Origin of the sequence: Roseovarius sp. (genome assembly GCF_030373445.1) — a bacterium.
Taxonomy (GTDB): Bacteria; Pseudomonadota; Alphaproteobacteria; order Rhodobacterales; family Rhodobacteraceae; genus Roseovarius.
Window position 1 is genome coordinate 55,997 of sequence record NZ_JAUCYU010000010.1, and the last position, 110,839, is coordinate 166,835.

The following is a 110,839-nucleotide window of genomic DNA, read 5'->3' on the forward strand; positions in this document are numbered from 1 at the left end:
CTGCAGCACGTGCTTGCCGAAGCTTTCCTGCGTATAGGCCATGTCGTGGTGCAGGTGCACGATGCCCTTGGGCCGCCCGGTCGAACCCGAGGAGTACATCCAGAAGGCCATGTCGAAGGGGCCGGTATCGGCACAGTCGAGCGTATCGGGCTGGCCGTCGAGGAACGCGCCGCTGGTCCGGAAGATATCCCCTTCGGCGGTGCCGTTGGCGAGGATCACGTTGCGGATCGCCGTGCCCTTGAGCGTTACCGCCGAGAACTGGGATGCAAACTCCGCCTCGCAGAGCGCAAGGGTGGCCTCGGTGTCTTTCAGGAAATAGTTGAGCGTGTCGGCATTGGTCTGGATGTTGAGCAGCACCGGCACGAACCCGGCCCGGACCGCGCCGAAGAAGGCGGCGGAATAGATGGGGGTGTCGTCGAGGAAGAAGGGGATGCGCGCGCCGCGCTTCAGGCCGGCGGCGATGAAGGCGTTGCCCCAGCGCGCGGCGTCCTGCGCAAGCTCACCATAGGTGCGGTGACCCGCGGGGCCGGTCACGGCGAGGCGGTCGGCGTTCCGAGGCAGGTTGGCCCAGAGGATTTCCGAGCAGTTGGCGTGTGCCGCGGGGTCGAAGCCGATTTCTTGCGCGCCGGGCGTGTCGGCGGCGACCGGGTCCGCGATGGCCGAGAGTGCGCCGCCCTTGTCGGCCTCGTACCGCGCCATGAATTGGGGGGCCATGCGGCGCAGCCTGTCCATGTCGACCCGGCCCGAGCGGGTGATGTAGTCGAAGGCGAAGTCGAGCGGAGGAAGCTCCATCTTCTGGCCGAAGCGCTCGTACCACTCGGCCGAGACATTGGCGGCATCGACGATCTTGCGTGCGATCGGGATGCGGCTTTCCTCGTAGGCGGCCAGCGCGGTATCGACATCGTCGTGACCGGCCAGCGACCGGACCAGCGCGATGGCGTCCTCCATCGCCAGCCGGGTGCCGGAGCCGACCGAGAAATGCGCCGTATGCGCCGCGTCGCCCAGCAGCACGCGCCGCCCGGCCACCCAGTTCTTGCACCAGAGTTTCGGAAACTGCCGCCAGGCCGACTTGTTGGTGATCAGGGTTGCCCCGCCCAGCACCTCGGCGAAATGGGCCTCGCAGGCGCGGCGGCCCTGGTCTTCGGTCATGGTGTCGAAACCGGCGGCGCGGAAGGTGTCATCGGAACATTCCACGATGAACGTGCTGCGGTCGGGCGCATAGCGATAGTGGTGGGCGTTCATCGGCCCGGCTTCGGTGCGAATGAACGTCTGGGTCAGCGTGTCGAAGGGGCGGTCGGCGCCGAACCAGACGAAATGGTTGCCGAAATGATCGATGGTCTCGCCGAAGGCAGCAGGGTCGGCGGCACGGACGATCGAGTTCAACCCGTCCGCCCCGATGACGAGGTCGACCCCGTCCTCCAGCGCGGAGAGGTTGTCGATCCGGGTGTCGAAGCGCGTTTCGACCCCGAGGTCCTGCGCGCGTTTGCGAAGGATCTCGATCAGTTCGAGGCGCCCGATGGCCGAGAAACCGACGCCGTCAAGAACGACCCGGTCCTCGGGATGGTTGAGCGTCATGTTGGTCCACCGCTCCATGTGCGGCGTCACGAGGTCGTGGGTTTCCGGATCGTCGGCACGCAGGAAATCCAGCGCCTGGTCCGAGAACACCACGCCGAAGCCGAAGGTGGCGCCCTGCGGGTTCTGCTCGGTCACGCGGACATGGGTGTCGGGCAGCAGGCGCCGCATCAGGATGGCCGTGTACAGCCCGGCCGGGCCGGCGCCGATGATCTCTACCTTGCGAAGCATTCCACGCCTCCTCCCGTTCCGCGGTGGAAAATATGATGCTGGACTATAGGGATATAATTACGCATTGTGCAAACAGTTTTATAATAGGGAAAGAAATGGCTTATCACAAAACCGATCACCGCGTGAGTTTCGGGGATTGCGACCCGGCGGGAATCGTTTTCTATCCGCGGTTCTTCGCTTGGTTCGACCGGACGTTTCACGACTGGCTGCGCCGGTACGGTGGCCACCAGGCGCTGTGCGAGCGTCTCGGGGCCGTGGGCATCGGGCTGATGTCGGCGGACGCGGCCTTCCGCAGCCCGGCGCGGGACGGCGATGCGCTTGAGGTGCGGATGACGGCGCTGGACTGGACCGGCCGCAGCCTGAAGGTCGAGTACGAGATCGTCTGTGGCGACAGGCTCGTGGCCACCGGAACCGAACAGCGCGGGGTTTTCCTTGTCGACAACGGCCGTATGATCGCGGGCGACATGCTGCGATTGAAGGACATCGTCGATGGCGGAGGATAGAGCGAAGACAGGCGCGACCTCGGGCGGTATCCAGTCGGTCGACGTGGCCCTCGGCATCCTGGGGGCGCTGGCGCGCAGTGGCGGGCCGATCTCGCTCAGCGACCTGGCGCGGCGTTGCGACATGCCACCCAGCAAGGCGCACCGGTACCTGGCCTCGTTCATGGCGGCCGGGCTGGTGGTGCAGGCGGGGCGGTCGGGGAAGTATGACCTGGGCCCCTCGGCGATGGAACTGGGGCTGGCCGCGCTGTCGCGGCACGATTTCGTCAACCGCGCCTCGGACGCGTTGCCGGAACTGCGCAACGCCACCGGAATGACGGTTCTGTTGTCTGTCTGGGGCTCCGAAGGTGCCACCGTTGTGCGGTGGGAGCGGGCGCCGTCGCCGGTCATCACGTCGATGGGGCTGGGCACGACGCTGCCGCTTCTGACATCCGCGTCGGGGCGGGTCTTCCTTGCCTGGTCGCCGCCCGAGGCGACGCGCGAGCGGCTTGCGGCGGAACTGGCCATCGCGAGGTCGAACCCGGCCTTCGACGCCACGCTGAACCGGGACGACGCCGCCTTGACCGGACTGCGCCAGACCATACGGGAGGCCGGGTTCGCCAGTGTCGATGGCCGCTTCATTCCCGGCCTTGTCGCCGTGGCGGCGCCGGTGCTCGACTGGCAGGGCGAGGCGCAATGCGTCATCACCCTGATCGGGACCGACCCGACACTGATCCGCCCGGACGCCCCGTCAGTCGACCGGCTGAAGGCGTTTTGCCGGGCGCAGAGCGTATCGGACGTGGAAAACGCCTGAGACGGCGCCTCGTGCCGGGTTCGGGTGGAGCCTGTCATTGCTCGGTCACGCGTGACGTCGGCGCGCGGGTGGCGCGCCGACATTTCCCTCGAACGCTCAGATCACCGCGCGCAGCTTCTCGCGCGCGGCTTTCGAGAAGGGCGGGGTGTGGACCGTGGCGCGCACCTGGTACTGCTCGTGCCGTTCCACATGCGCCTTGCGCGAGCCGCCATTGACCTCGCCCCAGGTCAGCGTGACCTCGGTGCCGGGTTCGGCGAACGCCTCGTCGATGCCGCAGAGCGAGAGCATGGCACGCTCGTTGATGTTGTAGCCGCAATATTGCGACATGCCGATGCGCTGGCCGGACTTCGACAGCACCTCGTCGGCCTGCGGCCAGCCAAAATAGGCGGTGGGGAACTCGATGGCCTTGTAGAGCGGGCCGTCCTCAAAATGCGACGCCATGATGCGGGTCACGTCCTCGGCATTCCATTCCAGCACGCGCTTGACCCGTTTCGGCCCCTCCAGCCCCTTGGCGATGGCGTCGCGGCCGATGAAATCGTGGTCGAACTTCACAAGCTTCTCGTACCCGAGCGCCGAGGGGGTCCAGTAGTAATCCTCGATATTGTCGGTGTAGAGACTGCCGCCGAGCTGCATGTTGGCTTCCCAGCTGTCGGCGCTCAGCCACTCGCGGTAGGCCTGGTTCTCGTCTCCGGTATAAATGCCGGGCAGGGGGTAGGGAATCCACGCGTTCTCGAGCGGGGTGCTGTAATAGGTGCGGGTGCCGGCGCGCAGGAGGCCGTGTTTCTCGCCCACCTTCAGGATCGCATCGCGCACGGTGTCCATCTCGTCGAAGGGCCCCGAGATTTCGGCGCCGGCATGGCCGGCCATGCCGTGGCGCAGCACCTGGACCCGGCAGCCGGCGATCTTCACGTAATCGGTGTGGAAGAACTTGATCTCGGGGAAGCCGCCCTCGCAAACCTCGTCGAGGATGGCGCGGGCATTGGGGCCCTCGATCTCGAAGCGGTACTTGGTGCGCTTGCCGTTCTCGCTGTAGGGCGTGGTCGGGTCGAAGCGGAACTCGACATCGTAATCGCCGCTCTCGCCGTGGTAGCGCACCCAGTTGAGCACGGGCATGCCGCTGATCAGCTCGAAGCCTTCTTCCTCGCCATAGTAGTGAAGCACGCAGTCGCCGACGTGGTGGCCGCGCTCGGTATAGGCGATGTACTGTTTGCCCCGGTTGGTCGAGAGGTTCTCGAACGTGCAGGGGGTGAGATAGTTGAGCAGGCGCTTGGCGTCCTTGCCCTTCACGTAGAGCACGGGCATGTGGTGCGACTGATCGAACAGCACGGCGGTTTCACGCCAGCTGCGCTGTTCGTCGCGCCAGTTGGTGTATTCCGGCGCGATCAGCGACGCGAAGTAGCTGGTGCGCGACTTGTGGTACTGGGAAATCGTGTCGTTGTAGAAATAGTCCACGATGTTGGACTTTTCGGTGACAAGATCCTGCAGTGTTTTCATTGGATGATCCTCCTGTGTTTTTGTGATGGACCTCACCCGGCTCAGTTGAACCGGCTGGGAAGGAAAGTGACGATTTCGGGGACAAGCACGATAATCAGCATGCCGAGGGCGGTCAGGCCGACGAACAGCCACGACGACTGGAACACGTCGCGCATCGATATCTCGGGGGCGGCGGCCTTGAGCGCGAACATCACGTAGCCGAAGGGCGGGGTGATGGCGCCGAGCGTGATGTTGATCAGGAACAGCACCCAGAACCAGACCGGGTCGAACTCGAACAGGTTCAGGATGGGCACGTAGATCGGGATCAGGATGAGCATCAGGCCAAGCTGGTCGATGAACATGCACAGCAGGAAGGGCAGCAGCATCATCAGGAAGAGCATCAGCCAGCCGTTGATCTCGAGCGAGGTGATCAGCCGGGTCAGCCCACCGATCGCGCCGGTGAAGGCGAGAAGCTGGGTGAACATCACGGCGCTCACGAGGATGAGCAGGATCACCGAGGCGAGCTTGGCGGCTTCCGAGAAAGCCTCGAACAGCATCCGGAAGCTGAGCCGGCCATAGTAGGCGGCGGTGATCAGCCCGCCGAGGACGCCCGTCGCCGCCGATTCAGACGGGGTGGCGATGCCCAGCATGATCAGGCCGATGACCATGAAGATGATCAGGCTGAAGGGCAGCAGGCCCAGCACCGCGCGGAGCTTTTCCCGCGCCGGGATGGTACCGTGCCCGTCATCGGCCGGGGCCAGCGACGGGTTCATCCGGATGCGGACCATGCAGGCCACCACGTAGATCAGGGCCAGGAACAGCCCCGGCCCGACGCCCCCCACCAGCAGGGAAGAGATCGACACGTCGGCCAGCGTGCCGATGATGATTGCCAGAAGGCTGGGCGGGATGATCGGCGCCAGGCAGGCCCCGCCGAGGATAGTGCCGATCGACAGGCGGAGGTCGTAGCCTTTTGCCTGCATGATCGGCAGAAGCGAGCGGCCCATCATCGCGCCCACGGCCATGGCCGACCCCGACAGGGCGCCCAGCACGGTCGAGAGGACGATGGACAGCACGTATTGCCGCCCGCGCATCTGGCCGACCAGCTTGTCGATCGAGTCCATCAGCACCTGCACGCAGCCCGAGCGGAACAGGATCTCGCCCAGCAGGATGAAGAGCGGGATCGTCCCCAGCGAGGCGGTGGTCGCGGTGTCGTACATGCTGCTGACGACCATGCCGAACCCGGCCGGTCCGAGCAGGTAGACGACGCCCGAGATGATGACGATGAGGAAGCCGAGGAAGATCGGCATCCCGGTCATGAACAGCACGACCAGCGCGCCGAGACCGATGGAAAGGGGGATGTACCAGTCGACCATCGTTCACGCCGCCCCGCTGTTCGAGGGGCCGGCGACCGGGGTGACGAAGCTGTGCGGCGCGGTGGCCGGGACAGGCAGCAGGGCGCGCAGGAAATAGAGGGCGGAGCTTGCGAAGCCGTAGGTAATGAAGCTTGCCATCCACCAGACCGGCACAGGGTGATTCTGTTCGGTCAGGATGCCCATGGCGATCTGGCGCAGGTTCTCGGAATAGCTCATCCACGCGACGAAGGCGCAGACGACGACACCGGACAGCCGTGCCGTCACCGCCAGCACACCGCGGGAGGCAGGCACCATTTCGGGGAGGAGGTTGATCTCGATATGCGCGGCGACGCGGGTGGCGTGGGGCACGATCGCGAAGATCGTGACGCAGAGCAGGTTCGAGAACGTGTCATTGGCCCAGTCCAGCGGATAGTTGAGAAAATACCGCGTGATGACCTCGGCGCAGTAGATCAGGACCATCAGCGCCAGTCCCAGCGTGCTGAGCAGGAAGCCGGCATCGGTCAGCCCGTCATGCAGACGGCAGAGCAGGGTCACAGGTTTCATGGGACAGGTCCGGGGCAGGGGAGAGAAGCGGGGGCGACATTGCGCCCCCGCGTGCGTGGGCAGGGATTACTCGGCGTCGCCGTTCTCGCGCGCCATCTCCTGAAGTTCCCGGACCCGGTCGGCGGTCTGGGCGTTGCCGTCGATGGCGGTCTGCCACGAGCCGTCGATCAGCCCCTGCATGACCTTCTCGACCGCGTCGGCAGGCAATTCGGTTTCCTGCATGCCCAGCTCCTTGAGCTCGGTGATGGTCTCGTCGGACAGGCGCGCCAGCTCCTCGGCGCTGCTTTCCTCGACGCTCTTGCCGCAGTCGAGCACGACCTGCTTGTCTTCCTCCGACAGGCCGTTGAACCGGTCGAGGTTCATGGCGATCAGGAAGGGCGAGTTGCCGAAGCGCGGGCGCAGCATGTAGCCCGTCACCTCGTGCATCTTCAGGCGCTGCATCCCGGCGATGGGGTAGGCGGCCCCGTCGACCACGCCCTTTTCCAGCGCCGAGTAGATTTCGCCGGCGGGCAGGTTCACCAGCGAGCCGCCCGTCGGGACGACCAGCGGTTCGTAATACTTGTTGCCGCGGATCTTGCGGCCCTCGAGCGGCATGTCGCCCTCGGCCACCGGTTCGCGCAGGACGATCTGATAGAAATCGCTGGCGCCGGTGCCTGACGTGAAGGCCACGAGCTTCTGGTTGAAGCGCTGCATCTCCTCGTCGGCGAAGTCCCAGTATCCCTTGTCACGCCAGAGCTGGGAATCGGGCGGCAGGGCGAAGAAGGCCGAGGGCACGCCGGTGGTTCCGAGGAAGTAAATGGGGGTGATGTAGCTCAGGTCGAAGATCCCGCGCGAAATCGGGTCGAACTGCTGGTTCGGCGGAATGACCTCGGGGCCGCTGGCGGTGACGGCGATGCGGCCGTCCGATGTTTCGGCCAGGCATTCCTGGTAACGTTGGGCGATGGCGATGGTGCCGTCGAACCGGTCGTCCCATGCCGTCAACATGCGAAGTTGCACGTCCTGTGCGAGTGACGCCGTGCCAAGCACGGCGGTGATAGCCGCAGCGATTGCGGTAGCCTTGACGAGTTTCATTTTCCCTCCCTTTCATGATCGTGCCCCCTTTCTGGCGGGCACAGCTCTCCGATGCCCCCAAGGGGGTTCGGGTCAATCTTCAGCCGGACTATCCCGGCATCGGACCCCGGCAATTACCAAGGCGGTTTCTGGCAGTGCATCCCTGACCGCGGGAGCGGACAGCCGTCGCGGATTTCGGGACGCGGGTTTCCTCCTGCGAATCAAGGTAACTCAAATTCAGGCCTGAATCAACTTACAAGGAGTCCTGCTGGTAAATTGACGGATACAGGCGATCTACTGGTTATAAGGCTTTGAATTTTAGTGATTTAGCTGATTTCCATGCTCAGCGCGCGGTCGCCTTTCGTGCCGGCGAAGGCGATGTTTGGTCCTCTCCCTCGGCGTGGGGGCGATGGGCAAGGACCGTCGGCGCAAGGTCGCGCCAGTCCTGCAGGACGGCATCCTTGTCGAGATCGTAGGGGAGCCACGTGTTCACGAAGAACATGCCGCGCAGGAGGTAGTGCGAGACTTCCACGAAGCGTTCGGCCTTTTCGCGGTCATGGCCCCAGCCGGCAATCGTTTCGGCCCAGATGCCGTCGAGCGTGCGCCGGGCATCCTTGATGATCGGGAAGATCACCTCGCCAAGCTGGGGGTCGGCGCGGGCGGCGATCAGAAGTTCGACCTGGGCGATATAGCCTTGCGCGAAGAAGAACCGTTCGGATGCCGCGATGAAGTTGCCGATCAGGTCCTGCGTGACCTCGGCATTCTTCACGTAGCTGCGGGTTTCCTCGATCGCGGCTTCCATCGAATATTGGCAGGCAGCCGCTATAAGATTGATTCTCTTGGGATAATAGTGCTCGAGCGCACCGCGGGAGATACCGGCGCGGGCGGCGACGCCGGAGGAGCTGAAGTTGGCGTAGCCTTCGAGGGAAAGGATTTCGACCGCGGCTTCGAGAATGGCCGATTGCGTCTGTTCGCGGCGTTCGGCCTGAGAGCGGCGCCTTTTCTTCTGGCTATTGGACATGAGTTTCCCCGGGATTGCGGCGTCGAATACGCATTCTTGACCTGCCGGAGGGCCATAGCACAACCCGAAAGGTCGTGCGACCGTGTCGGCCGGGCGGCGGGTGGCGCTCAGCCACGGCGTTGCCCGGTGGCGATCAGGGCAAGGGCCCCGGCCGCCAGCGCGAGGCCGGGCGCGAGGGCCGCCGGGCCGTTGAGGACGTAAAGGGTCAGCGCGCTTTGGGCCAGCCAGAGGCCGGGCACCGCGCAGGCCGCCAGCCGGTGCCGGGGCCCGGTGGTCAGCAAGGCGGCGCCAAGGCTGACAACGGCCGTGGGGTCGGGCGCGATGCCGGCGAGTTCCGCGTCGGCAAGCGTGCGGCCCTGCAGCAGGGCGAGGAGCGGGTAGGCGAGGGTTCCGGCAAGGACCAGGGCGTATCCGGCCTTGTCGGACAGGCGTGGGCTTGCCCGTCGTGGCGGGCCGGTGAAGGCCATGACGGCGAACGCGATGGCCTGCAGGAAGAAGACGGGGCCGGCATGGCTCATGGCCCAGTTGACGGGGGCGTAGCGCTGCATGATGAAGTTCGCCCCGACCGAGAACCAGGACAGGGCCAGCAGGGCGAAGAGCAGGCGGAGCCCGCCCGCGGGCCGGCGGGTGTGCAGGGCCAGGGCGGCCAGGAGCGCCAGCGGGGCGAGCAGCGGCATCGGCCAGAGGTTCGCGTTCTCGAGGGTGAAGAGTCGCCAGTAGACCCGCTCGGAAAACAGCAGGAAATCAGACAGTTCGTAGCTCAGCCAGTCCCGCATCAGAGGTTTTCGAATTGGGTGACGATCCGGCGGCGCATCGCCGCGTCGGGCATGGGCCCGCGGGCGGCGGCCTTGTTCTCGCGCAGGTGGGCGACGCGGGTGGTGGCGGGGATGGCGACGGTGAGTGCCGGGTGGGAGAGGATGAACTTCAGCAGCAGTTGCGGCCAGCTTTCGGTTTCGAGGTCAGCAGCGACGTCGGGGAGGGGTTTTCCCTTTAGATTCAAAGGCAAGGCGCCGCGGCGGAAGGGGCGGTTGGCGATGACGGCGATGCCTTTCTCGCGGGCGAGGGGGAGGAGGCGGTGCTCGGCCTCGCGGTCGGCGAGGTTGTAGGTGAGTTGCACCGTGTCGACGGGGTAGTCGCGCATCAGCCATTCGAGCAGGTCATGGCGGCGGCCGTGGGAGGTGGTGAGACCCACATGGCCAAGCTGGCCGTCCTCCTTCAGGCCGAAGAGCGTGTCGAGATGCGCCTCCCATTCGACGAGGTTGTGCACCTGGAGCAGGTCGAAATGGTCGACCCCCCAGGCCGCGCGGCTTTGGGCGACCTGGTCGGGGCCCATGTCGGCGTCGTCGGTCCAGACTTTGTCTGTTGCGAATATGCTTTTGGGATCATTGAGTTTTTCAAGCCCGTAGCCGATCGTTTCCTGCGACGAGCCGTACATGGGCGAGGAGTCGATCATGCCGCCGCCTTCCTCGGCGAAGGCGGCGATGACATCGGCGCAGGCGTCGAGGAGAACGGGGTCGTTGCCGACGTTGAAGGTGATCCAGCTGCCGAGGCCCACGGCGGGAATCCGGGTGCCGGTGGAGGGGATCTCGCGTAGGAGGGCGTCATCGGCGCGGGCCGGAAAGGGCAGGGTGAGGGCGGCCGTGGCGCCGGTGATCATCGTCCGTCTGGTGAGTTTCATGGGGCCTCGCTGGGGTCTGGCCGGTGTGGGATATCGGGTAGAATCAAACGTCGGTATCACGTCGGTATTTTGTCGGTATCGCGTCGGTGTGTTTTCGGTGCGTCACCTGTTCCGCAGCAGGACCAGCCCGGCCAGACCGCCGGCGAGCCAGCCGCCGAGATGGGCCTCCCACGCGAGGCCGCCGGAGAGCATGACGAAGAAGGCCACGTTGGCGGCGACCAGCCCGAGGATGGCCGTGAAGACCGGTTTCAGGGTCAGGCCGTGGCGGCGGCGCAGGTGATATTCGTCGGCCTGCCAGAGCCCGACGAGACCGAAGACCGCCCCCGAGGCGCCGATCATCGGCGCGTCGGTGAAGGCCAGCAGGCCGAAGAGCAGCGCGCCGCCCACGGCCGAGAGGAACAGCACCGCCAGGGTCCGGACAGGGCCGACGCGGGCGGCGACGAACTTGCCCAGCGACAGCAGGATGACCGCGTTGAGCGCGAGGTGCATCAGCCCGCCATGCAGGAAGGCATGGGTGATGAACATCGCCACCGCCTGGCCCGGCCAGGCGGGCGGGATGGTGCCCGCGAAGACCGGCTGCCAGAAGGCGCCGAGGGCATAGGCCTGCCAGCGCAGCCCGGTGGCGCCGATATAGCCGGCATCGGACAGGCTGAGCACCAGCTCGATGGCGGCCATGATGCCGACGAGGGTCCAGAGGAAGCCGGGCGCGCCGATCTGGCTGGCCTGTGGTGGGGGCGGGCGGTTTTCGCGCGAAACGTGGTCCATGTGGGGGACATAGGCACTGAAACCGGCGGGACAATGCCGGCCGGCCATTCGCCGCAGCCAGGGTTTACGGCACGTAGGAGGTCGGCGGGGGCGACTGGATGCTTTCGAGGTAGGTCACCACGGCGACGAGGCGGGCGGGCACCTGTTTGGTGATCCCGTTGCCGGTGTCGAAATCGACGAGCGGCCCCTCGGTCAGGGTGGAGATGACGGGCATGTCGTCGCGCGGGTTGGTGCGCTTGGTGTAGCCGTCGACGATCGACATGACCTCGAGCCGGGGCCAGACGCCGTTGCGCCGCGCGGCGATGCGGGTGAGATCGGCCGGCGGTGTCTTGAGGCCGTGGGCCGCCGGGCCGCTGCCCTTGGCGGCGGGGCCGTGGCAGGAGGCGCAGTTCTCGGCGAAGATGGCGCGGCCGGTGTCGCGCGAGACGGAGGGCGACTCCTGCGGGGTGCATGCGGCGGCGGCGAGGAAAGCGATGATCAGGGCGTGTTTCATGGGGGCCTGCTGAGATCAGGTGATTTGCCGGAGGTATTAGAGCATGCTTGGCGCGCGGTCCATCCCGTCAGGCCGCGAGGCCCGCGGCGCAGTAGCGGACCAGGTGGTCGACCTGGTCCGCCTCGGGTGCCGGGGCGTGGCCGAGGGCGGTGATCCGGCCCTGCGAGGTGAGCAGCGCCAGCATGGCGGAGACGGAGAAGACGAAGCCCGCGGCGAGCTGCTGGCGCGAGGCATCCGGCCGGAGGGCGAGGAACTCGTCGAGGAAGATCTCGGCGGTGGGGTCGAAGCATTCTGCGGCGATGGCGCGCCAGCGGTCGTCGGTTGAGACGAAGGCCACGATGCGGGCGTAGTGTCGCCAGCGCGGGTTGTCCCGCGACAGATCGAAGAAGGGACGCATGAAGGCCGAGAGGAGGCTTTCCAGCGTGAGGGGCCCGCTGGCGCGGCACCGGGCCAGCGCGTCGAGCCGGGCTTGCGAGAGGGCGGCGGCGCGGCGGGCGACGGTGAGGTGAAAGAGCGCCTCCTTGCCGCCGCCGTGGTGGTGGATGGTGCCCACCGGCTCGCCCGCTTCCGAGGCGATGTCGCGGATGGTGGCGCCGTCGAATCCCCGGTCGGCGAAGACGGCTTCGGCGGCGTCGAGCACCCGCTCGCGCGTGGCGAGCGCCCGCTTGGAGGGCGCCCTTTGTCGTGGCTTGCCAAAGGTTTGTTCCGGAGTCATGAAAACATCTTGCCTTAAGTTGAACAGATGTTCAAGTTAAGGGTGACAAGGGAGGACAGTATGAGTGACGCGCGCGAGAGGCTGGCCCTGATCGGGGCGGGGCCGATGGGGCTGGCGGCGGCCAAGCTGCTGGCCGAGCACGGGATCGGGTTCCAGGGGTTCGAGCTGAACGATGATGTCGGCGGGCTTTGGGATATCGAGGGCCCGCGCTCGACCATGTACGAGACGGCGCACCTGATTTCGTCGAAGCGGATGACGGAGTTCACGGATTTCCCGATGCGGGACGAGGTGGCGGAGTACCCGTCGCACCGGGAGATGAAGCGGTATTTCCGGGACTTCGCCGAGCGGTTCGACCTGTACCGGCATTACCGGTTCGGGGCGGAAGTGCTGTCCTGCGAGCCACTGGGGGCGTCCGGCGAGGGCTGGCGCGTGACGTGGCGGGATGGCGAGGGGGAGCATACGGAAGAGTTTGGCGGTGTCCTGATCGCCAACGGCACGCTCAGCACGCCGAACATGCCGACCTTCGAGGGGGACTTCACCGGCGAGCTGATCCATTCGTCGGCGTATCGTTACCCGGGGCAGTTCGCGGGGAAACGGGTTCTGGTGATCGGGGCGGGGAATTCGGGCTGTGATATCGCGGTGGATGCCATTCATCATGGCGTGTCGTGCGACGTGTCGATGCGGCGGGGGTATTACTTCGTGCCGAAATACGTGTTCGGCAAGCCTGCCGATACGCTGGGCGGGGCGATCAAACTGCCGATGGCGCTGAAGCGGATCGTGGACGGGACGATTCTGAAATGGTTCGTGGGAGACCCGCAGAAATACGGGTTTCCGAAGCCCGACTACAAGCTGTACGAAAGCCACCCGGTGGTGAATTCGCTGATCCTGTATCACGCCGGGCATGGGGATGTGCGGATCAGGGGGGACGTGGCGCGGTTCGAGGGGAAGACCGTGCATTTCAAGGACGGGACGGAAGCCGAGTATGACATGGTTCTGGCGGCGACGGGGTACAAGCTGGATTATCCGTTCATCGATGACGGGCTGCTGAATTGGACGGGGGATGCGCCGCATCTCTATCTCAACTGCATGCATCCGGAGCGGGATGACCTGTTCGTGCTGGGCATGGTCGAGGCGTCGGGGCTTGGCTGGCAGGGGCGGCACGAGCAGGCCGAGATGGTGGTGCGGTACATCGAGGGGCTGAGGGCCGGGTCGCCGGAGGCGAAGGCGTTGCAGGCGGCCAAGGCCGGCGGGTTCGAGCGGGCGACGGGGGGGATGAGTTACATCGACCTGCCGAGGATGGCCTATTACGTGGACAAGGCGACCTATCGCAAGGCGGTGGGGCGGTGGATCAGGCGGCTGGGCGGGGCGGGCGCATGATCGACGAGGCGGTTCTGGAGTTTTCGGCGGGGTCGCTGACCTTGCTGAACGCGATATTGGCGGTGGTGATGTTTTCCATCGCCATCGACCTGTTGCCGAAGGATTTCAAGGCGCTGGCGCGGGCGCCGAAGCCGCTGGTGGTGGGGTTGGTCTCGCAATTCGTGGTGCTGCCGGTGCTGACCTTTCTGCTGGTGCTTTTGGTGAGGCCGCAGGCGTCGGTGGCGCTGGGGTTGATTTTGGTGGCGGCGTGCCCGGGGGGGAACATCTCGAACTTCATCACCCATCGGGCCGGGGGGAACGCGGCGTTGTCGGTGTCGATGACGGCGTTCGCGACGGTGGGGGCGATTTTGCTCACGCCTTTGAACATCGCGTTCTGGGGGAGCCTATACGGGCCGTCGGCGGAGATCTTGCGGGCCACGGAGATCGACCCGGTCAGGATTGCCGTGACGGTGGGGCTGATGCTGGTGCTGCCCCTGGTGCTGGGGGTGACGCTGAACGCGCGGCGGCCGGGGGTGGCGGCGCGGTTGCGGCGGCCGTTGCAATGGCTGTCGATGGCGATTTTCGTGGGGTTCGTGGCGGTGGCGCTGGCGGCGAACTGGGCGCAGTTCCTGGCCTATGCGGGCGGGATTGCCGGGCTGGTGGTGCTGCATAACGCGCTGGCATTGTCGGGCGGGTACGGGACGGCGTGGCTGGCGGGGCTTACGCCCTTCGACCGGCGGGCGGTGACGATCGAGACGGGGATCCAGAATTCGGGCCTGGGGCTGGTGCTGATCTTCGGGTTCTTCGGGGGCCTGGGCGGCATGGCCGTGGTGGCGGCGTTCTGGGGGATCTGGCACGCGATTTCGGGGATCGCGCTGGCGGCGGTGATGGCGCGGACGGAGGCGGCCCGATGAGCCGGGTGCTGATCACCGGGGCGGCCGGGATGGTGGGCCGGGCGCTTGTCGAGGCGCTGCCCGCGCGGGGCGTGGTGGCGACGGACCTGGCGCGGGGCCAGCTGCCCGAGGCGGTGGCGTTCCGGCGGATGAACGTCACGGGGGGCGATCCGGATGACGTGATCGGCAGGGTCAGGCCGGAGGTGGTGGTGCACCTCGCCTCGGTCGTGACGCCGCCGCCGGGGATGAGCCGCGAGCATGCGCACGCCGTCGACGTGACAGGCACGCGCCACGTGCTGGAGGCCTGCGTGCGGCATGGGGTGAGACGGCTGGTGGTAACAAGCTCGGGGGCGGCCTATGGCTATCACCCCGACAACCCGGTGCCGTTGACGGAAGATGCGCCGTGCCGGGGCAACGTCGCGTTCGCCTATGCCGACCACAAGCGGCAGGTGGAGGAGATGCTGGCGGAGGCGCGGGAGGCACATCCGGGGCTGGAGCAGGTGGTGCTGCGGGTGGGTACGGTGCTGGGGGCGGGAGTCGAGAACCAGATCACGGCGCTGTTTCATCGCAAGCGGCTGCTGGCCATTCGGGGCTGTGACAGCCCGTTCGTGTTCATCTGGACGCGAGACCTGGCGCGTATCCTGCAGCGCGCGGCGACGGATGGCCCGGCGGGGATCTACAACGTGGCGGGCGACGGGTGGCTGACGGTCGATGACCTGGCCCGGCGGCTGGGCAAGCCGGTGTTGCGGCTGCCGGCCTGGGCGCTGAAGGCGGCGCTGACGGTGGCGAAGCCGCTGGAGCTGACGCAGTACGGGCCGGAGCAGGTGCGGTTCCTGCAATACCGCCCCGTTCTGGCCAATGACCGGTTGAAGGAGGTGTTCGGCTACGTGCCCGAGCTGAGCTCGGCCGAGGTGTTCGAGCTTTGGCGGCGGGAGGCGGGGTTGTGAGGACGGCGGTAATTTCGGGCGGTAACGGGGGCTTGGGCCGGGCGCTGGCGGCGCGGCTGGAGGTGGAGGGCTGGCATTGCGTGCTGATGGACCGGGAAATCTCGGGGCTGGCGGCGACGGAGACACGGACGCCGGTCGAGGTGGACCTGACCGATGCGGCAGCACTGGCGCGGGTGGCGGCGGAGGTGATCGCAGCGCGGCCCTCGATCGACATGGTGATCTATAACGCGGGCGTGTCGCAGATCGGGCCGTTTTCCGAGAGTGACGAGGCCAGTCATCGCCGGGTGTTCGAGATCAACTATTTCGCCGCTGTGGCGATGGCGCGGGCGTTCCTGGGGCCGGTGCGAAAGAGCGGGGGGGTGCATCTGGCGATCTCCTCGGTCGCGGGGTTCGCGCCGTTGAAGAACCGAACGGCCTATGCGGCATCGAAACACGCGTTGGAGGGGTTTTTCGGCTCGCTCAGGTCGGAGGAGATGGCGCATGGGGTGCGCTGCCTGATCGCCGCGCCGAGCTTCGTGGCGACGAATATCGGCAATGCGGCGCGCGGGGCGGACGGGATCGTGCGGCCGGGCTCGGCGGCGGACGGGGTGGATTACATGACGCCGGAGGACGCGGCGGAGGTGATATTGCGCGGCGTGGCGCGGGGGCGGGCGTTCATCCCGGTGGGCCGGGTGGCGCGAATGTCGTGGTGGGTCAGGCGGCTGGCGCCGGGGGTCTACGAGCGGATGATGCGGCGGAGGATCAGCGGTGAGGGGTAGGGTGTGGTGGTTGGGTCGAGCCGTTCCGGTTCCCGTGTTGGAGCGCCGTGTTGTGCGAGGCCCCGGGTCAGGCCCGGGGCGGGGAGGGTACGTGTGGATAGGGTGAGCTTGTAAAGGCGAATTCTGAGGGAGGGGCAGCGTGTTCTCGCAGGTGACCTGCCTGTCGAACTGCCCGTCCCGGCCTTGAGCCGGGACCTTGTGGAGTAAGAGGCCCCGGGTCGGGCCCGGGGCGGGGATTACGCTTTGTTATGCTTTGGCACCGCCGGGTGAGCGGCGGCCCGTGGGGAGGCGCTGCCAGGGTTGTAGATGGTACCTTATGGTGCCGGGTACATCTTCGCTATGGAGGTAGCGCTACATGTCAAAAGCGCCTGCCCGTGGGGACGGCGTCGTCCATTGGGCTTGAACCAATGGCGCCTCAATGAACGACCGCTCGCCCGGCGCCGCGCTTAGACGCGGCTTGACTCCGGGCGTGTGACACATTCACCAATAGGTCGTATTACTCGTTGCTCTCTTCCGCATCCGCCGCTGGTTCCTCGGCTTGCGGCTCCGGCACCTCGATCGGGTCGAAGGCACCGGCGGAGATGTCGAGCATCCGCCACCTTCCGCGTTCCTGCAGGAATACGAGGTCGAAGCTGAAATGCTGCGGCAGGGTGGGGAAATACCCGGTCAGGCGCATCTGGTCGTTGCCGGCCGCGATCTGGGCCTGCAGGATCTTCGGTTCCACAACGAGCACGGGCAGCATGTCGAGCCCGGAATTGCGCAGCTCGGTGAAGCGGGCGGCCAGTTGGGTGGCGTTGTTGGCGGCGCCGAAGTCGCGGGCGGCGTAGTCGCGCAGCACGGTGTAGTTGCCGGTGCGGTTGCCGTGATGCACCGCCGTCATGATATCGCGCACGAGGGCCGTGGCGAAGCTGCGCTCGACCTGTTCCTGCGCGAGGCCGGGCGTGGCCAGCAGCAGGATCGCGAGAAGCGCCGCGGATAATCTCCGCGGCGCTTCGGTGGTTCTGTTCCTGCGAAGGGTTACCAAGAGTACGTTACACCTATGCGGCCGCCGGTCTGGCTTCTATCGAACCCGTGCGTGATGCCCGCGTCAAGCTGAACGTTGGGGCTGACCCGGAAGCCCATGTTGACGGCCATCGCGGTCGAGCCTTCGAACATGCCGAGGCTGGTCGAGAGCGCGAAGCTGCGGTCGGTGGGTACGTAGGGGGTGCTGAGCGCCATCGCCATGGCGATGCCTTCCTCGTTGTTCGAGATGCGGCGGCTGTTGTTGGCGATGCCGGCGCTGTTCGACTGTACCTGCCGGCTGAGCGCGGCCGACGGCATGACCGAGCGGTCGACGGCGAGGTTGCCGTCGGCGTCGGCGGTGACGTAGCCCACCGGCATGCCCTGGGCCGCGGTGCTTTCGTCGGAGGCGATGCCGGGCATGGTGTAGGTGTTCTGGGCGTTGCCCATGGTGAACTGGTTCGCCCGGGTGGCCATGGCGCCGTTGCCGATGGCGACCGAGTTGGTCGCGCTGGCCATGGCGAGGTTGCCGAAGGAGAGCGAGACGTCGCCCGAGGCCGTGGCACCTTCGCCGACCGCGGTGGAGCGGACGCCGGAGGCGGTGGCCAGGTGGCCGAAGGCCTGTGCCCGCTCGGCCGAGGCGGTGGATTGCCAGCCGACGGCGGTGGCGCCGGGGCCCATCGCCGTGGTCTCGCCGCCGATCGCGGTGGTGGAGGGGCCGTTCGCCATGGCGGTGTCGCCAAGCGCGATGGCATCGGTGCCGTTGGCGACGGCCTCGTTGCCGATGGCGGTCGAGTTGTCCGACTGGGCATCGGCGTTCTCGCCGATGGCCAGCGAGCGGACGCCCTGGGCCGTGGCGAGGTGACCGAAGGCCTGGGCACGCTCGGCGGTGGCCTGCGACTGCCAGCCGATGGCGGTGGCGCCAGGGCCGGTTGCGACGGTCTCGCCGCCGACCGCGGTGGTCGACGCGCCCATGGCCATCGAGGTGTCGCCTATGGCGACCGCATCGATGCCGTTGGCGATGGATTCGTTGCCGATGGCGGTGGCGTTGTCGGTCTGGGCGTCGGCGTTCTCGCCGACGGCGAGGGAGCGGACGCCCTGCGCGGTGGCGAGGTGGCCGAAGGCTTGCGCGCGTTCGGCGGTGGCCATGGATTGCCAGCCGACGGCGGTGGCGCCGGGGCCTGTTGCGACGGTTTCGCCGCCGAGGGCGGTGGTCGACGGGCCCATGGCCATGGAGGTGTCACCGAGGGCGACCGCATCGATACCGTTGGCGATGGATTCGTTGCCGATGGCGGTGGCGTTGTCGGTCTGGGCGTCGGCGTTCTCGCCGACGGCGAGGGAGCGGACGCCCTGCGCGGTGGCGAGGTGGCCGAAGGCTTGCGCGCGCTCGGCGGTCGCCATGGATTGCCAGCCGACGGCGGTTGCGCCGGGGCCGGTGGCGACGGTTTCCCCGCCCACGGCCGTGGTCGACGGGCCCATGGCCATGGAGGTGTCGCCGAGGGCGATGGAGTCGATGCCGTTGGCGATGGATTCGTTGCCGATGGCGGTGGCGTTGTCGGTCTGGGCGTCGGCGTTCTCGCCGACGGCGAGGGAGCGGACGCCCTGCGCGGTGGCGAGGTGGCCGAAGGCTTGCGCGCGTTCGGCGGTGGCCATGGATTGCCAGCCGACGGCGGTGGCGCCGGGGCCTGTTGCGACGGTTTCGCCGCCGAGGGCGGTCGTGGAGGGGCCATTGGCGCTGGCGGTGTCGCCGAGGGCGATTGCGTCGATGCCGTTGGCGATGGATTCGTTGCCGATGGCGGTCGAGTTGTCCGACTGGGCGTCGGCGTTTTCGCCCACTGCGAGGGAGCGTTCGCCTTGCGCGGTGGCGAGGTGGCCGAAGGCCTGGGCGCGTTCGGCGGTGGCCATGGATTGCCAGCCGACGGCCGTGGTGCCCGGGCCGGTGGCGACGGTTTCGCCGCCGACCGCGGTGGTCGAGGGGCCGGTGGCCGTGGCTTCGGAGCCGATGGCGACACCATCGGTGGAGGTGGCGTCGGTGCTCGATTGGTCGCCGACCGCGACCGAGAAGTCGCCGTCTGCCGTGCTGTTCACGCCGCATTCCACGCTGTTCGTGCCTGCGCCCGTGTTGCAGGGGGCGGTGCCGTCGGCGTAAGCCGCACCTGCCGCAAGCATGACGAATGCGCTGGCCGAGCCGTTCAGAAGCCGGAGCAGCGATTTTCTACCCTGTTGTGCCATTATTACCTTTTCCCGGGATAAACCTATTTCAACGAAACGCAGTCACGCAGACGCGACGTAAATAGTTTCAAACTTATTTACGTTTTTGTGAGAGCGGGTGACTGTCAGGCTTGGCCGGGGCCCGGCCCGGGGCCGGTGGTGTCGGTTTCGCGGACCAGGAATTCCAACAGTGCCGAGGCGGGGCTGTTGGGGGGCTGGTTGACGCGGGTGACGATGTAATAGGCGTCGTAATCGAGCTCTCGCGGCCCGAAGGCCTGGACCAGCCGGCCGGCGCGGAGGGCCTCGCCGCCGAGGAACCAGTCGGTCATGGCGAAGCCCGCGCCGTTGCGGGCGAAGGCCACGGCATCGTGATGGGAGCCGGCGTGAATTTCCCGTTCCGGGCGGAACTGTTCGAGGCCGCGGCTGGCGAACCACTGGGACCAGACATCGCCGTCATCCTCGTGGATGAGGGTGGCGCGCTTGAGGATGTCGGGCGACATCGGCAGGGCCCCCCGGACGAGTTCGGGCGCGCAGACCGGGAAGATGGCGGTGCGCATGAATGGGGTGACCGTGCAGCCGGGGAAGCTGTGGGCGGAGTAGACCACCGCCATGTCGACATCGGCCGGCAGCGAGGTCATCGTGCGTTCGGCGTAGGTGAGTTTCAGCGACAGGCCGGGGAAGCGGCCGAGGAATTCCGCCAGCTTCGGGTTCAGCCATTCGACCATGAGCGAGACCGGCACCGCGAGGGAGAGCTGGCCCGAGAAGGCGTCGGTCGAGAGGGACAGGGCGGTCGAGGCGATGCCGGCGAAGCCCTGCTCGATGGCCCGGAGAAGGCGTTCGCCCGCCGGGTTGAGCTCGATCCGGCGGCCGCGCCGGTCGAAGAGCGTGACGCCGAGGGAGGTTTCGAGCGCCCGGACCTGATGGCTGACGGCGCTTTGGGTGACGTTCAGTTCGGTCGCCGCGCGGCCCATGTGCTGATGCCGGGCGGCGACCTGGAATGTCTGCAGGGCGTTGAGGGACACCCAGTTTTCCCCGATCTTCATGGCCCTGTCCGATTAACAAGTTTAGATCATCAGCTTAAGCAAAATTACTCGCTTTTGCCAAGATGGGCTCATTTCTATCCTTGCGGGGACAACCAATGGAGACTCGCCATGCCCAAGGACAAGACAGATGTTTCGCTGCCGCTTCAGGCACGCCAGCCCGGTGGCGGCACGCAGCCGCTGGACAACTGGGGGATCGACTCGGAATACGGGGTGTTGCAGGACGTGCTTCTGGGCCCGGTCGAGACTTTCGGGCACATGGACAACACCGCCTTCAGCTCGATCTACCGCGAGACCGCGCGGACGGGGCGCGCGTGGGATCACCAGGCCGCCGTGCGGCAGTATCGCGAGATGTGCGAGGCCTACGAGGATGCGGGCGTGACCATCCACACGATGCCGCAGGACGAGCACCTGAAATACGGTGTCTATGCGCGGGATTCCAGTTTCATGACGCCCTGGGGCGCGGTGATCACCCAGATGGCCAACCCGCGCCGCCGGGGCGAGTATTCCGCCGCGCTGCGCTTCTACCTCGAGGCGGGCATTCCGATTTACGACATGGTGAGTGCCGGGAATTTCGAAGGCGGCGATTTCCATATCGTCGAGCCGGGGGCGGTGCTGATCGGCTATACCGGCATGCGCTGTGAAGAGGTGTCGGCGAAGCAGATCGGCGGCTGGGTCGAGAAGGAGGGGTGGGAGGTGCATTACGCCTATATCGACCCCTATTACGTGCATATCGACCTGATGGTCTGTGTCATCGCGCCGAAATGCGCGGCTGTCTGCCTCGAGACGACGCCGGAGCACGTGGTGGACTGGCTGAAGGGGAAAGGGTTCGAGCTGATCCCGGTGGGGTTCAAGGACACGATGGCGCTTGGCTGCAACGTCATGTCGCTGGGCGATGACCGGGTGCTGTCGCCGGCGGCGAGCACGGACCTGAACGCCAAGCTGCGGGCCAACGGGTTCAAGGTCTACGACCCGGAGATGGACATGTTCACCATGATGGGCGGCGGCATTCACTGCATGGCGCAATCGCTTCGGCGGGCGCCGAGCTGAACCTTATAAGTCAAGAAAAACAAAGATAATCCAACAGGGAGCAAGGAATGAAAGAAAAGCACATCAACCGACTGAGAACCCAATTCATGGCCGGCGACATGGACCGGCGGCAGTTCATGCGCGCGCTTCTGGCGACCGGCATGACGGCGGCGACCGCGACGGGCATGGCCGACATGGCGCAGGCGGCGGCCCCGCAGAAGGGCGGCACGTTCAAGCTGGGCAAGGGGCATGGCCAGACCACCGACACGATGAACCCGGGCACGGCCGAGAACGGCTACATGGTCAACCTGCTGCAGACCTTCCACGGCTACCTGACCGAGGTGGCCCGCGACGGCAGCCTGACGCCGGGCGTGGCGGAAAGCTGGGAGCCGGCGGATGGCGGCAAGACCTGGGTGTTCGACCTGCGCAAGGGGATGACGTTCCACAATGGCAAGGACGTGACGCCCGAGGACGTCATCGCCTCGGTCAACCATCACCGGGGCGAGGATTCGACTTCGGCCGGCAAGCCGCTGCTGGCGGCGCTGACCGATGTGCGCGCCGATGGCGACAGCCGGGTGGTGTTCGAGCTTGAGGCTGGGAATGCCGACTTCCCCTTCGTGATGAGCGATTACCACATCCCGATCGGCATGTCGGAGGATGGCGCCGTCGACTGGAAGACCGGGATCGGGTGCGGGGCCTACCGGCTCGACAATTTCGAGCCCGGCGTGCGGTCGGACCTGTCACGCTACGAAGATCACTGGGACCTGAACAACCGGGCGTTCTTCGATTCCGCCGAGATCATCGCGGTGACGGACACCAACGCGCGGACCTCGGGCTTCATCACCGGGGATTTCGACGCGATCGACCGGATGGACCTGAAGACCGTGGACCGGATCAAGCAGAATGCCGGCGTGAACGTGCATTCGGTGCCGGGGACGCAGCATTTCACCTTCGAGATGATGTGCGATGTCGACCCCTACACGGACGTGAACCTGCGGCTGGCGCTGAAATGGGCGATCAACCGGCAGGAGTTGGTGGACAAGATCCTGTTCGGCTACGGCGCGGTGGGCAACGACCACCCGATCGGGCAGGGGCAGCGGTTCTACAATTCCGAGATGGAGCAGCGGGAATACGACCCCGACAAGGCGCGGCATTACCTGAAGAAGGCTGGCATGGAGAATGTCAGCGTGGAGCTTCTGGCGGCCGATGCGGCCTTTGCCGGGGCGGTGGACGCGGCGACGCTCTACCAGAATTCGGCCAGGGAGGCGGGGATCGACATCACGCCGGTGCGGGTGCCCAATGACGGGTACTGGACGGATGTGTGGAACGTGAAGCCCTTCGTCGCCGTCTACTGGAGCGGGCGGCCGGTGGAGGACCTGATGTTCTCGACCGCCTACCAGAGCGGGGTGCCGTGGAACGGGACGAAGTGGTCGAACGAGCGGTTCGACGAGCTGCTGATCGCGGCAAGGGCGGAGCTCGATACCGAGAAACGCAAGGCGATGTATTACGAGATGCAGGAAATCCTGAGCAACGATGGCGGGCTGATCGCGCCGATGTTCGCCTCCTATGTCTTCGGGACGCGCGACAAGGTCGGCCTGCCCGAGACCTTCGCGTCGAACTGGGACATGGATGGCGAGCGCTGCGTGGAGCGGTGGTGGTTCTCGTGACCGGGTGAGCGACTGGTTCCGGAAGAGTGGAGGCCGTTCCCCTGGGGGGAGCGGCCTTTTCGGTTGGTGATGTGGCGGGGCAATAGCCCTACGGAACAGGCAAGCTGGCTTTGGCGGAATGTCGGTTCAGCGCTCTTGCAAGGCGAGACGAATGCCGAGTGCGCAATAGATGCTGCCGACGACCTTGCCCTGCCACTTGAGAACCGTCGGGTTGCGGCGGAGGAAGTTGCCCAGGCCACCCGCTGCGACGGAGTAGACGATCGTGCTGAGAAAGCCGATGAGCGCGAAGATGATCCCGAGAACGGTAAGCTGTGCGACCACGTAGCCTTTTTCGGGGGCGACGAACTGGGGCAGGAAGGCGAGGAAGAACAGGGCGGTCTTGGGGTTCAGCACCTCGGCGAGTATTGCCTGCCTGAAGGCTTGAGGTGCGGTGATCGGAACGCGGCCCTGGCCAAGGTCGACCGATGCCTTCTCGAAGATCGCCTTCAAACCAAGGAAAACCAGGTACGCGGCGCCCAGGTATTTCACGATGGTGAAGAGAGTGGCCGACGCGGCGATGATGGCCGAGATACCGACCACCGCCATGATGGTGTGTAGGACGTCTCCCGCCGTGATGCCGGCGCCCGTCGCAATACCAACCCTCGTTCCGGACGTCGTGGCCCGGGCAACCGTCAGAAGGGTCGCGGGCCCGGGGATGAAAACAAAGCCGAGAACGATCAACGAATAGGTGAGCAGCAAGGCTGGGTCGATCATACTGCTTTCTCCACAATCTCTGCAGATTGCAGCAATGCACAGGCGGAGATCGATAACAAGCCCCGCAACCAGGCTTTCCTGCGTCCTGACGAATGAGCAGGATGGGCTTGAGGCGGTCCTTGCGGTTTCGGCGCGACCCCGGCTTGGGAGTCCCACGGACTTAGCCCGTTCCCCGAAGGGAGCGGCCTTTTCGATGGCTTACTGCGTAACCCGCAAGGGCGTCACGGGGCTGACGGATCAAAGCACATGAATATCGTTCAGAACCAGAACCAAACGACCGTCATTCTGAAGGATTTCAAAGGTCGCGGTTAGGTCCGACCACTCCCCATCAAGCGGTAGGCGAAATGAGATTGACCCTACACGGCTATTCGGCTCGGCATCCCGCCAGCGGTCGATTTCCCAACAAGGCGTACGTCCTTCGTTTGCCTCGGTTACTCTTGAAATCCTGTACTCGTGCTCTCCGGCCACGTGCGGAAGTCCATATCCCGCGATAACCGACCGGATTAGTTCAGGCGTCCAAGAATGGTAGCTGTCGTGTGCGGTGAGATTGAATGCGTCTGCAAATCTGCCCTCGGCGAGCAAATCGACCCATTTTTTAACGCCATTCAGGAGATATTCGTCGCTTGCGGTTAATGGGAAGCGAAGCGCGCCGTCTGGTATCGATACTTCCGACAATAGGTCACTCCAACGCCCTACGGGTCTCCTTCGATAGCCGATATCCATGCGGTTTGCATCATTGTGGATTTGCGGCCGATGCGCGGCGGGCTGAAGCCCTTTGTTCCGCGCAGGCGCTTCGTCGACAGGTCAGCGTTGGGTACGAAGCGGGCATTGCGATTCCAGCCCGTTCCCGGCTTGCAAGTCGCCGATACCGCATCGGGCCGTTCCGATCGTAGAGCGGCCTTCCTAGCGCGCGTTTTCCAGCGTCGTGCGCAGGTGCTTGGCGCTGACCGGTTTCTGGCAGGTCTCGGCGCCGGGGTAGCGGTTGCGGACGTCTTCCTCGAAGATGTGGCCGGAGTGGAAGACGATGGGCACGCCCAAGTCGACGAGCTTGTCGGCCAGGGGGAACACTTCGCCGTCCTTCAGGCGCACGTCGAGAAGGGCCACGTCGGGGAGGCCCTTGTCGAGGATTTCGAGGGCGTCGGACCGCTTCGCGAAGGGGCCCATCACCTCGAAGCCGAATTCCTCGATCAGGAGTTTGAGGTCCAACGCGACCACGAATTCATCTTCACACACAAGCACCGTTGCTCGATCAGTTTTTTCATTCATTGTTTTCGGGCTCATAAACCAAAGTCATCTTACGTTCGTTATCGTCGAAGGAAACCGTTACGCTTCCGCCAAGCTGTGCGGCTGCCAGCTCGACCAATGTTGAGCCAAAACCGGTACCGTTTTCGTCAGGAATAACTCTCCGATCGTGGATCTCGTTCCATATTAATTCCACCGATCCGTTTTTATGCGTCTTCCATGCCACATCGAGCGTGCCGGTGGCGGGGCCGAGCACGCCGTATTTCGCGGCATTCGTGGCCCATTCGTGCAGGAGCAGGGAGAGCGAGGTAAGCTCCTGGCTGGTGAGCAGGACCTTGGGGCCCGAGACGCTGGTTTCGGCCTGGCCGTCATAGGGTTCCAGCGCCGCGCGGATGGCGTCCTCGAGGCGGAGGCGCTTGCCCGTGCGGGAGCGCTGGGTCATGTCGTGCGAGCGGGCCAGCGCGTTGATGCGGGCCTGCACGCCTTCGACCAGGTCGTCGATGCTGTCGGTCGTGCGGCCGGCCATGCGGACCATGCTGGAGATCACCGAGAACATGTTCTTCACCCGGTGGTTCATCTCGCGTAGCATCATCTCGCGGACGGTCTTGGCCTCTTCCTCGGCGGTGACGTCGAAGAACACGCCGAGAATCCGGTCGGCGCGGTGGCCGTTGATGCGGCGGCCGACGACGCGGACATAGCGCTTGGTGCCGTCCTTCAGCGGGGCCGAATAGGTCAGGTCGATGCTGTCGTCGTCCTCGTCGGCGTTGCGGAAGGCGGCTTCGATGGCGGCGCGGTCCTTGCTGTTGAGCTCGTCGAGGAAATCGCCGAGGCGGAGCACATTCTCGTCGGTGCCGATCATGGCGCGGCCGGTATCGTCGAGCTTCAGCTCGTCCGAGCCGGGATCGAATTCCCACACGCTGAGCGAGGTGACGTCGAGCGCGAGGCGCAGGCGCTCGCCCTCGTGCTTGAGGGCCTCCTCGAGGCGCAGGGCGTCGGTGACCTCGGTGAAGACCAGGGTGGCGCCGTCGACGTCGCCCACGCGGTTCTGGTAGGGGGTGATGACCAGCGACCAGGTGCGTTCCTCGGCCCGGTCGGCCACCCGCAGGTAGCGGACCTCGCCATCGTCCATGACGTCGCGCGCGGCGGTCAGCACTTCCTCGTTGTTGCGCAGGCTGCTGGTCACCTCGCTGAGCGGGCGGCCACGGTCCGTGCCGCGGAAGGGGTAGATCGACTGGATCGCATCGGTGAAGTTGCGGATCGACATGTCGGAATCGACGACGACCAGCGGCAGGGCCGTGGAGGCGAAGAAGTTGCTGAGGTCGGCATTGGCGACGGACAGCTCGTCGACCTTGCTTTTCAGCTCGTCATTGACGGTCGAAAGCTCCTCGTTGGTCGACTGGAGCTCTTCGTTCATCGACATCATTTCTTCGTTGGAGCTTTTCAGCTCCTCGTTCGCCGTCTCGAGCTCCTCGACGGTGGTGTGCAGGCGGACGCGGGTGCTGCGCAGCTCGTCCTCGAGGCTTTGGACGTGGCTGTCCATCGGGTCGAGATCGTCGAAATCCTCGTCCTGGAAGGTTTCGAAGCGGTCGCGGTCCCGCAGGATCAGCAAGATCGAGCCGTCATCGAGCGGCTCGGCGATGAGGTCGAAGGCCTGCTGGCCGAATTCGGACTTCGCGACGAGATCGCGGGAGATGGTGCGCTTCTTGTTCTTGCCGACCTGGCGGATGATGGCCGACACGGCCTCGCGCACGCCGGGGCGGGCGATGGACGGGGCGAAGCGGTTGGTTTCCTGGTCGGTGCCGTAGTCGAGATACTTGCCGAGCCGGCCCGTGGTTTTCAGGATCTCGCCCGAGGTGGTCACCTGGAGCGTGGCGGGGGCGTAGGTGGACAGGATGCGCTGGACCGCGTTGTCCTCGCGCCAGTCGGGCTGGAGCCGGGCGGTATCGTCCTCGTGGATGCCGGGGCGGCGCGGGGTTTCGGGCCGGGACTGGCCGCGCAGGTGGAGGGGGTATTCGGGGCGGCCATCGTTGCGCTGGAAGATCCGCGCGGCCTGGTCGACCTGCCGGAAGGCGTGGTCGTGGCGGCCGACGGTTTCGGACGGCCCGAGGAACAGGATGCCGTCGGGCTTGATCGAGTAGTGGAAGATCGGCAGGGCGAGGTTCTGGAGCTGGTCGCCGAAATAGATCAGCAGGTTGCGGCAGGAGACCAGGTCGATATTCGAGAACGGCGGGTCGCGCACGATGCTGTGCACGGAAAAGCGGATCATGTCGCGGATGCGGCCGGAGATCTGGAAACGGCCGTCGCGGGCGATGGTGTAGGCGTCGCGCATTTCCTCGGGGATGTCGGCGAGGGCGGATTGCGGGTAGGAGGCCTCGCGCGCGATGCGCAGCATCTGCTCGTCGATATCGGTGGCGAAGATCTGGACCTTGGGGGCGCGTTTCTGGGCGCGCGCCTCCTCGGCGAACATCATGGCGATGGAGAACGCTTCCTCGCCGCTGGAACAGCCGGGGATCCAGACGCGGAGCTCGTCCTCGTTGCCGGCATGTTCGATCATCGGCCTGATAGCCTTGGCCCGGAGGGCCGCGAAATGCTCGGGGTCGCGGAAGAAACGGGTGACGTTGATCAGCAGGTCGCGGAACAGCACCTCGCATTCAAGCGGGTCGGACTTGATGTGCTGGAGGTAGGCATGGGCGTCGGCGAGGTCGAGCACCTGGATGCGGCGCTGGACCCGGCGGACGAGGGTGGATTTCTTGTAGCCGGAGAAATCGTGCCCGACGAAGTTGCGCACGACGCCGCAGATGTCCTTGAGGTTTTCCTCGACCGTGCTGGCGAGCTTGCGGTCGACCGTGTCGACGAAGGAATGGGCGTAGAACTGCTGGATCGCCTCGACGATCTCGCCGGGGCGGCGGACGAAATCGACCAGCCCGGTGCCCTGGGCCGAGGTGGGCATGCCTTCGTACTTGGCGGTGCGGGGATCCTGGACGACGCAGAGGCCGCCATGCTCCTTGATCGCGCGGAGGCCGGCGCTGCCGTCGGCGCCGGTGCCGGAGAGGATCACGCAGGCGGCGAAGCGGCCCTGGTCCAGCGCGAGGCTTTCGAAGAAGTCGTCGATCGGGCGGCGCAGGCCACGGGGCTGGGCGAAATCGGTGAGGTTGAGGACCGAGTCCTTGATCGAGAGGCCGTGGCCCGGCGGGATGATGTAGACGTTGCCGGCCTCGACCTTCTCGCCGCCGGAGACCTGCCGCACGGTCAGCTCGGTATGCCGGGAGAGCAGTTCGGCCAGCAGGCTTTCGTGGTTGGGATCGAGGTGCTGGATGACGACGAAGGCGAGGTTGTTCTCGGGCCGCGCCTCGGTCAGCATCTCGCGGATGGCCTCGAGCCCGCCGGCGGAGGCGCCGATGCCGACGACGCAGAGCCGCTTGCGGTCTGCTTCCCGTTTCTGGGCCGGGGTCTGATCTTCTTCTTCGGAATCTTTCATGTGACGATGAGCCGGCCGCGGGGTTAACGGGAGTCCGAGAAGGACATGCGCGCGAGGGTCGCGACCGAGTCGGCGATGAGCTGGGCCGATCCCATCATCGCGAAGCCATATTCGCGGCCGATCTGTTCCACGTCGGTCAGTGCCTGCGAGAGCTTGGCGTCGTTCTTGGCGATTTCCGAGCGCTGCATGGCCGAGGTCATGTCGAATTGCGAGGCGAGGATCAGCTGGGCCTTGCCGTGGGCGTCGTAGAGGCGGGACATGAAGACGAAGTTGCGGAACTCGCTGCCATCCTTGCGGTAATTGGTGATCGGGAAGCGGTCGCTGTCGCCGCCCTGGCCGTGGACGAAGTCATGCAGCGGCTGGCGCTCTTCCTCGGTGGTGTTGGGGCCTTGCAGGAAGCGGCAGTTCTTGCCGGTCACCTCGTCCTCGGAATAGCCGGTGAGCTTGCAGAACGCCTCGTTCACGGCGATGAGGGGGGCATCGCCCCCGGTTGTGGAGACGGCCAGCGCGACGCCGGACTTCCGGATATAGTCGCCCAGGGCGGGCGGCAGGTCAGTCTGAGACGGCATCGGGTTCAACTCGCTTTCAAACAACAATGACACGCATATATTGGTGCGTCTGCGTATGCAGACAATGGTTTACTTATCTTTTGATCCGAAGCGATACAATCCGGTCAATAGGCTGGCGGGTTGACGCCAAGTCAGGCGACGCGGGAATAACGCCGAACATGCGGCCGGGGTTTCATGGCTGCGCAATAGGCAGGCATTTACAGGGCCTCAGCCGGCCGCGGAGAGGGTCATCTGGGTCTGGATGACGATGGCGGCGGGTTTGCCGTCTTCGCGCAGCACGGTGGTTTGCCAGATCGTGGTGCGGCGGCCGCGGTGCAGGGCCTCGCAGCGGGCCGTGGCGGTCTCGCCGATGGCGATGGGGCGGATGAAATTGGTCTTGCTTTCCAGCGTGGTGGTGGTTTGGCCGTCTTCGAGATTGACGGCGGCGGCCGAGCCGCCGAGCGCGTCGGCGAAGGCCATGATGGCGCCGCCATGCATGACGCCGTTGCGGTTGGCGTGGTGGGGCTGGACGGTCAGGGTGCCGACGATGCATTCGGGGCTGCCATGGGTCAGGGTCACGCCCATGGATTTCGGGAAGTCGGGCAGGATGGCGTCAAGTTCTTCGGGGGTCATGGTGCTGTCTCGCTCAAGGGCCGGTTTGCCATGGACATAGCGGGCGGAGCGCGGCTGTGCCACCGGAACCTCGGGGTCAGGTGCCGAGGGTGGCGAGGATGGTGTCGAGCACGGTGTCGTGGCCGTGGTCATGCATCGGCAGGTGGGAATGGCCGGATGGCAGGGTGGTGCCGGAGGCGAGGCGGTGGAGGGGCGTGCCGGCGTGGCGGAGCCGCGCCTCGAACCGGTCCCAGGCGGCGGCGCGGCCCTGCCAGAGCTCGTTGATGTCGAGGTAGTCGCCGGTGAAGAGCGTCACCGGCAGGCCGGCGAGCGGCGTTGGGTCGTCGGGCTCGGCCGAGGGTTCGAGAAGCACGAGTTGGGAGAGGCGTGCGCCCTGGGCGATGGCCTCGAAGGCGGGCTCGGCGCCCTGGCTGTGGGCGACGAGGATGGGTGAGGGAAGGCCATCGAGCACGGCCTTGACCGCCGCGGCCTGTTGCGGGGCGGTGGAGAGCCAGCGGGGGGCGAAGGTGGCCGCCAGCGCCGGCAGGCTGTCGGCGGGGAAACGCTGGCCGGGGAAGGCGCGGCGGGCGGCAAACCCGTCGGGCGGGCCGATGCGGAAGAGGTGCCAGGCGTCCTCGAGCGAGCGCAGCACCGGCTCGCCCGGCCAGAGACCCGGCATGAACCCGGCACGGCCGCGTTCGGCATTGTCGATGACATGTACCTCGTAGCCCTCGGCCAGCAGCAGCTGGAGCCAGCCCTGGCGGCCATCCGGCGTGCCCTCCCACACGGTGCCGGACATGCCGCCGCCATGCAGCAGCACGACGGGCGGCGCGTCGCGGAGGGGGTCGGGTATGAAATACTGCACGTAGGCCTGTTCGACCGCGAAGGTGCCCCGTGGGTCGAAGGTAAGGGTGACGTCGCGGGTGACGGGCAGGTCGCGCGGCTGCCCCTCGGTGACCCGGTGCAGGCGGCCGCCGGCGGTGTAGCTGCCGAAATCGCGCAACGTCACGGGGCGGCGCATGCGAGGTCTCCCGACGGTGTTGGCCCGCCCGCGCCGGTGTGGCACGGGCGGGGAAAGCGGATCAGTCCAGCGCCGAGAGGGCCTGGTACTCGCGGTAGTCCTCGCCATAGGCGCGGTAGCTGTCGATGACCCGCTTGAACATCTCGTCCTCGGCCGAGCGTTCGGCGTAGACCTCGTCGGCGGCGGTGCGCAGGGCCTCCATCACGCTGTCGGGGAAACGCGCGACGTTGACGCCGTTGTCGCGGAATTCCTGCAGCACCGGGCCTTGGGCGCCCGCCGCGTGGCCGAGGGCCCAGAGGCTGACCTCGTTGCAGGAGACCTCGATCGCCTTGCGCTGCGCGTCGGTGAGGGCGTCCCACTTGTCCTTGTTCATGTAGAACTCGATGAAGCCCGCGGGCTGGTGCCAGCCGGGGAAGTAGTAGTTCTTGGCGACCTGGTCGAAGCCCAGGAGCTTGTCGACCAGCGGGAAGCTGAGCTCGGTCGCGTCGAGCCGGCCAGTTTCGAGCGAGGTGGATATTTCGCCCGCGGGCAGCGACATGGCGTTGGCGCCGAGTTTCGAGAGGATCTCGCCGCCCAGGCCGCCGATGCGGATGTTGAGGCCCTTGAGGTCTTCGGGGGTGTTGATTTCCTTCGTGTACCAGCCGCCCGACTCGGACAGGATGACGCCGCAGGCCATGGGCACGAGGTTGTAGGGCTCGTACATTTCGCGCCAGAGCTCCAGCCCGCCGCCGTGGTTGAGCCAGGAGATGTACTGCGTGGGCTCGCCGCCGAAGGGGATCGAGCCGAAGAGCGCGGCGGCCGGTTCCTTGCCGGCGGCGTAGCCCGCGAAGCTGAAGCCCGCGTCGATGGCGCCGGCGCTGACATTGTCGAAGATCTCGAAGGCGGGGGAAAGTTCGCCGTCGAGGAGGTAGTCGAACTCGACCTCGCCGCCGGTGAGGACGGAGACGTTCTCGACGAAGCGCTTGGCGGCCGGGTCGAGCACCGGCAGGGGCCCGAAGGCGCTTTGCATCGTGTAGGTGTCGGCCTGGGCGGCGGTGGCCGCCAGCACGGCCAGCGCGGCCGCTTTCATTGTGTGTTTCATGGTTTCCTCCCTAGTGGTTCAGATAAGCCCCGTGACGATGACGGGGAAGGCGATGATCAGCCCCAGCACCAGTAGCTGAAGCAGGATGAAGGGCAGGACGCCCTTGTAGATATCGGTCGTGCTGAGCTGGCCGCCTGCCGCGCCGCGCAGGTAGAAGAGCGAGAAGCCGAAGGGCGGCGTGAGGAAGCTGGTTTGCAGGTTGACGGCCACGAGGATGCCGAACCACACCAGCAGCGCGTCGCCCGAAAGGCCGTTGCCGAAGTCGAGGCCTGCCACGATGGGGGCGAAGATCGGCATGAGGATGAGGGTGATTTCCAGCCAGTCGAGGACGAAGCCCAGCAGGAAGATCGCCCCCATGACCACGGCCAGCACGGTCAAAGGGTCGGTGCCGAAGGCGGTGATGGCTGTTTCCACCATGTCGTCGCCGCCGATGGCCTTGAAGACGGCGGAAAAGCAGGTGGCGCCGATCATGACCAGGAGCACCATCGAGGTGGTCGTCACGGTCTGGCGGGCGGCGGCCATAATGGTGGCGAGGTCGAAGCGGCGGTAGAGGAGGGTCACGACGATCGCCCCGAAGGCACCGAGGCCGCTGGCCTCGGTGGGGGTGGCGTAGCCGGCGATGATGGAGCCCAGGACCACGACGATGAGCGTCAGGAGGGGGCCGAGGTCGAGGAGCAGGCGGAACGGGTTGGTGCGGCCTTCCAGGCGGGGGGCGCGGGGCAGGCCGCGGGAGCGGATGGCGACGAGGATGGCATAGATGCCCACCAGCAGGAGGCCCGGGCCGATGGCGCCGGCGAACATGTCCGGCACCGGGGTCTGGAGCTGGTCGCCCAGCACGATCAGCATGACCGAGGGCGGGATCAGGATGGCGAGCGTGCCGGAGGCCGCGATGAGGCCGGCGGAGGTGGGCTTGTCGTAGCCGGTTTCCTGCAGGCGGGGCAGGGCGAGCAGCGCCAGCAGCACCACGGAGGCGCCGACGATGCCGGAGGAGGCCGCGAGCAGGACGCCGATGACAAGGACGGAGATGCCCATGCCCGCCGCGCTGCCCCCGAGCGCCTGTTGCGACGCGCGGAGCGAGCGTTCGGCGACGCCGGATTTTTCCAGCACCAGCCCCATGAAGATGAACATCGGGATGGCGACCAGAAGCCAGTTCGACAGGACGTTGGCGTAGATCCGGCTGGTGAGCAGGTTGAAATAGGCGGTGGGCAGGTCGGAGACGAGGATGAAGAGGGCGGCGGAGCCGGCGAGCACCATGGCCACGCGGTAGCCTGCAAGGATGCCGGCGAGCGTGAGCACGGCCATGGCGAGGGGCAGGGCGGTTTCGCTCATTTCGCGCGCCGGAGAAGGCGGAGGGTCTCGACGGCGAGCGCCAGGGCGAGGAGGGCCATGCCGAGGGGCAGGAATTCCTTGATCAGCCAGAGGTCATTCAGCCCGCCCGAGGCGGAGCCTTCGTCGGAGCGCCAGGCGCGGTGGGTAAAATCCCACGCGGCGGGCAGGATCATGACGAGGAAGGGCAGGGCGAAGAGGAGGTTTCCGGCCAGGTCGATGCGGGCCTTTGTGCGGTCGCTGCGGGGCTGGTAGAAGAAATCGACCCGCACATGGGCATTGCTCAGCCAGACCAGCCCGGCGGGCAGGAGGCCGGTGATCACCAGCAGGTGCCATTGCAGGTCGAGCAGCGTGTTGAGGGTGATGGCCTTGCCGAGAAGCGGCAGGGCGGTGTCGAACCGGGCGAGCGGGTTGATGTCGAGCGCGTTGCAGGCGACCTGCAGCACGATGCCAAGCATCAGCAGTATGACGAGCCACGAAAGCCCGCGCAGCAGGGCCTGCGCCCAGGGGCTGCCATTCTCCTCCTCCATTTCCGGCCGTGCCTCCCTTGCCAGATATTCCTCCATATGGAACTATATATTTCCATCTGGAGCAATCCCCTTTTTTGTCCTAGCCTAGCAGGTCAGGAGGCCGCGGTCATGCTCAAGCTGATGGATATCCTTGATGGCACGTCCATTCCGGTGGGATACCGGATGGCGTTCATCATCAATTTCTACCGCGAACCGCTGATGCGGCGGATGGAGCGGGAGACCGGGCTGATCCGGCCGGAGCTGACGGTGCTGATGTGCCTGAACTTCCGCGCGGGGCTGAATGCGCGGGATATCTGCGAGATCACCGAGCAGCCGTCGAACACGGTGAGCCGGGCGGTCTCTTCCCTCGTCGAGAAGGGATACGTCACGCGGACGCGGGATGCGGTGGATACGCGGCGGAACGTGCTGGCCATCACCGACGCGGGGCAGGCGGTGCATGACCGGGTGATGGCAAGCTTTGCCGAGGCGGAGCGGGTCATGCTGGAGACGCTGGAGCCGGAGGAGGTGGAGACCCTGACGCGGCTTCTGGACAAGCTTGCGCGGGACGTGGAGCGGTGGGCGCCCGGCCAGCCGGCGAAGGCGCAGGGTGGCTGAGGTCGGGACGCCTCCGGCGGGAGTATTTGGGGAAAGATGAAAGGGGGCGCCCGTTTGCCTTTCATCTTTCTGAAAATACTCAAATCACCCGTTCGCGGCCTGCGTTGCGGGTTTTGACAGCTCGCGGTTGATGAGCCGCTCGAAGGCGCCGCGGGGCTTGGTGAAGCGGGCGAGCAGGTCGTAGAGGACCGGGGTGACCACCAGCATCAGCACGCTGGCGAGCATCAGGCCCGCGATGATCACCGTGCCGATGGCCGCCCGGCTTTCGGCGCCGGCGCCGGTGGCCACCACCAGCGGCAGGGCGCCCAGCACGGTCGAGAGCACGGTCATCACGATCGGCCGCAGGCGCAGGGCCGAGGCGCGCAGGACGGCCTCGCGGCGTTTCATTCCCTCGTCGCGGAGCTGGTTGGCGAACTCGACGATGAGGATGCCGTTCTTGGCCACCAGACCCACCAGCAGGATGATCCCGATCTGCGAATAGACATTGAGCGAGAGCCCCCCGAGCGCCATGGCGTAGATTGCGCCGGCCACCCCAGCCGGCACGGTCAGCATGATGGTGAGGGGGTGGATGAAGCTTTCGAATTGCGCCGCCAGCACGAGGAAGACGATCAGCAGCGCCAGGGCCAGCACGATGCCGACGCCTTCGGAGGTGTCCTTGAAGGTGCGCGACTGGCCCTCGTAGCCGAGCTTGGCGGAGGCGGGCAGGATGTCGGCGGCGACGGCCTCGACGCCTTCCAGCACGGTGCCGAGGTTGTGGCCGGGCGCCACGGTGCCCGAAAGCTGGATCGAGGGCAGCCGGTCGAAGCGGCGGAGCGAGGGTGCGGCGGCGTTCTCGTTCATCGAGACCAGCGCGCCGAGCGGCACCAGCGTTTCGCCGTCGCCCGCCCGGATGAAGAGGTTGTCGATATCCGAGGGGCTTTCGCGGTCGATCTCGGCCGCTTGCAGGATGACCGGGTATTCGCGGCCGCGGCTGACGAAGGTGGTCACCTCGCGCGAGGCGAGCATGGTTTGCAGGGTGTTGGCGATGGTGTCGATGGAAATGCCGAGATCGTCGGCGCGGTTGCGGTCGATGCTGACGTCGAGCTGGGGGAGGTTTTCCTCGAAGTTGATTTCCGGGTTCACGAGGCCGGGGACGGTTTCCGAGCGTGCAAGCAGGGTGGTGGACCATTCCTTGACGCTTTCGAAATCCGGGCCGCCGATGACCACGCGCACGGGGGTGGAGTTGCCGCGCAGGCCGAGCCCCGCCGGGGTGACGGGGAAGCCGCGGGCGATGGTGACCTGGCTCATCTGCGGGACGATCCGGCCCACCACGTCGGAGATGGCGACGGTGCGTTCCTCCCACGGGACCAGCCGGAAGACCACGAAGGAGCGCCAGGCCCGGTTGCCCCAGCCGGTGAAGGTGAAGACGGTGTCGATCAACCCCTCCTCGCGCATGGGTTCGAGGATCGCCTCGACCTGCCGGGCGGCGAGGTCGGTGTGTTCGACCGTGCTGCCCTGGGGCGAGGTGAGGGGGATGAAGCCGACGCCGCGGTCTTCCGAGGGGGCCAGTTCGCGGGGCAGCCCCTCGTAGAAGAGCGCGGCGCCGCCGGTTATGGCGATGGCCAGCGCCAGCACGACGAGCGGCATCTGGACCGCGCGCTGCAGCAGGCGGTAATACCCGGCCTGGATGCCGGTGAGCCGGCCGTCTTCGCGCTTGAGCCCGCTGCCGGATCTCAGCACGCGGGAGGCCAGCGCCGGGCAGGCCGAGAGCGCCACGAAGGTGGAGATGGCGACGGTGCCGGCCATGACCCAGCCGAATTCGACGAAGAGGCGGCCGACCTGCCCGGGCATGAACGACAGCGGCACGAAGACCGCGATGAGGGTGAAGGAGGTGGCGATCACCGCGAAGGTGACCTGCTTGGCGCCGCGCAGGCTGGCCACCAGCGGGCTTTCGCCGTTCTCGATCCGGCGCTGGATGTTTTCCAGCACGACGATGGCGTCATCGACCACGAGGCCGATGGCGAGCAGCATGGCCAGCAGCGTGAGCGTGTTGAGGGAAAACCCCCATGCGCCGATCAGGATGAAGGAGCCGATGAGCGAGACCGGGATCGCCACGAAGGGCACCAGCGTGGCGCGGAAGGAGCGCAGGAAGAGCAGGATCACCAGCACGACGAGGCCGAGCGAGATGAAGAGCGCGATCATCACCTCGCGGATCGAGGCGCCGACGAAGAGCGCGTCGTCGGAGCCGATAATGATGTCCATGCCTTCGGGGAGGGTAGGCTTGAGGCGCTCGATTTCTTCGCGGACGCCCTGGGAGATGGCGAGGGTGTTCGACTGGCTTTGCCGGAGGATGGCGATGCCGACCGCGTCGCTGCCGTTGGTGCGGACGATGGTGGTGTCGTCGGCGACCCCCGGTTCGACGCGGGCCACGTCGCCCAGCCGGACGGGGTAGCCCGCCACCCGGTCGAGCACCACGTCGCGGAAATCGGCGACGCTGCGCAGGCGGCTGTTGAGACGGACGGAGAGCTGGCGCTCTTCCGAGACGACCTCGCCCGCGGGAAGCTCGATGTTGTTGCGCCGGAGCGCGGTTTCGACATCCGCCACGGTGAGCTGCCGGGCCGCCAGCGCGCGCCGGTCGAGCCAGATGCGCACGGCGAAGGGGCGCTCGCCGTAGATCTGCAGGTTGGCGACCCCGTCGATGGTGGCCAGACGGTCGGAGATGAAACGGTCGATGTAGTCGGTGATCTCGGCCGTGGTCATGCGCGAGGAGGTGACGGCGAGGCGCATGACCGGGTCGGCGTCGGCATCGCTCTTGATGACGCGGGGATCCTGCGCCTCTTCCGGCAGGCGGGAGGAGACGCGGCCGACGGCATCGCGCACGTCGTTGGCGGCCTGCTCGATATCGCGGCCGGTTTCGAATTCCAGCGTGATGCGGCTTCGGCCCTGCCGGCTTTCGGAGCTGATCGAGCGCAGGCCGTTGATGGCGGCGACCGCGCCCTCGATGGGTTCGGTGATGTCGGTGTCGATCACCTCGGGCGCGGCGCCCAGGTAGATCGTGTCGATGGAGACGACGGCGTTGTCGACATCCGGCAGTTCGCGCACGGGGATGGTGCGCAGGGCGGCGAGGCCGAAGACCAGCAGCAGGAGGCTTGCCACCGCTGCAAGTACGGGGCGGCGGACGGCGATGTCGGGGAGCGTCACGAGTCGCCCTCGGTTGCCGAGGCCGAGGAGGGTTCGCCGGCGTCGAGCACGCTGACCGCCGCGCCGTCGCGCACCCGCTGGAGGCCGCGGACGACGACGCCGGTGCCTTCCTCGAGCCCGCCCTCGATGGCGACGAGCCCGGCGCGGCGCTGGCCGGTTCGGACCGGGACGCGGTGGGCGGTGCCGTCGGTCACGGTGAAGACGTAGGTTTCCGCCGCCTGGAAGATGATCGCGGCCTCGGGCACGACCAGTTCGTCGGATTCCGAGAGGGTGAGGGTGAGGGACATGAACATCCCCGCCGGCAGGACGCTGTTGCGGTTGGGGATGACCGCGCGGGTCAGGAAGGCGCGGCTGACCGGGTCGATGCGGCTGTCGACGGCGGCGATGCGGCCCTCGAAAGTGCGGTCGGGGAAGGCGGCGCTGGTGGCGGTGACGGAGAGGCCGGTGCGGACCTGCGCGAAGAGGGTTTCGGGCAGGGCGAACTCGACGATGACCTCGGAGAGGTCGTCGAGCCGGGTGATCAGGTCGCCCTCGCTGACGCGGGCGCCGGGGTCGACCTCGGTCAGGCCCACGACACCGGCGAAGGGGGCGGTGATGGTGCGGTCTTCCAGCCGGCGGCGGGCGCGGTCGAGCTGGGCGCCGGCCTCGGCCAGGCGGGCCACGGATTCCTCGAGCGTGGCCTGCGATATGGCGTTGGTTTCGCGAAGCTGCCGGGCGCGGGCGAGGACCTGTTCCTGTTCGGTCGAACGGGCTTCGGCCTCGGCCAGGTCGGCGCGCTGGATGGCGTCATCGAGCCGGACGAGGACCTCGCCCTTTTCGACGCGATCGCCGGGGGTGAAGGTGATCTCGACGATGCGGCCCGCGGCCTCGGGCACGATCTCGACCGACTGGCGGGCGCGGGTGGTGCCGACCGCCTCGACGGTGGTTTCGAGCACCTGGCGTTCGGCGGGCACGATCTCGACCGGGGCGGGGGCGTTGGGGCGCTCGGCGGCGGCTTCCTCGGGCGGGGCGTAGTGTTCCCGGTAGACCCACCAGCCGCCATAGCCGAGCCCGCCCAGAAGGCAGAGCAACAGGAGCTGTTTCCATACGGCCATGTACGTTTCCCCGGCACGCCCGCGTCACGGCGGCGGCGCAGCGGCAAGCGTAGCGGAAACCGGCCAAATGGCAACGGGGAAGGGGGTGTGATCGCGGGGTCGTGTCCGGGCGGCCACTGGCCGGCGCCCGGGGCGGCCCGGGGCGGACGGTCAGTCGCCGTTGCGGTTGTCGACCGACTTGTCGGCGATGGCGGTGGCAATGTCGGAGGCCAGCGAGTTCACGCCATCTCCGACCGTGCTGACAGCCGCGACCCCGAGGCCGACAACGGCCGCGCTCAGCACGACCCAGTCGACGGTGACGGCGCCGCTTTCGTCTTCGAGGAAGGTTCCGAAACGTTTGATCATGTCAGCCATCCTTCGTGGCCCATCTTGTCGTGAAGGTGTCATTTTGCCAGCAGAGTCTGGCAATTTTGTGGCCGCAACGCCCGGGCGGGCGTGGCGGGATGCCGCATGGGGATCAGTCGCCGTTGGACACGCTGACCTGGGTGACCATGCCCTCGCCGACCTCGATCGAGCCGGTCTTGACGGCCGTGACCGCGATGAGGCCGAGCATCACGACGCTTGCCGTGAGCGTGATCCAGTCGGTGCTGGCGGCGCCGGACTCGTCGCGGCGGAAGGTTTGCAGGTACTTGGTCATCCGGGGCCGCCTTTCAGGGCAATTGCGCGATGCGCGCGCGGCCCGTTCGGGGGCCGGCCGATCGCATTGGCCCTGTCATTGAAAGTGGAATGTGGCGGGAATGTGGCCTTTTCGATGGCCCGCCACATTCCTGACACAATCCTGTCGGCCGCCGTTGTCAATGGGCGGCCGGGGCCTGATTGGTGCCGGGATGGAAACCCGGCGCATTTTAACGACCGGGTTCCGGGCCTATCTTTCGGGAATCAGGCCCCGTGGACTGAACCGCAGCACGAGGATGAGAATCACCCCCATGGTCAAGAGCCGCATATGCGCGGCGCTGCCGATCAGGTGGTCCTTCAGGGCGCTGCCCTCGGGCAGGGGGGCCGTGATCGTCTGCATCAGCCAGAGGCCGATCGGTTCGACCTGCACCCAGAGGAACCAGATCAGGAAGCCGCCCAGCACCGCCCCGAAATTGTTGCCCGAGCCGCCGACGATGACCATCACCCAGATCAGGAATGTGAAGCGCAGGGGCTGGTAGGAGGTGGGGATGAGCTGGCCGTCGAGGGTGGTCATCATCGCCCCGGCGATGCCGCAGCAGGCGGAGCCCAGGATGAAGATCTGCAGGTGGCGGGCGGTGACGTCCTTGCCCATCGCCTCGGCCGCGACCTCGTTGTCGCGGATGGCGCGCATCATCCGGCCCCAGGGGCTGTTGAGCGCCAGCTGCGCGAGGATGAGCAGCACGGCGAGGACCACGGCGAAGAGGGCGCCGTAGGCGAGCTTGATGTAGAGCGAGGAGGCGGTGACCGGGTCGAGGCCGAGCCCGGCGGCTTTCTCGATGAAGGCCGGGTCGGACTGGAGGTCGACCTCGTAGGGGACGGGGCGGGGCAGGCCGACCACGTTCTTGACCCCGCGCGCCAGCCAGTCCTCGTTCTTGAGGATGGCGAGGATGATCTCGGCGATGCCGAGCGTGGCGATGGCGAGGTAGTCGGAGCGCAGGCCGAGGGCCGACTTGCCGATGATCCAGGCCGCGCCCGCCGCCAGCAGCCCGCCCACGGGCCAGGCCAGCAGCACGGGCAGGCCCAACCCCCCGAGATAGCCGGTGCCGGCGGGGTTCACCGCCTCGACCGCGTTGACGCCCGGATCGAAGACCGCGCGGTAGAGGAAGAAGCCGCCGACGAGGATGACCAGCACGATCAGGCCGCGCAGCTTCGATTTCTTCATGTACTTGAAGGTCAGCGCCGCCGCGACGATCACCGCCGCGCCGACCAGGAGGCCGGAGATCAGGCGCACGCCGCCCGCCGCCCAGGCCTCGGTCGTGGGGGGCATGGAGACGAGCACGGCCGCCAGGCCGCCCAGGGCCACGAAGCCCATGACGCCCACGTTGAAGAGCCCGGCAAAGCCCCATTGCAGGTTGAGCCCCAGCGCCATGATGGCCGAAATCAGCCCCATGTTGAGGATGAGAAGCGCGGTGGACCAGCTTTGCGCAAAGCCCGTCATCAGGATCAGGGCCGCCACGAAGACGAACATGGCGGCGTTTTTCATCGGTTCACTCATACCGCTTTCCCCCTGAAGAGGCCGGTGGGCCGGAAAAGAAGCACGATCAGGAGGATGACGAAGCTGACCGCGAACTTGTAATCGGTGGAGAGGAGCTGGACGAGGCCCGAGGGTTCGAGGCTTTCGGGCATGAGGTATTCCAGCACCTTCTTCCAGGCGTAGGTGATGAACACCTCCGAGAAGGCAATGATGAAGCCGCCGGCGATGGCGCCGACCGGGCTGCCCAGGCCGCCGACGATTGCGCTGGCGAAGATCGGCAGGAGGAGCTGGAAATAGGTGAAGGGCTTGAAGCTCTTGTCCAGCCCGTAGAGCGTGCCGGCGACGGTGGCCAGCGCCGCCACGATCAGCCATGTCACCATGACCACGCGGTCGGGGCTGATGCCGGACAGCAGGGCCAGGTCCTCGTTGTCGGAATAGGCGCGCATGCTCTTGCCCGTGCGGGTGCGGTTGAGGAACCAGAAGAGGAGCGCCACGACGATCACGGCGGTGACGACGGTGATGCCTTGCGTGGTCTTGAAGGCGAGCCCTTCCTCGAGGCCGGTCATCTCCTTGAAGTCGCGGGCGTTGATGATGAAGCGCTCGCCGTCGGCGAAGCGCTGGTCGCCCGGGCCGATGATGAAGCGGACGAGGCCGTTCAGCACGAACATCACGCCGATCGAGACGATCACCAGGATCACCGGCTTGGCCTTCTGTTCGCGGTAGAAGCGATAGACCATGCGATCGGTGGCGAGCACCAGCGCCATGCAGGCGGCGATGCCGAGGGGCAGGGCGAGGAGTGCGGTGGGCAGGACGCCGAAGCTCAGGCCCATGGACTGGAACCACCAGGTGACGAGGATGGTGACCATGGTGCCGAAGGCCATGGTGTCGCCATGGGCGAAGTTGGAGAAGCGCAGGATGCCGTAGATCAGCGTCACCCCGAGCGCGCCGAGGGCCAGCTGGCTGCCATAGGCGATGGCGGGGATCAGGACGAAGTTGGAGAGCGCGACGATGGCGTTGAGGATGTCCATCAGAATAGCACCTGTTCACAAGAATAGTCGGCGCGCACCCAGTCGCTGTCTTCCAGACCCTGAACTTCGCTTCCCGTCCGGTAAACATGCGCTGCCCAGGTCACGCCGTCGGGGGTGGACAGGTAGTTCTGGCGGCCCAGGTTCGACGAGGGCGCAGGTATGCCGCCAAGGATCCAGCGCCATTCCTGGGGATAAAAGATTCCTCCGCTGGCCTGAGTCACCATCGGCCCCATGGCAAGATACTGGGGCGACCCGGCGACGCGCGAATGGGCAATCACCACTCGGGTTTCCGCATTTACGCAATTCGTTGCCGTGTCACAGGTCTGCGTTTCGGCACACTGGTAGATCGACAGCGTGTCCCTCGGTTGATCAGCCAGCGTTTCCAACGTGGACGACAGGGTTGATGGGGCGGTCAACAGAAGGGCAAAGGCCCCCGCCATGGTACGCGCGGTGATACGGAGCAGGGTGGTCATGATGCGCTCCGGCCCATGCGTGACAGTGACGTTGTCCCGAAGAGCGGGGAGCCAATGGAATTATCGGTTATCGACAAGTTATCCCCTGATTTATCCACAGTCGTGTGGAAAAAATATTGCATATCTGACAGGGCTGTGGCGGATGGGTTCGGGCGTGCCTGTGGAAAAGTCAGGGCGGTGATCATGTCGGCTGTCCGCCCCGCGCGCAGGTCCCGGAGGTGTATTCTGCGCCCTTGGAACCGCTGCTGCCTTCGCCGCGCACCTCTCCGTCGGAGGCGACGAGGATGTTGCTGCCGTCACGCAGGAAATAGACCCGGGCCGCGTCGTCCTCGCGCAGGTTCTCGATCGGGCGGGGCTGGCGGCTTCCGGCCTCGAGGATGACCACGCTGAACTTGTCGCGGCCGACCCGTTGCAGGAGGAATTGCCAGTCGGGGTTGCCGCGGTTGCTTTGCAGGCGGCAGTTCCAGATATAGGCGTTGCCGAGGGCGGCGACGGTCTGGGAGTGGCCGGCCTGCGGGGCGGTCTGCGCGGTGTCGGTGCCCGCGCCACGGCACCCCGCGACGGCGGCCAGAATGGCCAGAGCGGCAATAGCTTTGTGCATGTTCATCCCCCCAGAAAACTCTTGCGGACGTCCGGGTCGGACAGGAGTTCCTTGCCGGTTCCGGTATAGGCGTTGCGGCCCTGCACCATGACATAGCCCTTGTCGGCGATCTCGAGCGCCTGGCGGGCGTTCTGTTCGACCATCAGGATCGGGATGCCCGTGCGGCTGACCTCGATGATGCGGTCGAAGAGCTCGTCCATCACGATCGGGCTGACGCCGGCGGTGGGCTCGTCGAGCATCAGGACCTTTGGTTCGGTCATCAGCGCGCGGCCGACGGCCACCTGCTGGCGCTGGCCGCCCGAAAGCTCGCCCGCGGCCTGGCGCCGTTTCTCGCGCAGGATGGGAAACAGATCGTAGACCTGCTCCATGGTGCGGGAGATGTCGTCGGTACGGATGAAGGCGCCCATCTCGAGGTTTTCCTCGACCGTCATCGAGGTGAAGATATTGTGGTTCTGCGGCACGAAGCCCATGCCCTTGGCGACGCGCGCCTGCGGGCTGAGCCGCGAGATATCCTCTCCGTCGAGGAGGATATGGCCCTCACGCAGGTCGAGCATGCCGAAGACGGCCTTCATCGCGGTCGATTTGCCGGCGCCGTTGGGCCCGACGATGACCGCGATCTCGCCCTTGTCGACGGCAATGGTGCAATCGTGAAGGATGTCGGGGCCCGAGCGGCCGTAGCCGCCCGTCATCGCCTCGCCGACGAGGAACGGGCCGTCCCCCGGCGCCGCGACGGCATCGCCGCCCTTGCGCTGGGGGAACTCGCCCGGTCCGGTCGGGTTGGCGATGGACCGGTCGTTGTTGCCCCGGTCATCCTGGTAGGGGTTGGTTCCGTTCAAAGTGCGACACTCGGGTCGGAGAAGGAGAAGCCCGACAGGAAGGTCCGGTGTGTCGCGCGGGCGACCGCGTTGTCGGTGACGCCGGGCGCGACGGTGATGAACTGCATCACCATGCCCTTCTCGACCATGTAGGAGTGCAGGAAGAGCACCTCGGTGCCCTGCGCCTCGTAGCTGTAGAGGATCGTGCCGGCGGGGCGGTTCATCATCCCGCCCTTGAGCGCGATCACGTCGAGCTTGCCGCCCAGTTTGCGGATCTGGCCCGAGACCTTCTTCAGGATCGCCGACTGCACGTCCTTGTCGCGCAGTGCCTTGGTGCCTGTCATCTCGACGATCAGCTTGCCGATGGTATTGTCGCCGCGCTTGTAGACGGCGGTGGCCTCGGCCACGGCGCGGCCGAGCCGCGACCAGCCATTGGATTCGCCGCAGAATTCGATCCGGTCGGTCAGTTGTTCGCAATCGTCCGGCGATGCCGATTGCGCGGAAGCGGTCGATGCCGCGGCCAGACCAACGGATAGTGCAAGTGCCTTGAAGTACATATTCATGCCTGTGTCCCCATCATGTCCTTGTTCTTCAGTCCCGTCCCGAGATAGGCCTCGATCACTTGCTCGTTGGCCTTGATGTCTTCCAGGGTGCCCTCGGCCAGCACCTTTCCCTCGGCCATGCAGATCACCGGGTCGCAGATGCGGCCGATGAAATCCATGTCGTGTTCGATCACCACGAAGGTGTAATTGCGTTCCCTGTTCAGCTTGACGATGGCGTCGGCGATGGTGTTGAGCAGGGTGCGGTTCACCCCGGCGCCGACCTCGTCGAGAAAGACGATGCGGGCGTCGACCATCATGGTGCGCCCGAGTTCCAGCAGCTTTTTCTGACCGCCGGAGACCTGGCCGGCCTTGTGGTCGGCGAGGTGTTCGATGGTCAGGAATTCGAGCACCTCGTCGGCCTTGGCGCGCAGGGCGCGCTCCTCGTCGGCGATGCGCTTGCGGCCGAACCAGGTGTTCCAGAGACGTTCGCCCGACTGGTCGCCGGGCACCATCATCAGGTTCTCGCGGCAGGTCATCGAGCTGAATTCATGCGCGATCTGGAAGGTGCGCAGGAGGCCCTTGTGGAAGAGGTCATGCGGGGGCAGGCCGGTGATGTCTTCCCCGGCCATGGTGACGCGGCCGGAGGTCGGCTGAAGAACGCCGGCTATCACGTTGAAAAGCGTGGTTTTTCCGGCCCCGTTCGGCCCGATCAAACCGGTGATCGACCCTTCCTGGATGGTCATGCTCGCGCCATCGACGGCATGGAATCCGCCGAAATGCTTGTGAACGTCATCGACGACGATCATGTGTGTCCCCCGGGGTCTTGCGCCCCTTCCTTTGTCGAACCGGCCCCGGGCGTGCCCGGGACCGGCCTTGCGTTTTGTCCCCCGGCTGTCAGATCAGCGGTACTTGACCGTCGTGATCGCGCCGTCCTTGAATTCGATTTCGCGATAGTTGCCGGCCGATTCCCCGGGGCCGATCAGTTCCACCGCGGTCGCGCCGACATAGTCGATATCGCCGCCCTCGGCGATGATCTCGAGCGCCTTGGCAAGCTCGCCCGGGTAGATCTTTTCGCCGGGTTCGTTGGCCACGTCCATGATGTGTTCCTTGTAGTCGGCGGATTCGACCGAGCCGGCCGCCTGCATCGCCAGCATCATGAGCGCCGCGGCGTCATAGCTTTCCGGTGCGAAGGGCGAGGTGGCCTCGAAGCTGTCGCCGACCATTTCCTCGAACTTGGCAACGCCGGGGCTGTCGGTGCCCGGGTGCTGGCCGGTGGAGCCGTCGACCTCGGAACCGAAATTGGCTTCGAGCTGCGAGCCGATCATGCCGTCGGGGAAGTGGAAGCTGTCGAAAGCGCCGGAGTCGAGCGCGGAGCGGACGATGCCGCTGCCGCCCTGGTCGACATAGCCCGCCACGACGAGCCGGTCGCCGCCGGCGGAGGCCAGCGCGCCCACCTCGGCCGAGTAGTCGGCCTTGCCGTCTTCGTGTGCGGCGTTGATGGTGATCGTGCCGCCCGCTTCCTCGAAGGCCGCGGCGAAGCTGTCGGCGAGGCCCTTGCCGTAGTCGTTGTTGGTGTAGGTGACGGCCACTTCCTCGATGCCGCGCTCCATCAGGATCTCGGTCATCACGACGCCCTGGCGCGCGTCGGAGGGCGCGGTGCGGAAGAAGAGCCCGTCATCCTCGGCCGTCGAGAGCGCCGGGGAGGTGGCGGAGGGCGAGATCATCACGATGCCGTTCGGCACGGCCGCGTTCGACAGGATGGCGCCGGTGACGCCCGAGCAGTCGGCGCCCATGATGCCCTTGATCCCTTCGGAGGTGATCAGGCGTTCGGCGGCGGCCGTGGCGGCGCCCGCGTCGATGCAGGTGCTGTCGGCCCGGACCGGCGTGACGGTCATCCCGTCGAGCAGCTTGCCGCTTTCGCTGACTTCCGACATCGCCATCTCTGCGCCGGCCGCCATGTGCGGGGTCAGGGATTCGATGGGCCCGGTGAAGCCGAGGATGATACCGATCTTGACCTCGTTGTCCTGTGCCCAGGCGGCGCCTGCACCCAGAGCGAGTGCCGTGGTCGTCGCGAGTAGTTTCTTCATGTCTTTCTCTCCCAGTTGAACGGTACGTTCTGGGACAAGAGCCTATTTGACTGGCATGGAAAAGCAAGTGGATATGGCCAGGCGGACGCTACGAAACGTGATTTGACGCAGCCATGTCACGCCCCAAGTTTTAAAGGAAATAGTGGCGAACGGAGTGATGAAATGCGTGATTTGATCCGGGGCGGTGTTGCCTCATTCCTGTGCGTTCTGGCCGTGGAAGCGGCGGCGCTCGAAAGCAGCGCGGGAGAGCTTCAGGTGGAGGCCGTGGCCGAGGGCCTGGACGAGCCGTGGGCGATCGGCTTTCTTCCCGGGGGCGAGATCCTGGTGACCGAAAGGGCCGGGCGGTTGCTGTTGATCGGAGAGGATGGCACGCAACCGGTCGAGGGCGTCGGAGAGGTGCAGGCCAGCGGTCAGGGCGGATTGCTCGACGTGCTGGTGCCGCGGGATTTCGAGCAGACGCGGGAATTGTTCTTCAGCTATGCCAAGCCGCAGCAGGGCGGGGCCGGGACGGCCGTGGCCCGGGCCGAGCTGTCGCCCGACGGGGCAAGGCTGAGCGGCTGGGAGGTGATTTTCGAGATGGAACCCGGCTCGCAGGGGGGGCGGCATTTCGGCTCGCGCATCGTCGAGGCGCCGGACGGACTGCTTTTCGTCACCGTGGGCGAGCGCGGCGACCGGCCCGCGGCACAGGACCTGTCACGGGAGAACGGATCGGTCGTGCGGATCGCGAGGGACGGGTCGGTGCCGTCTGAAAACCCGTTTGCCGGGCAGGAGGGCGCGCAGCCGGAGATCTGGTCCTACGGCCACCGGAACCCGCAGGGCGCGGCGCTCGATGCCGACGGCCAGTACTGGGTGGTCGAGCACGGCGCGCGCGGCGGGGACGAGGTGAACCGCGTCGACAAAGGCGCGAATTACGGCTGGCCGGTGATTTCCTACGGGGTGCATTACTCGGGCGGGCAGATCGGCGAGGGGACGCACAAGGAAGGCATGGAGCAGCCGGCCTTCTACTGGGACCCGTCGATCGCGCCGTCGGGGATGATGATCTATTCCGGCAAGCTCTGGCCCGAATGGGAAGGCGATTTCTTCGTGGGCTCGCTGAAGTTCAACCTGATCTCGCGGCTGTCCGGTGACCCGCTCGAGGAGGTCGAGCGCATCGAGGGGCCGGAGACGGCGCGGGTGCGGGACATAGCGGAAGGGCCGGAGGGGGCGATCTGGTTCCTATCGGTGGGCCAGGGGGCGCTTTACCGGGTAACGCCTTGAGGAGGGGGCGAAATCTTTAAAAGATTTCGGGCCGCTTTCTTTTAAAGAAAGCGGGGTCGGATGGTATGTGAATTCAGTGGCTTAGACCGAGAGGCGCGTGGATTGGGAGCCGCGCTCGCGGTAGGGCGTGGTGTTGTAATGCGAGCGGTAACACTTGGAAAAGTGCGACGGGCTGGCGAAGCCGCAGGCGAGCGCCACGTTGATCACGGTCATGTCGGTCTGCATCAGCAGGTTCCGGGCCTTCTGAAGGCGGAGTTCCATGTAATAGCGCTTGGGTGAGCGGTTGAGGTAGCGCCGGAAGAGCCGTTCGAGCTGGCGGGTCGACATGCCCACGTCCTTGGCGAGGATGGCGGGGCTGATCGGTTCCTCGATATTGGCCTCCATCATCTGGATGACCTGGGAAAGCTTGGGATGACGCACGCCGATCCGGGTGGGGACCGACAGGCGCTGGGTGTCCTGGTCGGTGCGGATCGAGGCGTAGATCATCTGGTCGGCCACGGCATTGGCCAGCTTGTCGCCCTGTTCGTCGGCGATGATCTTGAGCATCAGGTCGATGGACGAGGTGCCGCCCGCGGTCGACATGCGGTTGCCGTCGACCACGAAGACCGACTTGGTCAGTTCCACCTCGTCGAATTCCTCGGTGAAACTGTCGTGGTTCTCCCAGTGGATCGTGGCCTTCTTGCCGTCGAGCAGGCCGGCGCGGGCCATCACGTAGCTGGCGGTGCAGAGCCCGCCCACGCGCAGGCCGCGCCGGGCCTCGCGCCGGAGCCAGTTGAGCAACTTCTTGGTGGTGGCCTGCTGGATGTCGGTGCCGCCGCAGATCAGCATGGTGTCGTCGCGGCCCAGATCCTCGAGCGGGATGTCGAGGTGGAACCGCGTGCCGGCCGAGCAGCCGACGGTGTCGCCGGATTCGCCCGTCGTGACCCAGGTGTAGAGCGTCTTGTCCGCCATGCGGTTGGCGATGCGCAGGCAATCGAGCGCCGCGGCGAAGCTGAGCAACGAAAAGTTTTCCAGAAGAACGAAGACAAACCGTCGGGGCGCGCCCTGCGCCTTTACCTCGACTTTGCCAGTCTCAATCTGCATGGCCACGAATCTCCGCGACAGGGCGTCATGGATTTGCGTCTTTTCACGAAAGTGTCGCAATTGACAAGGCGTCATATACCAAAAACGACATGGGTTCGACACTTCGTCTCTGGCCTCGTGAGACCGGCTCCTGTATAGACAGGCCTCGTTTTCTGGATGCGGAGAGAGAAAATGACCGATTGGCACAAGTCCGACTGGCGCAAGAAGCCCCGGGTGCAGATGCCGGAGTATACGGATTCCGGCGCATTGCAAGGGGTCGAGGCCCGGTTGGCGCAGTTTCCTCCGCTGGTGTTCGCCGGTGAGGCGCGCCGGCTCAAGCGGCAGCTTGGCGCGGCCGGACGGGGCGAGGCGTTCCTGTTGCAAGGGGGCGATTGTGCCGAGGCGTTCGACCAGTTCTCGGCCGATGCCATTCGCGACACGTTCAAGGTGATGCTGCAGATGGCGATGGTGCTGACCTACGGCGCCAAGGTGCCGGTCATCAAGGTGGGCCGGATGGCCGGGCAGTTCGCCAAGCCGCGCTCGGCGCCGACCGAGGTGGTGAACGGCGTGGAGCTGCCCAGCTATCGCGGTGATATCATCAACGAGCTGGCCTTTACGCCGGAGGCGCGCATTCCGGACCCGCAGAAGATGCTGCAGGCCTATACACAGGCGGCGGCGACGCTGAACCTGTTGCGGGCGTTTTCGACCGGCGGTTACGCGGATGTGCACCAGGTTCATTCTTGGACGCTGGGCTTTACCGAGGGCGAGAAGGCCGAGCGCTATCGCGACATGGCCAACCGGATCAGCGACACGCTCGATTTCATGAAGGCGGCCGGCATCGACAGTGCCAACGCGCCGACGCTGCAATCGGTGGATTTCTACACCTCGCACGAGGGGCTGTTGTTGGAGTACGAGGAGGCGCTGTGCCGGCTCGATTCCACTTCCGGCAAGTGGCTGGCGGGGTCGGGCCACATGATCTGGATCGGCGATCGCACGCGGCAGCCCGATGGCGCGCATGTGGAGTTCGCGCGGGGCGTGCTGAACCCGATCGGGCTCAAGTGTGGTCCGACGATGGAGGCCGATGACCTCAAGCGGCTGATGGCGACGCTGAACCCGGAGAACGAAGCCGGACGGCTGACGCTGATCGCGCGGTTCGGGGCCGGGAAGGCGGGCGAGCACCTGCCGCGGCTGATCCGGACGGTGCAGGAGGAAGGCGCCAACGTGGTCTGGGTCTGCGACCCGATGCATGGCAACACGATCAAGTCGGCGAGCGGGTTCAAGACCCGGCCGTTCGACGCGGTGTTGCGCGAGGTGCAGGAGTTCTTCGGTGTTCACCGGGCCGAGGGCACGACCCCGGGCGGCGTGCATTTCGAGATGACCGGGCAGGACGTGACCGAGTGTACCGGCGGGGTGTTCGCGGTGATGGATGAGGACCTGTCGGACCGGTATCACACGGCCTGCGACCCTCGGCTGAACGCGTCGCAGTCGCTGGAGCTTGCCTTCCTCGTGGCAGAGGAGCTGTCGGCGCTGCGCGAGGCGCGGGGGGATGTGAAGGTGGGCTGAGGTCCACACTTTCCTGAATTCTGAAGGGCCGGCGGTCGCGCCGGCCCTTTTTCGTTAGGTCAGAGGCCGACCATGGCGCGGATATCGGCCGGGGTTTTCCCTTCGTCGCGATAGGTGGCGATGGCGCGGGCGTCGTCGCGCTTGGCGAGACGCTTGCCTGTATCGTCGCGGATCAGGCGGTGGTGGTGGTAGACCGGCGTGGGCAGGTCGAGGAGGCGTTGCAGCAGGACGTGGATCTGGGTGGCTGAGAACAGGTCCTGCCCGCGGATGACGTGGGTGATCTGCTGCTCGGCGTCGTCGCAGACGATCGACAGGTGGTAGGAGGCGCCCATGCCGGGGCGGGCGAGGGCGACGTCGCCCACGGAGGTGATCATGTCAGCGGGTTCGATATGGCCGGTCTCGCCCTCGGGCCCTGCGCCGGTTTCGGTGAAAGCAACGGGAGTGCCCGCGGCGGCCAGCGCCCGGCGCATGTCGAGGCGCAGGGGCATGTCGGGCATGGGGCCGGTAGGCGGCGCATCGGGGCGGCAGGTGCCGGGGTAGATCAGCCCGTCGGGGCCATGGAGCGGCGCGCCTTCCTGCGGGGCGGAGGCGGCGGCACGGATATCGGCCCGGGTGCAGGTGCAGGGGTAGAGCAGGCCGCGGTGCCACAGCTGGTCGAGGGCGGCGCGGTAGGTGGGGAGGCGGTCTGACTGGCGCCAGACCGGGTGGGGCCAGTTTATGCCGAGCCAGGCAAGATCGTCGTAGATCTGCTCCTCCCACGAGGTACGGCTGCGGGACTGGTCGAGGTCGTCGATGCGGAGGTGGAAGAGGCCGCCAGCTGCGGTGGCCATATCATGGGCGAGCAGCGCGGAATAGGCATGGCCCAAATGCAGCGGGCCCGTCGGAGACGGGGCGAAGCGGGTGGCGAAATTCACGCCTTTTCAATGACGTAGACGTTGCACTTCAGGTTGAGGCCCGGCAGGTGCGGCCCGTATTTCTTGAAGCGCAGGTGGGCGGCGCCGCAGTCGAGCCATTCGTTCAGGGCCCCTTCGAAGCGCGGGTCGGCGAGGGCGTGGTCATTGAGGCTGAGCCCCAGCAGGCCGCCCTTGGGCAGCGCCTTCATCAGCATCCCGAAGGTGGAGGCGGGCGCGGCGCCGGTGCCGATCACGCCGATGGCTGTGATGGCGCGGTAGGCGTCTTTCGGGACAGGCGCGGTTTCCTTGACGTCGAGCACGGTAAGCGAGCGGTAGACGCCTTTCTTGCGGGCACCGTCGACCATTTCGGGGCTCGGGTCCATCCCGTCGATGGTGGAGAACCCGGCGAGTTTCAGGGCAAGGCCGGACAGCCCGGTGCCGCAGCCGAAATCGAGGATCGGCGCATCGGAGTCGGGGACATGCTTGAACATGGCTTCTGCCACGCGGCCGGGCGTGGCGTAGCCGTTCTCGGCAATCTCGGCGTCGTAGGTCGATGCCCACGCGTCATAGAGCGCCTGAGTGCCCTCAGGCGTCGACGCTTCGTAGACGCGATCCAGAAATTTCTCACCCATGGGGAAAGAAAATCACACCGTTTCGGTTTCGTCCAGTGGGCATTGCGCCAGCCAGTCGGACCACGCAGCTTTCGCCCGGTCGGTATAGGCCTTGTAGCGGTCGCGGCGGCCGCGGCGCCCGCCTTTCAGGCCGTCGACGGGGCGGAAGAGGCCGAAATTGACGTTCATCGGCTGGAAGGTCCTGGCCTCGGCGCCGCCGGTGATGTGGTGGATGAGCGCGCCCATGGCGCTGTCCTGCGGCGGGGCGGGGACGTCCTTGCCCAGAAGCTCGGCGGCGGCGAGACGGCCGGCGAGCAGGCCCATGGCGGCGGATTCCACGTAGCCCTCGACGCCGGTGATCTGGCCGGCAAAGCGGATGTTGGGCCGGGCGCGCAGGCGCATCTGGGCGTCGAGCAGCGTGGGGGAGTTGAGGAAGGTGTTGCGGTGAATGCCGCCGAGGCGGGCGAAGGCGGCGTTTTCCAACCCCGGAATCATCTTGAAAACAGAGGTTTGCGCCCCGTACTTCATCTTGGTCTGGAAGCCCACGATATTGTAGAGCGTGCCGAGCGCGTTGTCGCGGCGGAGCTGGACGACGGCGTGCGCCTTGACATCAGGCTGGTGCGGGTTGGTGAGGCCAACGGGCTTCATAGGCCCGTGGCGCAGGGTTTCGCGGCCACGTTCGGCCATCACCTCGATCGGCAGGCAGCCGTCGAAATACTGGGCGGTCTCGCCCTCGTGGAACTCGGTTTTCTCGGCGGCGAGCAGGGCGTCGATGAAGGCTTCGTACTGGTCCCGGTCCATCGGGCAGTTGAGGTAGGCGGTGCGCTCTTCCTCGGTCTCGCCCTTGTCGTAGCGCGACTGCATCCACGCCTTTTCCATGTCGATCGTGTCGAAATAGACGATGGGGGCGATGGCGTCGAAGAAGGCGAGCGCGGTGGAGCCGGTTTCGCGGGCGATGGCCTGGCCCAGCTTTTCCGAGGTGAGCGGACCGGTGGCAAAGATCCACTGGCCATCCTCGGGGAGTTCGGTGACCTCGCCGGTCTGGACGCTGACATTGGGGTGGGCGCGGAGGCGCTCGGTGACGGCGCGGGCGAAGGGATCGCGGTCGACGGCCAGTGCGCCGCCCGCGGGCAAGCGGTGGGCGTCGGCCATTTCCATGATCAGCCCGCCCGCCGCGCGCATTTCCCAATGCAGCAGGCCCACGGCGTTCTGTTCATCGTCATCCGAGCGGAAGGAGTTGGAGCACACCATCTCGGCCAGGTCGCCGGTGCGGTGGGCGAAGGTGCCGACCGTCGGACGCATCTCGTGGATGACCACGTTGACGCCCATGCGGGCGGCCTGCCACGCGGCTTCCGATCCGGCCATTCCGCCGCCGACGATGTGTAAGGTCTTGTCCATGAGCAGCGATCTAGGCGATCGGGCGGCGTTTGGAAAGGGTCAGTAGCTGGAGGAGGCGGTTCCTGTGCCATGGTCCATCGGGCCGGTATCGACGGGAAGGCCGGAGGGCACATTGTAGGGCGCGCCGAGGCGGCCGCGCCCGGCCTGCGGGTCTTCGAGCGCGGCGAGGAAGGCGTTGATCGCCTGGATCTCGTCGTCGCGCAGGGCCAGCGGGTCGAGCCGGACCGACATGGCGATGCGGAGCATTTCGTCGAAGTCGTCGAGCGCGGCGGTGTCGGGGATGTCTGTTTCCACCTTGGGGAGGAGGGCCTTGTCGACCTTGTACTGGGCCAGCCAAGTAAGCGGGTCGAGGTGGTGGCGGATGATATCCTCGAGCTCGGCATAGGCCCCGTTGTGGCCATAGGGCGCGGTGATGGTGACGTTGCGCAGCGAGGGGGTGCGGAAGCTGTAGAGGTCGTGCCGATCGCCGGTGACGCCGGCGCGGCCATGGTCGGCATAGCCGTCCGGCCCGTGGCCCTTGCCGGGGCCGATGGGGGGAAGGCCCAGGGCGTGGAAGCCGTGATCCGTCTGGTAGAGGCCGCTGTGGCAGGTGGCGCAACGGGCCTTGCCGTAGAAGAGCGACATGCCGCGGCGCTGGTCGTTGGAGAGGGCGGAGTCGTCGCCGCGCAGGAAGGCGTCGAAGGGGCTGTCGACCGAGCGGAACTCGAAGGCTATGAAATCGCCGATCACCTGGCCGATATCGGTGATGTGGAGCGGGTCGTCATTGCCCTTGAGCCATGCGAAACGCTGGCGGTACTCGGGGATGGCGGCGATCCGGGCGGCGAGCATGGCCCATGCGCCGTCGGGGCCGTGAACGTGGCCGGTGATCACCGCGTCGGCGATCTCGTTCTCGCCGGGCTGGCCGGCCATTTCGTCATGCGAGGTGACGGGCAGGGCCGCCTGTGCCGCGAGCGGGCCGGCGGCGGCGCGTTCGAGGGGGAAGTCGGGGGGCATCCTGATGCCGAAGGGGGCATTCGGGTCAAGCTGGACACGGCCGTCGTGGAAGAGGGTCGTGAATTCCGCCGCGCCGAGGTTGAATAGCGCCGGCGCGTTGCGGGGGACGCGGGCGCGGGGCAGGTTGGCGGGGTCTGGGACGCGCTCCTTGCCGAGGCCGATGCCGCCCTCGCCGATGGAAAGCGACATCTCGTCACCGCCGGCAAGCGCCGGGTGATGGCAGGTGCCGCAGGAGATATTCCGGTTGCCCGACAGGATCGGATCGAAGAACAGGTCGCGCCCCAGCAGGACGGACTCGGCCGAGGGTATGGGGAAGGCATCCTGCCGGGCGGGTGCGGGCAGGTCCGTGGCGGCGAGCGCGCCGGCGGACAGGCAGAACAGCCCTGCAAGGATCCAGGCCTTTGGCACGAGAATATCCCCGAATTATACAATCAAAAAGGGTACTTAATGAATTGCGGCAAAAACAGGGCAAATGTCGAAAAACTTCGACGTTCAGGCGGAAACAATGGTTAAGCCTTTGCTAGTAAATACTTTTCCAGCCAAACCTTGGCTTATTGTGTCCATTCCGGCGGGCGTTTCTCGATGAAGGCGGCGATTCCCTCCTCGGTGTCGCGGTCGAGCATGTTCTCGACCATCACGTCGCGAGTGTAGGTATAGGCGTCGTCGAGGCCCATTTCGAGCTGCTGGTAGAACGCCTGCTTGCCGATCTTCACGGCGCTGCCGAGCTTGGCGGCAATGGTGTCGGCCAGCTCGGTGGCGGCGGTGTCGAGCTGGTCTTCGGGCACCGCGCGGTTGATCAGGCCGAGGGCGATGGCGCGGTCGGTCCCGATGAACTCGCCCGTGGTGAGCATCTCGAAGGCCTGCTTGCGGGGGATGTTGCGGCTGAGCGCGACCATGGGGGTCGAGCAGAAGAGGCCAATGTTGACGCCGTTGACGCCGAAGCGCGTGCCATGGGCCGCCACGGCGAGGTCGCAGGAGGCGACAAGCTGGCAACCCGCGGCGGTGGCGATGCCGTGGGGCTTGGCGATGACCGGCTGGGGCAGGGAGCGGATCGCGGTCATCACCTTGGAGCAGCGGGTGAAGAGATCGGCGAAGTACGCCTTGCCGCCATCCTCGGCCTGCCGCCCCTGGGTCATTTCCTTGAGGTCGTGGCCCGCGCAGAAGGCCTTGCCGGCGCCGCCCAGGATGACCGCGCGAATGGAGCGGTCGTTGCGGAGGGCGTCGAATTCCTCCTGCAGGGCGGCGAGCATCGCGTCGGACAGGGCGTTCAGCTTTTCGGGGGCGTTCAGGGTCAGCCGGGCGATGGCGCCCTGATCTTCGCGGATGAGAATTGGCATCTTGTCTCTCCCATGACGTTGTGATCCTTCTTAAAGCCCAACGCCCTGGGAGAAAAGCATGAGCCTGAAAATGACCGCCGGCGAGATCGCCGATTACCTCGAGGAGGTGTTCCCGCAGGTGGACGGACAGTTCACCATCGAGGAGCTGGGCGAGATGCGGGTGCGGGTGCGGCTGAACGTATCGGAGGCGCATCTGCGGCCGGGGGGCACGGTGTCGGGCCCGTCGGTCTTCGCGCTGGCGGACGTTTCGGTCTACATCGCCATTCTCGGGATGATCGGGCCGAAGGGCATGACGGTGACGACGAATTGCTCGATCGACTTCATGCGCAAGCCCGCGGCCAATACCGACCTGATCGCCGAATGCCGGCTGCTGAAACTCGGCCGGGTGCTGGCGGTTGGAGAGGTTCTGATCTTTTCCGACGGGGGCACGGACCCCGTGGCGCGGGCGAGCTTGACATATTCGATTCCGCCGAAAGACTGAGACGATGCTGAGACGTATGGTTTCCCTTGTCACGTTTGCCCCCGCGCTTCTGCCGGGGGCGGCGTTCGCCTGCGCCTGTTGCGCAGATCCCGGTACCCGGTTCGAGCAGGACGTCACCCGGGGCAACTGGGAGGTGAAGGAGATTTCCCGGCTGGCGCCGACAAGCCCGGCGCGGCTGTACCTGACCGCCTGTGGCATGGAATGCGTGCAGGGGATCGTGGACCCGCAGCCGACATACCCGGTGGCCTTCGAGGCGAGCGAGACCGGGATGGTCTTCGAGCTGGGCGAGGGTGACGGGACGCTGACCTTTCCGTGGCCTGACGCCTATACGTGGTTCGGCGCCGATACCGCGCTGACGGGCGAGGGCGAGACGGCGCTTTACACCGAGTTGCGTTTTCGCGGGTCGGTGGCGGGGACCGGGGATTTCGCCAACGAGGGCGCGACCGAGGCGGAGCTTGTCCTGTCGGGGCAGGGGAACCGGTGCATCACCGCGCGCTCTTTCGATGCGTGGTCGCTGACGGTCTATGACGATACGACCCAGTATCGCCTGTTCGGGACACTCGACGGGTATTGACCAAAAAAAGGGGCCGGAGACATGGCTCCGGCCCAGCAGGAAGAGGCACGTTACGGGGAACTGTCACGGCCTCCAGAACGGTTTGTTTCTTTCGATGCGGGCATCGTCTTCGGACAGGCCGATGTCTCGCAGCAGATGGGGTGGCAGCTGTTTGAGCTGAAGGCGGGTGCGGTGGCGCTGTTGCCAGAGGAGCCCGGTGCGGACCACGCGCAGGATGCCGGCCGTCAGGAACGGCACGCGGCGGGTGCGGCGGGGCAGATGCGACGGAACCAAGCGATCCGAATGTGTCAGGGTGTACATGGCGGACTCCTCTATTGTGTTGGTACAATTCCTGCGTTATGCAGGGAGAACGTAACAATTCCGCAGGACTTCCGCGAGGGAAACATTGTGACTGATACAATTTGGCCGCCGAACTTCGCCGATTCCTCCGAGTCGAAGTATATTGTGTTAATACAATCCATGCGCACGGCCATCCGTTCCGGCATCCTCGACCGGGGGTACAAGATGCCTCCGGTGCGCGAACTGGCGTGGCAGCTGGGGATCACGCCGGGCACGGTGGCGCGGGCCTACAAGATGGCGGCGGAAGAAGGGCTGGTGGAGACGGCGGTCGGGCGGGGGACGTTCGTGTCGGGCGCGCTGGTGGTGGAGGAGGCGACGCCGCCGCCGCTGATCCATCCGACTTCGGCGGAAGGGCTGGATTTCCGGGCGATCCGGGTGCCGAATTCCGGGCAGGACGCGGTGATCCGGCGGATCATGGCCGGGATGGCCGGGCGCGAGAGCTGTGACATGATCGACTATCCCACGCCGGAGACCGATTACGAGGCGCGCGACGCGGTGGCGGGTTGGGTCGAGCCGGAGCGGGTGGGGCGGTTCGGGCCGGACGAGGTGATCCTCGGGCTTGGCGCGCAGAACGCGGTCAACGTCGTGCTGCAGACGGTGCTGCACGGCACGACGCCGGTGATCCTGACAGAGGAGCTGGCCTATCCCGGTTGGCGCCATGCCGCGCGGCTGCTTCGGGCCGAGATCGTGGGGATCGAGATGGATGGCGAGGGCATCCGCCCCGACCGGTTCGAGGAGGCGCTGCGGCGGCATGGCGCGCAGGTGCTGATTACGGCGGCCGAGGTGCAAAGCCCGACCACGACCCGGACCACGCTGGCCCGCCGGCAGGAGATCGCCCGGCTGGCGCGGAAGTACCAGGTGCAGATCATCGAGGATGACTGTCATTGCATCACGCGGCCGGACATTCCGAATTACCGGGCGCTTTGCCCCGAGCGGGGCTGGTACATCTCGTCGTTGACCAAGGCGGTTTCCGCGGCCCTGCGGTTCGGGTTCATCATTGCGCCGGAAGAGCAGGCGGGGCGGGCAAGGCAGGTGGCCCAGTCGACCTTCTACGGGTTGCCGCAGCCGATGCTGGACCTCTGCGCCGAGCTGATTTCCTCTGGCGAGGCCGAGCGGTTCCGGGCCATGAGCGAGGCGCGGGTCCTGCAGAGAGTCAAAGAGGCGGTGAATATCCTTGGCCAGTGGGATATCCGCTGGCGGCCCGACGTGCCCTTCATCTGGCTGCGGCTGCCGCAGGGGTGGCGGGCGTCGAGCTTTGCGCGGGCCTGTGGCGACCGGGGCATCCGCATCAAGGCGGCGGACGAGTTCTCGTTGCCGGAAGGGCGCGCGCCGCACTCGGTGCGCGTGGGGCTCAACCCCAACATTTCGGACGCCGAGTTCGAGGCGGCGCTTTCGACCATGTCGGGGCTTCTGGCGTCGCCGCCGGTGAACGTGGACCTGTGATGGTGGGGTAAAATAATACCTATTTTGCAAGTCATTGATAATGCACGTTTAATTCGCATGACATGCGCTTGACTGTGTCGTGCTTTCGCGTAGAAAGCGCGGATCGAATATCACCCCAAAAGGGAAGACATCCAATGAAGACCTATTCTGCGACACCGGCAGATATCGACAAGAAATGGATCCTGATCGATGCCGAGGGCGTCGTTCTGGGCCGTCTTGCCTCGATCGTTGCCACGCGCCTGCGCGGCAAGCACAAGCCGAGCTTCACGCCCAACATGGACATGGGCGACAACGTGATCATCATCAATGCCGACAAGGTTCAGCTGACCGGCAAGAAGCGCGAGAAGCCGAACTACTGGCACACCGGCTATCCGGGCGGCATCAAGTCGCGCACAACCGGGCAGATCCTCGAGGGCGCACACCCCGAGCGCGTCGTCTCGCAGGCCGTCAAGCGCATGCTGCCCGGCAACCGCCTGGCCCGCCAGCAGATGACCAACCTGCGCATCTATGCCGGCGCCGAGCACCCGCACGAGGCCCAGAAGCCCGAAGTGCTGGACGTGAAGACCATGAACTCCAAGAACACCCGGGTGGCTTACTGATGACCGAAGAAATCAAATCCCTCGAAGGGCTGGAAGCCGTCGCTGAAGGCACCGGCGCCCCCGCCGCAGAAGAGACCATTTCCCGCGAGCCCGTGCGCGACGAGCTTGGCCGCTCCTACGCGACCGGCAAACGGAAAGACGCGGTCGCCCGTGTCTGGATCAAGCCAGGCTCCGGCAAGGTGCAGGTGAATGGCAAGACCATGGACAAGTACTTTGCCCGCCCGGTGCTGCAGATGATCCTGCGCCAGCCGTTCTCTGTGGCCGGTGTCGAGGACGAGTTCGACGTGATGGCGACCGTCACCGGTGGCGGCCTGTCGGGCCAGGCCGGTGCGGTCAAGCACGGCATCTCGAAAGCACTTCAGCTTTACGATCCGGCCCTGCGCCCGGCGCTCAAGGCTGCCGGCTTCCTGACCCGCGACAGCCGCGTGGTGGAACGCAAGAAGTTCGGCCGCCGCAAGGCCCGCCGCAGCTTCCAGTTCTCGAAGCGCTGATCGGTTCGATATATCTTCGGGAAAGCGCGGCTTCGGCCGCGCTTTTCTTTTTCGGGGCACTCGCGGCCTGAGTCGAGGCAAAACCGAGGTCTTCGGCGCCCTTCACGCATTCTCTCCGGCCTCGAGGCGCGCGATAATCCTGTCGAGCTTGGCGTTTGCCTCCTCGCGGTTCACCGCATAGCCATAGGGTTCGCCGACCTCTGTGCCCCAAGGCACGAGGATGTCGAATTCGACGTTCTTCAACAGGGCGAGGCTGTCGAGATAGGCCGCGCGGTCGCTGTCGTCGAGGAGGGCGGCCTTCCATTCACCGCCCTGTACCCAGATGCTGTCGCCGGGAAAGAGGACGCGGAGGTCGCCGTTGTTCCAGAGGAACATCGTCGTTCCGGGCGTATGACCGGGCGTCGGGATGATCTCAAGGTCATCGCCGATCATGTGCCGGTCGGCAAACGTCCCGGCGACCGGCAGGTCGACCCGGTTCCGGTCCGCCTCGTGAACCCAGACAGGCACATCGAGACGGGGTGCGCCGTACATCGCCTCGTGGTGGTGGTTCATCAAGAGGCGCTCTGGGCGCCCGATGGCGAGCATCTGGTCCTTGGCGTCGCTGATCGCGGGCGCGTTGTACAGGATCACGTTGCCCTGTGGGCGTTCCAGCAGGAAGGCGCGCACCACGACGCCGTCGAGGAACGGCAACGGTGCGGTTGGTGTTCCGTGCAGGCCACGGATCGTGGATTGCAGCCCCGTGGATTCGTCGCCGTAGTAGAGATCATCCGTCAACGGTCGTTCTCCTTTTTCGTGGATCGTCTTGGGAAGGGCGGCTGGCCTGCTCGGCATCCTCCGCAGTCGGCGCGTCGGAGAGATGGGCCTCGATGCGGCGGAGCGCCTGCGTCACCGTGGCGATTTCATCGCGATCGAGTGCGGCGCCGGCCAGGGCCCCGCCCCAGGCCTCGCGCATGCGCAGGCTGTTCTTGATCGCGCGGTCGGTCGGGTGCAGATGCACGATGCGCGCGTCATCGGGATCGCTGCGCCGCTCCAGCAAGCCCTTTGACACCAGCCCTTTCAGCACGCGGCTGAAGTTGCTGCTGGGCAGGCCGCAGGCATCGGCCGCGGCCCGGGCGGATATTCCGTGCGCTCGTCCGACACAGCGCATTACCGTGATTTCGGTCGCGGTGCAGGGTCCCGGCTCCAGGGCCGTCGGAGCGGGCAACCGCCTCGCCACTGCGTGCACCAGGTCGGCCAGTTCGTAGAGGTCTGCAGTATGCTCTTCGGGCATCGCAATCTCAATTTGTTATCACTCGATAGTTGTCAGGTAATAGTGAAGGGCGATGCGTCAAGAGTAATGCGCTTCCATCCGGGCTGTCGCGAGAACCATGTTCGGAGCTTGACGGGGCATGAACATGGACCGGGGGCACGGGTTGGCTTGCCTCGGGGCCGCCCCGCTCCTATACGGGCGCAACCAGGCAAGTGAGAGCGGGCAGGCGTGAAATACAGGCGCGAGATCGACGGGCTGAGGGCGGTGGCCGTGCTGCCGGTGATCCTGTTCCATGCCGGGCTGACCTTCTGGAGCGGCGGGTTCGTCGGGGTCGACGTGTTCTTCGTGATCTCCGGTTACCTGATCACCACGATCCTGATCGACGAGCGGGAGAGGGGCACCTATTCGCTGCTGGGATTCTACGAGCGCCGGGCGCGGCGCATCCTGCCGGCGCTGTTTCTCGTGCTGATCGCCTGTATCCCCTTTGCGTGGATGTGGGTGCCGCCCTATCCGTTCGAGGACTTCGCCCGCAGCCTGGCCTTTGCCGCGCTCTTCATCTCGAACGTGCATTTCCTGGAGCACGGCGGGTATTTCGACCTGAACGCCGATCTCCGGCCGCTGCTGCATACGTGGAGCCTGGCGGTGGAGGAGCAGTATTACCTGCTGTTTCCGCTGGTGCTGTTCTGCCTGCGCAGGTTCCGGAAAGTGAAATACCTGGTCGGGTTCACGCTATTGGCGCTGGCGTCGCTGGCGGTGGCGGAGTGGGGGTGGCGGAACTATCCGAGCCAGAATTTCTATTTCACGCCCTCGCGGTTGTGGGAATTGCTGGCCGGGTCGATCTGTGCCGCGATCCTGTACCGGCGGACGCAGATGAAAAGCGAGATACTCGCCGCGCTGGGGCTGGCGATGATCCTGTTCTCGACGGTGGTCTTCGACGCGGCCCTGCCGTTTCCGTCGCTCTACACGCTGGTGCCGGTGGTGGGGACGTGCCTGATCATCCTCTTTGCCGAGGGCGGGACGATGACGGCACGGGTTCTGTCGATCAAACCCTTCGTGGGGATCGGGCTGATCAGCTACAGCGCCTACCTGTGGCATCAGCCGATCTTTGCCTTTGCCCGTATTCGCCATGCGGAGGAGGTTCCGGACTGGGCGATGATGGGGCTGGCGGTTCTGGCTCTGGTACTGGCGTGGGTGAGCTGGCGGTTTATCGAACAGCCATTCCGGGGCAAGGCCGCGTGGATATTGCCGACACGGCGCGGCATGCTGGGCGCGAGCCTTGCGGGGATCGTGGCTTTCGCGGCCTTCGGCTTCTGGGGGCTGGTGAAAGAGGGGTTCACGTCGCGCATCGATTTCGAAGGGTCGCCCTATCTTGCGCGGCTTTACACGCAGACCACGGAACACGGCTCTGCCGCGGGGCTGTGCCCTGAGGCGAGTTCGCCGATCCTGCGCGACCTGTGCCCGGCCTACGAACCGGAGACGCCCGAGACCCGTATCGCGCTGTTGGGCGACAGTCACGCGCGGGTTTTCCTTCCGGCGTTCGAGCCGGCCTCGGAAGAGCTCGACGCGACGATCCTGCTGGGGGACAAGCCGGGTTGTCCGCCCTTATTGGGGGTGCATCTGGCCCGTGGTGGCGGCGATGCGCGGATCTGCCGTCAGGCGGTGGACCGGTTTGCGCAACAGGTGCGCGAGACGGGTGTGGACACGGTTGTGCTGATCGCGCGGTGGAGCCTGTATGTCAGCGGCGACTATGACGGGATCGACCCGCGGTCGCAATTGGTGCCGGAACCGGGGGCGCGGTTCATGTCAGAGGCCGACCACGTGGCAGCGTTCGAAGAGGGGCTGCGCCAGACCTTCGCGTATTACGCGGAGGCGGGCGTTCGGGTGATCGTGGTCTCGCAGATACCGCAGCAGCGGATCATTCCGGGGATCCTCGTGCAGAACGCGATGCTTCTGGGGCTGGAGGAAGAGGCGGCGCGGCACCGGTTCGAGGAGAGCTTCGTGACGCGGGAGGCGAGCGACGCGCTGCAGGCCCGGGCGCGCGGGATCATGGCCGAGGTGGCGGGAGAGCATGGCGTTCCGGTCGTGACACTGGACGAGGCTTTCGTCGAAGGCGACCGGTTCGCCTGGCTCGACGGCGACGATTCGCTTTACATGGATGATGACCACGTCTCGGAAATCGGAGCCGAGCGGCTGGCGCCCCTGGTGTTGGAGGCGCTCAGCCGTCCGGTGGAATGAGGCCGAGCCCCCGCAGGTAGATGCCGATACCGGATTCGAGCAGGTCTTCGGGCGGGAAGGGGCTTTGCGTGCCGGGGGAGTTGCGGGCGAAGAGTTCGACCACGCCGTGAGAGAGCGCCCAGACATGGGCCGAGAACATCGAGGGCGGCGGGCGTTTCTCGGGCGGGATGTGCTGGCTCAGCGCCTCGGCCGCGCGTTCCAGCACGGCGCGGGCGCGGCCCGCCACGGCGGCCAGTTCGGGGGTGCGGTTGACCGAGATGCCGCTTTCGAACATGGCGATGTAGTGGCCCGGATACTTGCGGGCGAAGGCGAGGTAGGCGCGGCCTGTCGCCTCGAAACTCGCAAGTGCCGAGGGCTGGCCCCGGTCGTAGGCGAATTGCATCACGTCGGCGAAGATCTCGTAGCCCTGCCGGGCGGCCTCGGCGATCAGGTCGTCGCGGCCGGCGAAGTGGCGATAGACCGCGGCCGGGGTCACGCCGGCGAGCTTGGCGGCCTCGGACAGGGTGAACCCGGTTGGGCCCTTCTCCTCGATCAGGTCGAGCGCGGCTTCGACGAGGGCCTGCCTGAGATTGCCGTGGTGATAGCCGCGTTTACCCATCCCAGATGTCCGGCCCGCCGCAGACCTGCGGGTCGGGCGTTCCAAGCGCCTTGGCGTGCTTGCGGTCGTAGTTGAGGGCAAGCAGCACGCGGCGGATCGCCTCGACCCGGGCGCGGCGCTTGTCGTCGGAGCGGATCACCGTCCAGGGCGCGTGGGCGGAATGGGAGCGCTCGAGCGTTTCGGTGATGGCGGCGGAATACTCGTCCCACTTGTAGAGACCTTCGACGTCGATCCGGCTGAGTTTCCACTGTTTGAGCGGGTCGCCTTCGCGCTTGAGGAAGCGGCGGAGCTGTTCGGCGCGGCCGACATTCAGCCAGAACTTGAAGAGGTGGATACCTTCATCGACCAGCATTTTCTCGAATTCGTTGACCTGTCGGAAGAAATGTTCGCGCTCGGCATCGGAGCAGAATCCGAAGACCTTTTCGACGACGCCCCGGTTGTACCAGCTTCGGTCGAAGAACACGATCTCGCCGCCGGCGGGGAGGTGTTCGACGTAGCGCTGGAAATACCACTGCGTCTGTTCGGTGTCGGAGGGTTTGGGAAGGGCGACGATGCGCGCCCCACGAGGATTAAGATATTCCCGGAAGCGCTTGATCGTGCCGCCTTTTCCGGCGGCGTCGCGACCCTCGAAGACGAGGACGACGCGCGTGTTGCTGGCCTTGACCCAGGCCTGGAGCTTGACCAGCTCGATCTGCAGGTTCTCGAGGTCCTTCTCGTAGTGCTTCTTTGGCAGGCGCTCGGAATATGGGTAGCCGGGGGAGAGGATGTCATCCTTGTCGGCGCGCCGGATGGCGTTCCGGACCTCTGCCGGGGCGTGCTGCTCGAAATACTCGGTGATGGCCCCGTCGAATGGCAGCTCCATGCGTGCCTCCCTGTTTTTTCAGTATAATATGGCCGCTCAACCGCCCGGGCGCAATCCGGCGCGTTGGGCTGCACGGCGAATGGCGTCGACCACCGCGTCTTCCTCGGAATGCTGGATCATGTGGCCGGCGCCGTCGAGCGTGGTGAGACGCGCGCCGGGGATGGCCCTGGCCAAGGGTTCGGAATGAATCGACAGGCCAACGGTGTCATCGGCAGTGCCGTGCAGGATCTCGGTTGGGACGTCGATCTGCGGGTAGTGCGGGACGAGCGCGCGGATTTCGTCCAGCAGGTTGGCCCGTTGCAGGGCGTTGGCGCGCAGGCTTTGCCGGCGCAGGGTCAGGCCGGGGCCGAAATGCTTCATGTAGTCTTCTGGTACGGGATCGGGCGTGAATACGGCGCTGACGGCCTGTTCCACGCGGGACTCCGGCACGAAGGCGGTGATCAGCGGGATGATGACCGGGCCGAGGACAGGGTGCGACAGGAGCTTGTAATAGGTCGAGATGCCTGTCGTCCAGGTGTGGGAGGCGGCGGAGAGGGTGACGAGGGCGGACAGGTTTTCAGGGTGGTGCACGGCCCAGGCCAGCGCGACGGCGCCGCCGTAGGAATGGCCGACGACAACGGGTTCATCGGCCCCGAGCCGTGTGGCGGCGGCTGACAGGAGGTCGGCCTGCCGGGTGACGGTGGTGCCGGAGGGGTCGATCCGGTCGGTGTAACCCAGCCCCGGCCGGTCGAAGACGAAGACGCGGAATTCCCTGGCCAGGCGCGGGGCCAGCGACAGGGTCATATCGCGCGTGTTGCCCGAGGCCCCGTGGATCAGCACCAGGTCGGGGCCGCTGCCCATCACCACGGCATGGACCTCGTGGCCCTGCACCTCGATCACCTGCCCCTCGGGCGGGTGCGATGCCTCGGCGCGGGCTTCCTCGGCCCGGGCGCGATACTGGACCACGGCCCAGAACACGGCCAGCCCGAGGGCGAGAAGGGCGAGGATCTTAACGGCCAATGGCATTCAGGTCGAAGGGGGTCGACTGGTAGATCTCGTTGATCCAGTTGCCGTAGAGTAGGTGGGCATGGCTGCGCCAGCGGTTGAGCGGCATCTGCGACGGGTTGTCGTCGGGGTAGTAGTTGCAGGGCACGTTGATGGCCGTGCCGGCGGCGATGTCGCGGTCATATTCCTGCTTGAGCGTGTCGCTGTCATATTCCAGGTGGTTGAAGATGTAGAGCGCCCGGTGGCCGGGGTCCTCGACGAGGCAGGGGCCGACCTCTTCGGAGTGCAGAAGGGTGGTCAGGCCGGGGGCTGCGTCGATCTCGGGTTTGCGCATCTCGGTCCAGCGGCTGACCGGGATCACGCAATCGTCGGAGAAGCCGCGCAGCAGGGGCGAGGCGGGCTTCATGTTGCGGTGGCGGAAACAGCCGAAGGCCTTGTGGTCGAGCATGTGCTTCTCGACCCCGTGGAGGTGCTTGATCATGGCCATCCCGCCCCAGCAGACGCCGAAGGTGGATTGTACGTTGGTCTGGGTCCAGTCGAAAACGCGGCGCAGCTCGTCCCAGTAGGTCACTTCCTCGAAGGCGAGATGTTCGATCGGTGCGCCGGTGATGATCAGCCCGTCGAACTTCTCTCCCGTCGCCTCGACCTCGGCGAAGGGGCGGTAGAAGCTTTCCATGTGCTCGGCCGCGGTGTTGCGGGTCTGGTGTTCGGTCATCCGGATGAGGCTCAACTCGATCTGGAGCGGCGTTGCGCCGATCAGCCGGGCGAACTGGTTCTCGGTCTGGATCTTCTTGGGCATCAGGTTCAGCAGGCCGATGCGCAGCGGGCGGATATCCTGGCGCGAGGCGTGGTCTTCGCTCATGACCATCACGCCCTCGCGCGTCAGCACGTCATAGGCGGGCAGATCGGCGGGAATCTTGATGGGCATGGCGGATATCGTCTTTCTGAAGGTCGGGGCGGGAACGGGTTAGATAGGGGGTCAGACGGTGCGCTCAAGGGCGGTGGCGACGAGCTGATCGAAGTCGCCGGCTGTTCGCAGGCGCGCCATCTCGTCGGCGGAGACGGTGATGCCCCATTTCGCCATCGCCTCGTAGCGCGGCTTGCGGTGGGCCAGCGCCTTGGCATAGGTCCAGCGGATGAAGGCGTCGGGGTCGACATCGGCCTCGGCACAGCCTTTCTGCGCGAGGTAATCGGCCCAGACTTCGTCGAGAAACTCTGGCTGGTAGCACATCGGTTTCGGCGCCTTGTCGAAGCGGCGGATCAACTCCTCGGTATGGGCCTCGTCGCCCTCGATCCGGATCAGCAGGCAGCGCTGGGACAGCTCGGTCAGCAGCGGGTCGTTCGGGTCGTCGCCATCGACCCATTCGCAGATCGAGCCACCGGTATCGCAGATGAAATGCGGATAGCCGTAAAGCGCCTCGGCCCGGTCGATGAAATAGTCGGTGTCCTGCAGCGCCGACATCTCGGCGCGGCGGAACTGTTCCTGCCGGCGGCGGAACTCGTCGATCGGCAGGCCGCCCTTTTCGGGATCGCCGGGCTTGCCGAGATAAGCCGACACGGGCTTGAGGTTATGGAACGAGATGTTCGAGCCGATATAGATCGAGTCGCTCATCAGGAGGTCGCGCAGGAACGGCACCTTCATCGCATGCGCCTTGGCGTTGTCGATGATGAACTCGCCCATGTAGCGGGTGCCGATGCGGTAGTCGATCGAGTAGTGAAACCAGTCGCCGGCGTCGCGCAGCATGTTCGACAGGTGGGTCTTGCCGAGCCCGGACATGCCGTAGACGAGGACCCGCTTGCGGGCCGCGCCCAGCCACTCGTCTGCAGAGGCGTAAATCATGGTGTGGTCCCTTTCTGACAGGCTTGGTAGCCAGTGCCGGGGCAGGGGTCAAACCACAAAGCGAAGGGGCAAAGGAAAACCCCGCCCGAATGGGGCGGGGTTTAGAATTCGTCGGGCGTGTGCGGCTCAGTTGAGCGCGACGCGGACCTTGAGGCCGACACTGACGGCGTTGTTGTCCTGGAAATTGCCGACCGGCGTGTCGGGCGTGCCGACTTCCGGAAGCGCGTTGCCCAGCCACGTGTAGCGCACGCCACCGGAGATATCGATCCGCTCGGTGACCTTGTACTGGCCGCCAACCGAGATCGCGGTCTGACCGTTGGTCGGGGCGAGCGGCGAGACCAGGCTGTCGCTGCCGCCATCCTCGTAGGAGACCGAGACGCTGCCGGAGAAGCGTTCGGAGAAGCGGCGGCCGACGCCGATCTCGTAGGTGGTGACGCTGTCGAGCTGGGCCAGGTTCGGCACCGGGCTCGGCGGGTTCAGCGTGAAGGCTTCCCAGTCCGCCCAGCGGATCGAGCCGAAGACCAGCGTGTTCTGGTTGATGCCCGACTGCGCCGCCAGTTCGAAGGATTGCGGGATCTCGACATTGGTGATGCCGGTGCCGACCGGGGTGCCGGTGCCGCCCGCCGTGGTCGGAATGTTCTCGACCGTGCCCATGCGCAGGTCGACCGCCGAGTGGTAGGTGCCCGACACGCGCAACGCGTATTCCGGAATCTCGTAGGCCGCGCCGATGACGTAGCCGGTGCCGTTGTTGCTGTTGAAGCGGACGGTGTAGCCGCTCAACCCTGCACCGGCGTAGGCCAGGCCGGAGAGGCGGATCGTGCCGTCGGCCTTGACCGTGCGCGGGCCACCGTAGACCGAGAAGCGGTCGGTGAACTTGTATTTCAGGATCGCGGTCAGCGAGGCCGTATCGGCCTTGGCGAAGGTGCCGCCCAGAAGGGTCGCGCCCGGGTTGCCGCCATAGACCGTGTCGGCGCCGTAGGGCTGGTCGGCGATGACGGCGAAGGTCAGGCGTTCGCCGAAATCGATCTTGACGGCTGAGCCCAGCACGCCGAAATCGTTCCCGACATTGCCAATGGCGTTGCCGCCGAAATCGACGCCGGTCAGGTCGGGCATGGTGAAACCGTACGAGACTTCGGCGAAGCTGCCCTGCTCGAAGATCTGGTCGATGGGGGTGTAGCTGCGGTCAAGCCCGCCTGCGCTGGCCGCGCCCGCACTCAGGGCGAGTGCTACGGCTGTCGAGGTCAATTTTTGCATGTGCTCTCCTCCGGAAATTGAGATCACGCTACCAGCCTTGCACGCTTAATCAATTTTGACGCGGCGTCAGAGATGTAACGGCACTGCGACGGTGTCCGGCCCGCAACATATTTGTCACGGTTTTCACCCTCGGGAATGTTTTTTTCGCGTCTGGAACCAAAGGTTCAGATAGTTCGCCCCGAAGATCAGGCCGGCGCCGAGGATGACGAAGATGTCGACCGCTTCCTCGTAGACCAGCAGGCCGATCACCGCGATCACCGGCAACCGAAGGAAATCCACCGGCGTGATGAGGGTGGCCGGCGCGATGGACAGCGCCGTCGTGAGGCAGAAATGCGCGGTCAGCCCGCCAAGGGCGATGAGCCCCAGCCAGGGCACGGACCCGGCCGAGGGCAGGGCGATATCCCCGTCGAACCCGGCGCAGGCCAGGCCGAAGAAGGACTGGGTCAGCGTCATCCAGAACAGGATGCAGGTCAGGGTTTCGGTGCGGGTCAGGCGCTTGGTGAAGATGATCGAGCCGGCAAAGCAGACGGCCGCGCCGGCGGCCGAGAGCGTGCCGATATTCAGCGTGTCGGGGCTGGGCCGGGCGACGATCAGGATGCCGATGAAGCCGATCAGCGCGGCAAGGATGCGCACGCGGGTCAGCTTCTCGCCCAGAAGGAGGGGCGAGAGCACCAGCACCCAGAGCGGCGAGGTGAACTCGAGCGCGAAGACCTGGGCCAGCGGGATGAGCGTAATGGCGTAGAACCAGAGGTTCTGGCCCGCGAAGTGGAAGACGTTCCTGACAAGCTGCGTGCCCGGCTTGCGCAGGCTGACCTGGGCCAGGGTGCCGATCGCGGGGGTGACGGCCATGACAATCAGGAAGCCGATGATGCTGCGGTACATCATGATTTCGAACGTATCGAGTTCGAAGCTGACGGTGCGTCCAGCCACGGCCATGGTGGAGAAGGAGACAACTGCCCCCAGCATCCACAGGGCGGCGCGCAACACCTGCGCAGTATCGGTCTCGGCGGGGCCGTTCGGATCGGGATACACGGCCACGGCTCAGACCCGCACGGCCCGGGCACCCGGCGTGACGGCGCGCCCGAAAGAAGGGGGAGATGAGGTCATGGGTCAGCCGGGGTTGCGCCGCGATGGGCCGGAAGAAAAGGCCACGGTGGCGCCGCGGCAGGTGTTACCTTCCCGTCCGTAGCAGACGTTTGAACCGGCGCCAATAATCCAGAGCACCGAAAGCGAACCAGTGCAGCGGCGAGTAGTTGCCCGTGTAGTGACGGAGAAAGCGGGGCAGAACCTGGATGTCCTCTGTCTTGATGGTGGTGGGGTGCCAGTGGAACGGGAGTTCGTCGAAATTCGACAGGACCGTACCGTCATAACCCACGAAGACGAAATTGCGGGCGCCCGTATCGGCGAGATCCTCGACAGGCGGCGGCGTGGCGTTCGTCACCCGGTCGAGGAAATCCTCGCGCACGGCGATCAGGTTACCGCCCTGGATACAGACCGTGCGATAGCCTTTTTCCTGCGCGAGATCGTCGATTGCCTTGACGCCGTTGCCCTGGTTGACGGTGAAATCTGGCGGCTGGACATAGGGGATATCGACGGGGATGGTCGGGTTGAACTCGATGATGACCAGCTTGGGTCGGTAATTCTCGAGGCTTTGCCAGACATGGTAGTCACAGCTGTCGATATCGATCGACAGCATGTCGAAATCTTCCGGCAGATCGGTCTCGCCGAGGATCCGGTCGAGCCGGGCATCGCCGTCGAGCGTGACGAGCCGGTTGACCTTGACGACCTCGTCACCCGGGAAATTCCCGCAGAGCTGCTTGTAGCGCTTCGTGTCGGCCTCGATCATCACGGCGCGGAAGCCGTGTTCGCGGATCAGGTTGCAGGTATTGGACAGGTGCACCCCGTCCCAGGCGCCGAACTCGACGCACCATTTCTCGCGATCCGCATCGAAAACGCCGAGCCGGCGCAGGATCTCGTGCAGGATGCCGTCTTGCCCGCCTTGCGAATAGGCGTCCCAGGCATAGGAATTGAGGGGGTGGAATGCGTCAGATTGGTGCGACGTCGCCTCTGCGTGCGACGCCGATGGGTGGGCTTGCATATTTACTCCATTTCCGGTCTTGCCGAGGCAGACCAACTCGTACTGTACTGTTCAACATCGCAAATCCGCTTCCGAAACAAAGGGGCGGCTGAGGCAGATATGCGGTGTTGCCTTGGTCTTCCCCTAACGTTAACGCCCGGGCCGGCATCAGGTTCCGTGTCCGTCAGGATCGGTTTTCGCGCTGCATCACCGGCCGGGGCGGGCCGAGGTCGCGCCAGGCCGGGCAGCCGGGCTCATTCCCATTCGATCGTGCCCGGCGGTTTCGAGGTGATGTCGTAGGTGACGCGGTTGATTCCCTTCACCTCGTTGATGATCCGGGTCGCCGTTTCGCCGAGGAATTCGTGGCTGAACGGGTAGTAATCGGCGGTCATGCCGTCGACACTGGTCACGGCGCGCAGAGCGCAGGCGTAGTCGTACGTGCGCCCGTCGCCCATGACGCCCACGGTGCGCACCGGCAGAATGGCGACAAAGGCCTGCCAGATCTCGTCATACAGCCCGTGCTTGCGGATCTGGTCGATATAGACCGCGTCGGCCTTGCGCAGGATGTCGAGCTTGTCCCTGGTGATCTCGCCGGGGCAGCGGATGGCAAGGCCGGGGCCCGGGAAGGGGTGGCGACCGATGAAACTTTGCGGCAGGCCGAGTTCCCGGCCGAGTGCGCGGACCTCGTCCTTGAACAGCTCCCGCAGGGGTTCGACCAGTTTCAGCCCCATCTTTTCCGGCAGGCCGCCCACGTTGTGGTGCGACTTGATGGTGACCGACGGGCCGCCCGAGAAGGAGACCGACTCGATCACGTCCGGATAGAGCGTACCCTGGGCCAGGAAATCGGCGTTCTCGATCTCGTTGGCGTGTTTCTGGAACACGTCGATGAAAAGCCGGCCGATGGTTTTTCTCTTTTGTTCCGGGTCGCTTATGCCCTCAAGTTCACCCAGGAAAAGCTCCGACTCGTCGGCATGGATGAGGGGAATGTTGTAGTGGTCGCGGAACATGGTCGTGACCTCTTCGGCCTCGCCCAGCCGCAGGAGGCCGTGGTCGACGAAGACACAGGTCAGCTGGTCGCCGATGGCCTCGTGAATGAGCACGGCGGCGACCGAGCTGTCGACCCCGCCGGAGAGGCCGCAGATCACCCGCCGGTCGCCCACCTGTTCGCGGATCTTGGCGATTGCCTCGTCGCGATAGGCGGCCATCGTCCAGTCGCCGGTGAAACCGGCCAGCTTGACGAAATTGGCATAGAGGGTCTTGCCGTTGGGGGTGTGGTGCACCTCGGGGTGGAACTGGACCGCGAAGAAGTTTTTCTTCGTGTCCGCGGTGATGGCGAATGGGGCGTAGGGCGAGGTGCCGTAGACCTCGAAGCCCGGCGCGATGGCAGAGACGTGATCGCCGTGGCTCATCCAGACCTGTTCGCGGCCGTCGGTGGCGGCGAACCAGCCGTCGAGCAGCGGCAGGCGTTCGTCCGACGGCGTGACATAGGCACGGCCGAATTCGGCGGTGCCGTCGCCGCGTTCGACATTGCCGCCGAGCATCTGCATCATCACCTGCTGGCCGTAGCAGATGCCGAGGATGGGTACGCCCAGGTCGAAGACCTTTTCCGGCGGGCGGGGCGAGCCCTCGTCTATGACCGAGGCGGGGCCGCCGGAGAAGATCACGGCCTTGGGCGCGAAGGTATCGAGAAACGCGTCCGTCACCTGCTGGAACGGGTGGATTTCGCAGTAGACGTTGAGTTCGCGCAGGCGGCGGGCGATCAGCTGGGTGACCTGGCTGCCGAAGTCGATGATGAGAAGGCGGTCGTGCGGTGTCTGGCTCATACCTTGCCTAGTATGGCGGGCGGCGCTTGCGCGCAAGACCTGCGTGCGCGCCGTTGCCGTCAAAGCCCGATTAACCGAATCCGGTTAGGATTTTCCTGCGCGAGGTGCTGCCCCGTTCTGCGCAAATTTGACCGCGGATGTCGGTTTTGGCCGGGCAAAGCCGCAAATCCGCCGTGTGCGACAGAATGATGAAGATAAAAGCGGGCAAACGGCGCCGATGGGGCCGGAGTCGGGACCAAGGAGACCTGTTCATGAGCGAAGCAGCAGCCCGCAGACGAGGCCGTGGCGGCGGCGGTGCCGCCCGCCGCGCCGAACGTACGGCCGTCAGCATCGAAACCGCCAAGTATATCGAGCGCAATATCCCGCTCTTCGAGGTGCTGAACGAAGAGGCGCTCGACATCATAGAACAGAATGCCGAGACCGTGCTCGAGGAGATCGGCGTCAACTTCGTCGAGAACCCCAAGGCGCTGCAGCGCTGGCGCGAGGTTGGGGCGGATGTCGATGGCGAGCGTGTCCGCATTCCGCGCGGCCTTGCGCGGGAGCTGATCAAGACCGCGCCCAGCGAATATACCCAGCACGCCCGCAACCCCGAGCGCAGTGTCGTCGTCGGCGGGCGCAACCTGGTCTGTGCGCCGGTCTACGGCCCGCCCTTCGTGCGCGACATGGACCATGGCCGCCGTTACGCCACGATGGACGATTTCGAGAAGTTCGTGAAGCTGGGCTACATGTCGCGCTGGCTGCACCATTCGGGCGGCACGGTTTGCGAACCGACCGACATTCCGGTGAACAAGCGCCATCTCGACATGCTCAAGGCGCATATGACCCTGTCGGACAAGCCTTTCATGGGCTCTGTCACCGATCCGAGCCGGGCACAGGACAGCGTGGACATGTGCGGCATACTCTTCGGTGAGGATTTCGTGCGCGACAACACGGTGATGACCTCGCTGATCAACATCAACTCGCCGATGACCTTCGACGAGGTGATGATGGGGGCGCTGGAAGTCTATGCGAAGAACAACCAGGCCTGCATCATCTCGCCCTTCATCGTCGGCGGCGCGATGGCGCCGGTGTCGGTGGCGGGCACGCTGACCCAGGTTTTGGCCGAGGTGCTGGCGGGGATCGCCTATTCGCAGATCATCCGCCCCGGCGCGCCGGTCATTTTCGGGGCCTTCGTGACCTCGATCGACATGAACAGCGGCGCGCCCACCTTCGGCACGCCCGAGGCGTCGCTGATCACTTACGGCGCGGGGCAGCTTGCCCGGCGCTATGGTTTGCCGTACCGGTCCGCCGGGTCGTTCAACGGCTCGAAACTGCCGGATGCGCAGGCGGCCTACGAGTCGGCCAACAGCCTCAATCTCGGTCTGCTGTCGGGCGTGAACTTCATGCTGCACTCCTGCGGCTGGCTGGAAGGGGGGCTTGTCTCCAGCTTCGAGAAGTTCGTGATGGATGCCGACCAGCTCGGCGCGCTTCAGAACATGGCGCGCGGCGTCGACATGACCGAGAACGGGCAGGCGATGGACGCGATTCGCGAGGTTGGGCCGGGCGGCCATTACCTTGGCTGCGCCCACACCCAGGCGAACTTCAAGCAATCCTTCTGGCGCTCGGACCTGCTCGATTACAAACCCTACGAGCAATGGGCCGAAGAAGGCGAACGCGATACGATGACGCTCGCCAACGTCAAGGTGAAGCAGACGCTGGCGAACTATCAGCAGCCGGCGCTCGATCCGGCGATCTCGGAAGCGCTCGACGCTTTCGTCGCCGACAAGAAGGCCTCGATGCCCGACGCCTTTTCCTGATCCGGACGGGCGGCGGCGCGCATGCGCCGCACCTCGCCCAGGATAGCGATGACCACATCGACATGGCGCGCCGGCGAATAGCCGGCGTAGCCATGTCTGCGGAGCTGGTTCAGCTCCTCCTCGATCTCGAGCAGTGTTTCGAGGATTGCCTCGCTGTCGGGATGATGCAGATCGCCCAGGTGGCGGCGCAGGGTTCGCTCCCGACAGTAGGTTGCAACGCCGAGGCGCGCCGCCTCGATCAAAAGGGCAGGGCGCCGCAGGTGGGCGAGATCGGGGATTGTGGGGGTCATGGCAGTCTCCGGTCCTGGCAGAATGACGTTTGGACGGAGCAATCTGGCACAACCTGACATCGTGTTGCGCAGGTCGCGTGATCACCGAACGGTTGTGTTTCCGTTTGTTTACCAATTCGCAACGATGATGACCGAACCGTTCTTAGTTAACCAACCGGTAATAAATGAGACCTTAACTCGAGCGGCTTCCGCGGGGTGGCCGCGGACTTGGGGACCATCTGTTGCCGACAGAGATCAGGAGGAGACGGCATGTCACATGTCTCGCCTTCCGCCGACATTGCGGAACAGTTGCCGTGCTGGGTGCCAAAGGAGGCGCTGGCCTATCTTCTTCACACCGAAACCGGCCAGCCGATCCGGGCGCTGGCCCGGGAAGCGGGCGTTCACGCCTCGACCGTTCTGCGACAGGTGCGGGCGCTCGAGGCGCGCCGGGAAGACATCCTTGTCGACCAGGGGCTCAGCCGGCTGGGCCGCCGCGTGCTTGCCGCCGAGGCGCGGGCGCTGGACGCCGATCCGAACGTGCCTTCGACGGACGAGCTTTCCCAGGAGGCGCGGCGCGTGCTGCGGCTGTTGTGCGAGCCGGGGGCGGTGCTGGCGGTTGCGGCGGAGATGGACAAGGCCGTCGTCGTCGCCGAGAGCGGAGATGGCGGCACGACGCGCCGCCTCGTCGTCGACCATGCCGCGGCCGAGGCGATGGCGCTGGCGGGCTGGATCGCCTGCGAAGACCCCGCCCGCGTGTCACGGTATCGCATAACGGCGGCGGGGCGCGATGCGCTCAAGCGGATGGTGGCAGATGCCGAGAACCGCGCCTTCGGTTTCGGCGAGGCGCCCGCAAGGTTCGAGCACGCGCCGGTCGCGAAATCGCGGACGGTTTCCGGCGCACATCCGGCGTTTCGCAACCGTTGCCTGCCTGCGGAAACCCCGCTGACCCTGCTGGCGCGGCGCCGTGACCGGAGCGGGCGGAAGTTCCTGTCCGACGACCTGGTGCGCGCCGGGGAGCGGTTGCGCGAAGATTACGAGATGGCCGATATCGGCAGCCGCGAGGATGAAGGCTGGGACAGGTTCCTGACCAAGGCCGAAGCCGCGCGGTCGAAGCATGGCGGTGCCACCGCGGCGCGGGCGCGGGTGCTTGGTGCGCTTCGCGATCTCGGGCCGGGCCTGGGCGACGTGGCGTTGCGGTGCTGCTGCCATCTCGAAGGGCTGGAAAGCGCCGAGAAGAAGATGGGCTGGTCGGCGCGGTCGGGGAAGGTGGTGCTGCGCATTGCCCTTCAACGGTTGCGGCGTCATTATGACCGGCTGGGCGATGACGGCACGCTAATGGGGTGACCGAGCGCTAGCCGGCGACGAGCCACCCGACGCCAAAGGCCACGAGCGCACAGATCGCACCGACGAGAACCGTCTCGCCGACGGAGCGGAACAGCCGCTCGCCGGTGGCGTTCCAGCGCAGCAATCCGAGGCTGACCAGAGCCAGTGCCGTCGCGATGACCGACAGCAGAAAGGTGCGGTCGTCGGGCGGCAGAAGGAAATAGGGCGTCAGAGGGATCGATCCGAAGACCACGAAGGAGAGGAAGGTGGACAGGCCGCTGATAAGCGGGTTGTCCTCTTCCGGATGTGACATGCCGAACTCGTAGGTCATCATCATGTCGGCCATGATGTCGGGGTGGCGCGAGAGAATCCCGGCCGCGGTGTCGGCCTCGCCCGCGGGAATGCCGCGCTGGCGGAGGATCTCGAACAGCTCCATCCTTTCGTGATCCGGGTCGTTGGCGATCTCTTCCAGCTCGCTCTGCCGGCGTGCGCGGTAGAGATCGTGCTGTGACCTGAGCGAGAGGTATTCGCCGAGCCCCATGCTGACCGCATCGGCGAAGAGGTTCGCCAGCCCGAAAACCAGCACCGCCAGTCCGCCGACCTGGGCCACCCCGTCGGCAGCCGCTCCGGCAAAGCCCGCCACGATGGCGAAGGTGGTCACGATCCCGTCATTTCCGCCGTAGACGAGCTGCTTGAGATGTTCCTGCGTCCGGCCGAGCTTGTGCGCCTCGCGCCTGTGTGCCTGCCAATCCATATGATGCCTGTCGTTCCGGGGAAACCATGTGCGCCCGGACAAGATACGGGGCCGGCCGGGTGGCGCAACCGGTGAATGGGCCGGGCAGGGAGGTGGGCACTCGTTACGCCGTGGCGCCGCAGCATCCGGTGCGGCCGCAGAACTGGTACATCCCACCGCGATGCATTATGCAGGGGAGGAGTTACCAAACAGTTCGCGGGGGAAATTCCGTGCGTGACATCAAGATCCCACAACAGCGCCATCCCGAGAAGGCCCATCGCCCCGACAATGCGCAGCCGAAGAAGCCGCATTGGATCAGGGTGAAGGCTCCGGACGGCGACGGCTATCGCGAGACGAAGAGAATCATGCGCGAGCACAAGCTCGTGACGGTCTGCGAGGAAGCGGGCTGCCCGAACGCGGGCGAATGCTGGAACCAGGGCCACGCCACCATGATGATCATGGGCGACACCTGTACGCGGGCCTGCAGCTTCTGCAATATCGCGACCGGCAAGCCGCCCGAGGCGCTGGACCCGTTCGAGCCGGGACGGGTGGCCGATGCCGTTCAGAAACTGGGGCTGAACCACGTGGTGATCACCTCGGTCGACCGGGATGACGTCGATGACGGCGGCGCGGCCCATTTTGCCCAGACGATCCGCGCGATCCGGCACCGCAGCCCCGGCACCACGATCGAGATCCTGACGCCCGATTTCCTGCATTGCGATCCTGCCGTTCTGAAGGTGGTGGTCGATGCGCGGCCGGATGTCTTCAACCACAACCTCGAGACGGTGCCGGGGCTCTACCCCGCGGTGCGGCCGGGGGCGCGGTATTTCCACAGCCTGCGCCTGTTGCAGCGGGTCAAGGAGATGGACCCGACGATCTTTACCAAGTCGGGCATCATGGTCGGCCTGGGCGAGACCCGCGAGCAGGTAAGGCAGGTGATGGACGACATGCGCGCGGCGGATGTCGATTTCCTGACCATCGGCCAGTACCTGCAGCCCACGCCCAAGCACCATGCCGTCGACCGGTTCGTCACGCCCGACGAGTTCGCGGCCTACGAGAAGGCGGCCTTCGGCAAGGGGTTCCTGATGGTGTCGGCGACGCCGCTGACGCGGTCGTCCTACCATGCGGGCGATGATTTCGCGCGCCTCAGCGCCGCGCGGCAGGAGCGGCTCGGCGCCTGAACCGCATCGCCACGCGCATCGGCCTTAAAAAGTCCGAAAAGCAAAAGCACCGGCAGGAATAACCGGCCGGTGCTTTTCGCGAGAATAATCCGTTCTGCGTGAAGCGGGTCTTAGCTGCCCCAGCTGCGCACCGGCCCGCAATCCATGTGGACGAAGTTGCTGCGGGTGTAGCGACCGACGCCGCCGCCATGGCAGGCCATCGCCGCGCGATACATCTGGCTGACCGAGCGCGAACCGAGCCGAAGATCCGCGGCCTGCCCCTTGAGGTGGCGCGAGTTCTTGGCGACACCGCTCGACCGGCTGCGAAGCATGGCGTTGGTTTCCGGGCTGCGATAGCCGGAAATCAGCATGTAGGGCTCGGTGACGTCGAGCATGTTATGCGCCGCGGTCATGATGTCGATGGTGCGAAGATCGATGTTGAGAACGCCATCGGTGCGCCAGTCGCGCATGAAATAGCTGATTTCCTTGACCGCGTCGCGGATATACTCGCCTTCGATCCAGTAGATCGTATCGAGCGTTTCGCCTGTGCGGGGTGCGGTCATCCGAATGCGGCGGATATCGCCGGCGCCCTTCAGAAAACCTGCTGCGTTTGAAAAGGTGGGCGCTGCCACCACGGTGGTTGCTGCGAATGCACCCAGCAGGGCGCGCCGCGTCATGCTCAACGAGCTAACTTCTGTCATGTGTATGCGCCTGTCCCGTCGCTTACCTGTGTTCTCCGCCTTGTGGCGGCTCTGCCATCCATCCCCAGATGTGCGATTTTTATGACATATTCAGTTTTTGCGAAAAAGGGGGCTAAGGCGAAACTTTTACGTATCAAGAGGTTTCGGCAAAATCTCGCGCAAATTTCCCGCAATGTGCCCATTTTGCTCTGCACAGGCGGCGCAGACACTGCACTTTGGGAAAAGGTACATCTCCTGTCAAAGTTTTGATTGGACAGAAATTGCCCCGGCCGCATGATCAATTACATTAATTAAATGAAATTTGCCAATTCAGGGGAGTCGACATGATTCTGAAATCCTTGGGGGCCAGTATCCGGGTATCGGGTTTGGCGATCGCGTTCTCGGCGATCGGTTACAGTGCCTCGGCCGCCGAGGCCGCCATCACCGCGTTCAAACAGGCGGTGGCCGAAGCCGCCTCGTCGGATCGCGACATCGCGGCCTTCTACCGCTCCAACAAGTTCGGTGCGGTCTGGACCGGCACGGCGGACGAGGACCGTGCCCGCAGAAGCGCGCTTCTCTCGGCGATGAAAACCGCCTCGATGCACGGCCTTCCCGCCTCGCGCTACGATACCGACCGCCTGCTGCGCGTGCTGTCCGATGTGAACACGCCGCGCAAGCGCGCCTTCGCGGAAGTGGAGATGACCAAGGCGTTCATCCAGATCGCGCGCGACATGCAGTCGGGCGCGCTGGAGCCTGCGTCGATCGATGACGGGATCAAGCGGAACGGCGTCTACAAGGATGCCGAAACCTACCTGACCGGCCTGACGGAAAGCGGCCATCCGCGCGCCTATTTCCGCACGCTGGTGCCGCAGACCCGGGAATATGCCCGCCTGATGAAAGAGAAGATGCGGCTTGAGCGTCTGATCGAAACCGGCGGCTGGGGCCCCTCGGTCCAGGCGGGCTCGCTCGAGAAAGGCCAGAGCGGACAAGCGGTCGTGGCTCTTCGCGACCGGCTCATGACGATGGGCTACCTGGGCCGCACGTCGACGATGGTCTACGATGACAACATCGAGAAGGCCGTGCTGAAGTTCCAGTCGGCCCACGGGCTCGAGCCTGATGGCAAGGCCGGGTCGAACACCATAGACGAGATCAACACCTCGCCCGCCACCCGCCTTGCGTCCGTCCTCGTTGCGATGGAACGCGAGCGCTGGCTCAACACCGAGCGGGGCGAGCGGCATATCCTCGTGAACCTTACCGATTTCTCGGCGCGGATCATTGACAACGATATCATCACCTTCGAAACCCGTGCCGTGGTGGGTGCAAACTCGCATGACCGCCGCAGCCCGGAATTCTCGGACGAGATGGAGCACCTGGTCATCAACCCGACCTGGAACGTTCCGCGCTCGATCACCGTCAACGAGTACCTGCCACAGATGCAGCGCAACCCGGGCGCCGCGGGCCACCTGCGGCTCTATGACGGGTCGGGCCGGCAGGTCAGCCGTGCACGGGTGAACTTCAACGCGTACAACAAGAACAACTTCCCCTTCGACCTCAAGCAGCCGCCGTCGAACAGCAACGCGCTGGGGCTGGTCAAGTTCATGTTCCCCAACAAGTACAACATCTACCTTCACGACACGCCCAGCAAACACCTGTTTGCCCATGCCCGCCGGGCCTACAGCCACGGGTGTATCCGGCTGGCGCAACCGTTCGACTTCGCCTACGAGATTCTGTCCAAGCAGACGGATGACCCGCAAAGCATGTTCCACCGGATCCTCGACACCGGCCAGGAGACGCAGGTCGACCTCGAGACGAAGATCCCCGTCCACATCATCTATCGGACGGCCTTCACCAATGCCCGGGGCGAGCCACAGTACCGGCAGGATGTGTACGGTCGCGACGCCCGGATCTGGGCCGCGATGAAGGATGCGGGGGTGAGTTCGCCGGCGGTCTACGCGGCCAACATGCAGATCCCCGAGCCGCAATACGTGGCACAGCCGCAGTCGACCCGGCAGGCACAGTCGAACCGGCAGCCGCAGGCGGTGCGTGTGTCTCAGCCCCAGGCCCAGATGCGCGTGGTCAACCAGCCCTACTATCGCGCGCAATCCTCTCAGCCGCAGGCTCAGACGCGGTCGTCCGGGTCGTCGCAACTCACGCGCCGCGACCGGTAAGACCGGCGGGCATCCTGGCAAGGAATTGGGGCCCCCGCTTCGGCGGGGGCCTTTCACGTTGGCACCACCGGGGCAGGGTGCCTGACGTCGCGGCGGGTTTTCGCATCGCGCATCGCCGGAGGGGTTTTCCTGATCCCGCAACGCGGCTAAGTCTGTCCGGCAGCACGAGGGGAGTCTCATGGGCTATACGATAGAGCAGATTGCGGCCGCGCTGGGAACCGAGGCCGTCGGCGACACGGCGATCGAGGTGGACGGGCTGGCCGAGCCCGCGGATGCCGGGCCGCGCCACCTGGCACTGGCGATGAAACCGCAGTTTGCCGAGCGTCTCGGCGAGGGCACGGCAAGGGCCGCGATTGTCTGGGCCGAGGCCGACTGGCGGGCGCTGGGGCTGGAGACCGCGATCCTTGCGCCGCGGCCGCGCTATGCCATGTCGGGCCTGACTGCGATGCTGGACCCGGGGCAGGGATGGGATCACGGCATTCACCCGACGGCCGTGATCCATGCGGATGCAAGGCTGGAAAAGGGGGTCAGCGTCGGCCCCTTCAGCGTGGTGTCGAAAGACGCGAATATCGGCGCGGGCACCGTGATTGGCCCGCAATGCTACATCGGTACCGGCGCCCGGATCGGGCAGATGAGCCTGGTGCGGGAAGGGGTGAAGATCGGCGCACGGGTCACGACGGGCGACCGGTTCATCGCCCAGCCCGGCGCGGCGATCGGCGGCGACGGGTTCTCCTTCGTGACCGCCGAAACCTCTGGTGTCGAGAACGTGCGCGAGACCCTTGGCAACCGCGGCGAGGCGCAGGCCCAGACCTGGACCCGGATCCACAGCCTTGGCGGGGTCCAGATCGGTGACGATGTCGAGATCGGCGCCAACACCACCATCGACTGCGGCACCATCCGCAGCACCCGTATCGGCCGGGGCACCAAGATCGACAACCTCGTGATGATCGGCCACAATGTCGAGATCGGTGAAGACTGCCTGCTCTGCGGCCAGGTCGGCATCGCCGGCTCGGCCCGGATCGGCAACAACGTCGTGATGGGCGGCAAGACCGGGATCAGCGACAACATCTTCGTGGGTGACAACGTGATCACCGGGGGTGGTACGATCGTGCTTGCCAACATCCCCGCCGGCCGTGTCATGCTGGGCTATCCGGCGATGAAGATGGAGACGACGATGGAGGTATTCAAAGGCTTCCGCCGGCTGAAGCGCCTCTTCACGGATGTGGCCGAGCTCAAGAAAACGGTTTCCAACCCGTCCGCGAAAGACTAAATCGGGCGCGACAAAAGGAAGAGGGCCGGAGCGATGGACATCAAGGACCGCGTGATAAGGATCATTGCCGAACAGGCCGTGCTCGAACCTTCCGACGTCACGATGGACAGCACGCTGGAAGACCTCGGCATCGACAGTCTCGGGCTGGTCGAAAGCATCTTCGCCATCGAGGAAGAGTTCGACATCTCAATCCCGTTCAACGCCAACGAACCGCAGGAGAGCGATTTCGACATCTCGTCGGTCGCCAGCATCGTTGCCGGAATCGAAAAGCTGGTGGCGGAACAGAAACCGTGAAAAGGGTCGTCATCACGGGCGCCGGAACGATCAACGCGCTCGGGTTCTCGGTGCCCGAAACCCTGGCCGCGATGCGAGAAGGGCGCTGCGGCATCAGCGAACTGGAGTTCCGTGATGTCGAGCGGCTGGCCATTCGCATAGGCGGCCAGGTGAAGGGTTACGAGCCCGAGGAACGGTTCAACCGTCAGCAGCTGGCGCTCTATGACCGCTTCACCCAGTTTACGCTCGTGGCCGCGCGCGAGGCCATCGCGCAGGCGGGGCTGGAGTTTTCCGGTGAACTGGCCGCGCGGGCGGGGGTCGTGCTGGGCAATTCCGGTGGCGGGATGACCACGCTCGACGAGAATTACCGTTCGGTCTACGAGGAAGGGAAGAACCGCGTGCACCCCTTCGTGGTGCCCAAGCTGATGAACAACGCGGCCGCCAGCCACGTGTCGATGGAGTTCAACCTCAAGGGCCCGAGCTTTACCGTCTCGACCGCCTGCGCCAGTTCCAACCACGCGATGGCCCAGGCCTTCCAGATGGTGCATGGCGGGGTGACGCCGGTGATGATCACCGGCGGCTCGGAATCCATGCTATGCTTCGGCGGGGTCAAGGCGTGGGAAGGTCTGCGGGTCATGTCCAAGGATGCCTGCCGCCCGTTCTCGGCCAACCGCAACGGGATGGTGCAGGGCGAGGGCGCCGGGGTGTTCGTCTTCGAGGAGCTGGAGCACGCCAGGGCGCGCGGCGCCGAGATCCTGGCCGAGGTCGCGGGCTTCGCCATGTCCTCGGATGCCTCCGATATCGTCATGCCCTCGAAACAGGGGGCGGCGCGGGCCATTCGCGGCGCGCTGCAGGATGCGCGTATCGATGCGACGGACGTGGGCTATATCAACGCCCACGGCACCGGAACGGCCGCCAATGACAAGACCGAAAGCGCGGCCGTGGCCGACGTCTTCGGCGCCCATGCCGACCGGCTGATGATTTCCTCGACCAAGTCTATGCATGGCCACCTGATCGGCGGGACCGGCGCGGTGGAGCTTTTGGCCTGCATCATGGCCGTGCGAGACGGGATCGTGGCGCCGACCATCGGCTATGAAGAACCCGATCCGGAATGTGCGCTCGACGTGGTGCCCAACGAAGCCCGCGAGGCCCATGTCGAGGTGGCGCTCTCCAACGCCTTCGCGTTCGGTGGCTTGAACGCCGTTCTGGCGCTCAAACGGTTTTCCTGAACGAAGAGCCCTCTGCCAAACGAAAAACGCCGCCCATCCAGGCGGCGTTTTCCGTATTCCGGATCGCCGGGCGCCTCAGTTCGGCGCGACCGACACGTTCTCGTAGGCCTTGGTGAACCCGGACAGCGACGCGCGGATCACCACGGTCTGGTCGGGGGCCTGTGCCGGCACGATCGTCAACAGCGCTTCGCTGCCGGCCTTGAGCGAGTCGATATCGGCTTGGGTGAAGCCGATACGGGCAAAGCAGCCGACCATCGAGCAGAAGGAATAGTTGTAGGCCTTCGCCTGGCCGCTATCCACCGCGATCTTCAGGCCCTGCGGCAGCAGCGTGCCCAGCGGCACGACGATGGTGGCGCCGGCCACGGCCTGGCTGTCGTCGGGCAGCTTGAACAGGCTGAACTCGGCCACCGGGTTGCCGGCCTCCTCGCGCAGGAGCTGGTACATCTGGCAGGGGTCGTCCTCGGCCTCGCTGCGGAAGCACTGAAGCTGCCAGTCGCCATAGGTCTCCTTGACGTAGGACGGGTCTTCCTGGACCTCCTGGCCCATGTCGAGCGTGTTGGCGTCGGCCGTGCCTTCCTCGGCCTGGGGTTCCGTCTCTGTCTGGGTTTGGGCGTCGGTCTCGGTATCGGTCGTGGCGTCGGATGTCGTGCTGTCCTGGGCCATGGCTACGGAACCGGCTGCCAGGAGCGCAATGACCGGCAGGGTGAAAAGAAATCTGGACATGAAATCCCCGTTCTGGTGATCAGTGTTTTGTCGTCGCTCCCGAGGCCGGGAACGGGCTGAGGAGATAAAATCGCACCGGTCGGCAGGTTTCAAGGCTTTCCGCCATGTGCATGCCGCCGCCTCCCATAAAAAAGGAAAAGAGACCTTTCGGTCTCTTCCCCTGTTTCTCCCTGCCGGACTGGCCGACTTAGTTATTGAGCGAACGCTATGACAGTTACCGCAACCCGTCAACAGGAATGGTTCAAAATTTTTGATGGCACTGTTAAGGGCTGAAAATGGGCTTGGAGTCGGGGGGCTGTCAGGGGCTCCGAGAGGCCGAAAAAAGGCCGCACCGAAACGGCGCGGCCAGTCTGACAGGGAGGAAGTCGCCCCGGCGCCAAGAGGACATGAGGCCCGGGGCAGTTTGAAGGTGCCAGACAATGATTAACTTAGTATGTTCAGACCGAGGAAAAATTGGGACAGGGATCTAACGATTTGGAAAGCAAGGTTTTTATTGGTGGCGGCGGGGAGGGTTACAGCGACCCGCAGGGCCTGGCGCTGAAGTACGCCAACCGTCACGGGCTGATTGCCGGGGCCACCGGCACGGGCAAGACGGTGACCCTGCAGATCCTGGCCGAAGGGTTTTCCGCCGCGGGCGTGCCGGTATTCCTGTCGGACGTGAAGGGCGACCTGTCGGGGCTTGCCGCCTCCGGCAGTGCCGAATTCAAGCTACATGATGCCTTCACCAAGCGCGCCTCAACCATAGGTTTTAACGACTACGCTTACGCAGCCTTTCCCGTCACTTTCTGGGACCTGTTCGGCGCGCAGGGACACCCCGTTCGTAGCACCGTCGCCGAGATGGGACCGCTGCTGTTTTCCCGCCTCCTGCAGCTGACGGAAGCGCAGGAAGGGATCATGAACATCGCCTTCCGCGTGGCCGACGAGGAGGGGATGCCGCTGCTCGACCTCAAGGACCTGCAGGCTCTGCTGGTCTGGGTGGGCGAGAACCGCGATGCGCTGTCGCTGCGCTATGGCAATGTCTCGACCCAGTCGGTGGGCGCCATCCAGCGGGCGCTGCTGGTGCTCGAGAACCAGGGCGGTGCCGGGTTCTTCGGCGAGCCGGCGCTTGACCTGGCGGACCTGATGACCACCGCCGCGGATGGCCGGGGGCAGGTCAACATCCTCGCCGCCGACAAGCTGATGGGCGCGCCGCGGCTTTACGCGACCTTCCTGCTGTGGCTCCTGTCCGAGCTCTTCGAGACGCTGCCCGAGGTGGGCGACCCCGACAAGCCGAAGCTGGTCTTCTTCTTCGATGAGGCGCACCTGCTGTTCGACGACGCGCCCAAGGCGCTGGTCGACAAGGTCGAACAGGTGGCCCGGCTGATCCGGTCCAAGGGCGTGGGCGTCTATTTCGTGACGCAGAACCCCGATGACATTCCCGAGGACATCCTCGGCCAGCTCGGCAACCGCTTCCAGCACGCCCTGCGCGCCTTCACCGCCCGCGACCGCAAGGCGTTGCAGCGTGCCTCGGAAACCTACCGGCCCAACCCCCGCTTCCAGACGGTCGATGCGATCCGCGATGTGGGCGTGGGCGAGGCGGTGACCTCGATGCTGGAAGACAAGGGCGTGCCGGGCATCGTCGAACGCACCCTGATCCGTCCGCCATCCTCGAAGCTCGGGCCGGCCAGCGCCACCGAGCGCGAGGCGGCCATGGCGGCCTCGCCGGTCAGGGGCAAGTACGACGAACTGCTCGACAGGAAGTCGGCCTACGAGATCCTCGCCGCCCGGGCGGAGAAGGCCGCCAAACAGGCCGAAGCCGCGGAAGAGGCGGTCGAGGAGATGCCCCCCGCCGAACGCGAGTTCAACGCGGGCCGCCGCTATTCCGGCTCGCGCGTGCCGCGCTCGACCAGCCGCGAGGATCGCAGTTTCGGCCGGAAGTTCGGTGATGCCATGTCGGACGCGGTGATCAAGGAAATGAAGGGTACCACGGGCCGGCGCATCGTGCGCGGCATCCTTGGCGGGCTGTTCAAGGGGCGCTAGGGGCGGATATCCCGCAACCCGTCAAGCAGCGTCTCGTAGAAGGCCTCCGCCTTGCGGATGCGCGGGGCGGGCAGGGGCTTCGCCTCGATCCGGATCAGCACCTCGACCCCCAGCATGAAGGGCAGCCAGACGTGGCGTTCGACGTTATCGAGCGCAAATGCCTCGGCGAAGGCGTCGTTGCCCCGGGCGTCGACCCCGAACCGCGCCTCCCCCGAAGGGATGAGCCCGCGGCGCGCCATGTGCGACAGGAAACGCGCCATGTCCTTGTAGATCGGCAGCTTCGCCGAGCCGCCGGTGTCGATCCCCGTCAGGCGCGTCCCCTGCGCCAACAGGTTGTTGGGGTGAAAATCGCCGTGGCTGATCGCCACCCGCCAGCGGCCCACCTCGTGAGGGGCTGAAATGCGCTGCAGCTCGGCCAACACCGCCTCTTCGGCCCGGCGCAGCACCCCATTGCGCTGCCGCGCCATTCCGCGCTCGACGCGCTTGAACCACCCGTCGAGCCGCACCTCCGTCAACTCTTCGCTGGGCGCAGTGTACTTGCGCAGCCACTGCGCAGCAGGTGGCAGGAAATCCCCCCGATGCGCCCCGTCGGTTGCCCGGATCACCTCCATCAGCGGCTGTCCCGGAACCCGTTCAACCACGACCAGCCCCAGTTCCGGCACATGCGCCAGCGGCCTGTTCACCCGGAAATCGCCCTCCGACATGTAGCGCTCGGTGCGCTGCAACTCGGCCCAGTCCCGCGTCGCATAGTCATCGGCATGTTCGATGTAGAACCGGAAGATCGCCGGGCGCTCCCCGAAGCGGCCCGACAGGATCGCGCGCTTGCCCGGCACCAGCCGGAGCACCTCCTCCAGGACAGCTCCTGCCAGCCGCGCGTCCTTCGCGGCCAACGCCTCGAAAGCCTGCACGAGGTCCATCATCGCATCCATGTCGGGCAGGGGAGAAGGGCCGCGCGTTTTCGCCATGACCGCCACAATTCCGCATGCTCCGTGGGGCGTCAACCGAATTGAACCCGGGTCCACCCCCGTCTATGGTGACGCAAAATCCGGCAAGACTTGCGAGGCGCCCATGACCGACACACCCGTTTCCGAAATGTCCTTCGAGGAGGCCATGAAAGAGCTCGAACAGGTGGTCAGCAAGCTGGAGCGAGGCGACGTGGCGCTGGAGGATTCCATCAAACTCTACGAACGCGGTGCCGAGCTGAAGAAGCGCTGCGAGACCAAGCTCAAGGAAGCCGAGGAAAAGGTCGCCGCCATCACGCTCGACGGCGAAGGCAACCCGACCGGCACGACACCCGTCGAAAACTTGTGAGCTTCGGAATGGATGACGGGTTTGCCGGGGTGCGCGCCTCGGTCGAGGCGCATCTCGCCGATGTGCTGGAACCCTTCGGCGAGGGCCCCGTGGCACAGGCGATGCGCTACGCGGTGCGCGGCGGCAAGCGGGTGCGCGCGGCGCTGGTGATGGAAGGCGCGCGGCTGCACGGGGTTGCCGACGCCCGGTCGATCTGGCCCGCCTGCGCGATCGAGGCCATGCATGCCTACAGCCTTGTCCACGACGACCTGCCCTGCATGGACGATGACGACCTGCGCCGGGGCCAGCCCACCGTGCACGTGAAATGGGACGAGGCGACCGCCGTTCTGACCGGTGACGCGCTGCAATCGCTCGCCTTCGAGCTGGCGGCCCATCCGGACGGGGCAGAGACACCCGAGGCCCGCGCCGACCTTGCCCTGACGCTCGCCCGCGCGGCGGGCGGGCAGGGGATGGTGCTGGGCCAGGCCCTCGACATCGCCGCCGAAACCGCCGCGGCGCCGCTGACCCTCGAAGACATCACGGCCCTGCAAGCCGGCAAGACCGGCGCGCTCATCGGCTGGGCCGCCACCGCCGGGCCGCGCATGGCGGGCGCCGACACCGGCGCGCTCAACCGATACGCCGCCGCGCTTGGCCTTGCCTTCCAGATACAGGACGACGTGATCGACGTGACCGGCGATGCGTCCGCCGCGGGCAAGGCCGTGGGCAAGGATGAAGCCGCCGGAAAGGCCACCTTCGTGTCGCTCCTCGGCCTCGATGCGGCCCGCACCCGCGCCGCGGCCCTTGTAGAAGAGGCGTGCGAGGCCATATCTTGCTATGGTCAGGAGGCCGAGCGCTTGCGGCAGCTGGCGCGCTTCGTTATCTCACGCCAGACCTGACGGAAGCGTCGAGCCAGAGAGGGGATCCCCCGTGTCAGACCGCCCGAATACACCCCTGCTGGACCAGGTGAAAACGCCCGCCGACATGAAGCGGTTCAGCGATGCGCAGCTTGTGCAGCTGGCCGACGAGCTGCGGCAGGAAACCATTTCGGCCGTCTCCGAAACCGGCGGCCATCTCGGCGCGGGCCTGGGCGTGGTCGAACTGACCGTCGCGCTGCACCATGTCTTCGACACGCCCCGCGACAAGCTGATCTGGGACGTCTCGCACCAGTGCTACCCGCACAAGATCTTGACCGGCCGCCGCGACCGCATCCGCACGATCCGCCAGAAGGACGGGCTCTCGGGCTTCACCAAGCGCACCGAGTCGCCCTATGACCCGTTCGGCGCCGCCCACAGCTCCACCTCGATCAGCGCGGCGCTCGGCTTCGCCGTGGCGCGCGACCTTGGCGGCGTGTGCGACACCGGCCATGGCGACGCCATCGCGGTCATCGGTGACGGCGCGATGAGCGCCGGCATGGCCTTCGAGGCGATGAACAACGCGGGCCACCTCAAGAAGCGTCTGATCGTCATCCTCAACGACAACGAGATGTCGATCGCCCCGCCGGTGGGCGCGCTCTCCTCCTATCTCTCGCGCCTCTACGCGGGGGAGCCGTTCCAGGAATTCAAGGCGGCCGCCAAGGGGGCCGTGTCCCTCCTGCCGATGCCCTTCCAGGAAGGCGCGCGCCGGGCCAAGGAGATGCTCAAGGGCATGACCGTCGGCGGCACGCTGTTCGAGGAACTGGGCTTTTCCTATGTCGGCCCCATCGACGGGCATGACATGCAGCAGCTTCTGCCCGTCCTGCGCACCGTGCGGCAGCGGGCGACCGGCCCGATCCTGATCCACGCCATCACCCGGAAGGGCAAGGGCTATGCCCCGGCCGAACAGTCAAGCGACGCGGGCCATGCCCGGGCCAGGTTCGACGTGGTCACCGGCGAGCAGCAGAAGAAGCCCTCGAACGCGCCGAGCTATACCAAGGTCTTCGCCAACGCCCTGCTGGAGCACGCCGCACAGGATGACCGGGTCTGCGCCATCACCGCCGCCATGCCCGACGGTACCGGCCTCGACCTCTTCGAGAAACGCTATCCCAGCCGCTGCTTCGACGTGGGCATTGCCGAACAGCACGCCGTCACCTTCGCGGGCGGGCTTGCGGCGGGGGGCATGAAACCCTTCGCGGCGCTTTATTCCACCTTCCTGCAGCGCGGCTACGACCAGGTCGTGCATGACATCGCCATCCAGAACCTGCCGGTCCGCTTCGCCATCGACCGCGCCGGGCTCGTCGGGGCCGATGGCCCGACCCATGCCGGCGCCTTCGACGTGGTCTACCTTGCCTGCCTGCCGAATTTCACCGTGATGGCAGCGGCGGACGAGGCCGAGCTTGTCCACATGGTCGCCACCGCCGTGGCGCATGACAGCGGGCCCATCGCCTTCCGCTATCCGCGGGGCGAGGGGCAGGGGGTCACCATGCCCGAGCGCGGCGAAGTGCTGGAAATCGGCAAGGGCCGGATCGTCAGCGAGGGCGCCCGCGTCGCCATCCTCTCCTTCGGCACGCGGCTGGGCGAGGTGCGCAAGGCGCGCGAGGCGCTGATGCAGCGCGGGGTCGAGCCGACCATCGCCGACGCCCGCTTCGCCAAGCCGCTCGATTCCGACCTGATCCTCGACCTCGCCGCCCGGCACGAGGCGCTAATCACCATCGAGGAGGGCTCGGTCGGCGGCTTCGGCAGCCACGTGGCCCAGCTTCTGGCGGAAAACGGTGTCTTCGACCATGGGCTGAAATTCCGCTCCATGGTCCTGCCCGACGTCTTCATCGACCAGTCGAGCCCCGACGACATGTACGCCACCGCGAAACTCAGCGCGGCGCATATCGAGGCCAAGGTGCTCGACGTCTTGGGCGTGGCCGCCCTCAAGGACAAGCGCGCCTAACTAGGCCCCATAAACGCGAAAGGCCGGGAACACCCCCCGGCCCTTCTTCTGGCTGAAAATATCCCGGGGGTTTGGGGGCTGGCCCCCAATCCGCCCGATGCCATCAAGCGCGACGCCGCCGACGCCCACCCCGGCCACGGCCTTCCGCTTCCTCGCCCGGCTTCGGCGGCGCCTTGTTGAACCGGATCCAGTCACCGCCATGCGGGTCGTTGTTGGTCAGGAAGTTGGCGGCGCGGATGGCCTCCATCTCCTTGCCTGCCTTGGGCTTTGTCGAGCCCAGGCCGAAGAGCTGGCAGAACGTTTCGTCATCCATGTCCTCGGGCAGCACGATCCCCAGCGCGGCAACCTCGGCCTTCTTGGCCTCGATCTCCGACTGTTTCACCGGCAGCGCGATCGGGTTCATGATCGCGCTGGTCATGCCCGCGCCCATCGCCATCGGCAGGAAGGCGTTGTTGATACCGTGCCGGTTCGGCAGGCCGAACGAGATGTTCGAGGCGCCGCAGGTCGTGTTCACGCCCAGCTCGTCGCGCAGGCGGCGGACGAGGGTGAAGACCTGCTGACCGGCGGTCGCCATGGCGCCGATCGGCATCACCAGCGGGTCGACCACGATGTCATGGGCGGGAATGCCGAAATCGGCGGCGCGTTCGACGATCTTCTTGGCCACGGCAAAACGCACATCGGGGTCTTCGGAAATGCCGGTATCGTCGTTCGAGATCGCCACCACCGGCACGTTGTATTTCTTGACCAGCGGCAGCACCAGGTCCAGCCGCTCTTCCTCGCCCGTGACGGAGTTCAGAAGCGGGCGGCCATGCGCGGCGGCCAGCCCGGCCTCGAGCGCCCCCGGCACCGAGCTGTCGATGCAGAGCGGCACATCCACCAGTCCCTGCACCAGCTCGACCACCTTGGTCATCAGCGGCGGCTCGGTCTGGTTCGGATCGGGGTTCGAGTTGTAGACAACGCCCGCGTTGATATCGAGCACGTTGGCGCCCGCCGCGACCTGCGCCAGGGCATCGGACTCCACGGTCGAGAAATCGCCCGCTTCCAGCTCGGCGGCCAGCTTCTTGCGCCCCGTGGGGTTGATCCGCTCGCCGATCACGCAGAACGGTTCATCGAAGCCGATGACAGCGGTTTTGGTTTTGCTCTCGACGATGGTACGGGTCATTTTCGATCCTTCAGGAGGCGTTTGCGGGTTTGGTGGCGTCGCCACCGTTCTCGATCGCCCAGGTGGCGTTCGTCTTGATGCCGCCCAGCGGGAAGAAGTGGACGTTGGTGATGTTGAAATCGGGGTTGGCCTCGCGATGCGCGGCCAGGTCGCGCAGCACGTCATGCGGCTCGTAGGGGAGCAGCAGTTTCGAGACGTCCATCGCGCGCTTCTGCAGCACCTTCAGCGACGGGCCGACACCACAGGCGATGGCGAACTTGATCAGCGTCTGCAGCTTCGCGGGACCGGCGATGCCAATATGGATCGGCAGGGTGACGCCAGCAGCCGACAGACGGTTGGCCCACGCGATCATCGGCTTGGCGTCGAAGGCGAACTGGGTGGCGATGGCCATCTCGGCATCGGTGCGCTCCGAGAATTTCTGCTTCCATTGCAGCGCCTCGTCGACGGTTGCGGTGCCACCATTGGGGTCGATGTCGCGGTTGCCCTCGGGGTGGCCGGCCACGTGCAGGCGCTTGAAGCCCGCCTTGTCGAACTCGCCCGATTCCATCAGCTGCATCGAGCTGTGGAAATCGCCATGCGGCTGGTCCACGCCGCCGGCCAGTAGCAGCGCCTGCTCGACCCCGGCCTCGCCGTTGTAGCGGGCGATCCAGTCGGCCAGCGTGGCCTTGTCCTTGATGATACGCGCCGGAAAGTGCGGCATCACCGGGTAACCCTCGTCGGCCAGGCGCTTGGCGGTGGCGACCATGTCGTTGATCGGCGTGCCCTCGATATGGGCGATGTAGACGCGCGTGCCCTCGGGCAGCAGGTCGCGGAAATTCTCGACCTTCTCGGCGGTGCGCGGCATCACCTCGATCGAGTAGCCTTGCAGAACCGCCTCGAGCCGGCCGTCGGCCACGATCGCGGGTTTCTCACGCTTCTTGAAGTTCAACAAAGCCATCACGGCCTCCCATAGCGCAGGTTTCGGGCTCATGCCCAGCCTTCATTGGCGATCAGGGCCTTGATGCGCTCCTGATCATACTCCGCGTCCAGCCGGGCCGCCTCGGCCTCGGCAACGTCCGCCGCCTCTCCCTCGACCGGGTAGGGCGCAGCCTTGCGCCACTCGGCCAGATAGGTGTCGGTATCCGACGCCCCCACCTTCATCGCGGCGCGGTCGATCGCCTGCTCGAAACGCTCGGGCAGTTGCTTTTTCGCGCCGCGGCGGCCCTTTCCGACGATGACTTGCGCCGGAATATCCCGCCAGTAGACGATGGTGACATCAACCATGACTGATTCCTCGTTTTCAGTGGCCTCTCTCTAAAGCAGCATGGGCCACCGGCAGGGTCGAATTTCGACAGAACGCGCGCATACTGCGACAGTCTGACCCTAGCGAGCCATCGCGCCCCGTTCCAGTACCGTTAGCCGGAAATGCTTTCATATTCATAATGTGAAACGCCAAACGCTTGCGCGACGCGCCGCAAGAGCCTACCTTTGATTCAACTCGAAATGGAGGGCGTAAGAGTATGGCGCCCAAGCGTCCCGTAAGTGCGGGCGCGATCCCGAAAGCGGTAGAGAGCCCCGCACTGACCCGGCCCGATGCGCCGCCGCTTTACGCGGCGTTGGATCTGGGCACCAACAGTTGCCGTATGCTGATTGCCCGTCCCAAGGGCGGCCAATTTTCAGTTGTCGACAGCTTCTCCAAGTCTGTCCAGCTCGGCTCGGGACTCGAGAAGAGCGGGCGGCTTTCGCGTGCCTCGATCTACCGGACGATCCAGGCGTTGCGGGTCTGCCAGCAGAAGCTCAAGCGCAACAAGGTGCTCAAGATGCGCCTCGTCGCGACCGAGGCCTGCCGCCGCGCCGCCAACGGGCGCGAGTTCATGGACCGGGTCTATCGCGAAACCGGCCTGCGGCTGGAAATCATCCAGCCCCAGCAGGAGGCCCAGCTTGCCGTCGTTTCCTGCGCGCCGCTGGTCAGCCCGAAGACCGAACAACTTCTGGTGGTGGATATCGGCGGGGGCTCGACAGAACTGGTCTGGATCGACCTGACCGACGTCCCGCCCCAGGGCCGGGCGCGTGCGATCATGCGGATGCATGGCGGCTTCGACCTGCCCGATGATGGCGGGCCCCGGGCGCGGGTCGTCGACTGGATCAGCGTGCCGTTGGGCGTTGCCACCCTGCGCGACCAGTTCCGCGACGTCGAGGATGACAGCGCGCGCTTCGCGCTGATGAGCTGGTTCTTCGAGGAAAACCTCGCCGAATTCGCGCCCTACAAGGACGAACCCCCGCGCGAGGGCTTCCAGATCGTCGGCACCTCCGGCACCGTCACCACCGTCGCCGCCAGCCACCTGGGCCTCAAGCGCTATGACCGCAACAAGGTCGACGGGCTTCGCATGACCTCGGATGAAATCGACAAGGTGATCCGCAACTACCTTGCCCTCGGCCCCGCCGGGCGGCGCCGCGACCCTCGCATCGGCATCGACCGGCAGGCCCTGATCATGTCGGGCGCGGCAATCCTTCAGGCCCTGCTGCGCTGCTGGCCCACCGATCGGCTTTCGGTGGCCGATCGCGGGCTGCGCGAGGGCATACTCTACGCGCTCATGTCCTCCGACGGGGTGCTCGAAGATACGGACGCATGATGGCCAAGAAACCGGACGGAAAAAACACCTCGGGGCGCGGACAGCGCGATCTGACGGTCAAGGTGAAAACCGCGCGGGGGCGCAAGTCGTCCTCGACCCGCTGGCTGCAACGGCAGCTGAACGACCCTTACGTGAAACGGGCGCAGGCCGAGGGCTATCGCGGCCGCGCGGCCTTCAAGATCATGGAACTCGACGACAAGTTCCGCTTCCTCGTTCCGGGCGCGCGGGTGGTCGACCTCGGCTGCGCCCCCGGCGGCTGGTGCCAGGTGGCGGTGCCCCGTGTGAACGCCCTGGGCGAGAAGGCGGGCAAGGCGCGGGGCTTCATCCTCGGGGTCGACCTGCAGGAGGTGGAGCCCATCGCCGGGGTCGATCTGCACCAGCTCGATTTCATGGACGAGGGGGCCGACGACAAGGTCAAGGAATGGCTCGGCGGCAAGGCCGATGTCGTCATGTCCGACATGGCGGCCGCCAGTTCCGGCCACAAGCAGACCGACCATTTGCGCATCATCGCCCTTTGCGAGGCCGCGGCCTATCTCGCCTTCGACGTGCTGGAAGAGGGCGGCACTTTCGTCTCGAAAGTCCTGGCCGGCGGGGCCGAGGGCGAATTGCAGAAGCTCCTCAAGCAGCGCTTCACCAAGGTCGCCAACGTCAAGCCGCCGGCATCGCGATCCGACAGTTCCGAGAAGTTCGTGGTGGCAACGGGCTACCGCGGCGCGCCCGAGTAGCCCTCAGCCCCGGGCCGACAAGGTCTGCGCCGCCCGCTTGGCGAACGCGGCGCTGTCCTCCTGGGCCATCTCTTTCGTCAGCCACGTCTCACGGCGCAGCGCCGCAAGGTTGTCCTGGCGGATCAGTTCGAACAGCCGCGCATGGCGCGACGGGGTGACGGGCAGGGGCAGCGGGGCAGGGCGCAAGGCACGAATCTCCAGGTACTCGCAAGACACTACATTACCCGGAGTTACCATCGGATTGAGGCGTAATCTGCCCGAAACGAGGGGCTTTGCGTGACAAACCGGCCTAGATCGTCAACACCAGCGCCAATGACAGCAGGGTCAGCGCGCTGGTGCCCACGATGATCTGCGCGATCCGGTCGGCCCGCACGTCGTAGAGCAGCGCCATGCTGAAGGCCATCGCCCCCGCGGGGCCGGCCGCGGCAAGGATGAACTGCTGGCTTTGAGGGGTCCAGCCCGGCGACACGGCGGCGAAAACCACCCAGATCAGCGCCGGAAAGGCCAGCATCTTGATCGCACCCACCGTCAGCACCACCGGATCGGCCGACATGCGCGTCTTCGACAGCACCACGCCCAGGGCAAACAGCGCGATCGGCGGGGCCGCGGCGCCGTTGAAGTCGATGAACGTATCCACCGGCCCGGGCATAGCTACCTGCGCCAGCCCGGCGACAAGCCCGGCGAGAATGGCCACGATCAGCGGCATCCGCACCAGTTTCCCGGCAATCGCGCCGGGCTGCCACGCGTCGCTGCCGTGAAGCTCCAGGAAAATCAGCGAGCCCGCGAACAGGAACAGCACGTCCAGCACGATGACTGAAACGACGGGCCCGACGCCTCCTGCGCCGTAGACCAGCTGCGAGATCGGCAGGATATACATCACCGTGTTGGAAAACACCGCGCAGACGCCCAGCAGCACCGCCTCCGTCACGGCACAGGCAAAGAACCTGCGCGCCCCGAGGTACACGAGCACGAAAACCACGGCTTCGCCCGCGGCATAGATCAGAAGCTTGTCCCAGACGAACGCCCCGAAATCCGACCGTGCCAGCAGCCCGAACACCAGCACCGGCATCGGGATCGACATGGCGAACCGGTTGATGATCCGGGCGTTCTCTTCGGTCGCCCGCCCGGTGCGGCCCAGCAGGTAACCGATGATGGCAATCGCGAAGATCGGCAGGATCGGGTCGGTCAGAAACTTGATAATGCTGGGCAATCTCGCGCTCCTTTCCCCCATCAATAGAGCAGTCGCCCGGGAATGCAATCGCGTGGCCGCGGAGCGCAGGCAACCCGCCCTTGTATTCGGCATCCGTGGCATCCTAGATAGGCCCGGTTTCGACGGTGCGACCGGACATGGAAACAAGATCGCGTCGCGGGATGCAGGATGGGAATGCGAGAGTATCGACTTGATGTACGGGCCGCGGCCAGGACATTGGCCATTGAAGTCCCAAGGCGCACGCTTCGGCGGCGACGCGCCAACGCGTCCGGCACGTTGACGTGTATTCGTACCATGAACGGTGATCTCGGGGAAATGGCATGACCCCCGGCGCGCGCGTTGCAGCGGCCATTGCGGTGCTGGACCAGGTGCTTGACGGCCAGCCTGCCGAACAGAGCCTCACCCGCTGGGCCCGCGGCGCCCGCTATGCCGGGTCGAAAGACCGTGCGGCCGTGCGGGACCATGTTTTTCAGGCGATCCGCTGCCTGCGGTCCTATGCCTCTCTCGGCGGCGCCCGCACGGGGCGGGGGGTGATGATCGGCGCACTCCGGGCAGGGGAAACCGATCCGGACACGCTCTTCACCGGCGAAGGCCACGCACCGGCCCCGCTCACCCAAGAGGAGCAAGTCGCCGGCGGGCCGCCCGAGGCCGAAGGCGACCGGCTCGATCTCCCCGACTGGCTGGTCACGGCGTTCCGCGAGACCCTTGGCGACGATGCCGTCGCCGCCGCTCATGCCCTCCGTTGCCGTGCCCCGGTTACCCTCCGCGTGAACGAGCGCATGAAGAACAGGCAACAAGCCTCGGAATTGCTGGAAAAAGATTGTGTTTCCGTCCATCCGGTCGATATTGCCCCCACGGCCTTGATCGTCACGTCCGGCACCCGCCGCATCGCCGGATCCTCGGCATACCGTGACGGGATCGTCGAATTGCAGGACGGCAGCAGCCAGGCCGCGATGCATGCGCTCACGGTTTCGCCCGGCAGCAGGGTTCTCGATTACTGTGCCGGCGGCGGCGGCAAGACCCTCGCGCTCGCCGCCCGCCACGACGGCACATGGTTTGCCCATGACGCCGAGCCGGCCCGGATGAAGGATCTGCCGCCCCGCGCTGCCCGCGCCGGGTGCGCCGTCACGCTCCTGTCTGCCGCCGACCTGACCCGCCACGCGCCCTACGACCTCGTGCTTTGCGACGTGCCCTGTTCCGGCAGCGGCACCTGGCGGCGCGCCCCGGAGGCGAAGTGGCGGCTCGTTCCCGCCCGGTTCGCCGAACTGACGACGCTGCAGTCCGAGATCCTCGACCACGCGAAATCCCTCGTGCGGCCGGGCGGGGCGCTCGTCTACACGACCTGCTCGATCCTGCGCCCGGAAAACGAAGATAGAACCGATGAATTCATCGCGAATTCAGACGGGTGGGAGATGAAGTTCCAGCGAAGATGGCCAATTTCGGACACCGGAGACGGGTTCTACCTGGCGCAGTTCACTGCGCCCGGATGACGCAAGCTGCAACCTTGACCTGCAGAATTGGGGGCCGTTAAACCATGCTTAATCTTTTTGGGAAAAACAGGGGTTATCGCTGGTTTTCATTCGGGGCACGGATTTGCACTTCGACACGGCTGACGAGTCTTCAACGCAACGCGCGATGGCGCAACTCCGACCCAAGGGGATGGCGATCTTCGGTGCGGCCCTGCTCTTTGCCGCGGCGGGCCTTCTCGCCGGAAGCGGTCTCGCCCGGCTGACCTTCGTCCTTACCGCGGTACTGCTCGCGCTGGCCGCGATCTGGATTCTCGTCGCCGTGCGACGCAATGACCGGGCCGACCGCGCCGCGGTGCATCACGCGGCCGAACTTGCGGGCCTTGACCCCGTGCCCGTGGTGCTCACCGGGCCGGACTTGGTCTTGCTCTACGCCAACCCGGCGGCCCGTGCCGCTTTCGGCGGGGAGGGGGAGACCACGCTCACCGGCATGCTCGATGAAGAATTCGCGAACGCGTCGGCCTTCTTGTTCTCGATGGAACGCGAGGTTCGAACGCACGGGGCCGCGCTGCGCGAGGCTGACCGGCCGGATGGCCGGCTTACGGTCACCGTGCACTCCGCGGGCGGCGAAAGGTGTCTCTGGCGGGTGCATTTCGAGGCGGCGGAAACTGCGCGGGCCGTTCCGGGCGGCGACGTGCCGGTCATCCGTCTCGGTAGCGGGGACGAGATGCTTTGCCTCAACGATGCGGCGCAGGAGCTTCTGGGCTCGCAGGACGGCGTGGCAGACATGTTCCGCCCCCAGGGCCCGATCCGCGCGGGCCGGGTGTGCACGATCCTGACGGAAAGCGGCCCGACCAGCCGCCTGGTTGCAGACTGGCCGCGGGAAGACGGCACGCGCGACGTCTATCTCTTCCCGGCCATGGCCCGGGCAGAGGAGGCGGCGAACGGGTGGACCTTCTTCGAGGCGCTGCCCGTTCCCCTCCTAAAGCTGTCTCGCGACGGCCGCCTTCTCCTGTCGAACAGGCCGTCCCGGGCCCTGCTCGGCATTGACAGCGCCGAGGGGCGGCGGCTGACGGATGTCGTGGAAAGCCCCGGCCGACCGCTGCCGGACTGGCTCGACGATGCGGCCGCCGGTCGCGGCACCGTCCAGGCAGAAACCGTCCGCGTCCGACGGGAGGATCGCGAGGTGTTCGTGCAGGTGGTGCTGGCGCCGGCGATGGACAATGGCGACCTCGTGCTGATCGCCGTCCTGCATGATGCAACCAAGTTCAAGTCGCTCGAGGCGCAATTCGTGCAAAGCCAGAAGATGCAGGCCATCGGCCAGCTCGCAGGCGGGGTGGCGCACGATTTCAACAACCTCCTGACGGCCATTTCCGGTCATTGCGACCTGCTTCTTCTGCGACATGAACAGGATGACGGCGATTATGCCGACCTCGTGCAGATAAGCCAGAACGCCAATCGCGCCGCGGCGCTGGTCAGTCAGCTTCTCGCCTATTCCCGCAAGCAGACCCTCCGCCCCAGGGTCATCGACCTGCGCGAGGTGCTGTCCGATCTCACCCATCTTCTGAACCGGCTCGTCGGCGAAAAGATCACGCTCGAAGTGACACACGATCCCGAGCTCTGGGCCGTGCGCGCCGACAAGCGGCAGCTGGAACAGGTTCTCATGAACCTTGTCGTGAACGCACGTGATGCCATGCCCCACGGGGGCAACATCACCATCACCACCGACAACCGGTACCTGAAAGAGGCCCTTCGGCGCGACCGGGCCGTGGTCGCCCCGGGGCGCTATGTCGCCGTTACCGTCACCGACCGGGGGGCGGGGATCGCCGCCGACCATCTCGACAAGATCTTCGAGCCCTTCTTCACCACGAAGCGACCCGGCGACGGAACCGGCCTCGGGCTGTCGACGGTTTACGGTATCATGAAGCAGACCGGCGGGTTCATCTTCGTCGACAGCGCCCCGGGTGAGGGAACGAGCTTTCTCATGCTGTTCTCGGCGCATGAGGCGCCTGCCCGTGTAGCGGCGCCGGTGGCGACACGATCGCTGCGCGACTCGAAGGCAGAAGGCGTCGTGCTCCTGGTGGAAGACGAGGCGCCGGTGCGCGCCTTTGCCAGCCGTGCCCTCAAGATGCGGGGGTTCACGGTGCTGGAGGCCGATTCAGCCGAAGCGGCGCTCAACATCCTCGAGGATGAGAGCCTGCGGATCGACGTCTTCCTGACGGATGTCATAATGCCGGGGATGGATGGCCCATCCTGGGTACGCAAGGCCTTGGAAGCCCGACCGCACACCCAAGTGATATTCATCTCGGGCTACGCACCGGAAACGTTCGGAGAAAGCGAAACGGAGATGCCGAACTCGGTTTTCCTCCCGAAACCGTTTTCCCTCACGGAACTGACGGAAACGGTCAGTGCCCAGGTCAACGGCAGCGGCGGCCGCTCGACCTGAAGACTGGCGGCGGGAGCCTTCGCCCTCCTAGGCCTGCGCCTCGGCGCGCGCGTTCAGCGCCTGCCAGATACGGTGATCCTCCGAACCCAGGCCGGCGTCATCCACCTCACCGGGCCGCTGGTGATGCAATCCGCCATCGTAGAAACCGCGCCAGTCCCCCGAAAGCCCGACATCCTGGACGAACCGCGACATCGGGCCGGAAAACAGCGGGTCCTCTATTCCCCCCTCGCTGAATCGAAGCAGGGTGACCGTTCCGGTTTCCGACAGGTCGAGGAGTTTCTCGTTCGTCATGCGCCACAGCGCCAGGCCCTCGGTCAGGGACAGCGCCAGGCTGGGCGGGCGCGAGGCAAGGGATCGTGCAACGCTGGCTGGATGGCGAAAGGGCGCGATCAGTTTCGCATCGGGAAACAGCCCGAGATACCCGTCGATCAGCCAGATCGTTCGCGGGTCCTTGAAGCCCCAGCGTGGCGCGTCGCCATAGGCCGCAAGACGGTCGAGAATCGCGTCGGTCTCTCCGCTGGTCCATTCCACGGGCGCCGGCGGCGGCGTTTTCCAGTCATAGCCGCGCGTTGTGAGCATGCGGTCATGGCATTCGCGCAAACTTTCGTTTTCACGGTTTCCCTTCCGGTTGGAGGGCGCCGAGGTGTTCACGTCGCCAAGGAACAATCCGGCCTCCTGGAGGCAACCGGTGACAAGAGAGGTGCCGCTTCGATGCATCCCGAGCACGATCACGGGCGGGGTCAGCTCAGCCATGGTACCATCTCTCGATCACGGACTGCCTGTCGTAAGCCTGGCCGGTGTCCACTTCGAAATCGTAGCGCGGGAGGGCATAGTCCGCGCCCGTGGCCTGCCTGTATTCCTCGCGGCTTTCGCCGAAATACCCCGCGCGCGCCGTCGCGGCCCCGCCGTGGAACTGGTGAAACGTCGACTCTCCCAGCAACAGCACGTTCCTCGCCGCCGGCGAGGTGACATAGCGGCGGAACATCTCGAGATTGCAAAGCCCTCCGCCGGGCCGTTCGAACCGGGAATTGTAGGCCCCGACTTCCTCCCACAACGCGCGCCGCAGGCCGAAGGCGTTGCTTTCGTTCTGGTAGAACGCGCTTCTGAAAGAATGCGCACCAGCCCAGACACTTATGCCATGAAGTTCATCCGCATCATCCGCCCAGCGAACCGTCCGCAACAGCGCGTCCTCCTCGCCCTGGTCGTAGCCGGCCTTCACCGCCTTCATCTGAACCTCTTGGCCGAGATGGCGTGAGCCGACGAAGGTGAAGGCATCCGCCTGCCGCTCCAGCGCGTCGATCGTGCGACGGACGATATAGGGGCTGAACATCCGCGCCCCATCGATACAGATCAGCAGGGCATCTCCGCGGGCAACATCGCACGCGGCGGCGTTCATCGCCGACACGGGCGAGGGGAGGGCCCGTTCCGGCGGCGTTCGGTCCATCCGGATATCCACACCGTGGTCGTCGACCTCATCCAGAGACAGCGACCGCTCCGAACCGTTGTCGATGATGATGATCTCGTACTCGGCACCGGTGACGCATTTCTGCACCGGCGGCAACATCGTGCGCAACGTCCTCGGGATCTCGCGCTGCATGTCGTAAGCCAACAGCAAGATGGATAGTCGCAAGCTCACGTCCCTTCTGCAGCCTGGCCGAATCGTGCCCGTCTACCCGTGCCATACATGGATTTCCCACGGAGCGCACATGATCCGGTCAGAAGAGGGTATGGCAGGCCGCGGCGTATAGCGCCCCCGCAGCCCCTCACGGCTCAGCCCGCCCGGGTCATATCGCCGGGCAGCGGCGTATAGTCCCCGTTGGCGCCGATGCCCTCGTAAAGGGCGAACTCGTAATCGAACTTCCGACGGAATTTTTCGGCGACCTCCGGCGACAGATCGAGCCGCATCGACGGTGACGCGTTCCTGACCTCGGTCTCGAGAGACGTGCCCAGGCGCTCTTCCAGGAAGGCCTTCAGCCCGGGCTGATCCTCGTATCGGAACAGGTGCGTCGCCGCGGTGCCGTTGCGCTGCGGTTCGAGGAATTTCGCCTGCGAGCCAACATTGGCAAAGGCTGGCCGGTCGCCCTTCATGTAACCCTGCACGAACGCGTCGAAACTGAGCCCCTGCGTGCTGGTCCGCTGCCCCTTGAGGAAGTCGCGCTGCCGGTACCGGAACCAGCTGCCAAGCCAGTCGACGGGCTCGCGCATCACCGCCAGGACGGTCAGGTCCTCGCCCACGAATTTCTCGAGCATCGGCCGGAAGAAGCGGTTGTAACGGAAGACCGGCGCATGCTTCAGCTCCGGCGGGTCGCGCACCACCATCGTCGCGAGCGGCTCCAGCGCGGCCTGCCAGGCGGTCGTCCCGGTCTTGGGCACCGAGAGGAAAACAAGCTTTTCCCGTGCAAATACAAGCATCTCGTCCCTGCGCCCCCGGCTTCGCCTTTGTCGTAAACTACTTCTTAACCCGCTTGGGCAAAAGTGGAATTGACAATAATTTTCTTGAAATGTTCCACTTTTGTCTGCATAAGCACGAGAACAAGAGGTGAACGAATGCAGCGATGGACGCCCGGAACCGGGTGTGAAATAAGGATGAAAACCACATGGCAACGGCAGATCTTTTGACGATGGATTCGAAGAAGAACGCGGACAAGCAGAAGGCGCTCGACAGCGCGCTGGCGCAGATCGAACGCCAGTTCGGCAAGGGCTCGATCATGAAGCTCGGCGCCGACAACCCGGTGCAGGATATCGAGGCGACATCGACAGGCTCGCTGGGCCTCGACATCGCGCTCGGAATCGGCGGCCTGCCCAAGGGGCGGATCGTCGAGATCTACGGCCCGGAAAGCTCGGGCAAGACCACGCTGACCCTGCATTGCGTGGCCGAGGAACAGAAAAAGGGCGGCGTCTGTGCCTTCGTCGATGCGGAACACGCGCTTGACCCGATCTATGCCAAGAAACTTGGCGTCGATCTCGACGAGTTGCTGATCTCGCAGCCCGACACGGGTGAGCAGTCGCTGGAAATCGTCGACACGCTGGTGCGCTCCGGCGCGGTCAGCATGGTCGTGGTCGATTCGGTGGCCGCCCTGACTCCGAAATCCGAGCTCGAGGGCGACATGGGCGACAGCAGCGTCGGCGTCCAGGCCCGCCTGATGAGCCAGGCGATGCGCAAGCTGACCGGTTCGATCAGCCGCTCGAAATGCACGGTGATCTTCATCAACCAGATTCGCATGAAGATCGGCGTGATGTTCGGCTCGCCCGAAACCACCACCGGCGGCAACGCCCTGAAATTCTACAGCTCGGTCCGGCTGGATATCCGCCGCATCGGTTCGGTCAAGGACCGTGACGAGATCACCGGCAACCAGACCCGCGTGAAAGTGGTCAAGAACAAGGTGGCGCCGCCGTTCAAGCAGGTGGAATTCGACATCATGTATGGCGACGGCATCTCGAAAACCGGCGAGCTGATCGACCTCGGCGTCAAGGCCGGCGTGGTCGAGAAATCCGGCAGCTGGTTCAGCTACGGCGACGAACGCATCGGCCAGGGCCGCGAGAACGCCAAGACGTTCCTCAAGGAAAACACCCAGATCGCGCTCGAGATCGAGGACAAGATCCGCGCCGCGCACGGGCTCGACTTCGACATGTCGGGCTCCGATGACGACGCCTCCGACGACATTCTGGAAGCCTGATTTCCCGCAACCCGCGGGGCAGGGGCCCGGGCCATCTCGGCCCGGGCCTTTCCGTCTTGACCGCTAGCTGTGGACATGGGGTTGGCGCACGGCTAAATCAGCGTGACGCCCGCAATTTCCGCTACCGGAAGAAACCCGATGCCGACGCTTAACGAAATCCGCTCCACCTTCCAGACCTTCTTCGAGCGCAACGATCACCGGATCGTGCCCAGCTCGCCGCTCGTGCCGCGCAATGACCCGACGCTGATGTTCACCAATTCCGGGATGGTCCAGTTCAAGAACCTCTTCACCGGGGTCGAACATCGCGACTATTCCCGCGCCACCACCAGCCAGAAATGCGTGCGCGCCGGCGGCAAGCACAACGACCTCGACAACGTGGGGTATACCGCCCGGCACCACACGTTCTTCGAGATGCTCGGAAATTTCAGCTTCGGCGACTACTTCAAGGAACAGGCGATTCCCTATGCCTGGGACCTGCTGACCAGGGATTTCGGCCTGAATAAGGACAAGCTGCTCGTCACGATCTTCCATACCGATGACGAGGCGGCGGAAATCTGGAAGAAATACGCAGGGCTCACGGATGACCGGATCATCCGCATCGCCACGGATGACAATTTCTGGTCGATGGGCGCCACCGGCCCCTGTGGCCCCTGTTCCGAGATCTTCTACGACCACGGGCCGGACATCTGGGGCGGCCCCCCGGGCAGCCCCGAGGAGGACGGCGACCGGTTCATCGAGATCTGGAACCTCGTCTTCATGCAGAACGAACGCTTCGAAGACGGCACCATGCGCGAGCTCGACATGCAGTCGATCGACACCGGCATGGGGCTGGAGCGGATCGGCGCGCTCCTGCAGGGCAAGCACGACAATTACGACACCGACCTGATGCGCACCCTGATCGAGGCCTCCGCCAACGTCACCGACGGCGCCCCCGACGGCCCCGGAAACGTGCACCACCGGGTGATCGCCGACCACCTGCGCTCCACCTCCTTCCTGATCGCCGATGGCGTCATGCCCTCGAACGAGGGGCGCGGCTATGTCCTGCGGCGGATCATGCGGCGGGCCATGCGGCACGCGCACCTGCTGGGCGCGAAAGACCCGGTCATGTTCCGGCTGGTGCCGACCCTCGTCGCGCTGATGGGGCAGGCCTTCCCGGAACTCGGCCGCGCGCAGCCGCTGATCGAGGAGACGCTGAAACTGGAAGAGACCCGTTTCAAGCAGACGCTCGACCGCGGGCTCAACCTGCTCGATGCCGAGCTGAAAGGCCTGCCCGAGGGCCAGAACCTGCCCGGCGAGACGGCGTTCAAGCTCTACGACACGTTCGGCTTCCCCCTCGACCTGACCCAGGACGCCCTGCGCGAACAGGGCCGCGGCGTCGACACCGACGGGTTCGACGCCGCCATGGCCGAGCAGAAGGCCAAGGCCCGTGCGGCATGGTCCGGCTCGGGCGAGGCCGCGGATTCGACCGTCTGGTTCGACATCGCCGAAGAGAAGGGCACCACCGATTTCCTTGGCTACGACACGGAAGTGGCCGAAGCCCAGATCGTGGCCGTGGTGAAGGAGGGCGACCGGGTCGACAGCGCCAAGGCGGGCGAGACCGTGCAGTTCGTCCTGAACCAGACACCGTTCTATGCCGAGGCCGGCGGGCAGGTGGGCGACACCGGCACGCTGAAGACCGACAGCGGCACCGCACGCATCACCGACACGAAAAAGGTGGCCGGCGTCTTCATCCATTTCGCCGAGGTGACCGAGGGCGAGATCGCCAACGCCACGGCCGCGCGGCTGGAGGTCGACCACGCCCGCCGCACCCGGATCCGTGCCAACCACTCGGCCACGCACCTCCTGCACGAGGCGCTGCGCAAGGCATTGGGCGACCACGTGGCCCAACGCGGCAGCCTCAACGCGCCCGACCGGCTGCGCTTCGACTTCAGCCACGCCAAGGGGCTGACGCTCGAGGAACTGGCGCAGGTCGAGGCCGAGGTGAACGCCTTCATCCGCCAGAACTCGCCCGTCGAAACCCGGATCATGACCCCGGACGACGCCCGCGAGATCGGCGCACAGGCGCTCTTTGGCGAGAAATACGGCGACGAGGTCCGCGTGGTGTCGATGGGCACCGAGGACGGTTCGGGCAAGGGGCTCGACGGCCAGACTTATTCCATCGAGCTCTGCGGCGGCACCCATGTGCGCCAGACCGGCGATATCGGCGTCTTCGTCACCGTGGGCGAGGGCGCGTCGAGCGCCGGCGTCCGGCGGATCGAGGCGCTGACCGGGGCCGATGCCTTCCGCTACCTCTCCGAACAGGATCACCGGCTGGCCGCCGTGGCCTCCGAGTTGAAAACCCGGCCCGAGGAGGCGGTCGACCGTGTCCGCGCGCTGCTCGACGAGCGCAAGGCGCTGACCGCCGAGCTCAACCAGTTGCGGCGCGAGCTAGCCATGGGCGGTGGCGCCTCCAAAGGCGAGGGCGCCGAGGCGAAGGACGTGGGCGGCGTGAAATTCCTGGCCCAGGTGCTGAACGGCGTCTCCGGCAAGGACCTGCCGCCGCTCATCGACGAGATGAAGGCGCGGCTGGGCTCCGGCGCCGTGCTGCTCATCGCCGACGCGGGCGGCAAGGCCGCCGTGGCCGCGGGTGTCACCCCGGACCTGACCGATCGCGTCTCGGCCGTCGACCTGGTCAAGGCGGCGGTGCCTCACCTGGGCGGCAAGGGCGGCGGCGGCCGCCCCGACATGGCCCAGGGTGGCGGCAAGGACGTGGAGAACGCCGGCGCCGCGATCGAGGCAGCCGAACAAATCCTGGCCGGCTGAGGGAGGCTTCGATGAGCGCCTACATCATCGCGCGGATCACCGTGACCGACCCCGAGGGCTACAAGGCCTATGCCAGCCAGACCGCGGCCCTGGCCGAGGCTTTCGGCGGGCGGTTCCTGGTCAAGGGCGGCACGCAGGAGGTGCTCGAAGGCGACTGCCCGGACCGGCATGTCGTCATCGAGTTTCCCGACCGGAAGACCGCGCTCGACTGGTACAATTCCGATGCCTACCAGCGCATCCTGCCCATCGCGCTTGCGAACAGCACGCGCGATCTGGTCATCGTTGACGGTATGTGAATAGAGCTCAGGAGAGAAACAATGCCCGCACTCTGGATCGCCCACGTCACCGTCACCGACGAGGAAGCCTACGGCAAATACGCCAAGCTTGCCGGCCCCGCGATCGAAAAGCATGGCGGCTATTTCATCGCCCGCGGTGGCCGCTACGTGCAGCTCGAGGGCAATGACCGGCCGCGCAACGTGGTGGCGAAGTTCCCCTCGGTCGAAGCGGCGGAGGAATGCTACCGGTCGCCCGAATACCAGGAAGCGCTCGACCACGCGCGCGATGCGTCTGAACGCGATCTGCTGATCGTCGAGACCAGCGAATAACGCCCAATCCGGCGACGCTGCCTATCCTTACCCGACCAGGTCAAGCCGGGCTTTCGATCCCGGAGCCCGATGCTGCAGGGCATCGTGATTCGTTAATCGTTTACGCATTGCCATACAAAAAGCGCCAACCGGCACATCTGTTTCGGAAACGCAAACAGTACGCCCGTCAGTCGCTTGACAAACTGTGGCAAAAAGATGGCGAAACCGCCACATTGTGGCCGCATTTGTAAAGAAGTGGCGAAAAATACGCCGACTCGGCGCACAATACATAATCGCACTTGTGCGGAAATTTGCCGACGTGCGGTGCAAAATTTCTACTGCTAACCCTTAGGGAGACTTTTAAATGAAGACTATGTTTGCTGTTGCTGCCACCGCGATGCTATTTGCTGCCCCCGCGGTTGCTTGGGAAGGCCAGAAAGTTGCCTGTTATGACAAGCACTGGGTTCCGGCCACGTATTACACCACCAAGCATCTTGAAATGGCAGCCAAGCACCAGTGGGAGCATGTCGACGGTCAGTACGTCAAGGTCTACTACCCGCCCGTCTACATGGAGAAGACCCACCTGCAAAAAGCCGGCCACTACGTGCTGCGCAAGGCGCCCTGCAATTAACCCGGCGCTTCCAATATCCCGAAAACGAAGGCCCGGTCGTTTGACCGGGCCTTTTCCGTGAAGCGTTGATTGTTTCCGATCACATGACAAGCGCGCCGGCCTGTCACGACGCTTTCGACTGCCGCTTGCGCTCGTGCGGGTCGAGATACCGCTTCCGCAGTCGCAGCGCGTTCGGCGTCACCTCGACCAGCTCGTCATCGTTGATATAGGCGATCGCCTCCTCGAGGCTGAACTGGATATGCGGCGTCAGGCGCACGGCATCGTCCGTTCCGCTGGCGCGCACGTTGGTCAGCTTCTTGCCCTTCAGCGGGTTTACCTCGAGGTCGTTCTCGCGGCTGTGCTCGCCGATGATCATGCCTTGGTAGATCTTTTCCTGCGGGCCGATGAACATGCGGCCGCGCTCCTCGAGGTTCCACAGCGCATAGGCCACCGCGTCGCCGGATTCCATCGAGATCAGCACGCCCGCCCGGCGGCCGGGGATCGGCCCCTTGTGCGGGGTCCAGCCATGGAACACGCGGTTCAGCACGCCCGTGCCGCGCGTATCGGTCAGGAATTCGCCGTGATACCCGATCAGCCCGCGCGACGGCACGTGGGCCACGATCCGCGTCTTGCCGGTGCCGGCCGGTTTCATCTCGGTCATCTCGCCCTTGCGGGCGCCGGTGATCTTCTCGATCACCGCGCCGGAATAGTCGTCATCGACGTCGATCGTCACTTCCTCGACCGGTTCCAGCGTCTGGCCGTTCTCGTCCTCGCGCATCAGCACGCGGGGCCGCGCAATCGACAGTTCGAACCCCTCGCGCCGCATGTTCTCGATCAGCACGCCCATCTGCAATTCGCCGCGGCCGGCCACGTCGAACGCCTCGCCGCCCGGCGTGTCGGTCACGCGGATGGCGACGTTCTGCTCGGCCTCCTTCATCAGCCGCTCGCGGATGACGCGCGATTGCACCTTCTTGCCGTCACGCCCCGCCAGCGGCGAGTCGTTGATGCCGAAGGTGACCGAGATGGTCGGCGGGTCGATGGGCTGGGCCGAAAGCGGCTCGTCCACGGCCAGCGCACAGATCGTGTCGGCCACGGTGGCCTTCGACATGCCCGCCAGCGTGACGATGTCACCGGCCTGCGCCTCGGGGATGTCCTGGAGGGTCAGGCCCCGGAACGCCTGGATTTTGGTCACCCGGAACTGTTCGATCTTCTGGCCGATCCGCGAAAGCGCCTGCACCGTCGCGCCCACCTTCAGGTGCCCCGATTCGACCCGTCCGGTCAGGATGCGGCCCACGAACGGGTCGGACCCCAGCGTCGTCGCCAGCATCCGGAAATCCTCGTCCGCGCGCTTGAGCTGCTTCGGCGCGGGCACATGGTTCACGATCAGGTCGAACATAGCCGACAGGTCCTTGCGCGGCCCGTCGAGATCGTGGTCGGCCCAGCCGGAGCGGCCCGAGGCATACATATGCGGAAAGTCGAGCTGATCCTCGTTGGCGTCGAGATTGGCGAAAAGGTCGAAGCATTCGTCGAGCGCGCGGTCGGGCTCGGCATCGGGCTTGTCGACCTTGTTGAGCACTACGATCGGCCGCAGCCCCAGCGCAAGCGCCTTCGAGGTCACGAATTTCGTCTGGGGCATCGGCCCCTCGGCGGCGTCCACCAGCAGGACGACCCCGTCGACCATGCTCAGGATCCGCTCGACCTCGCCGCCGAAATCGGCGTGGCCGGGCGTGTCGACGATATTGATCCGCGTGCCTTTCCATTCGACGCTCGTCGCCTTGGCAAGGATGGTGATCCCCCGCTCGCGTTCAAGGTCGTTGCTGTCCATGGCGCGTTCGGCCACGGCCTGGTTGGCGCGAAAGGCGCCGGATTGCTTCAGCAATTCGTCGACAAGCGTGGTCTTGCCGTGGTCCACGTGTGCGATGATCGCGATGTTGCGCAGGTCCATTCGGGTGTCCTTGGGATGTTTGCGCGGGGCTTAACCGCGGTTCCGGCGAATGGCCAGAGGGAAAGCGCGGAGAACCACCAACGGGTGATGCAAAATGCGCGGCAGGGGCAGCAGCGTGGGGCCGATGGCGCGGATCCGGGCACCGCTGCCGATCTTGAACCGGGCCAGGCCCGGGCTGGTCTCCGTGTCGACCGTCCCAAGGTCAAGCCGCGCGAACCCACGTGCCGCCAGCCACTCCGACGCCTGCCACAACAGCAGGTGATGCGCCGACAGCCGCCGCCCCTCGGCCCCGGACCAGCCCACATGGTAGGTCGCCACCGGCGGATGCATCAGGAATGCCATGTAAGCCACCACCTCGCCGCCCGCCTGCGCAGTGAAAAGACGCGTGGCCGCCCGGTCATGCCCAGCCCAGTGATGCAGGAACGCCGGGGGCAGGGCGGCGTAGCGCCGCGCCCGCCGCTGTTCCGCCTCCCGTGCCAGCAGCCCCGCATCCGCCGCCGGGTCCAACGGGCGGTGCCCGAGGATCAGCCCCGCCGCCTGCGCCTTGCGCAACCTGTTGCGCCACTTGCCGTGCTGGCGGGCCATCCGGTCTGCCCCTGGGGCCGCCAGGTCGAGTTCAGCCACACTCGGCGCCGTCATCAACGCCGGCGCGCCAAACCACGCGGCCTCGTCCTCCCTGTCCGGCTGCACCAGCGCCACGCCCGGCAACGCGCCCGCAAGACCCGCCAGCGCCGCGCGCCGTTCCGCCTCGGGCACCCCGGCCAGCCATACCGGCCCACGCCCGACCCAGGCCAGCCTGAACGGCCCCCATCGCCGAACCAGAACCTGCACCCGCCCGATCTCGTTTTCGCCGGCAAGGATCCGGTAGCGGCCCACCGTGCCACCCATTCGGCGCACGGTTTCCCCGTAGCGAGGGTGCTGATGAACCGGGCAGGGCAGGGCGGGCCAATCGTCCCCGGCAAAATCTTCGAGTCGCATGGTGAAGAGTTAACGATTTGGAAACCTAACAGGCCGTTAAGTCCGCCGCATGAAAAACAGAAAATACTCGGTACTGGATCACCAGGCCCCCGCTCCGCGCCCCACGCTCTTCGGCATGCTCCTCTTCGCGGCAGGCTTGTCACTCGGCTATCTCCTGGTGCTCGGCCTTTTCCGGCTGTTCACGAACTAGAAAGGGCCGCGCAGTGCGCGGCCCCTTTGAACGACAATCCCGAATATATCAGAACGGAATCTCGTCGTCGTAATCCCGCGACGGACCGGGCGAATTGGGCTGCCCCTGCGAGGGCCCGCTGTCATAACCGCTGCCATAGTCGCTGCCACCGCCGCCGTAATTGCCGCCCTGGCTGCCCCCGCCGCCATCGCGCCCGTCAAGCATCACCAGCGTGCCGTCGAACCCTTGCAGGACAACTTCGGTCGAATACCGGTCCTGGCCCGACTGATCCTGCCACTTGCGCGTCTGCAGCTTGCCTTCCAGGTACACTTTCGAGCCCTTGCGCAGGTACTGCTCGCACACCCGCACCAAGCCTTCCTGGAAGATCGCCACGCTGTGCCACTCCGTCCGCTCGCGGCGCTCGCCGGTGTTGCGGTCCT

At 65.7% G+C, this 110,839-nt stretch carries 108 protein-coding genes (2 of these 108 cut by a window edge); 38 read left to right on the forward strand and 70 right to left on the reverse strand.

The window, feature by feature from the left end:
- Positions 1–1,803: the 5' portion of a benzoate-CoA ligase family protein gene (locus tag QUV18_RS17285; RefSeq protein WP_300895288.1), read on the reverse strand. The gene continues 951 nt to the left of window position 1, outside the view; only the first 1,803 of its 2,754 coding nucleotides appear in the window; its start codon is at positions 1,801–1,803; the stop codon falls past the left edge of the window.
- 95 nt (positions 1,804–1,898) lie between these two features.
- Between QUV18_RS17285 and QUV18_RS17290 the strand changes: the two genes are divergently transcribed.
- Together QUV18_RS17290 and QUV18_RS17295 are read left to right on the forward strand one after the other, a co-directional pair.
- Entirely contained in the window at positions 1,899–2,306 is a 408-nt protein-coding gene (locus QUV18_RS17290; protein WP_300895290.1) for an acyl-CoA thioesterase, read from the forward strand.
- Positions 2,293–3,096, forward strand: coding sequence for an IclR family transcriptional regulator (locus QUV18_RS17295; RefSeq protein WP_300895291.1), 804 nt, complete (start codon positions 2,293–2,295; stop codon positions 3,094–3,096). Before QUV18_RS17290 ends, QUV18_RS17295 begins: the two co-directional genes overlap by 14 nt.
- Positions 3,097–3,192: 96 nt before the next feature.
- Here the strand turns inward: QUV18_RS17295 and QUV18_RS17300 are convergent, their stop codons facing one another.
- The 10 genes from QUV18_RS17300 to QUV18_RS17345 form a co-directional block, all read right to left on the reverse strand.
- Positions 3,193–4,590, reverse strand: coding sequence for an aminomethyl transferase family protein (locus QUV18_RS17300; protein ID WP_300895292.1), 1,398 nt, complete (start codon positions 4,588–4,590; stop codon positions 3,193–3,195).
- A gap of 41 nt (positions 4,591–4,631) precedes the next feature.
- Positions 4,632–5,942, reverse strand: coding sequence for a TRAP transporter large permease subunit (locus QUV18_RS17305; protein WP_300895293.1), 1,311 nt, complete (start codon positions 5,940–5,942; stop codon positions 4,632–4,634).
- 3 nt (positions 5,943–5,945) lie between these two features.
- On the reverse strand, positions 5,946–6,485 hold the full coding sequence (locus QUV18_RS17310; protein ID WP_300895294.1) for a TRAP transporter small permease: 540 nt from the start codon (positions 6,483–6,485) through the stop codon (positions 5,946–5,948).
- Between the two features lie 66 nt (positions 6,486–6,551).
- Positions 6,552–7,556: a TRAP transporter substrate-binding protein DctP gene (gene dctP / locus QUV18_RS17315; protein ID WP_300895296.1), complete on the reverse strand. Its 1,005-nt coding sequence runs from the start codon at positions 7,554–7,556 to the stop codon at positions 6,552–6,554.
- A 322-nt stretch (positions 7,557–7,878) separates the two neighbouring features.
- Complete coding sequence (locus QUV18_RS17320) at positions 7,879–8,556, reverse strand: TetR/AcrR family transcriptional regulator (RefSeq protein WP_300895298.1); 678 nt, start codon at positions 8,554–8,556, stop codon at positions 7,879–7,881.
- Positions 8,557–8,663: 107 nt separating this feature from the next.
- On the reverse strand, positions 8,664–9,332 hold the full coding sequence (locus tag QUV18_RS17325; RefSeq protein WP_300895300.1) for a DUF6064 family protein: 669 nt from the start codon (positions 9,330–9,332) through the stop codon (positions 8,664–8,666).
- Positions 9,332–10,234 carry an aldo/keto reductase gene (locus QUV18_RS17330; RefSeq protein ID WP_300895302.1) on the reverse strand — a complete coding sequence of 301 codons (903 nt, stop codon included), beginning with the start codon at positions 10,232–10,234 and terminating at the stop codon, positions 9,332–9,334. The genes QUV18_RS17325 and QUV18_RS17330 overlap by 1 nt, the downstream gene beginning before the upstream one ends.
- Before the next feature lie 102 nt (positions 10,235–10,336).
- Complete coding sequence (locus QUV18_RS17335; RefSeq protein ID WP_300895303.1) at positions 10,337–10,999, reverse strand: rhomboid family intramembrane serine protease; 663 nt, start codon at positions 10,997–10,999, stop codon at positions 10,337–10,339.
- Positions 11,000–11,063: 64 nt separating this feature from the next.
- A complete protein-coding gene (locus QUV18_RS17340) occupies positions 11,064–11,492 on the reverse strand; it encodes a cytochrome c (RefSeq protein WP_300895304.1) in 429 nt (142 codons plus the stop codon).
- Positions 11,493–11,559: 67 nt separating this feature from the next.
- On the reverse strand, positions 11,560–12,207 hold the full coding sequence (locus QUV18_RS17345) for a TetR/AcrR family transcriptional regulator (protein ID WP_300895305.1): 648 nt from the start codon (positions 12,205–12,207) through the stop codon (positions 11,560–11,562).
- A gap of 60 nt (positions 12,208–12,267) precedes the next feature.
- Here QUV18_RS17345 and QUV18_RS17350 point away from each other — a divergent pair, with 60 nt between their 5' ends.
- From QUV18_RS17350 to QUV18_RS17365, 4 genes are read left to right on the forward strand one after another with little or no spacing between them, the layout of a single operon-like run.
- Entirely contained in the window at positions 12,268–13,584 is a 1,317-nt protein-coding gene (locus QUV18_RS17350; RefSeq protein WP_300895307.1) for an NAD(P)-binding domain-containing protein, read from the forward strand.
- Positions 13,581–14,477, forward strand: coding sequence for a bile acid:sodium symporter (locus QUV18_RS17355; protein ID WP_300895308.1), 897 nt, complete (start codon positions 13,581–13,583; stop codon positions 14,475–14,477). The genes QUV18_RS17350 and QUV18_RS17355 overlap by 4 nt, the downstream gene beginning before the upstream one ends.
- Positions 14,474–15,403, forward strand: coding sequence for an SDR family oxidoreductase (locus QUV18_RS17360; protein WP_300895309.1), 930 nt, complete (start codon positions 14,474–14,476; stop codon positions 15,401–15,403). The genes QUV18_RS17355 and QUV18_RS17360 overlap by 4 nt, the downstream gene beginning before the upstream one ends.
- The gene (locus tag QUV18_RS17365; protein ID WP_300895310.1) at positions 15,400–16,161 is read left to right on the forward strand and encodes an SDR family NAD(P)-dependent oxidoreductase; all 762 of its coding nucleotides are present in this window, start codon (positions 15,400–15,402) and stop codon (positions 16,159–16,161) included. Before QUV18_RS17360 ends, QUV18_RS17365 begins: the two co-directional genes overlap by 4 nt.
- 496 nt (positions 16,162–16,657) lie before the next feature.
- On the opposite strand, the gene QUV18_RS17370 is transcribed toward QUV18_RS17365, so the two are convergent.
- The 3 genes from QUV18_RS17370 to QUV18_RS17380 all read right to left on the reverse strand — a co-directional run bounded on the left by QUV18_RS17370 (position 16,658) and on the right by QUV18_RS17380 (position 20,414).
- Entirely contained in the window at positions 16,658–17,185 is a 528-nt protein-coding gene (locus QUV18_RS17370; protein WP_300895312.1) for a hypothetical protein, read from the reverse strand.
- The gene (locus QUV18_RS17375) at positions 17,179–19,392 is read right to left on the reverse strand and encodes a YadA-like family protein (protein WP_300895313.1); all 2,214 of its coding nucleotides are present in this window, start codon (positions 19,390–19,392) and stop codon (positions 17,179–17,181) included. The genes QUV18_RS17370 and QUV18_RS17375 overlap by 7 nt, the downstream gene beginning before the upstream one ends.
- Positions 19,393–19,496: 104 nt before the next feature.
- Entirely contained in the window at positions 19,497–20,414 is a 918-nt protein-coding gene (locus QUV18_RS17380; RefSeq protein ID WP_300895314.1) for a LysR substrate-binding domain-containing protein, read from the reverse strand.
- Between the two features lie 108 nt (positions 20,415–20,522).
- Here QUV18_RS17380 and QUV18_RS17385 point away from each other — a divergent pair, with 108 nt between their 5' ends.
- Entirely contained in the window at positions 20,523–21,461 is a 939-nt protein-coding gene (locus QUV18_RS17385; protein ID WP_300895316.1) for an arginine deiminase family protein, read from the forward strand.
- A gap of 47 nt (positions 21,462–21,508) precedes the next feature.
- The gene (locus QUV18_RS17390) at positions 21,509–23,107 is read left to right on the forward strand and encodes an ABC transporter substrate-binding protein (protein ID WP_300895317.1); all 1,599 of its coding nucleotides are present in this window, start codon (positions 21,509–21,511) and stop codon (positions 23,105–23,107) included.
- 126 nt (positions 23,108–23,233) lie between these two features.
- On the opposite strand, the gene QUV18_RS17395 is transcribed toward QUV18_RS17390, so the two are convergent.
- The 10 genes from QUV18_RS17395 to QUV18_RS17440 form a co-directional block, all read right to left on the reverse strand.
- Positions 23,234–23,860: a LysE family translocator gene (locus tag QUV18_RS17395; protein ID WP_300895320.1), complete on the reverse strand. Its 627-nt coding sequence runs from the start codon at positions 23,858–23,860 to the stop codon at positions 23,234–23,236.
- A 237-nt stretch (positions 23,861–24,097) separates the two neighbouring features.
- Positions 24,098–24,583 (reverse strand): hypothetical protein, encoded by a 486-nt coding sequence (locus tag QUV18_RS17400; protein WP_300895321.1) that lies wholly within the window; start codon positions 24,581–24,583, stop codon positions 24,098–24,100.
- A gap of 180 nt (positions 24,584–24,763) precedes the next feature.
- Positions 24,764–25,093: a response regulator gene (locus tag QUV18_RS17405; protein ID WP_300895323.1), complete on the reverse strand. Its 330-nt coding sequence runs from the start codon at positions 25,091–25,093 to the stop codon at positions 24,764–24,766.
- A gap of 25 nt (positions 25,094–25,118) precedes the next feature.
- Complete coding sequence (locus tag QUV18_RS17410; protein ID WP_300895324.1) at positions 25,119–28,580, reverse strand: CheR family methyltransferase; 3,462 nt, start codon at positions 28,578–28,580, stop codon at positions 25,119–25,121.
- A 23-nt stretch (positions 28,581–28,603) separates the two neighbouring features.
- On the reverse strand, positions 28,604–29,149 hold the full coding sequence (locus tag QUV18_RS17415; protein WP_300895325.1) for a PAS domain-containing protein: 546 nt from the start codon (positions 29,147–29,149) through the stop codon (positions 28,604–28,606).
- 207 nt (positions 29,150–29,356) lie between these two features.
- The gene (locus tag QUV18_RS17420) at positions 29,357–29,761 is read right to left on the reverse strand and encodes a PaaI family thioesterase (RefSeq protein WP_300895327.1); all 405 of its coding nucleotides are present in this window, start codon (positions 29,759–29,761) and stop codon (positions 29,357–29,359) included.
- Between the two features lie 76 nt (positions 29,762–29,837).
- A complete protein-coding gene (locus tag QUV18_RS17425) occupies positions 29,838–30,761 on the reverse strand; it encodes a hypothetical protein (RefSeq protein WP_300895328.1) in 924 nt (307 codons plus the stop codon).
- A 61-nt stretch (positions 30,762–30,822) separates the two neighbouring features.
- Positions 30,823–31,842, reverse strand: coding sequence for a TRAP transporter substrate-binding protein (locus QUV18_RS17430; RefSeq protein WP_300895330.1), 1,020 nt, complete (start codon positions 31,840–31,842; stop codon positions 30,823–30,825).
- A gap of 18 nt (positions 31,843–31,860) precedes the next feature.
- The gene (locus tag QUV18_RS17435; protein WP_300895331.1) at positions 31,861–33,171 is read right to left on the reverse strand and encodes a TRAP transporter large permease subunit; all 1,311 of its coding nucleotides are present in this window, start codon (positions 33,169–33,171) and stop codon (positions 31,861–31,863) included.
- Positions 33,168–33,734, reverse strand: coding sequence for a TRAP transporter small permease subunit (locus QUV18_RS17440; RefSeq protein WP_300895332.1), 567 nt, complete (start codon positions 33,732–33,734; stop codon positions 33,168–33,170). The genes QUV18_RS17435 and QUV18_RS17440 overlap by 4 nt, the downstream gene beginning before the upstream one ends.
- Positions 33,735–33,806: 72 nt before the next feature.
- On the opposite strand from QUV18_RS17440, the gene QUV18_RS17445 reads away from it, so the two are divergent.
- Positions 33,807–34,292, forward strand: a complete 486-nt coding sequence (locus QUV18_RS17445; RefSeq protein WP_300895334.1) for a MarR family winged helix-turn-helix transcriptional regulator — start codon at positions 33,807–33,809, stop codon at positions 34,290–34,292.
- Positions 34,293–34,376: 84 nt separating this feature from the next.
- Here QUV18_RS17445 and QUV18_RS17450 read toward each other — a convergent pair whose 3' ends face one another.
- The 12 genes from QUV18_RS17450 to QUV18_RS17505 all read right to left on the reverse strand — a co-directional run bounded on the left by QUV18_RS17450 (position 34,377) and on the right by QUV18_RS17505 (position 46,261).
- Positions 34,377–37,472, reverse strand: coding sequence for an efflux RND transporter permease subunit (locus QUV18_RS17450; RefSeq protein ID WP_300895335.1), 3,096 nt, complete (start codon positions 37,470–37,472; stop codon positions 34,377–34,379).
- The gene (locus tag QUV18_RS17455) at positions 37,469–38,566 is read right to left on the reverse strand and encodes an efflux RND transporter periplasmic adaptor subunit (protein ID WP_300895336.1); all 1,098 of its coding nucleotides are present in this window, start codon (positions 38,564–38,566) and stop codon (positions 37,469–37,471) included. The genes QUV18_RS17450 and QUV18_RS17455 overlap by 4 nt, the downstream gene beginning before the upstream one ends.
- 150 nt (positions 38,567–38,716) lie before the next feature.
- Entirely contained in the window at positions 38,717–38,911 is a 195-nt protein-coding gene (locus tag QUV18_RS17460; RefSeq protein WP_300895338.1) for a hypothetical protein, read from the reverse strand.
- 112 nt (positions 38,912–39,023) lie between these two features.
- A complete protein-coding gene (locus QUV18_RS17465) occupies positions 39,024–39,203 on the reverse strand; it encodes a hypothetical protein (RefSeq protein WP_300895339.1) in 180 nt (59 codons plus the stop codon).
- Positions 39,204–39,431: 228 nt separating this feature from the next.
- Positions 39,432–40,736: a branched-chain amino acid ABC transporter permease gene (locus tag QUV18_RS17470; protein ID WP_300895340.1), complete on the reverse strand. Its 1,305-nt coding sequence runs from the start codon at positions 40,734–40,736 to the stop codon at positions 39,432–39,434.
- Positions 40,733–41,743 carry a branched-chain amino acid ABC transporter permease gene (locus tag QUV18_RS17475; RefSeq protein WP_300895342.1) on the reverse strand — a complete coding sequence of 337 codons (1,011 nt, stop codon included), beginning with the start codon at positions 41,741–41,743 and terminating at the stop codon, positions 40,733–40,735. Before QUV18_RS17475 ends, QUV18_RS17470 begins: the two co-directional genes overlap by 4 nt.
- A complete protein-coding gene (locus QUV18_RS17480) occupies positions 41,743–42,216 on the reverse strand; it encodes a hypothetical protein (protein WP_300895344.1) in 474 nt (157 codons plus the stop codon). The genes QUV18_RS17475 and QUV18_RS17480 overlap by 1 nt, the downstream gene beginning before the upstream one ends.
- 181 nt (positions 42,217–42,397) lie before the next feature.
- Positions 42,398–42,817, reverse strand: a complete 420-nt coding sequence (locus QUV18_RS17485) for a hypothetical protein (RefSeq protein WP_300895345.1) — start codon at positions 42,815–42,817, stop codon at positions 42,398–42,400.
- Between the two features lie 2 nt (positions 42,818–42,819).
- The gene (locus tag QUV18_RS17490; RefSeq protein ID WP_300895346.1) at positions 42,820–43,653 is read right to left on the reverse strand and encodes an ABC transporter ATP-binding protein; all 834 of its coding nucleotides are present in this window, start codon (positions 43,651–43,653) and stop codon (positions 42,820–42,822) included.
- Positions 43,650–44,195 carry a hypothetical protein gene (locus QUV18_RS17495; protein WP_300895347.1) on the reverse strand — a complete coding sequence of 182 codons (546 nt, stop codon included), beginning with the start codon at positions 44,193–44,195 and terminating at the stop codon, positions 43,650–43,652. Before QUV18_RS17495 ends, QUV18_RS17490 begins: the two co-directional genes overlap by 4 nt.
- Positions 44,192–44,980: an ABC transporter ATP-binding protein gene (locus QUV18_RS17500; protein ID WP_300895349.1), complete on the reverse strand. Its 789-nt coding sequence runs from the start codon at positions 44,978–44,980 to the stop codon at positions 44,192–44,194. The genes QUV18_RS17495 and QUV18_RS17500 overlap by 4 nt, the downstream gene beginning before the upstream one ends.
- Positions 44,981–45,073: 93 nt before the next feature.
- Complete coding sequence (locus QUV18_RS17505) at positions 45,074–46,261, reverse strand: ABC transporter substrate-binding protein (RefSeq protein WP_300895351.1); 1,188 nt, start codon at positions 46,259–46,261, stop codon at positions 45,074–45,076.
- Positions 46,262–46,423: 162 nt separating this feature from the next.
- Here QUV18_RS17505 and QUV18_RS17510 point away from each other — a divergent pair, with 162 nt between their 5' ends.
- Positions 46,424–47,518 (forward strand): PQQ-dependent sugar dehydrogenase, encoded by a 1,095-nt coding sequence (locus QUV18_RS17510; protein ID WP_300895352.1) that lies wholly within the window; start codon positions 46,424–46,426, stop codon positions 47,516–47,518.
- Between the two features lie 81 nt (positions 47,519–47,599).
- Here the strand turns inward: QUV18_RS17510 and QUV18_RS17515 are convergent, their stop codons facing one another.
- A complete protein-coding gene (locus QUV18_RS17515; RefSeq protein WP_300895354.1) occupies positions 47,600–48,601 on the reverse strand; it encodes a GlxA family transcriptional regulator in 1,002 nt (333 codons plus the stop codon).
- A gap of 171 nt (positions 48,602–48,772) precedes the next feature.
- Between QUV18_RS17515 and QUV18_RS17520 the strand changes: the two genes are divergently transcribed.
- Entirely contained in the window at positions 48,773–50,143 is a 1,371-nt protein-coding gene (locus QUV18_RS17520; protein WP_300895356.1) for a class II 3-deoxy-7-phosphoheptulonate synthase, read from the forward strand.
- A gap of 59 nt (positions 50,144–50,202) precedes the next feature.
- Here QUV18_RS17520 and gluQRS read toward each other — a convergent pair whose 3' ends face one another.
- The 5 genes from gluQRS to QUV18_RS17545 all read right to left on the reverse strand — a co-directional run bounded on the left by gluQRS (position 50,203) and on the right by QUV18_RS17545 (position 55,375).
- Complete coding sequence (gluQRS, locus tag QUV18_RS17525; protein ID WP_300895357.1) at positions 50,203–51,057, reverse strand: tRNA glutamyl-Q(34) synthetase GluQRS; 855 nt, start codon at positions 51,055–51,057, stop codon at positions 50,203–50,205.
- Positions 51,054–51,668 carry a methyltransferase domain-containing protein gene (locus QUV18_RS17530; RefSeq protein WP_300895358.1) on the reverse strand — a complete coding sequence of 205 codons (615 nt, stop codon included), beginning with the start codon at positions 51,666–51,668 and terminating at the stop codon, positions 51,054–51,056. The genes gluQRS and QUV18_RS17530 overlap by 4 nt, the downstream gene beginning before the upstream one ends.
- 12 nt (positions 51,669–51,680) lie before the next feature.
- On the reverse strand, positions 51,681–53,045 hold the full coding sequence (trmFO, locus tag QUV18_RS17535) for a methylenetetrahydrofolate--tRNA-(uracil(54)-C(5))-methyltransferase (FADH(2)-oxidizing) TrmFO (protein ID WP_300895360.1): 1,365 nt from the start codon (positions 53,043–53,045) through the stop codon (positions 51,681–51,683).
- Between the two features lie 39 nt (positions 53,046–53,084).
- Positions 53,085–54,446: a cytochrome c peroxidase gene (locus QUV18_RS17540; RefSeq protein WP_300895361.1), complete on the reverse strand. Its 1,362-nt coding sequence runs from the start codon at positions 54,444–54,446 to the stop codon at positions 53,085–53,087.
- Positions 54,447–54,589: 143 nt separating this feature from the next.
- The gene (locus QUV18_RS17545) at positions 54,590–55,375 is read right to left on the reverse strand and encodes an enoyl-CoA hydratase (protein ID WP_300895362.1); all 786 of its coding nucleotides are present in this window, start codon (positions 55,373–55,375) and stop codon (positions 54,590–54,592) included.
- A 58-nt stretch (positions 55,376–55,433) separates the two neighbouring features.
- Here QUV18_RS17545 and QUV18_RS17550 point away from each other — a divergent pair, with 58 nt between their 5' ends.
- Positions 55,434–55,856 carry a PaaI family thioesterase gene (locus QUV18_RS17550; protein WP_300895364.1) on the forward strand — a complete coding sequence of 141 codons (423 nt, stop codon included), beginning with the start codon at positions 55,434–55,436 and terminating at the stop codon, positions 55,854–55,856.
- Between the two features lie 4 nt (positions 55,857–55,860).
- A complete protein-coding gene (locus QUV18_RS17555) occupies positions 55,861–56,430 on the forward strand; it encodes a hypothetical protein (RefSeq protein ID WP_300895365.1) in 570 nt (189 codons plus the stop codon).
- Positions 56,431–56,493: 63 nt separating this feature from the next.
- Here QUV18_RS17555 and QUV18_RS17560 read toward each other — a convergent pair whose 3' ends face one another.
- Positions 56,494–56,730: a DUF1127 domain-containing protein gene (locus tag QUV18_RS17560; RefSeq protein ID WP_300895366.1), complete on the reverse strand. Its 237-nt coding sequence runs from the start codon at positions 56,728–56,730 to the stop codon at positions 56,494–56,496.
- 159 nt (positions 56,731–56,889) lie between these two features.
- On the opposite strand from QUV18_RS17560, the gene QUV18_RS17565 reads away from it, so the two are divergent.
- From QUV18_RS17565 to rpsI, 3 genes are all read left to right on the forward strand, one after another.
- Complete coding sequence (locus QUV18_RS17565; protein ID WP_300895367.1) at positions 56,890–58,212, forward strand: PLP-dependent aminotransferase family protein; 1,323 nt, start codon at positions 56,890–56,892, stop codon at positions 58,210–58,212.
- 134 nt (positions 58,213–58,346) lie between these two features.
- Entirely contained in the window at positions 58,347–58,811 is a 465-nt protein-coding gene (rplM, locus tag QUV18_RS17570) for a 50S ribosomal protein L13 (protein WP_300895369.1), read from the forward strand.
- On the forward strand, positions 58,811–59,302 hold the full coding sequence (gene rpsI / locus QUV18_RS17575; RefSeq protein ID WP_300895371.1) for a 30S ribosomal protein S9: 492 nt from the start codon (positions 58,811–58,813) through the stop codon (positions 59,300–59,302). Before rplM ends, rpsI begins: the two co-directional genes overlap by 1 nt.
- 102 nt (positions 59,303–59,404) lie before the next feature.
- On the opposite strand, the gene QUV18_RS17580 is transcribed toward rpsI, so the two are convergent.
- Both QUV18_RS17580 and QUV18_RS17585 read right to left on the reverse strand, forming a co-directional pair.
- The gene (locus QUV18_RS17580) at positions 59,405–60,076 is read right to left on the reverse strand and encodes an MBL fold metallo-hydrolase (protein WP_300895372.1); all 672 of its coding nucleotides are present in this window, start codon (positions 60,074–60,076) and stop codon (positions 59,405–59,407) included.
- Complete coding sequence (locus tag QUV18_RS17585; protein WP_300895374.1) at positions 60,066–60,572, reverse strand: MarR family transcriptional regulator; 507 nt, start codon at positions 60,570–60,572, stop codon at positions 60,066–60,068. Before QUV18_RS17585 ends, QUV18_RS17580 begins: the two co-directional genes overlap by 11 nt.
- 207 nt (positions 60,573–60,779) lie before the next feature.
- Between QUV18_RS17585 and QUV18_RS17590 the strand changes: the two genes are divergently transcribed.
- A complete protein-coding gene (locus tag QUV18_RS17590) occupies positions 60,780–62,786 on the forward strand; it encodes an acyltransferase family protein (RefSeq protein ID WP_300895375.1) in 2,007 nt (668 codons plus the stop codon).
- On the opposite strand, the gene QUV18_RS17595 is transcribed toward QUV18_RS17590, so the two are convergent.
- From QUV18_RS17595 to guaA, 9 genes are all read right to left on the reverse strand, one after another.
- Positions 62,767–63,384: a TetR/AcrR family transcriptional regulator gene (locus QUV18_RS17595; RefSeq protein ID WP_300895377.1), complete on the reverse strand. Its 618-nt coding sequence runs from the start codon at positions 63,382–63,384 to the stop codon at positions 62,767–62,769. The genes QUV18_RS17590 and QUV18_RS17595 overlap by 20 nt on opposite strands.
- Positions 63,377–64,246 carry a polyphosphate kinase 2 gene (ppk2, locus tag QUV18_RS17600; protein WP_300895378.1) on the reverse strand — a complete coding sequence of 290 codons (870 nt, stop codon included), beginning with the start codon at positions 64,244–64,246 and terminating at the stop codon, positions 63,377–63,379. Before ppk2 ends, QUV18_RS17595 begins: the two co-directional genes overlap by 8 nt.
- A gap of 36 nt (positions 64,247–64,282) precedes the next feature.
- Positions 64,283–65,251, reverse strand: coding sequence for an alpha/beta hydrolase (locus tag QUV18_RS17605; RefSeq protein ID WP_300895380.1), 969 nt, complete (start codon positions 65,249–65,251; stop codon positions 64,283–64,285).
- Positions 65,235–66,158 carry a homoserine O-succinyltransferase gene (metA, locus tag QUV18_RS17610; RefSeq protein ID WP_300895382.1) on the reverse strand — a complete coding sequence of 308 codons (924 nt, stop codon included), beginning with the start codon at positions 66,156–66,158 and terminating at the stop codon, positions 65,235–65,237. Before metA ends, QUV18_RS17605 begins: the two co-directional genes overlap by 17 nt.
- Before the next feature lie 51 nt (positions 66,159–66,209).
- Positions 66,210–67,070, reverse strand: a complete 861-nt coding sequence (locus QUV18_RS17615) for an ATPase (RefSeq protein ID WP_300895384.1) — start codon at positions 67,068–67,070, stop codon at positions 66,210–66,212.
- 126 nt (positions 67,071–67,196) lie between these two features.
- Complete coding sequence (locus QUV18_RS17620) at positions 67,197–68,324, reverse strand: outer membrane protein transport protein (protein WP_300895385.1); 1,128 nt, start codon at positions 68,322–68,324, stop codon at positions 67,197–67,199.
- A gap of 123 nt (positions 68,325–68,447) precedes the next feature.
- Positions 68,448–69,362 (reverse strand): DMT family transporter, encoded by a 915-nt coding sequence (locus QUV18_RS17625; protein WP_300895386.1) that lies wholly within the window; start codon positions 69,360–69,362, stop codon positions 68,448–68,450.
- A 133-nt stretch (positions 69,363–69,495) separates the two neighbouring features.
- Positions 69,496–70,422 (reverse strand): hypothetical protein, encoded by a 927-nt coding sequence (locus tag QUV18_RS17630; RefSeq protein ID WP_300895388.1) that lies wholly within the window; start codon positions 70,420–70,422, stop codon positions 69,496–69,498.
- A gap of 233 nt (positions 70,423–70,655) precedes the next feature.
- Positions 70,656–72,224, reverse strand: a complete 1,569-nt coding sequence (gene guaA, locus QUV18_RS17635) for a glutamine-hydrolyzing GMP synthase (protein ID WP_300895389.1) — start codon at positions 72,222–72,224, stop codon at positions 70,656–70,658.
- Positions 72,225–72,475: 251 nt separating this feature from the next.
- On the opposite strand from guaA, the gene QUV18_RS17640 reads away from it, so the two are divergent.
- The gene (locus QUV18_RS17640) at positions 72,476–74,020 is read left to right on the forward strand and encodes a trimethylamine methyltransferase family protein (RefSeq protein ID WP_300895390.1); all 1,545 of its coding nucleotides are present in this window, start codon (positions 72,476–72,478) and stop codon (positions 74,018–74,020) included.
- Here QUV18_RS17640 and QUV18_RS17645 read toward each other — a convergent pair.
- Complete coding sequence (locus QUV18_RS17645) at positions 73,930–74,310, reverse strand: DUF6477 family protein (protein ID WP_300895392.1); 381 nt, start codon at positions 74,308–74,310, stop codon at positions 73,930–73,932. The two genes, QUV18_RS17640 and QUV18_RS17645, sit on opposite strands and share 91 nt — an antisense overlap.
- Before the next feature lie 249 nt (positions 74,311–74,559).
- On the opposite strand from QUV18_RS17645, the gene QUV18_RS17650 reads away from it, so the two are divergent.
- Positions 74,560–75,633, forward strand: coding sequence for a DUF6456 domain-containing protein (locus tag QUV18_RS17650; protein WP_300895394.1), 1,074 nt, complete (start codon positions 74,560–74,562; stop codon positions 75,631–75,633).
- A 7-nt stretch (positions 75,634–75,640) separates the two neighbouring features.
- Here QUV18_RS17650 and QUV18_RS17655 read toward each other — a convergent pair whose 3' ends face one another.
- Entirely contained in the window at positions 75,641–76,366 is a 726-nt protein-coding gene (locus tag QUV18_RS17655; protein ID WP_300895396.1) for a VIT1/CCC1 transporter family protein, read from the reverse strand.
- 209 nt (positions 76,367–76,575) lie between these two features.
- Here QUV18_RS17655 and lipA point away from each other — a divergent pair, with 209 nt between their 5' ends.
- Positions 76,576–77,526, forward strand: a complete 951-nt coding sequence (gene lipA / locus QUV18_RS17660) for a lipoyl synthase (RefSeq protein ID WP_300895397.1) — start codon at positions 76,576–76,578, stop codon at positions 77,524–77,526.
- A 110-nt stretch (positions 77,527–77,636) separates the two neighbouring features.
- Here the strand turns inward: lipA and QUV18_RS17665 are convergent, their stop codons facing one another.
- Complete coding sequence (locus tag QUV18_RS17665; protein ID WP_300895399.1) at positions 77,637–78,206, reverse strand: DUF882 domain-containing protein; 570 nt, start codon at positions 78,204–78,206, stop codon at positions 77,637–77,639.
- A 323-nt stretch (positions 78,207–78,529) separates the two neighbouring features.
- On the opposite strand from QUV18_RS17665, the gene QUV18_RS17670 reads away from it, so the two are divergent.
- From QUV18_RS17670 to QUV18_RS17685, 4 genes are all read left to right on the forward strand, one after another.
- Positions 78,530–80,353: a L,D-transpeptidase family protein gene (locus QUV18_RS17670; protein ID WP_300895400.1), complete on the forward strand. Its 1,824-nt coding sequence runs from the start codon at positions 78,530–78,532 to the stop codon at positions 80,351–80,353.
- A 178-nt stretch (positions 80,354–80,531) separates the two neighbouring features.
- Positions 80,532–81,623 carry a UDP-3-O-(3-hydroxymyristoyl)glucosamine N-acyltransferase gene (gene lpxD / locus QUV18_RS17675; protein WP_300895402.1) on the forward strand — a complete coding sequence of 364 codons (1,092 nt, stop codon included), beginning with the start codon at positions 80,532–80,534 and terminating at the stop codon, positions 81,621–81,623.
- Between the two features lie 33 nt (positions 81,624–81,656).
- Complete coding sequence (locus QUV18_RS17680) at positions 81,657–81,917, forward strand: acyl carrier protein (protein ID WP_300895403.1); 261 nt, start codon at positions 81,657–81,659, stop codon at positions 81,915–81,917.
- Complete coding sequence (locus QUV18_RS17685; protein WP_300895406.1) at positions 81,914–83,125, forward strand: beta-ketoacyl-[acyl-carrier-protein] synthase family protein; 1,212 nt, start codon at positions 81,914–81,916, stop codon at positions 83,123–83,125. The genes QUV18_RS17680 and QUV18_RS17685 overlap by 4 nt, the downstream gene beginning before the upstream one ends.
- Before the next feature lie 75 nt (positions 83,126–83,200).
- On the opposite strand, the gene QUV18_RS17690 is transcribed toward QUV18_RS17685, so the two are convergent.
- Positions 83,201–83,848 (reverse strand): invasion associated locus B family protein, encoded by a 648-nt coding sequence (locus tag QUV18_RS17690; protein ID WP_300895407.1) that lies wholly within the window; start codon positions 83,846–83,848, stop codon positions 83,201–83,203.
- A 474-nt stretch (positions 83,849–84,322) separates the two neighbouring features.
- Here QUV18_RS17690 and QUV18_RS17695 point away from each other — a divergent pair, with 474 nt between their 5' ends.
- Positions 84,323–85,867: a helicase HerA-like domain-containing protein gene (locus QUV18_RS17695; RefSeq protein WP_300895409.1), complete on the forward strand. Its 1,545-nt coding sequence runs from the start codon at positions 84,323–84,325 to the stop codon at positions 85,865–85,867.
- Here QUV18_RS17695 and QUV18_RS17700 read toward each other — a convergent pair.
- The gene (locus QUV18_RS17700) at positions 85,864–86,832 is read right to left on the reverse strand and encodes a phosphotransferase (RefSeq protein WP_300895411.1); all 969 of its coding nucleotides are present in this window, start codon (positions 86,830–86,832) and stop codon (positions 85,864–85,866) included. The genes QUV18_RS17695 and QUV18_RS17700 overlap by 4 nt on opposite strands.
- 103 nt (positions 86,833–86,935) lie before the next feature.
- Between QUV18_RS17700 and QUV18_RS17705 the strand changes: the two genes are divergently transcribed.
- From QUV18_RS17705 to dxs, 3 genes are read left to right on the forward strand one after another with little or no spacing between them, the layout of a single operon-like run.
- Positions 86,936–87,178, forward strand: coding sequence for an exodeoxyribonuclease VII small subunit (locus QUV18_RS17705; protein WP_300895413.1), 243 nt, complete (start codon positions 86,936–86,938; stop codon positions 87,176–87,178).
- Between the two features lie 8 nt (positions 87,179–87,186).
- On the forward strand, positions 87,187–88,053 hold the full coding sequence (locus QUV18_RS17710) for a polyprenyl synthetase family protein (protein ID WP_300895481.1): 867 nt from the start codon (positions 87,187–87,189) through the stop codon (positions 88,051–88,053).
- Positions 88,054–88,084: 31 nt separating this feature from the next.
- Complete coding sequence (gene dxs / locus QUV18_RS17715; protein ID WP_300895415.1) at positions 88,085–90,013, forward strand: 1-deoxy-D-xylulose-5-phosphate synthase; 1,929 nt, start codon at positions 88,085–88,087, stop codon at positions 90,011–90,013.
- Between the two features lie 103 nt (positions 90,014–90,116).
- Here dxs and QUV18_RS17720 read toward each other — a convergent pair whose 3' ends face one another.
- The 3 genes from QUV18_RS17720 to QUV18_RS17730 are packed head-to-tail and all read right to left on the reverse strand — an operon-like array spanning position 90,117 to position 92,438.
- Positions 90,117–91,175, reverse strand: a complete 1,059-nt coding sequence (locus QUV18_RS17720; protein ID WP_300895417.1) for a methyltetrahydrofolate cobalamin methyltransferase — start codon at positions 91,173–91,175, stop codon at positions 90,117–90,119.
- Positions 91,176–91,185: 10 nt separating this feature from the next.
- Positions 91,186–92,112, reverse strand: coding sequence for a methylenetetrahydrofolate reductase (locus QUV18_RS17725; protein WP_300895482.1), 927 nt, complete (start codon positions 92,110–92,112; stop codon positions 91,186–91,188).
- Positions 92,113–92,141: 29 nt separating this feature from the next.
- Positions 92,142–92,438: a virulence factor gene (locus tag QUV18_RS17730; RefSeq protein WP_300895418.1), complete on the reverse strand. Its 297-nt coding sequence runs from the start codon at positions 92,436–92,438 to the stop codon at positions 92,142–92,144.
- Between the two features lie 236 nt (positions 92,439–92,674).
- On the opposite strand from QUV18_RS17730, the gene QUV18_RS17735 reads away from it, so the two are divergent.
- Together QUV18_RS17735 and QUV18_RS17740 are read left to right on the forward strand one after the other, a co-directional pair.
- A complete protein-coding gene (locus tag QUV18_RS17735; RefSeq protein ID WP_300895419.1) occupies positions 92,675–93,787 on the forward strand; it encodes a Ppx/GppA phosphatase family protein in 1,113 nt (370 codons plus the stop codon).
- Positions 93,787–94,512, forward strand: coding sequence for an RlmE family RNA methyltransferase (locus QUV18_RS17740; protein WP_300895420.1), 726 nt, complete (start codon positions 93,787–93,789; stop codon positions 94,510–94,512). The genes QUV18_RS17735 and QUV18_RS17740 overlap by 1 nt, the downstream gene beginning before the upstream one ends.
- Positions 94,513–94,515: 3 nt before the next feature.
- Here QUV18_RS17740 and QUV18_RS17745 read toward each other — a convergent pair whose 3' ends face one another.
- Together QUV18_RS17745 and QUV18_RS17750 are read right to left on the reverse strand one after the other, a co-directional pair.
- The gene (locus QUV18_RS17745) at positions 94,516–94,698 is read right to left on the reverse strand and encodes a hypothetical protein (RefSeq protein WP_300895421.1); all 183 of its coding nucleotides are present in this window, start codon (positions 94,696–94,698) and stop codon (positions 94,516–94,518) included.
- 103 nt (positions 94,699–94,801) lie between these two features.
- Positions 94,802–95,722, reverse strand: coding sequence for an AEC family transporter (locus QUV18_RS17750; protein WP_300895422.1), 921 nt, complete (start codon positions 95,720–95,722; stop codon positions 94,802–94,804).
- A gap of 320 nt (positions 95,723–96,042) precedes the next feature.
- Between QUV18_RS17750 and QUV18_RS17755 the strand changes: the two genes are divergently transcribed.
- Positions 96,043–97,212: an RsmB/NOP family class I SAM-dependent RNA methyltransferase gene (locus QUV18_RS17755; RefSeq protein WP_300895423.1), complete on the forward strand. Its 1,170-nt coding sequence runs from the start codon at positions 96,043–96,045 to the stop codon at positions 97,210–97,212.
- A 145-nt stretch (positions 97,213–97,357) separates the two neighbouring features.
- Positions 97,358–99,634, forward strand: coding sequence for a PAS domain-containing hybrid sensor histidine kinase/response regulator (locus tag QUV18_RS17760; RefSeq protein WP_300895424.1), 2,277 nt, complete (start codon positions 97,358–97,360; stop codon positions 99,632–99,634).
- Positions 99,635–99,661: 27 nt separating this feature from the next.
- Here the strand turns inward: QUV18_RS17760 and QUV18_RS17765 are convergent, their stop codons facing one another.
- The 3 genes from QUV18_RS17765 to QUV18_RS17775 form a co-directional block, all read right to left on the reverse strand.
- Positions 99,662–100,387, reverse strand: coding sequence for a sulfotransferase (locus QUV18_RS17765; protein WP_300895425.1), 726 nt, complete (start codon positions 100,385–100,387; stop codon positions 99,662–99,664).
- Positions 100,380–101,264 carry a glycosyltransferase family A protein gene (locus QUV18_RS17770; protein WP_300895426.1) on the reverse strand — a complete coding sequence of 295 codons (885 nt, stop codon included), beginning with the start codon at positions 101,262–101,264 and terminating at the stop codon, positions 100,380–100,382. Before QUV18_RS17770 ends, QUV18_RS17765 begins: the two co-directional genes overlap by 8 nt.
- A 140-nt stretch (positions 101,265–101,404) precedes the next feature.
- Positions 101,405–102,046 (reverse strand): sulfotransferase family 2 domain-containing protein, encoded by a 642-nt coding sequence (locus tag QUV18_RS17775; RefSeq protein WP_300895427.1) that lies wholly within the window; start codon positions 102,044–102,046, stop codon positions 101,405–101,407.
- A 185-nt stretch (positions 102,047–102,231) separates the two neighbouring features.
- Between QUV18_RS17775 and recA the strand changes: the two genes are divergently transcribed.
- The 5 genes from recA to QUV18_RS17800 all read left to right on the forward strand — a co-directional run bounded on the left by recA (position 102,232) and on the right by QUV18_RS17800 (position 107,328).
- Positions 102,232–103,311, forward strand: coding sequence for a recombinase RecA (recA, locus tag QUV18_RS17780; RefSeq protein WP_300895428.1), 1,080 nt, complete (start codon positions 102,232–102,234; stop codon positions 103,309–103,311).
- A gap of 138 nt (positions 103,312–103,449) precedes the next feature.
- Positions 103,450–106,113, forward strand: coding sequence for an alanine--tRNA ligase (alaS, locus tag QUV18_RS17785; protein WP_300895429.1), 2,664 nt, complete (start codon positions 103,450–103,452; stop codon positions 106,111–106,113).
- An 11-nt stretch (positions 106,114–106,124) separates the two neighbouring features.
- On the forward strand, positions 106,125–106,409 hold the full coding sequence (locus QUV18_RS17790; RefSeq protein ID WP_300895430.1) for a DUF1330 domain-containing protein: 285 nt from the start codon (positions 106,125–106,127) through the stop codon (positions 106,407–106,409).
- A gap of 21 nt (positions 106,410–106,430) precedes the next feature.
- On the forward strand, positions 106,431–106,718 hold the full coding sequence (locus QUV18_RS17795) for a DUF1330 domain-containing protein (protein WP_300895431.1): 288 nt from the start codon (positions 106,431–106,433) through the stop codon (positions 106,716–106,718).
- 376 nt (positions 106,719–107,094) lie between these two features.
- Positions 107,095–107,328, forward strand: coding sequence for a hypothetical protein (locus QUV18_RS17800; protein WP_300895432.1), 234 nt, complete (start codon positions 107,095–107,097; stop codon positions 107,326–107,328).
- Between the two features lie 103 nt (positions 107,329–107,431).
- On the opposite strand, the gene typA is transcribed toward QUV18_RS17800, so the two are convergent.
- Both typA and QUV18_RS17810 read right to left on the reverse strand, forming a co-directional pair.
- A complete protein-coding gene (typA, locus tag QUV18_RS17805) occupies positions 107,432–109,252 on the reverse strand; it encodes a translational GTPase TypA (protein WP_300895433.1) in 1,821 nt (606 codons plus the stop codon).
- Positions 109,253–109,282: 30 nt separating this feature from the next.
- Entirely contained in the window at positions 109,283–110,230 is a 948-nt protein-coding gene (locus QUV18_RS17810) for a GNAT family N-acetyltransferase (RefSeq protein ID WP_300895434.1), read from the reverse strand.
- A 49-nt stretch (positions 110,231–110,279) separates the two neighbouring features.
- Between QUV18_RS17810 and QUV18_RS17815 the strand changes: the two genes are divergently transcribed.
- A complete protein-coding gene (locus QUV18_RS17815; RefSeq protein WP_300895435.1) occupies positions 110,280–110,420 on the forward strand; it encodes a hypothetical protein in 141 nt (46 codons plus the stop codon).
- Between the two features lie 48 nt (positions 110,421–110,468).
- Here QUV18_RS17815 and ssb read toward each other — a convergent pair whose 3' ends face one another.
- Positions 110,469–110,839: the 3' portion of a single-stranded DNA-binding protein gene (ssb, locus tag QUV18_RS17820; RefSeq protein WP_300895436.1), read on the reverse strand. Its footprint extends 121 nt past the window's final position; 371 of the gene's 492 nt are visible here — the last part of the coding sequence; its start codon lies off the right edge, out of view — the gene reads right to left on this strand; it ends in the stop codon at positions 110,469–110,471.

What these genes read in the sequence shown, in the direction of transcription:
- QUV18_RS17290 (WP_300895290.1), top strand. Translation starts at nt 1,899, where the DNA reads ATGGCTTATCACAAAACCGATCACCGCGTGAGTTTCGGGGATTGCGAC.
- QUV18_RS17295 (WP_300895291.1), top strand. Translation starts at nt 2,293, where the DNA reads ATGGCGGAGGATAGAGCGAAGACAGGCGCGACCTCGGGCGGTATCCAG.
- QUV18_RS17300 (WP_300895292.1), bottom strand. Translation starts at nt 4,590, where the DNA reads ATGAAAACACTGCAGGATCTTGTCACCGAAAAGTCCAACATCGTGGAC.
- QUV18_RS17305 (WP_300895293.1), bottom strand. Translation starts at nt 5,942, where the DNA reads ATGGTCGACTGGTACATCCCCCTTTCCATCGGTCTCGGCGCGCTGGTC.
- QUV18_RS17310 (WP_300895294.1), bottom strand. Translation starts at nt 6,485, where the DNA reads ATGAAACCTGTGACCCTGCTCTGCCGTCTGCATGACGGGCTGACCGAT.
- dctP (WP_300895296.1), bottom strand. Translation starts at nt 7,556, where the DNA reads ATGAAACTCGTCAAGGCTACCGCAATCGCTGCGGCTATCACCGCCGTG.
- QUV18_RS17320 (WP_300895298.1), bottom strand. Translation starts at nt 8,556, where the DNA reads ATGTCCAATAGCCAGAAGAAAAGGCGCCGCTCTCAGGCCGAACGCCGC.
- QUV18_RS17325 (WP_300895300.1), bottom strand. Translation starts at nt 9,332, where the DNA reads ATGCGGGACTGGCTGAGCTACGAACTGTCTGATTTCCTGCTGTTTTCC.
- QUV18_RS17330 (WP_300895302.1), bottom strand. Translation starts at nt 10,234, where the DNA reads ATGAAACTCACCAGACGGACGATGATCACCGGCGCCACGGCCGCCCTC.
- QUV18_RS17335 (WP_300895303.1), bottom strand. Translation starts at nt 10,999, where the DNA reads ATGGACCACGTTTCGCGCGAAAACCGCCCGCCCCCACCACAGGCCAGC.
- QUV18_RS17340 (WP_300895304.1), bottom strand. Translation starts at nt 11,492, where the DNA reads ATGAAACACGCCCTGATCATCGCTTTCCTCGCCGCCGCCGCATGCACC.
- QUV18_RS17345 (WP_300895305.1), bottom strand. Translation starts at nt 12,207, where the DNA reads ATGACTCCGGAACAAACCTTTGGCAAGCCACGACAAAGGGCGCCCTCC.
- QUV18_RS17350 (WP_300895307.1), top strand. Translation starts at nt 12,268, where the DNA reads ATGAGTGACGCGCGCGAGAGGCTGGCCCTGATCGGGGCGGGGCCGATG.
- QUV18_RS17355 (WP_300895308.1), top strand. Translation starts at nt 13,581, where the DNA reads ATGATCGACGAGGCGGTTCTGGAGTTTTCGGCGGGGTCGCTGACCTTG.
- QUV18_RS17360 (WP_300895309.1), top strand. Translation starts at nt 14,474, where the DNA reads ATGAGCCGGGTGCTGATCACCGGGGCGGCCGGGATGGTGGGCCGGGCG.
- QUV18_RS17375 (WP_300895313.1), bottom strand. Translation starts at nt 19,392, where the DNA reads ATGGCACAACAGGGTAGAAAATCGCTGCTCCGGCTTCTGAACGGCTCG.
- QUV18_RS17380 (WP_300895314.1), bottom strand. Translation starts at nt 20,414, where the DNA reads ATGAAGATCGGGGAAAACTGGGTGTCCCTCAACGCCCTGCAGACATTC.
- QUV18_RS17385 (WP_300895316.1), top strand. Translation starts at nt 20,523, where the DNA reads ATGCCCAAGGACAAGACAGATGTTTCGCTGCCGCTTCAGGCACGCCAG.
- QUV18_RS17390 (WP_300895317.1), top strand. Translation starts at nt 21,509, where the DNA reads ATGAAAGAAAAGCACATCAACCGACTGAGAACCCAATTCATGGCCGGC.
- QUV18_RS17395 (WP_300895320.1), bottom strand. Translation starts at nt 23,860, where the DNA reads ATGATCGACCCAGCCTTGCTGCTCACCTATTCGTTGATCGTTCTCGGC.
- QUV18_RS17400 (WP_300895321.1), bottom strand. Translation starts at nt 24,583, where the DNA reads ATGGATATCGGCTATCGAAGGAGACCCGTAGGGCGTTGGAGTGACCTA.
- QUV18_RS17410 (WP_300895324.1), bottom strand. Translation starts at nt 28,580, where the DNA reads ATGAAAGATTCCGAAGAAGAAGATCAGACCCCGGCCCAGAAACGGGAA.
- QUV18_RS17415 (WP_300895325.1), bottom strand. Translation starts at nt 29,149, where the DNA reads ATGCCGTCTCAGACTGACCTGCCGCCCGCCCTGGGCGACTATATCCGG.
- QUV18_RS17420 (WP_300895327.1), bottom strand. Translation starts at nt 29,761, where the DNA reads ATGACCCCCGAAGAACTTGACGCCATCCTGCCCGACTTCCCGAAATCC.
- QUV18_RS17425 (WP_300895328.1), bottom strand. Translation starts at nt 30,761, where the DNA reads ATGCGCCGCCCCGTGACGTTGCGCGATTTCGGCAGCTACACCGCCGGC.
- QUV18_RS17430 (WP_300895330.1), bottom strand. Translation starts at nt 31,842, where the DNA reads ATGAAACACACAATGAAAGCGGCCGCGCTGGCCGTGCTGGCGGCCACC.
- QUV18_RS17435 (WP_300895331.1), bottom strand. Translation starts at nt 33,171, where the DNA reads ATGAGCGAAACCGCCCTGCCCCTCGCCATGGCCGTGCTCACGCTCGCC.
- QUV18_RS17440 (WP_300895332.1), bottom strand. Translation starts at nt 33,734, where the DNA reads ATGGAGGAATATCTGGCAAGGGAGGCACGGCCGGAAATGGAGGAGGAG.
- QUV18_RS17445 (WP_300895334.1), top strand. Translation starts at nt 33,807, where the DNA reads ATGCTCAAGCTGATGGATATCCTTGATGGCACGTCCATTCCGGTGGGA.
- QUV18_RS17455 (WP_300895336.1), bottom strand. Translation starts at nt 38,566, where the DNA reads ATGGCCGTATGGAAACAGCTCCTGTTGCTCTGCCTTCTGGGCGGGCTC.
- QUV18_RS17460 (WP_300895338.1), bottom strand. Translation starts at nt 38,911, where the DNA reads ATGATCAAACGTTTCGGAACCTTCCTCGAAGACGAAAGCGGCGCCGTC.
- QUV18_RS17465 (WP_300895339.1), bottom strand. Translation starts at nt 39,203, where the DNA reads ATGACCAAGTACCTGCAAACCTTCCGCCGCGACGAGTCCGGCGCCGCC.
- QUV18_RS17470 (WP_300895340.1), bottom strand. Translation starts at nt 40,736, where the DNA reads ATGAGTGAACCGATGAAAAACGCCGCCATGTTCGTCTTCGTGGCGGCC.
- QUV18_RS17475 (WP_300895342.1), bottom strand. Translation starts at nt 41,743, where the DNA reads ATGGACATCCTCAACGCCATCGTCGCGCTCTCCAACTTCGTCCTGATC.
- QUV18_RS17480 (WP_300895344.1), bottom strand. Translation starts at nt 42,216, where the DNA reads ATGACCACCCTGCTCCGTATCACCGCGCGTACCATGGCGGGGGCCTTT.
- QUV18_RS17485 (WP_300895345.1), bottom strand. Translation starts at nt 42,817, where the DNA reads ATGCACAAAGCTATTGCCGCTCTGGCCATTCTGGCCGCCGTCGCGGGG.
- QUV18_RS17495 (WP_300895347.1), bottom strand. Translation starts at nt 44,195, where the DNA reads ATGAATATGTACTTCAAGGCACTTGCACTATCCGTTGGTCTGGCCGCG.
- QUV18_RS17500 (WP_300895349.1), bottom strand. Translation starts at nt 44,980, where the DNA reads ATGATCGTCGTCGATGACGTTCACAAGCATTTCGGCGGATTCCATGCC.
- QUV18_RS17505 (WP_300895351.1), bottom strand. Translation starts at nt 46,261, where the DNA reads ATGAAGAAACTACTCGCGACGACCACGGCACTCGCTCTGGGTGCAGGC.
- QUV18_RS17510 (WP_300895352.1), top strand. Translation starts at nt 46,424, where the DNA reads ATGCGTGATTTGATCCGGGGCGGTGTTGCCTCATTCCTGTGCGTTCTG.
- QUV18_RS17515 (WP_300895354.1), bottom strand. Translation starts at nt 48,601, where the DNA reads ATGCAGATTGAGACTGGCAAAGTCGAGGTAAAGGCGCAGGGCGCGCCC.
- QUV18_RS17520 (WP_300895356.1), top strand. Translation starts at nt 48,773, where the DNA reads ATGACCGATTGGCACAAGTCCGACTGGCGCAAGAAGCCCCGGGTGCAG.
- QUV18_RS17530 (WP_300895358.1), bottom strand. Translation starts at nt 51,668, where the DNA reads ATGGGTGAGAAATTTCTGGATCGCGTCTACGAAGCGTCGACGCCTGAG.
- trmFO (WP_300895360.1), bottom strand. Translation starts at nt 53,045, where the DNA reads ATGGACAAGACCTTACACATCGTCGGCGGCGGAATGGCCGGATCGGAA.
- QUV18_RS17545 (WP_300895362.1), bottom strand. Translation starts at nt 55,375, where the DNA reads ATGCCAATTCTCATCCGCGAAGATCAGGGCGCCATCGCCCGGCTGACC.
- QUV18_RS17550 (WP_300895364.1), top strand. Translation starts at nt 55,434, where the DNA reads ATGAGCCTGAAAATGACCGCCGGCGAGATCGCCGATTACCTCGAGGAG.
- QUV18_RS17555 (WP_300895365.1), top strand. Translation starts at nt 55,861, where the DNA reads ATGCTGAGACGTATGGTTTCCCTTGTCACGTTTGCCCCCGCGCTTCTG.
- QUV18_RS17560 (WP_300895366.1), bottom strand. Translation starts at nt 56,730, where the DNA reads ATGTACACCCTGACACATTCGGATCGCTTGGTTCCGTCGCATCTGCCC.
- QUV18_RS17565 (WP_300895367.1), top strand. Translation starts at nt 56,890, where the DNA reads ATGCGCACGGCCATCCGTTCCGGCATCCTCGACCGGGGGTACAAGATG.
- rplM (WP_300895369.1), top strand. Translation starts at nt 58,347, where the DNA reads ATGAAGACCTATTCTGCGACACCGGCAGATATCGACAAGAAATGGATC.
- rpsI (WP_300895371.1), top strand. Translation starts at nt 58,811, where the DNA reads ATGACCGAAGAAATCAAATCCCTCGAAGGGCTGGAAGCCGTCGCTGAA.
- QUV18_RS17585 (WP_300895374.1), bottom strand. Translation starts at nt 60,572, where the DNA reads ATGCCCGAAGAGCATACTGCAGACCTCTACGAACTGGCCGACCTGGTG.
- QUV18_RS17595 (WP_300895377.1), bottom strand. Translation starts at nt 63,384, where the DNA reads ATGGGTAAACGCGGCTATCACCACGGCAATCTCAGGCAGGCCCTCGTC.
- ppk2 (WP_300895378.1), bottom strand. Translation starts at nt 64,246, where the DNA reads ATGGAGCTGCCATTCGACGGGGCCATCACCGAGTATTTCGAGCAGCAC.
- QUV18_RS17605 (WP_300895380.1), bottom strand. Translation starts at nt 65,251, where the DNA reads ATGCCATTGGCCGTTAAGATCCTCGCCCTTCTCGCCCTCGGGCTGGCC.
- metA (WP_300895382.1), bottom strand. Translation starts at nt 66,158, where the DNA reads ATGCCCATCAAGATTCCCGCCGATCTGCCCGCCTATGACGTGCTGACG.
- QUV18_RS17615 (WP_300895384.1), bottom strand. Translation starts at nt 67,070, where the DNA reads ATGATTTACGCCTCTGCAGACGAGTGGCTGGGCGCGGCCCGCAAGCGG.
- QUV18_RS17620 (WP_300895385.1), bottom strand. Translation starts at nt 68,324, where the DNA reads ATGCAAAAATTGACCTCGACAGCCGTAGCACTCGCCCTGAGTGCGGGC.
- QUV18_RS17630 (WP_300895388.1), bottom strand. Translation starts at nt 70,422, where the DNA reads ATGCAAGCCCACCCATCGGCGTCGCACGCAGAGGCGACGTCGCACCAA.
- guaA (WP_300895389.1), bottom strand. Translation starts at nt 72,224, where the DNA reads ATGAGCCAGACACCGCACGACCGCCTTCTCATCATCGACTTCGGCAGC.
- QUV18_RS17640 (WP_300895390.1), top strand. Translation starts at nt 72,476, where the DNA reads ATGAGCGAAGCAGCAGCCCGCAGACGAGGCCGTGGCGGCGGCGGTGCC.
- QUV18_RS17645 (WP_300895392.1), bottom strand. Translation starts at nt 74,310, where the DNA reads ATGACCCCCACAATCCCCGATCTCGCCCACCTGCGGCGCCCTGCCCTT.
- QUV18_RS17650 (WP_300895394.1), top strand. Translation starts at nt 74,560, where the DNA reads ATGTCACATGTCTCGCCTTCCGCCGACATTGCGGAACAGTTGCCGTGC.
- QUV18_RS17655 (WP_300895396.1), bottom strand. Translation starts at nt 76,366, where the DNA reads ATGGATTGGCAGGCACACAGGCGCGAGGCGCACAAGCTCGGCCGGACG.
- QUV18_RS17665 (WP_300895399.1), bottom strand. Translation starts at nt 78,206, where the DNA reads ATGACAGAAGTTAGCTCGTTGAGCATGACGCGGCGCGCCCTGCTGGGT.
- QUV18_RS17670 (WP_300895400.1), top strand. Translation starts at nt 78,530, where the DNA reads ATGATTCTGAAATCCTTGGGGGCCAGTATCCGGGTATCGGGTTTGGCG.
- lpxD (WP_300895402.1), top strand. Translation starts at nt 80,532, where the DNA reads ATGGGCTATACGATAGAGCAGATTGCGGCCGCGCTGGGAACCGAGGCC.
- QUV18_RS17680 (WP_300895403.1), top strand. Translation starts at nt 81,657, where the DNA reads ATGGACATCAAGGACCGCGTGATAAGGATCATTGCCGAACAGGCCGTG.
- QUV18_RS17690 (WP_300895407.1), bottom strand. Translation starts at nt 83,848, where the DNA reads ATGTCCAGATTTCTTTTCACCCTGCCGGTCATTGCGCTCCTGGCAGCC.
- QUV18_RS17700 (WP_300895411.1), bottom strand. Translation starts at nt 86,832, where the DNA reads ATGGCGAAAACGCGCGGCCCTTCTCCCCTGCCCGACATGGATGCGATG.
- QUV18_RS17705 (WP_300895413.1), top strand. Translation starts at nt 86,936, where the DNA reads ATGACCGACACACCCGTTTCCGAAATGTCCTTCGAGGAGGCCATGAAA.
- QUV18_RS17710 (WP_300895481.1), top strand. Translation starts at nt 87,187, where the DNA reads ATGGATGACGGGTTTGCCGGGGTGCGCGCCTCGGTCGAGGCGCATCTC.
- QUV18_RS17720 (WP_300895417.1), bottom strand. Translation starts at nt 91,175, where the DNA reads ATGACCCGTACCATCGTCGAGAGCAAAACCAAAACCGCTGTCATCGGC.
- QUV18_RS17725 (WP_300895482.1), bottom strand. Translation starts at nt 92,112, where the DNA reads ATGGCTTTGTTGAACTTCAAGAAGCGTGAGAAACCCGCGATCGTGGCC.
- QUV18_RS17730 (WP_300895418.1), bottom strand. Translation starts at nt 92,438, where the DNA reads ATGGTTGATGTCACCATCGTCTACTGGCGGGATATTCCGGCGCAAGTC.
- QUV18_RS17735 (WP_300895419.1), top strand. Translation starts at nt 92,675, where the DNA reads ATGGCGCCCAAGCGTCCCGTAAGTGCGGGCGCGATCCCGAAAGCGGTA.
- QUV18_RS17740 (WP_300895420.1), top strand. Translation starts at nt 93,787, where the DNA reads ATGGCCAAGAAACCGGACGGAAAAAACACCTCGGGGCGCGGACAGCGC.
- QUV18_RS17755 (WP_300895423.1), top strand. Translation starts at nt 96,043, where the DNA reads ATGACCCCCGGCGCGCGCGTTGCAGCGGCCATTGCGGTGCTGGACCAG.
- QUV18_RS17760 (WP_300895424.1), top strand. Translation starts at nt 97,358, where the DNA reads ATGGCGCAACTCCGACCCAAGGGGATGGCGATCTTCGGTGCGGCCCTG.
- QUV18_RS17765 (WP_300895425.1), bottom strand. Translation starts at nt 100,387, where the DNA reads ATGGCTGAGCTGACCCCGCCCGTGATCGTGCTCGGGATGCATCGAAGC.
- QUV18_RS17775 (WP_300895427.1), bottom strand. Translation starts at nt 102,046, where the DNA reads ATGCTTGTATTTGCACGGGAAAAGCTTGTTTTCCTCTCGGTGCCCAAG.
- recA (WP_300895428.1), top strand. Translation starts at nt 102,232, where the DNA reads ATGGCAACGGCAGATCTTTTGACGATGGATTCGAAGAAGAACGCGGAC.
- alaS (WP_300895429.1), top strand. Translation starts at nt 103,450, where the DNA reads ATGCCGACGCTTAACGAAATCCGCTCCACCTTCCAGACCTTCTTCGAG.
- QUV18_RS17790 (WP_300895430.1), top strand. Translation starts at nt 106,125, where the DNA reads ATGAGCGCCTACATCATCGCGCGGATCACCGTGACCGACCCCGAGGGC.
- QUV18_RS17795 (WP_300895431.1), top strand. Translation starts at nt 106,431, where the DNA reads ATGCCCGCACTCTGGATCGCCCACGTCACCGTCACCGACGAGGAAGCC.
- QUV18_RS17800 (WP_300895432.1), top strand. Translation starts at nt 107,095, where the DNA reads ATGCTATTTGCTGCCCCCGCGGTTGCTTGGGAAGGCCAGAAAGTTGCC.
- typA (WP_300895433.1), bottom strand. Translation starts at nt 109,252, where the DNA reads ATGGACCTGCGCAACATCGCGATCATCGCACACGTGGACCACGGCAAG.
- QUV18_RS17810 (WP_300895434.1), bottom strand. Translation starts at nt 110,230, where the DNA reads ATGCGACTCGAAGATTTTGCCGGGGACGATTGGCCCGCCCTGCCCTGC.
- QUV18_RS17815 (WP_300895435.1), top strand. Translation starts at nt 110,280, where the DNA reads ATGAAAAACAGAAAATACTCGGTACTGGATCACCAGGCCCCCGCTCCG.